The 111360-nt window shown below is 67.6% G+C and carries 114 protein-coding genes, 5 tRNA genes and 1 riboswitch (1 of these 120 cut by a window edge); of the genes, 62 read left to right on the top strand and 57 right to left on the bottom strand.

Going from position 1 to position 111360, the window contains the following annotated elements:
* The first annotated feature begins 46 nt into the window (after positions 1-46).
* On the top strand, positions 47-1075 hold the full coding sequence (locus tag ACIN94_RS01155) for a tyrosine-type recombinase/integrase (protein WP_400697873.1): 1029 nt from the start codon (positions 47-49) through the stop codon (positions 1073-1075).
* Between the two features lie 272 nt (positions 1076-1347).
* Here ACIN94_RS01155 and ACIN94_RS01150 read toward each other — a convergent pair whose 3' ends face one another.
* Complete coding sequence (locus ACIN94_RS01150; RefSeq protein ID WP_400697870.1) at positions 1348-1848, bottom strand: hypothetical protein; 501 nt, start codon at positions 1846-1848, stop codon at positions 1348-1350.
* A 188-nt stretch (positions 1849-2036) separates the two neighbouring features.
* Between ACIN94_RS01150 and ACIN94_RS01145 the strand changes: the two genes are divergently transcribed.
* The 3 genes from ACIN94_RS01145 to ACIN94_RS01135 all read left to right on the top strand — a co-directional run bounded on the left by ACIN94_RS01145 (position 2037) and on the right by ACIN94_RS01135 (position 4636).
* Positions 2037-2423, top strand: coding sequence for a hypothetical protein (locus tag ACIN94_RS01145; RefSeq protein ID WP_400697868.1), 387 nt, complete (start codon positions 2037-2039; stop codon positions 2421-2423).
* Between the two features lie 501 nt (positions 2424-2924).
* On the top strand, positions 2925-3437 hold the full coding sequence (locus tag ACIN94_RS01140; protein WP_400697866.1) for an isochorismatase family protein: 513 nt from the start codon (positions 2925-2927) through the stop codon (positions 3435-3437).
* A gap of 584 nt (positions 3438-4021) precedes the next feature.
* Positions 4022-4636, top strand: coding sequence for a hypothetical protein (locus tag ACIN94_RS01135; protein WP_400697864.1), 615 nt, complete (start codon positions 4022-4024; stop codon positions 4634-4636).
* 247 nt (positions 4637-4883) lie between these two features.
* Here ACIN94_RS01135 and ACIN94_RS01130 read toward each other — a convergent pair whose 3' ends face one another.
* Both ACIN94_RS01130 and ACIN94_RS01125 read right to left on the bottom strand, forming a co-directional pair.
* Positions 4884-5597 (bottom strand): creatininase family protein, encoded by a 714-nt coding sequence (locus tag ACIN94_RS01130; protein ID WP_400697862.1) that lies wholly within the window; start codon positions 5595-5597, stop codon positions 4884-4886.
* Positions 5594-6925 (bottom strand): helix-turn-helix domain-containing protein, encoded by a 1332-nt coding sequence (locus ACIN94_RS01125; RefSeq protein WP_400697859.1) that lies wholly within the window; start codon positions 6923-6925, stop codon positions 5594-5596. The genes ACIN94_RS01130 and ACIN94_RS01125 overlap by 4 nt, the downstream gene beginning before the upstream one ends.
* A 317-nt stretch (positions 6926-7242) precedes the next feature.
* On the opposite strand from ACIN94_RS01125, the gene ACIN94_RS01120 reads away from it, so the two are divergent.
* From ACIN94_RS01120 to ACIN94_RS01080, 9 genes are all read left to right on the top strand, one after another.
* Entirely contained in the window at positions 7243-7587 is a 345-nt protein-coding gene (locus tag ACIN94_RS01120; RefSeq protein ID WP_400697855.1) for a hypothetical protein, read from the top strand.
* A gap of 463 nt (positions 7588-8050) precedes the next feature.
* A complete protein-coding gene (locus tag ACIN94_RS01115) occupies positions 8051-8746 on the top strand; it encodes a GntR family transcriptional regulator (RefSeq protein WP_400697852.1) in 696 nt (231 codons plus the stop codon).
* Positions 8747-8868: 122 nt separating this feature from the next.
* Positions 8869-9315 carry a plasmid replication, integration and excision activator gene (locus ACIN94_RS01110; RefSeq protein ID WP_400697850.1) on the top strand — a complete coding sequence of 149 codons (447 nt, stop codon included), beginning with the start codon at positions 8869-8871 and terminating at the stop codon, positions 9313-9315.
* Positions 9312-9632, top strand: coding sequence for a hypothetical protein (locus tag ACIN94_RS01105; RefSeq protein ID WP_400697847.1), 321 nt, complete (start codon positions 9312-9314; stop codon positions 9630-9632). The genes ACIN94_RS01110 and ACIN94_RS01105 overlap by 4 nt, the downstream gene beginning before the upstream one ends.
* Positions 9633-9715: 83 nt before the next feature.
* Positions 9716-11128 (top strand): FtsK/SpoIIIE domain-containing protein, encoded by a 1413-nt coding sequence (locus ACIN94_RS01100; protein WP_400697845.1) that lies wholly within the window; start codon positions 9716-9718, stop codon positions 11126-11128.
* Complete coding sequence (locus ACIN94_RS01095; RefSeq protein ID WP_400697842.1) at positions 11125-11316, top strand: hypothetical protein; 192 nt, start codon at positions 11125-11127, stop codon at positions 11314-11316. Before ACIN94_RS01100 ends, ACIN94_RS01095 begins: the two co-directional genes overlap by 4 nt.
* Positions 11313-12983: a replication initiator gene (locus ACIN94_RS01090; RefSeq protein WP_400697840.1), complete on the top strand. Its 1671-nt coding sequence runs from the start codon at positions 11313-11315 to the stop codon at positions 12981-12983. The genes ACIN94_RS01095 and ACIN94_RS01090 overlap by 4 nt, the downstream gene beginning before the upstream one ends.
* Before the next feature lies 1 nt (position 12984).
* Positions 12985-13185 (top strand): helix-turn-helix domain-containing protein, encoded by a 201-nt coding sequence (locus tag ACIN94_RS01085; RefSeq protein WP_400697838.1) that lies wholly within the window; start codon positions 12985-12987, stop codon positions 13183-13185.
* Positions 13185-14531, top strand: a complete 1347-nt coding sequence (locus tag ACIN94_RS01080; protein ID WP_400697835.1) for a tyrosine-type recombinase/integrase — start codon at positions 13185-13187, stop codon at positions 14529-14531. The genes ACIN94_RS01085 and ACIN94_RS01080 overlap by 1 nt, the downstream gene beginning before the upstream one ends.
* An 85-nt stretch (positions 14532-14616) precedes the next feature.
* On the opposite strand, the gene ACIN94_RS01075 is transcribed toward ACIN94_RS01080, so the two are convergent.
* Together ACIN94_RS01075 and ACIN94_RS01070 are read right to left on the bottom strand one after the other, a co-directional pair.
* A tRNA-Ser gene (locus ACIN94_RS01075) sits at positions 14617-14706 on the bottom strand.
* 278 nt (positions 14707-14984) lie between these two features.
* Positions 14985-15545, bottom strand: coding sequence for a YceI family protein (locus ACIN94_RS01070; protein WP_400697832.1), 561 nt, complete (start codon positions 15543-15545; stop codon positions 14985-14987).
* 102 nt (positions 15546-15647) lie between these two features.
* On the opposite strand from ACIN94_RS01070, the gene ACIN94_RS01065 reads away from it, so the two are divergent.
* On the top strand, positions 15648-16136 hold the full coding sequence (locus ACIN94_RS01065) for a MarR family winged helix-turn-helix transcriptional regulator (protein ID WP_400697829.1): 489 nt from the start codon (positions 15648-15650) through the stop codon (positions 16134-16136).
* 38 nt (positions 16137-16174) lie between these two features.
* On the opposite strand, the gene ACIN94_RS01060 is transcribed toward ACIN94_RS01065, so the two are convergent.
* Positions 16175-16699, bottom strand: a complete 525-nt coding sequence (locus tag ACIN94_RS01060) for a SigE family RNA polymerase sigma factor (protein WP_400697827.1) — start codon at positions 16697-16699, stop codon at positions 16175-16177.
* A 299-nt stretch (positions 16700-16998) separates the two neighbouring features.
* Between ACIN94_RS01060 and ACIN94_RS01055 the strand changes: the two genes are divergently transcribed.
* Entirely contained in the window at positions 16999-17949 is a 951-nt protein-coding gene (locus ACIN94_RS01055; RefSeq protein WP_400697823.1) for a hypothetical protein, read from the top strand.
* A 5-nt stretch (positions 17950-17954) separates the two neighbouring features.
* On the top strand, positions 17955-18800 hold the full coding sequence (locus ACIN94_RS01050) for a MauE/DoxX family redox-associated membrane protein (protein WP_400697821.1): 846 nt from the start codon (positions 17955-17957) through the stop codon (positions 18798-18800).
* A gap of 114 nt (positions 18801-18914) precedes the next feature.
* On the opposite strand, the gene ACIN94_RS01045 is transcribed toward ACIN94_RS01050, so the two are convergent.
* A complete protein-coding gene (locus ACIN94_RS01045) occupies positions 18915-20096 on the bottom strand; it encodes an AAA family ATPase (protein ID WP_400697818.1) in 1182 nt (393 codons plus the stop codon).
* Positions 20097-20506: 410 nt separating this feature from the next.
* Here ACIN94_RS01045 and ACIN94_RS01040 point away from each other — a divergent pair, with 410 nt between their 5' ends.
* Complete coding sequence (locus ACIN94_RS01040) at positions 20507-21271, top strand: M15 family metallopeptidase (RefSeq protein WP_400697816.1); 765 nt, start codon at positions 20507-20509, stop codon at positions 21269-21271.
* A 196-nt stretch (positions 21272-21467) separates the two neighbouring features.
* The gene (locus ACIN94_RS01035; protein WP_400697813.1) at positions 21468-22331 is read left to right on the top strand and encodes an NUDIX domain-containing protein; all 864 of its coding nucleotides are present in this window, start codon (positions 21468-21470) and stop codon (positions 22329-22331) included.
* 184 nt (positions 22332-22515) lie between these two features.
* On the opposite strand, the gene ACIN94_RS01030 is transcribed toward ACIN94_RS01035, so the two are convergent.
* Positions 22516-23283, bottom strand: a complete 768-nt coding sequence (locus ACIN94_RS01030) for a PrsW family glutamic-type intramembrane protease (protein ID WP_400697811.1) — start codon at positions 23281-23283, stop codon at positions 22516-22518.
* Between the two features lie 214 nt (positions 23284-23497).
* On the opposite strand from ACIN94_RS01030, the gene ACIN94_RS01025 reads away from it, so the two are divergent.
* From ACIN94_RS01025 to ACIN94_RS01010, 4 genes are all read left to right on the top strand, one after another.
* On the top strand, positions 23498-24088 hold the full coding sequence (locus tag ACIN94_RS01025; protein WP_400697808.1) for a hypothetical protein: 591 nt from the start codon (positions 23498-23500) through the stop codon (positions 24086-24088).
* 154 nt (positions 24089-24242) lie between these two features.
* Positions 24243-24665: a hypothetical protein gene (locus ACIN94_RS01020; protein WP_400697806.1), complete on the top strand. Its 423-nt coding sequence runs from the start codon at positions 24243-24245 to the stop codon at positions 24663-24665.
* A 3-nt stretch (positions 24666-24668) separates the two neighbouring features.
* The gene (locus tag ACIN94_RS01015) at positions 24669-25055 is read left to right on the top strand and encodes a hypothetical protein (protein WP_400697804.1); all 387 of its coding nucleotides are present in this window, start codon (positions 24669-24671) and stop codon (positions 25053-25055) included.
* Between the two features lie 96 nt (positions 25056-25151).
* Positions 25152-25388 (top strand): hypothetical protein, encoded by a 237-nt coding sequence (locus ACIN94_RS01010; RefSeq protein WP_400697802.1) that lies wholly within the window; start codon positions 25152-25154, stop codon positions 25386-25388.
* Positions 25389-25554: 166 nt separating this feature from the next.
* On the opposite strand, the gene ACIN94_RS01005 is transcribed toward ACIN94_RS01010, so the two are convergent.
* Positions 25555-26499: a ribose-phosphate diphosphokinase gene (locus ACIN94_RS01005; protein ID WP_400697800.1), complete on the bottom strand. Its 945-nt coding sequence runs from the start codon at positions 26497-26499 to the stop codon at positions 25555-25557.
* Between the two features lie 155 nt (positions 26500-26654).
* Here ACIN94_RS01005 and ACIN94_RS01000 point away from each other — a divergent pair, with 155 nt between their 5' ends.
* Both ACIN94_RS01000 and ACIN94_RS00995 read left to right on the top strand, forming a co-directional pair.
* Entirely contained in the window at positions 26655-26903 is a 249-nt protein-coding gene (locus ACIN94_RS01000; RefSeq protein ID WP_400697798.1) for a cell division protein SepF, read from the top strand.
* A gap of 65 nt (positions 26904-26968) precedes the next feature.
* The gene (locus ACIN94_RS00995; RefSeq protein WP_400697796.1) at positions 26969-27673 is read left to right on the top strand and encodes a class I SAM-dependent methyltransferase; all 705 of its coding nucleotides are present in this window, start codon (positions 26969-26971) and stop codon (positions 27671-27673) included.
* 107 nt (positions 27674-27780) lie between these two features.
* Here ACIN94_RS00995 and ACIN94_RS00990 read toward each other — a convergent pair whose 3' ends face one another.
* The 3 genes from ACIN94_RS00990 to ACIN94_RS00980 all read right to left on the bottom strand — a co-directional run bounded on the left by ACIN94_RS00990 (position 27781) and on the right by ACIN94_RS00980 (position 31202).
* Positions 27781-28377 carry a hypothetical protein gene (locus ACIN94_RS00990; protein WP_400697793.1) on the bottom strand — a complete coding sequence of 199 codons (597 nt, stop codon included), beginning with the start codon at positions 28375-28377 and terminating at the stop codon, positions 27781-27783.
* A gap of 275 nt (positions 28378-28652) precedes the next feature.
* A tRNA-Ser gene (locus ACIN94_RS00985) sits at positions 28653-28741 on the bottom strand.
* 127 nt (positions 28742-28868) lie between these two features.
* Entirely contained in the window at positions 28869-31202 is a 2334-nt protein-coding gene (locus ACIN94_RS00980) for an AAA family ATPase (RefSeq protein WP_400697791.1), read from the bottom strand.
* A 115-nt stretch (positions 31203-31317) separates the two neighbouring features.
* On the opposite strand from ACIN94_RS00980, the gene ACIN94_RS00975 reads away from it, so the two are divergent.
* Both ACIN94_RS00975 and ACIN94_RS00970 read left to right on the top strand, forming a co-directional pair.
* Positions 31318-32274 carry an NAD(P)H-quinone oxidoreductase gene (locus tag ACIN94_RS00975; RefSeq protein ID WP_400697788.1) on the top strand — a complete coding sequence of 319 codons (957 nt, stop codon included), beginning with the start codon at positions 31318-31320 and terminating at the stop codon, positions 32272-32274.
* A gap of 5 nt (positions 32275-32279) precedes the next feature.
* Positions 32280-32789 (top strand): bacterial proteasome activator family protein, encoded by a 510-nt coding sequence (locus tag ACIN94_RS00970; RefSeq protein WP_400697786.1) that lies wholly within the window; start codon positions 32280-32282, stop codon positions 32787-32789.
* On the opposite strand, the gene ACIN94_RS00965 is transcribed toward ACIN94_RS00970, so the two are convergent.
* The gene (locus ACIN94_RS00965; RefSeq protein ID WP_400697783.1) at positions 32780-33577 is read right to left on the bottom strand and encodes an HAD family hydrolase; all 798 of its coding nucleotides are present in this window, start codon (positions 33575-33577) and stop codon (positions 32780-32782) included. The genes ACIN94_RS00970 and ACIN94_RS00965 overlap by 10 nt on opposite strands.
* Positions 33578-33814: 237 nt before the next feature.
* Here ACIN94_RS00965 and ACIN94_RS00960 point away from each other — a divergent pair, with 237 nt between their 5' ends.
* Positions 33815-34018 carry a cold-shock protein gene (locus ACIN94_RS00960; protein WP_012886943.1) on the top strand — a complete coding sequence of 68 codons (204 nt, stop codon included), beginning with the start codon at positions 33815-33817 and terminating at the stop codon, positions 34016-34018.
* Positions 34019-34486: 468 nt separating this feature from the next.
* Positions 34487-34714 (top strand): hypothetical protein, encoded by a 228-nt coding sequence (locus ACIN94_RS00955; protein WP_400697780.1) that lies wholly within the window; start codon positions 34487-34489, stop codon positions 34712-34714.
* 47 nt (positions 34715-34761) lie between these two features.
* Here the strand turns inward: ACIN94_RS00955 and serS are convergent, their stop codons facing one another.
* From serS to ACIN94_RS00940, 3 genes are read right to left on the bottom strand one after another with little or no spacing between them, the layout of a single operon-like run.
* Complete coding sequence (serS, locus tag ACIN94_RS00950) at positions 34762-36024, bottom strand: serine--tRNA ligase (protein WP_400697777.1); 1263 nt, start codon at positions 36022-36024, stop codon at positions 34762-34764.
* Positions 36025-36065: 41 nt separating this feature from the next.
* Positions 36066-36986 carry a prephenate dehydratase gene (gene pheA / locus ACIN94_RS00945; protein ID WP_400697775.1) on the bottom strand — a complete coding sequence of 307 codons (921 nt, stop codon included), beginning with the start codon at positions 36984-36986 and terminating at the stop codon, positions 36066-36068.
* A gap of 20 nt (positions 36987-37006) precedes the next feature.
* The gene (locus ACIN94_RS00940; RefSeq protein WP_400697773.1) at positions 37007-38308 is read right to left on the bottom strand and encodes a glycosyltransferase 87 family protein; all 1302 of its coding nucleotides are present in this window, start codon (positions 38306-38308) and stop codon (positions 37007-37009) included.
* Between the two features lie 115 nt (positions 38309-38423).
* Between ACIN94_RS00940 and ACIN94_RS00935 the strand changes: the two genes are divergently transcribed.
* Positions 38424-40649: a hypothetical protein gene (locus tag ACIN94_RS00935; protein ID WP_400697771.1), complete on the top strand. Its 2226-nt coding sequence runs from the start codon at positions 38424-38426 to the stop codon at positions 40647-40649.
* Here ACIN94_RS00935 and mptB read toward each other — a convergent pair.
* From mptB to ACIN94_RS00920, 3 genes are all read right to left on the bottom strand, one after another.
* Complete coding sequence (gene mptB, locus ACIN94_RS00930) at positions 40531-41991, bottom strand: polyprenol phosphomannose-dependent alpha 1,6 mannosyltransferase MptB (RefSeq protein WP_400697769.1); 1461 nt, start codon at positions 41989-41991, stop codon at positions 40531-40533. The two genes, ACIN94_RS00935 and mptB, sit on opposite strands and share 119 nt — an antisense overlap.
* 98 nt (positions 41992-42089) lie before the next feature.
* On the bottom strand, positions 42090-42770 hold the full coding sequence (locus ACIN94_RS00925; RefSeq protein ID WP_400697766.1) for a glycosyltransferase family 2 protein: 681 nt from the start codon (positions 42768-42770) through the stop codon (positions 42090-42092).
* Entirely contained in the window at positions 42767-43120 is a 354-nt protein-coding gene (locus ACIN94_RS00920; protein WP_400697763.1) for an STAS domain-containing protein, read from the bottom strand. Before ACIN94_RS00920 ends, ACIN94_RS00925 begins: the two co-directional genes overlap by 4 nt.
* A gap of 223 nt (positions 43121-43343) precedes the next feature.
* On the opposite strand from ACIN94_RS00920, the gene ACIN94_RS00915 reads away from it, so the two are divergent.
* Complete coding sequence (locus ACIN94_RS00915) at positions 43344-43865, top strand: hypothetical protein (RefSeq protein WP_400697760.1); 522 nt, start codon at positions 43344-43346, stop codon at positions 43863-43865.
* A 34-nt stretch (positions 43866-43899) separates the two neighbouring features.
* On the opposite strand, the gene ACIN94_RS00910 is transcribed toward ACIN94_RS00915, so the two are convergent.
* Entirely contained in the window at positions 43900-44595 is a 696-nt protein-coding gene (locus tag ACIN94_RS00910; RefSeq protein ID WP_400697758.1) for a response regulator transcription factor, read from the bottom strand.
* Between the two features lie 115 nt (positions 44596-44710).
* On the opposite strand from ACIN94_RS00910, the gene ACIN94_RS00905 reads away from it, so the two are divergent.
* Both ACIN94_RS00905 and ACIN94_RS00900 read left to right on the top strand, forming a co-directional pair.
* Positions 44711-44878, top strand: coding sequence for a hypothetical protein (locus ACIN94_RS00905; protein WP_400697756.1), 168 nt, complete (start codon positions 44711-44713; stop codon positions 44876-44878).
* Between the two features lie 70 nt (positions 44879-44948).
* Positions 44949-45077 (top strand): hypothetical protein, encoded by a 129-nt coding sequence (locus ACIN94_RS00900; protein WP_400697753.1) that lies wholly within the window; start codon positions 44949-44951, stop codon positions 45075-45077.
* A 50-nt stretch (positions 45078-45127) separates the two neighbouring features.
* Here ACIN94_RS00900 and ACIN94_RS00895 read toward each other — a convergent pair whose 3' ends face one another.
* Both ACIN94_RS00895 and ACIN94_RS00890 read right to left on the bottom strand, forming a co-directional pair.
* Positions 45128-45601, bottom strand: coding sequence for an ATP-binding protein (locus ACIN94_RS00895; RefSeq protein WP_400697751.1), 474 nt, complete (start codon positions 45599-45601; stop codon positions 45128-45130).
* 157 nt (positions 45602-45758) lie between these two features.
* Positions 45759-47630 carry a PAS domain S-box protein gene (locus ACIN94_RS00890; RefSeq protein ID WP_400697748.1) on the bottom strand — a complete coding sequence of 624 codons (1872 nt, stop codon included), beginning with the start codon at positions 47628-47630 and terminating at the stop codon, positions 45759-45761.
* 124 nt (positions 47631-47754) lie between these two features.
* On the opposite strand from ACIN94_RS00890, the gene ACIN94_RS00885 reads away from it, so the two are divergent.
* Positions 47755-48339 carry a methylated-DNA--[protein]-cysteine S-methyltransferase gene (locus ACIN94_RS00885; RefSeq protein ID WP_400697746.1) on the top strand — a complete coding sequence of 195 codons (585 nt, stop codon included), beginning with the start codon at positions 47755-47757 and terminating at the stop codon, positions 48337-48339.
* Positions 48340-48421: 82 nt separating this feature from the next.
* Here the strand turns inward: ACIN94_RS00885 and ACIN94_RS00880 are convergent, their stop codons facing one another.
* From ACIN94_RS00880 to ACIN94_RS00865, 4 genes are all read right to left on the bottom strand, one after another.
* Positions 48422-49768 carry a purine-cytosine permease family protein gene (locus ACIN94_RS00880; protein WP_400697743.1) on the bottom strand — a complete coding sequence of 449 codons (1347 nt, stop codon included), beginning with the start codon at positions 49766-49768 and terminating at the stop codon, positions 48422-48424.
* Positions 49759-49898: riboswitch (TPP riboswitch) on the bottom strand. Its footprint overlaps the gene before it by 10 nt.
* An 89-nt stretch (positions 49899-49987) precedes the next feature.
* Entirely contained in the window at positions 49988-50320 is a 333-nt protein-coding gene (locus tag ACIN94_RS00875; RefSeq protein ID WP_400697740.1) for a rhodanese-like domain-containing protein, read from the bottom strand.
* A 98-nt stretch (positions 50321-50418) separates the two neighbouring features.
* The gene (locus ACIN94_RS00870; protein ID WP_400697737.1) at positions 50419-51024 is read right to left on the bottom strand and encodes a TenA family protein; all 606 of its coding nucleotides are present in this window, start codon (positions 51022-51024) and stop codon (positions 50419-50421) included.
* Between the two features lie 63 nt (positions 51025-51087).
* The gene (locus tag ACIN94_RS00865) at positions 51088-52059 is read right to left on the bottom strand and encodes an LCP family protein (protein ID WP_400697735.1); all 972 of its coding nucleotides are present in this window, start codon (positions 52057-52059) and stop codon (positions 51088-51090) included.
* A 586-nt stretch (positions 52060-52645) separates the two neighbouring features.
* Between ACIN94_RS00865 and ACIN94_RS00860 the strand changes: the two genes are divergently transcribed.
* Together ACIN94_RS00860 and ACIN94_RS00855 are read left to right on the top strand one after the other, a co-directional pair.
* The gene (locus ACIN94_RS00860; protein WP_400697732.1) at positions 52646-54085 is read left to right on the top strand and encodes a hemolysin family protein; all 1440 of its coding nucleotides are present in this window, start codon (positions 52646-52648) and stop codon (positions 54083-54085) included.
* Complete coding sequence (locus ACIN94_RS00855; protein WP_400697730.1) at positions 54082-55113, top strand: hemolysin family protein; 1032 nt, start codon at positions 54082-54084, stop codon at positions 55111-55113. Before ACIN94_RS00860 ends, ACIN94_RS00855 begins: the two co-directional genes overlap by 4 nt.
* 325 nt (positions 55114-55438) lie before the next feature.
* Here ACIN94_RS00855 and ACIN94_RS00850 read toward each other — a convergent pair.
* Positions 55439-55521: transfer RNA gene (locus ACIN94_RS00850), tRNA-Leu, on the bottom strand.
* 157 nt (positions 55522-55678) lie between these two features.
* On the opposite strand from ACIN94_RS00850, the gene ACIN94_RS00845 reads away from it, so the two are divergent.
* From ACIN94_RS00845 to pknB, 7 genes are all read left to right on the top strand, one after another.
* On the top strand, positions 55679-56419 hold the full coding sequence (locus ACIN94_RS00845; RefSeq protein WP_306861813.1) for a DUF3662 and FHA domain-containing protein: 741 nt from the start codon (positions 55679-55681) through the stop codon (positions 56417-56419).
* 17 nt (positions 56420-56436) lie between these two features.
* A complete protein-coding gene (locus ACIN94_RS00840; RefSeq protein ID WP_400697728.1) occupies positions 56437-56901 on the top strand; it encodes an FHA domain-containing protein in 465 nt (154 codons plus the stop codon).
* Positions 56898-58220 carry a Stp1/IreP family PP2C-type Ser/Thr phosphatase gene (locus ACIN94_RS00835; protein ID WP_400697726.1) on the top strand — a complete coding sequence of 441 codons (1323 nt, stop codon included), beginning with the start codon at positions 56898-56900 and terminating at the stop codon, positions 58218-58220. Before ACIN94_RS00840 ends, ACIN94_RS00835 begins: the two co-directional genes overlap by 4 nt.
* A gap of 4 nt (positions 58221-58224) precedes the next feature.
* On the top strand, positions 58225-59604 hold the full coding sequence (locus ACIN94_RS00830) for an FtsW/RodA/SpoVE family cell cycle protein (protein WP_400697724.1): 1380 nt from the start codon (positions 58225-58227) through the stop codon (positions 59602-59604).
* Complete coding sequence (locus ACIN94_RS00825; protein WP_400697721.1) at positions 59601-61058, top strand: peptidoglycan D,D-transpeptidase FtsI family protein; 1458 nt, start codon at positions 59601-59603, stop codon at positions 61056-61058. Before ACIN94_RS00830 ends, ACIN94_RS00825 begins: the two co-directional genes overlap by 4 nt.
* A complete protein-coding gene (locus tag ACIN94_RS00820; RefSeq protein WP_400697719.1) occupies positions 61055-62452 on the top strand; it encodes a protein kinase in 1398 nt (465 codons plus the stop codon). The genes ACIN94_RS00825 and ACIN94_RS00820 overlap by 4 nt, the downstream gene beginning before the upstream one ends.
* 82 nt (positions 62453-62534) lie before the next feature.
* Complete coding sequence (gene pknB, locus ACIN94_RS00815) at positions 62535-64391, top strand: Stk1 family PASTA domain-containing Ser/Thr kinase (RefSeq protein ID WP_400697716.1); 1857 nt, start codon at positions 62535-62537, stop codon at positions 64389-64391.
* A gap of 199 nt (positions 64392-64590) precedes the next feature.
* Here pknB and ACIN94_RS00810 read toward each other — a convergent pair whose 3' ends face one another.
* From ACIN94_RS00810 to ACIN94_RS00800, 3 genes are read right to left on the bottom strand one after another with little or no spacing between them, the layout of a single operon-like run.
* Positions 64591-65163, bottom strand: coding sequence for an anthranilate synthase component II (locus ACIN94_RS00810; RefSeq protein ID WP_400697714.1), 573 nt, complete (start codon positions 65161-65163; stop codon positions 64591-64593).
* Positions 65163-65321: a hypothetical protein gene (locus tag ACIN94_RS00805; RefSeq protein WP_400697712.1), complete on the bottom strand. Its 159-nt coding sequence runs from the start codon at positions 65319-65321 to the stop codon at positions 65163-65165. The genes ACIN94_RS00810 and ACIN94_RS00805 overlap by 1 nt, the downstream gene beginning before the upstream one ends.
* Positions 65322-65329: 8 nt before the next feature.
* Positions 65330-65953, bottom strand: a complete 624-nt coding sequence (locus tag ACIN94_RS00800) for a class E sortase (protein WP_400697709.1) — start codon at positions 65951-65953, stop codon at positions 65330-65332.
* A gap of 209 nt (positions 65954-66162) precedes the next feature.
* On the opposite strand from ACIN94_RS00800, the gene ACIN94_RS00795 reads away from it, so the two are divergent.
* Positions 66163-66408, top strand: a complete 246-nt coding sequence (locus tag ACIN94_RS00795; RefSeq protein WP_400697707.1) for a cell division protein CrgA — start codon at positions 66163-66165, stop codon at positions 66406-66408.
* Between the two features lie 49 nt (positions 66409-66457).
* On the opposite strand, the gene ACIN94_RS00790 is transcribed toward ACIN94_RS00795, so the two are convergent.
* Both ACIN94_RS00790 and ACIN94_RS00785 read right to left on the bottom strand, forming a co-directional pair.
* Positions 66458-67210: a rhomboid family intramembrane serine protease gene (locus ACIN94_RS00790; RefSeq protein ID WP_400697704.1), complete on the bottom strand. Its 753-nt coding sequence runs from the start codon at positions 67208-67210 to the stop codon at positions 66458-66460.
* A gap of 239 nt (positions 67211-67449) precedes the next feature.
* The gene (locus ACIN94_RS00785) at positions 67450-67986 is read right to left on the bottom strand and encodes a peptidylprolyl isomerase (RefSeq protein ID WP_400697701.1); all 537 of its coding nucleotides are present in this window, start codon (positions 67984-67986) and stop codon (positions 67450-67452) included.
* Positions 67987-68202: 216 nt separating this feature from the next.
* Here ACIN94_RS00785 and ACIN94_RS00780 point away from each other — a divergent pair, with 216 nt between their 5' ends.
* From ACIN94_RS00780 to mltG, 5 genes are all read left to right on the top strand, one after another.
* Positions 68203-68808: a hypothetical protein gene (locus tag ACIN94_RS00780; RefSeq protein WP_400697698.1), complete on the top strand. Its 606-nt coding sequence runs from the start codon at positions 68203-68205 to the stop codon at positions 68806-68808.
* A gap of 278 nt (positions 68809-69086) precedes the next feature.
* Positions 69087-71339 carry an MMPL family transporter gene (locus ACIN94_RS00775; protein ID WP_400697696.1) on the top strand — a complete coding sequence of 751 codons (2253 nt, stop codon included), beginning with the start codon at positions 69087-69089 and terminating at the stop codon, positions 71337-71339.
* A 241-nt stretch (positions 71340-71580) separates the two neighbouring features.
* Positions 71581-71721, top strand: a complete 141-nt coding sequence (locus ACIN94_RS00770) for a hypothetical protein (protein WP_400697693.1) — start codon at positions 71581-71583, stop codon at positions 71719-71721.
* 44 nt (positions 71722-71765) lie between these two features.
* Complete coding sequence (locus ACIN94_RS00765; protein ID WP_400697690.1) at positions 71766-72278, top strand: SigE family RNA polymerase sigma factor; 513 nt, start codon at positions 71766-71768, stop codon at positions 72276-72278.
* A complete protein-coding gene (gene mltG / locus ACIN94_RS00760; RefSeq protein ID WP_400697688.1) occupies positions 72275-73225 on the top strand; it encodes an endolytic transglycosylase MltG in 951 nt (316 codons plus the stop codon). The genes ACIN94_RS00765 and mltG overlap by 4 nt, the downstream gene beginning before the upstream one ends.
* Positions 73226-73536: 311 nt before the next feature.
* Here mltG and ACIN94_RS00755 read toward each other — a convergent pair whose 3' ends face one another.
* Positions 73537-76224 carry a LuxR C-terminal-related transcriptional regulator gene (locus tag ACIN94_RS00755; RefSeq protein ID WP_400697686.1) on the bottom strand — a complete coding sequence of 896 codons (2688 nt, stop codon included), beginning with the start codon at positions 76222-76224 and terminating at the stop codon, positions 73537-73539.
* Positions 76225-76322: 98 nt separating this feature from the next.
* On the opposite strand from ACIN94_RS00755, the gene ACIN94_RS00750 reads away from it, so the two are divergent.
* Positions 76323-76733: a hypothetical protein gene (locus ACIN94_RS00750; RefSeq protein ID WP_400697683.1), complete on the top strand. Its 411-nt coding sequence runs from the start codon at positions 76323-76325 to the stop codon at positions 76731-76733.
* 58 nt (positions 76734-76791) lie between these two features.
* A complete protein-coding gene (locus ACIN94_RS00745) occupies positions 76792-77301 on the top strand; it encodes a YcxB family protein (RefSeq protein ID WP_400697681.1) in 510 nt (169 codons plus the stop codon).
* 112 nt (positions 77302-77413) lie between these two features.
* On the opposite strand, the gene ACIN94_RS00740 is transcribed toward ACIN94_RS00745, so the two are convergent.
* The 5 genes from ACIN94_RS00740 to ACIN94_RS00720 all read right to left on the bottom strand — a co-directional run bounded on the left by ACIN94_RS00740 (position 77414) and on the right by ACIN94_RS00720 (position 82140).
* Positions 77414-77722: a hypothetical protein gene (locus tag ACIN94_RS00740; protein ID WP_400697679.1), complete on the bottom strand. Its 309-nt coding sequence runs from the start codon at positions 77720-77722 to the stop codon at positions 77414-77416.
* A 544-nt stretch (positions 77723-78266) separates the two neighbouring features.
* Positions 78267-79139, bottom strand: coding sequence for a bile acid:sodium symporter family protein (locus ACIN94_RS00735; protein WP_400697676.1), 873 nt, complete (start codon positions 79137-79139; stop codon positions 78267-78269).
* Between the two features lie 46 nt (positions 79140-79185).
* Positions 79186-80520, bottom strand: a complete 1335-nt coding sequence (locus ACIN94_RS00730) for a Dyp-type peroxidase (protein ID WP_400697673.1) — start codon at positions 80518-80520, stop codon at positions 79186-79188.
* Between the two features lie 22 nt (positions 80521-80542).
* Positions 80543-81562 (bottom strand): hypothetical protein, encoded by a 1020-nt coding sequence (locus ACIN94_RS00725; protein ID WP_400697671.1) that lies wholly within the window; start codon positions 81560-81562, stop codon positions 80543-80545.
* Positions 81563-81606: 44 nt separating this feature from the next.
* Entirely contained in the window at positions 81607-82140 is a 534-nt protein-coding gene (locus ACIN94_RS00720) for a hypothetical protein (RefSeq protein ID WP_400697668.1), read from the bottom strand.
* An 80-nt stretch (positions 82141-82220) separates the two neighbouring features.
* Here ACIN94_RS00720 and ACIN94_RS00715 point away from each other — a divergent pair, with 80 nt between their 5' ends.
* On the top strand, positions 82221-82424 hold the full coding sequence (locus ACIN94_RS00715; protein WP_400697666.1) for a hypothetical protein: 204 nt from the start codon (positions 82221-82223) through the stop codon (positions 82422-82424).
* A gap of 127 nt (positions 82425-82551) precedes the next feature.
* Here ACIN94_RS00715 and ACIN94_RS00710 read toward each other — a convergent pair.
* The 5 genes from ACIN94_RS00710 to ACIN94_RS00690 all read right to left on the bottom strand — a co-directional run bounded on the left by ACIN94_RS00710 (position 82552) and on the right by ACIN94_RS00690 (position 84751).
* Positions 82552-82624, bottom strand: a tRNA-Ala gene (locus tag ACIN94_RS00710).
* Between the two features lie 278 nt (positions 82625-82902).
* The gene (locus ACIN94_RS00705) at positions 82903-83616 is read right to left on the bottom strand and encodes an HAD-IA family hydrolase (RefSeq protein ID WP_400697663.1); all 714 of its coding nucleotides are present in this window, start codon (positions 83614-83616) and stop codon (positions 82903-82905) included.
* Between the two features lie 55 nt (positions 83617-83671).
* Positions 83672-83791, bottom strand: a complete 120-nt coding sequence (locus ACIN94_RS00700) for a DLW-39 family protein (protein WP_312882319.1) — start codon at positions 83789-83791, stop codon at positions 83672-83674.
* Between the two features lie 153 nt (positions 83792-83944).
* Entirely contained in the window at positions 83945-84355 is a 411-nt protein-coding gene (locus tag ACIN94_RS00695; protein ID WP_400697661.1) for a VOC family protein, read from the bottom strand.
* Positions 84356-84466: 111 nt separating this feature from the next.
* Complete coding sequence (locus tag ACIN94_RS00690; RefSeq protein WP_400697659.1) at positions 84467-84751, bottom strand: GNAT family N-acetyltransferase; 285 nt, start codon at positions 84749-84751, stop codon at positions 84467-84469.
* 378 nt (positions 84752-85129) lie between these two features.
* On the opposite strand from ACIN94_RS00690, the gene ACIN94_RS00685 reads away from it, so the two are divergent.
* On the top strand, positions 85130-85528 hold the full coding sequence (locus tag ACIN94_RS00685) for an ATP-binding protein (protein ID WP_400697657.1): 399 nt from the start codon (positions 85130-85132) through the stop codon (positions 85526-85528).
* Between the two features lie 114 nt (positions 85529-85642).
* Complete coding sequence (locus tag ACIN94_RS00680; RefSeq protein ID WP_400697655.1) at positions 85643-86047, top strand: GNAT family N-acetyltransferase; 405 nt, start codon at positions 85643-85645, stop codon at positions 86045-86047.
* A gap of 39 nt (positions 86048-86086) precedes the next feature.
* Here the strand turns inward: ACIN94_RS00680 and ACIN94_RS00675 are convergent, their stop codons facing one another.
* Positions 86087-86560, bottom strand: coding sequence for an NUDIX domain-containing protein (locus ACIN94_RS00675; RefSeq protein WP_400697653.1), 474 nt, complete (start codon positions 86558-86560; stop codon positions 86087-86089).
* A gap of 158 nt (positions 86561-86718) precedes the next feature.
* Here ACIN94_RS00675 and ACIN94_RS00670 point away from each other — a divergent pair, with 158 nt between their 5' ends.
* From ACIN94_RS00670 to ACIN94_RS00660, 3 genes are all read left to right on the top strand, one after another.
* The gene (locus ACIN94_RS00670) at positions 86719-87789 is read left to right on the top strand and encodes a polysaccharide deacetylase family protein (protein WP_400697650.1); all 1071 of its coding nucleotides are present in this window, start codon (positions 86719-86721) and stop codon (positions 87787-87789) included.
* A 124-nt stretch (positions 87790-87913) separates the two neighbouring features.
* Complete coding sequence (locus ACIN94_RS00665; RefSeq protein WP_400697647.1) at positions 87914-88357, top strand: CBS domain-containing protein; 444 nt, start codon at positions 87914-87916, stop codon at positions 88355-88357.
* Positions 88354-89646 carry an ArsB/NhaD family transporter gene (locus ACIN94_RS00660; RefSeq protein WP_400697645.1) on the top strand — a complete coding sequence of 431 codons (1293 nt, stop codon included), beginning with the start codon at positions 88354-88356 and terminating at the stop codon, positions 89644-89646. The genes ACIN94_RS00665 and ACIN94_RS00660 overlap by 4 nt, the downstream gene beginning before the upstream one ends.
* 52 nt (positions 89647-89698) lie before the next feature.
* Here the strand turns inward: ACIN94_RS00660 and ACIN94_RS00655 are convergent, their stop codons facing one another.
* Positions 89699-90949, bottom strand: coding sequence for an MFS transporter (locus tag ACIN94_RS00655; RefSeq protein ID WP_400697643.1), 1251 nt, complete (start codon positions 90947-90949; stop codon positions 89699-89701).
* 189 nt (positions 90950-91138) lie between these two features.
* On the opposite strand from ACIN94_RS00655, the gene ACIN94_RS00650 reads away from it, so the two are divergent.
* The gene (locus ACIN94_RS00650) at positions 91139-91903 is read left to right on the top strand and encodes a class I SAM-dependent methyltransferase (protein WP_400697641.1); all 765 of its coding nucleotides are present in this window, start codon (positions 91139-91141) and stop codon (positions 91901-91903) included.
* 114 nt (positions 91904-92017) lie between these two features.
* Here the strand turns inward: ACIN94_RS00650 and ACIN94_RS00645 are convergent, their stop codons facing one another.
* The gene (locus ACIN94_RS00645) at positions 92018-93757 is read right to left on the bottom strand and encodes an LVIVD repeat-containing protein (protein ID WP_400697639.1); all 1740 of its coding nucleotides are present in this window, start codon (positions 93755-93757) and stop codon (positions 92018-92020) included.
* Positions 93758-94019: 262 nt separating this feature from the next.
* Between ACIN94_RS00645 and ACIN94_RS00640 the strand changes: the two genes are divergently transcribed.
* Positions 94020-94697, top strand: a complete 678-nt coding sequence (locus ACIN94_RS00640; protein ID WP_400697637.1) for a DUF305 domain-containing protein — start codon at positions 94020-94022, stop codon at positions 94695-94697.
* Positions 94698-94754: 57 nt separating this feature from the next.
* Here the strand turns inward: ACIN94_RS00640 and ACIN94_RS00635 are convergent, their stop codons facing one another.
* From ACIN94_RS00635 to dnaA, 11 genes are all read right to left on the bottom strand, one after another.
* Positions 94755-97226 carry a heavy metal translocating P-type ATPase gene (locus tag ACIN94_RS00635; RefSeq protein WP_400697635.1) on the bottom strand — a complete coding sequence of 824 codons (2472 nt, stop codon included), beginning with the start codon at positions 97224-97226 and terminating at the stop codon, positions 94755-94757.
* Between the two features lie 189 nt (positions 97227-97415).
* Positions 97416-97489: transfer RNA gene (locus ACIN94_RS00630), tRNA-Ile, on the bottom strand.
* Between the two features lie 137 nt (positions 97490-97626).
* Complete coding sequence (locus ACIN94_RS00625; protein ID WP_400697633.1) at positions 97627-98214, bottom strand: DUF3566 domain-containing protein; 588 nt, start codon at positions 98212-98214, stop codon at positions 97627-97629.
* Positions 98215-98355: 141 nt separating this feature from the next.
* A complete protein-coding gene (gene gyrA / locus ACIN94_RS00620) occupies positions 98356-100848 on the bottom strand; it encodes a DNA gyrase subunit A (RefSeq protein ID WP_400697632.1) in 2493 nt (830 codons plus the stop codon).
* A gap of 48 nt (positions 100849-100896) precedes the next feature.
* Complete coding sequence (gene gyrB / locus ACIN94_RS00615) at positions 100897-102840, bottom strand: DNA topoisomerase (ATP-hydrolyzing) subunit B (RefSeq protein ID WP_400697629.1); 1944 nt, start codon at positions 102838-102840, stop codon at positions 100897-100899.
* Positions 102841-103137: 297 nt separating this feature from the next.
* Complete coding sequence (locus ACIN94_RS00610) at positions 103138-103683, bottom strand: DUF721 domain-containing protein (protein WP_400697626.1); 546 nt, start codon at positions 103681-103683, stop codon at positions 103138-103140.
* Positions 103673-104845, bottom strand: coding sequence for a DNA replication/repair protein RecF (gene recF, locus ACIN94_RS00605; protein WP_400697624.1), 1173 nt, complete (start codon positions 104843-104845; stop codon positions 103673-103675). Before recF ends, ACIN94_RS00610 begins: the two co-directional genes overlap by 11 nt.
* Positions 104846-104948: 103 nt before the next feature.
* The gene (gene gnd / locus ACIN94_RS00600) at positions 104949-105890 is read right to left on the bottom strand and encodes a phosphogluconate dehydrogenase (NAD(+)-dependent, decarboxylating) (protein WP_400697621.1); all 942 of its coding nucleotides are present in this window, start codon (positions 105888-105890) and stop codon (positions 104949-104951) included.
* Positions 105891-105922: 32 nt separating this feature from the next.
* Positions 105923-106180 (bottom strand): hypothetical protein, encoded by a 258-nt coding sequence (locus tag ACIN94_RS00595; protein WP_400697620.1) that lies wholly within the window; start codon positions 106178-106180, stop codon positions 105923-105925.
* A 222-nt stretch (positions 106181-106402) separates the two neighbouring features.
* Positions 106403-107545 carry a DNA polymerase III subunit beta gene (gene dnaN, locus ACIN94_RS00590; RefSeq protein ID WP_400697619.1) on the bottom strand — a complete coding sequence of 381 codons (1143 nt, stop codon included), beginning with the start codon at positions 107543-107545 and terminating at the stop codon, positions 106403-106405.
* Between the two features lie 569 nt (positions 107546-108114).
* Positions 108115-109854 (bottom strand): chromosomal replication initiator protein DnaA, encoded by a 1740-nt coding sequence (gene dnaA / locus ACIN94_RS00585; RefSeq protein WP_400699915.1) that lies wholly within the window; start codon positions 109852-109854, stop codon positions 108115-108117.
* A 533-nt stretch (positions 109855-110387) separates the two neighbouring features.
* On the opposite strand from dnaA, the gene rpmH reads away from it, so the two are divergent.
* From rpmH to yidC, 4 genes are all read left to right on the top strand, one after another.
* Positions 110388-110525 (top strand): 50S ribosomal protein L34, encoded by a 138-nt coding sequence (gene rpmH / locus ACIN94_RS00580; protein WP_010849920.1) that lies wholly within the window; start codon positions 110388-110390, stop codon positions 110523-110525.
* A 130-nt stretch (positions 110526-110655) separates the two neighbouring features.
* Positions 110656-111009 (top strand): ribonuclease P protein component, encoded by a 354-nt coding sequence (rnpA, locus tag ACIN94_RS00575; RefSeq protein WP_400699913.1) that lies wholly within the window; start codon positions 110656-110658, stop codon positions 111007-111009.
* On the top strand, positions 111009-111287 hold the full coding sequence (yidD, locus tag ACIN94_RS00570; protein WP_400699911.1) for a membrane protein insertion efficiency factor YidD: 279 nt from the start codon (positions 111009-111011) through the stop codon (positions 111285-111287). Before rnpA ends, yidD begins: the two co-directional genes overlap by 1 nt.
* Before the next feature lie 4 nt (positions 111288-111291).
* On the top strand, positions 111292-111360 hold the start of the coding sequence (yidC, locus tag ACIN94_RS00565) for a membrane protein insertase YidC (protein ID WP_400697615.1). Its footprint extends 855 nt past the window's final position; only the first 69 of its 924 coding nucleotides appear in the window; it begins with the start codon at positions 111292-111294; its stop codon lies off the right edge, out of view.

The raw sequence follows: 111360 nt of genomic DNA, 5'->3' as shown, positions 1-111360 counted from the left end.
GCGGGGACGTCGGCGCGGGGCGTACGGCGGCGCGGCGCGCCGCCGCTTGATCAAACCGCTGCTCGGCCGTCACCGGCTCGACAAGCTGACTCCCGAGCACCTCGACCAGGCGTATTCGACCATGCTTGAACGCGGACTATCGTCCAGCACGGTGCTCAAGATCCATCGCATCCTGTCCCGAGCGCTCAAGGTCGCAATCCGCCGGAACAAGATCACTAAGAACGTCGCGACGCTGATCGACGCGCCCGTGGCCAATGATCCCGACCTTGAGCCGCTGACCCGCAACGAGGCACGGAAGATCCTGGAAGCCGCCAAGTCCAGGAGGAACGCCGCGCGATGGTCGGTCGCTCTCTCCCTGGGTATCCGCCAAGGGGAGGCGCTCGGCCTGCGATGGTCCTTCGTCGACCTGGGGACCGGCGTGATCAAGGCGTGGTATCAGGTGCAGCGCAAGCCGTGGCAGCACGGTTGCGACGATCCTCACGAATGCGGAACGGAGTGGCATCGCTGGCCGTGCAAGAAGCGGTGTACCGAGCACAAGCACCGGCCGGACTGCCTGAAGGCCTGCAAGCGGCACGGTCACGTCTGCCCGAAGCGGATGTGTCCGAAGGGATGCACCGGCCACGCGGACCGTTGTCCCAAGCGCACGGGCGGCGGCATGATCTTTCGGCAGCGCAAGGGCCGAAGCAAGCTCACTCTTCAGTGCCCTCCCGAGCTGTTGCCTCTTCTGCGAGCTCATCGCGACGTACAGGCGGCCGAGAGGGAGAAGGCCGGAGAGCTGTGGGAGGACCATGATCTCGTCTTCGCCACCCAGCACGGCAAGCCGATGGAGCGCAGCGAGGACTACAAGGCATGGAAGGCGCTGCTCAAGCGGGCCGGTGTCCGTGACGCCCGACTCCACGACGCCCGGCACACCGCTGGCACGCTCCTTGTGGAGCAGGGTGTGCATATCCGTGTGGTTCAGGAGATCCTCGGCCACGCGCGGGTGACCACGACAGAGCGTTACACCCACGTGGCCGGCGCTCTGATGCAGGACGCGAGCACGCGCATGGGGGCCGCTCTCTGGGGCGACGGGTGACAACTGCAACCCAAACTGCAACCCCGGCAGTTTTCAGACAGCAGAAAGGCCCTCTCCCGAAACTCGGGAGAGGGCCTCTGACCTGCGGAGGCTCGGGGATTTGAACCCCGGATGGGCTGTAGACCCAAACCGCATTAGCAGCTCTGATCTTGCCCGTCCCGATCAGTTCAACCTGGACCAACACGACTTGGTGGTCCGTCTGGAACGGGAGTGAATGACGTTGGATTGCAACTAGAACTGCAACTGGGAACCGAAGGGAGGAGCCCTCTTGATCAGGATCCGACGAGGGCTACCTGCTCGGCGCAAGCGGCTCGGACGGCGGCGATCAGCTGCGGTTCAGTGCGCCCCCAGCCTGCTCCCCATTCGTCATCCAGACCGTATAGAGCGCCAAGTGGTGGTGTGAGCATCTCATCGGGATAATTCCAAGTGATCATGAGTCGTTCGATCATCGAGACCAGCCAACGTTCACCACCGTCGCCTGCGAGGCACAACCGCGCCATGTCGACATAAACAGTCTTCACGGCGTCGGACCTGGAAGGTATCGCGGTGTCCGTATCCGCGAGAGCCTCGACCAGCACATCGCGCACCTCGTGCGGATCGCGTCCGTCAAGCCCCGCGAGAATGCGCAACGTCTCACCATCCATGTTCTGGACGAGCCAATGAGCGGCCCACACGGGGACTCGATCGGTAGGCAAGATTTCCAGTTCATACCAGGCAGCGACCAACTGCGGAGACGGAATCAACTGTCCTGCATCGTACGGCCAGCCATACACAGAAAGCATCGTGTCACAGCCGCCTTGGTGAAGTGTCGTCCGTGAGTCCCCGTGAGTGACCGTGGTTCCCCGCCTGTTCTGGCACGGATCTGGCACGCGATCAAGGTCTTGGCCGCTTCTCTACCGTGATCACGCCAAGCGCGACCAAAAGCTTGCAGTACCTGGAGGCTAGGGACAGAGTGAACTGCATGATCGAGATCGACGGTCCTTTTTACCGTGTGAGCGAGTCCGGTTTCGAGATGCTGATCCCTCGATGGGAAGGGCATGAACCTGAGACTGCCGAGGAGGCCGATGCGACGATCACCTTCCTCGACGGCTCCCGGCGATATGCGACTTTCATGACCCTGGACGTAGTCAGACGGATCATGGATAAGGATGCGCGCACGGGTGAGTCTCTCGGCGGCCGGTACTTCTGGTGCTCAGACTTGATCATCGTTAGGGATGTCGGGCTCGAAAGCATGGTGGCGGCGATCCGCGAACTGATCTCCTCGGGAGGTATTGAAGGAGCCTGTGGTCTCCTCGACCCTCTTGATGAGGACGAGGAGGAGACCGATATCCAGAAAGAGCTGAGGTGAACTTCAGTACCGTTGGAGCGGGTGACGGGAATCGAACCCGCGCTGTCAGCTTGGGAAGTCATTCAACATCATGCGGTCTGAGCTGCGGAAACACTGACCTGGGCGTATGCCGGTCGAGTGACCGTGAGTCCCCGTGATTCCCCGCTGCTTGCCGACCGTACGGGCACGCAGCGGGCACGCCGGCGTCTCGACTGCCGCAGTAGAGCCCGAACTCTCACCTGCTACTTCCCCACCTGCGCCGATGACACCGAGTGGTGCTCTGACCAGGCAATACAGCTCTCAATGTCTCCCGTCTACTTCCGACGTTTACGGCCTCGGACGGAACTGGAATGGAACTGGGGAGGGCGAGACTAGGTATCCCGGAAGTCACCCAGTTGGACTCACCCACGAGTCGTCGGCCTGCCGCGTTCAGCCCGACGCTGCCGCCTCGCCGATGGCGATCGTGGTCCAGGTCTAGGTCCACAGGGTCGAAGGCCGACTTGGATCGCTACGATGCCGATCATGGAAAGACTGGATCCCCGCCGCACCGCATTGCTCCTTATCGACCTGATGACGCGCATCGTTGAGCAGCCCACGGCACCACATTCCGGACCTGCCGTGGTCGCCCGCTCCCTCGCTCTGGCCGACGCAGTGCGAAAGGCGGGCGGTCTCGTGGTCTCCGTGCGGGTCGAGCGGCCAGGCGTTGCGGAGCAGCCACCGGGCAGCGAGTTGGTGGACGGGGTATTCGGCGACCTGGAGATCGTGAAGCGCACCTGGGGTCCATTCCATAACACCGGACTGGAGGAGGCGCTGCGTAAGCACGCCATCGACACCCTGATCATCACCGGGATCGCCACGAACTTCGGCGTCGAGCAGACCGCGCGTTTCGCCGACGAGTTCGGCTTCAAGGTGATCCTGCCCGAGGACGCGGTCACGGCACTGGACGCGCGCGCCCATGAGTTCGCCTTCGACTACATCTTCCCGCGTATCGCTACCGTCTGCACGACGGCCGAGGTCGTGGCAGCGCTGGACTGAGATAACTCGCAGGCCTCACCGACGCCTGGCACGGCACTAGCGGGCACGGAAGATCGAAATAGCGCCGAAAAAGATCAAGGCCCGGGTTGGGAATGTGTCCCTGACCTGGGCCTTCGTACGTCGAGCGGGTGACGGGAATCGAACCCGCGCTGTCAGCTTGGGAAGTCTCTAACGCACCTGGTCGCTGAGCAGGAGAGACGCTGACCTGCGGGGGAGCGCTTCGAGTGCCCGTGATTCCCCGTGAGTCCCCCTTGATCACCCTCCTGACGGGCACGCAACGGGCACGGGGAACATCTGTACCTTCGTCGCCCCGGTGTTCGGTGGGCCGGGGTTGAGGTACGAAACCCCGGCCCGTCGATCGCCCCCAACCACGTACGGAGATTAACCACAGCAAGGCGATCGTCAGGGATCCGGGGACGAACGTAGGTTGTCAGTTCGGGAAGCGCATGGATCGCGGCTGCAGGTCCGGGGAGAACACGTAGGTCGCACCTGGTGTTCGTAGGCATCAACGCGAGCCGTAACAGTCGGGCTCCGATAAGATCACGGACCTATGGTGTGAAGCCGATGCTTCTTACTCTACGAATATGCGGCGATGGCTGAAGATCACACTGGCGGTCATAGTCATCATGGGCACCACGGCCTGCACGCCGCCCATAGCAGGATCAACCGGGGTCAGTGTCGATGCGGAAGGCCATCCGATCATCGTTTTGGCGTGGTGCGATGGCGCCACACCAGAGGATGTGATCGTTTCCCACGACGAACCGTACTCCGGTGTACTGGGGGCCGACACCCTGGGCGATCATCCGAATCTTCCGAGCATCACCGCATCCACTCACTCGGTCGAGGACGCGGAGTTCAGTGCGCCAGAGCTGGACGGACAGAGTGCATCGGTACGCCTTGACGCTCCGGCCGGCGGTTGGACAGCGGAACCGAAACCGCTTGTCCTAAAACCGGGGGTCACCTATAACGCATTCGGCGGCAAGGGGAGAGGCAACAGTAGGGTCAACACCTCCTGGGTCAGCTTCACGGCCGAGAGCGTGGCAAGACTCAAGCCGGGCCAAGTCCTTGTTCAGGGAGTGAAGGAGATTCCCCTGAAGACCCCAATCGACGGGGTCGACACAGAGTTCATCTCGATAGACACGGTGATCTCCCAGGAGAAGTTTGACCGCGAGGGACAAGACCCGACCAACTGCCAATGATGGGGCCAACGGTCCCAATGATCAGGAGGCGGCGGTGCGTCGCTCGGGTCGGTGAGTGCATCGGTTGCGGCGGGTGCGCAGTGCGGCTACGGCCCGGGTCGCCGCCGGCTGGGACCGGCGCCCACGCCGCACGCCCGGTCGGCGGGCGGTGGAGGGCCGGGTGCGGCGGCGCGGCGCGCCGCCGCTTGATAACCCATGAGAACAATTCGGCAGTGACTCAGATCGTGATCGGCTGGTGTGCCGTCGCTCAGGACTTCGTGAAGAGATCCAGCACGTCGCCGAAGCTGCTGGCGAGGCTGTCGAGCAGGGCCTTGCCCTTTTCGGCAGTTGCCAGAGAGGGGCGGCCGATGACTCCGCTGGTTGTGTATGCCTGCATGCCCTTGGTCAGCAGGTGGCGGCGGTCGTTAGCGGTCCAGTCGGCGGAGTGGTAGCCGGGGCGGATTACCTCGGGGCAGGCGTGGAGCAGGAGGGAGGTCTCCAGTTCTCCGGCGTGCATGTCCTCGTGCATGGAGCTGGTGAGCTGGGCGGCGGCTCGGGCTTCGTTCCAGTCTTCGCGGGAGGGGAACAGGGCCATGCTGCGGCCTTCGGCGTTGCCTTCCTGGACGACGTTGCTCAGCACGTAGTTACCGCCGTGTCCGTTGACGACGACCAGTGCCGCGGGGCCGGAGCGGGTGACGGAGTCGTAAACGTCGGTGACGATCGCGTGCAGGGTCCGCGCGGAGATGCTGACGGTTCCCGGCCAGGCGCTGTGCTCATGGGAGCAGGAGATCGTCACTGGCGGGAGCAGCAGGACGGGGTAAGCGCCGGCGATCTGGCGGGCTATCAGGGTCGCAACGATGGTGTCGGTGCTAAGGGGGAGGTAGTCGCCGTGCTGTTCGAAGCTGCCGACGGGCAGGATCGCGACCTGGGCGTTGCGCTGTCGTTCCTCGGTGGTGGTCGCGGTGGGCAGCAAGGGGGTCACCGGTCTCCTTGTGGCTGGGATGCTGGCAGGGAGAAGGACTCCGAGAGGATCTCGACCCTGGTGAGCAAGTCTGCCATGTACGGATCTGCCGACCATCGGGCCAGGTGAGCGCGTAGCGCTGTGAGCTGGCCGGCGACCCGGCTGGACCGAAGGGCCTGCATGCGAGACAGAGCGTCTTCGGTCACTGTGCAGGCTTGTTCGCGCTCGCCCGCTATGGCGTAGGCGGTGGCCATGCGGGTCAGGAACAGGACGTGGTCGCGCGCCTGGCTGGATTCGGGCCATTGGGATCTGCTGGCTTCGAATATCGGGATAGCCGCGGTGGCCTCGCCCAGCAGTACGCGGGTCGCGCCGGTCTCCATGGCGATGTAAGCGGGAGTGCAGTACGGGGCACGGTCGGTCTCGCTCTGGGTCATCCCTGCGGTGGCTTCGACGAGGGCCATCTCTGAATCACGAGCGGAGTCCGCGGCCTCTCCGATGTAGGCGTTCGCTGTCGCGCGGGTTCTCAAGATGACCGCTCTGAGCCGAGGCGTGAGGGCATCGGGATTGGCCAATGCTGCGTTCGCCATTCCAAGGCCGTGGCCGTAGTCGCCGGCCTCGGTGGCGATGATGCTTTTGCGCATGAGGATGTAGGAAATGACGCGTTGGTCGCCCAGTTCCATCGCGTAGTCCAGGGCCTTGTTGGTCCACGTGGTGGCGCGGGTGAAATCACCCAGGTCCTGGTGCAGCCATCCGCAGAATTCCAGTAGCTCGCTGGCGAAACTCAAGGCTTCGGCACGGTCGGCTCCCCGGGTCACCTGGCAGACCTGCCCGATCACGGGCACCTGGTCCTGAACGGCGTTGATCAACAGGAGCGGTCCCATGATGGCCTCGGCCTGGATGTGGCCGGTGAGAACGTGCCGGAGTCCGGAGATGACGGGGCGGCTGGACGCTCCGGTCAAACTGGCCAGGTACGGGGTCAACAGACCCGTACCTGGTGACGGCACCGCTTCATCAGATGGTGGTGTGCGCTGGGGATGCGGACTGATGGCGGGAAGTCGTCGCGGTGCCAAGCCGAGAGCCAGCCTGGCGGGATCGGGCATGTCCAGGCCGTCGGCTACGCGCTCGAACACCTCGAACGAGGTGACCTTGACCGTTCCCCTCATGATCTCGCTGATCTTGCCTTGGCTGAGATTCACGGCGGTGCCGATACGGGTTTGGCTGACCCCGGCGTACTGGCGGATTAGTTGAAATACCTGGCCGATATTGCGATTTCGGAGAGCCGTTAGCATTTCAGAGCGCTGCCACAGTTCCGGCAGGATAACGACTGGTTTAGTCGCATCTGCGGGCATACGTGGTATCTCCCCTTACTGCCTCGGCTTCCGAATATCCAACGCTTGTCGCTGGGAGTTATCCCGTCAAGGGATATCGACTATTCGGCGCAAGGATTCCGGCTCGGGATGGGTTGGGTAATCCCAGGTGACCACCCTTGACCCATGATTACCGAGGGCGAACCGACGAATGAGGGGTGCCAGGCCTGCCGTGGTAGTGGCTGGCGTTGGATCCGCAGGAGCCGCGCGGACGTTGAATGCCGCATCGACGGTCAGGTGGTCAAGCCGGTCCGGGTCGAGTGCTTCGACTGTGCGGGCGTCGGCGAGGTGGCGGCGTGATGGAGATACCCCAGCTGGCGGCCATCGGCCGAGCCGAGGTCATCACCCCTGTGGGTGCGGCGCAGCGGTTACGAGACGAGTTGGCCGCCCTTGAGATCGATTCTGACGTTCACGACGGATACGGGCTCGCTCTGGTTTCGGTCTGGTACGAGTTGGTCGTCTGGACCGATGGCCTCGTCTTCCGCTGGGGATCGGGCCAAAGGCCGTGGCGTGGTCGTCCCGGATGGCATGCCTTCGTTCCTGCCGATGACCCGGTGACGGCTGCTCGCCGCGTGGCCGGCTGCTACGCCGAGCTGCTGAAGAAACACCCTCGTCCGGAGCCGAACACCTGGGCTCCGCAGTGATCGGGCAAAGCGGGTGCCTGAGTCCGCATGCGGCGATGCCTCTGCGTGATCACATGCGGCTGGTCTGGCGTGCACCGTACAAGGGGGTGATGCGTCTGCGGGTGATCACCTGGACGTGCGATTGCCGCAGCACGCTGTATGAGCTGTGCCAGGCCGGGGGGCAGGCATTCATCCGTCGTACGCTCCGGCACAAAGGCGCCACGCAAGTTCATGAGACCTATCGCTGGTCGATCCGTGAGGCCAACGATGTATGGAGGGCGTTGCTCTCTGGCGAGGCCCGATAGGCGGGCGCGGCGGCATGGTTCACCCCCGTGCCCATGCCGCCGCGTCGCGGGGTGATGACTTCCTGTCGGACGAAGGTCTTCGCATCTTCAACATGCACTGATAGCCTGCTTGGCTAGGCAAGCATGTTGAATGTGAGGCTTTAATGTCGTTTGAGTACACGCCTCCCAAGTACGCGCAGTTGATCGCCGAGCTTGAACGGCGCATCGATTCCGGCGAGTACGCTGCGGGCTCGCTGCTGCCCAGCGAACACACGCTCATGGCGGAGTTCGGCATGGCGCGGCCCACGGTGGTCAAAGCGCTCAGCGTACTTCGCGATCAAGGCTGGATCGTCACCCAGCAGGGCAAGGGCCGTTTCGTGCGTGGTCGCCCGGCGATGCCCACAAGTCAACAGGCCCGGACGGGCCGCGAACTCCTCGACCGGACAGAGACCCAGACCGCGAGCAGGCTGCTCACGGCCGGGCCGGTGGAGGCCCCCAACCGCATCGCGGCCTATCTGGGCATCGAACCGAAATCCCCCGTCATCCTGCGCAAGATCCTGGTGGAACGCGACGGCGAGCCGACCGAGATCTCTGCGACCTGGGTTCCGGCCGGGGTCGGCGAAGGTACGGCCCTGGCCGAGGAGGCCGATCTCCGGCAGGGAATCCGACGCTATGTGGAGAGCGCGGCCGGCGTCTCTCTGGATCACATCATCGAGCACATCACGGCGCGCAACCCCACGGGCGAAGAGCGCAAGCTGCTGGACGTGAAGAGTTCGGCCGCGCTGTTGACCGTCTACGCCGTCGCTTGTGACGCGACCGGCAAGCCGTGGGTCGTGGTGGAGACCGTTCTCCCCGGCGATCGTCACGAGCTGGAAGACGCCTACCCGATCCGGTAATCCAACTTTCCTCACGAAGCCCGCTTGGTGCACTTGACTAACCAAGCGGGCTTCGTGCTTAATAGAGATGCAACTTGGTCAGTCAAGCAGACTGATCAGTCAAGACAGAGAGGAGTTGCATCATGGCCATCCAAGGCCCCATCCCCATCAGCTTCGATCAGGTCTTCCCGCACGGCTGCTACATCGTCGGCGAGGTCGAGCAGGTCAAGGACTTCGACGCCTCCACCAACGGCCGAACCGTCTACGCCAAGGACAAGACCACCGGCGAGCCGGTCTGGCAGGTCGCGGTCATGGACGCCGACCCGACCGTCAAGGCCGGACAGAAGACGGTGTCGGTCAAGATCCTGTCCGCGGTGCAGCCGGTTCCCCCGGCCTCGCTGCCGGGCCTGCCGTTCGTCCCGGTCGAGTTCGACGCCATGACCGTCACCCCCTACGTCGGCCAGAACACCGGCCGGCTGGCCTGGTCCATCCGGGCGCGGGCGATGCGCGCTCCCCGCACCGCCGCGGTCCCCCCTCCAACTCCGGCCAAGCACACCGCCGCTGCGGCCGGTAAGGAGGTGGCGGCATGAGCGCGCGCAAGCCCTACACCTACATCACGGCCGTGCTGCGCAACGGGGAGCTCCGCCTCGACGTCGCCTTCAACACCCCCGAAGTCGCGGTGCTGGCCGCGGTGACCGACAACCGGCGGCCGTTTTTGGACCTGGCCACCCCCGAGGCCCAGGTCTCCATCTCCACCACCGGCGCCGGACCGGTCACCGCACAAGACCTGACCTTCGCCCGCGACCTCGCAGACGCCGCCGCGCTCTACCTGGCCGACTGCGAACGCCTGCACGCCGAACAGGCCAACGGTCCCACCCTGCCGGGCCTGGACGAGATCCCGGGCTGACACGTAAGCGGGGCCGCTGGAACTGGCATTCCGGCGGCCCCTCGGTTCTCCCCCAACGCGAATCAAGGAAGGCCCCCAGTCTAATGTTCAAGAAACTGCCCGGAGACGAAGCGCACCATCTCGTCTCCACCACCCCCGACACCGCCGTGGTGTTCCGCCCGGCCGTGCTCCGCACCCCGGCGATCGTGACCCTCGTCATCTTCGTCTGGCGGCTGCTGGCCGGCCTGGTCCGGCTGGTCTGGCGCCACCCGATCGCCGCGGCCGTCGTCGCCGCTCCTACCGTGCTGGCCTGGCTGTACGGCTGGCAATGGGGCCTCGGTCTCGTCGCCCTGGTGCTCATCGGCCTCACCGGCTGGCGCGTCGCCGACCGGGCCTCGTTCCTGCGGCTGATGGGCCGGCGGCTGCTGGCCTGGTGGCGGCTGGTGTGGGTCTACCGTCGCCACTGGCAACCGGTAATGATCATTTCCGGATTAGGGCGGCACGTACGCGGCCGGGACTACTTACCCCGCCTCGTCGGCCTCCGCTGCACCTCGTGGGCCGACCTGGTCACGGTCAAGATGCTCACCGGACAGGCCGTCAAGGACTGGTCCGAGCGCACCGACCACCTCGCCCATGGGTTCGGGGCGCGCTCTTGCCGCGTCTCCATCGCCCGGGCAGGCCGGCTGCTGCTGGTCTTCCCCCGGCGTGACCCGCTGGCCGTCCCCTTATCCGCCCTGCCTGTCCCCGCGGTGGCGTCGGTCGGGCCGGTCGAGATCGGCAAACGGGAGGACGGCGCCCCGTGGCGGCTGAAGGTGCACGGCACTCACGTCCTGATCGCCGGGGCCACCGGGGCGGGCAAGGGGTCGGTCATCTGGTCCACGATCCGCGGCCTGCTGCCCGCCGTCCGCGCGGGCCTGGTTGACATCTGGGCGCTGGATCCCAAGCGGATGGAACTGTCCTTCGGCCGGGACCTGTTCGGCGACCGCTACGCCGCCACCCCGGTCGACTGCGCCGAGCTGCTGGAAGCCGCGGTGGCGGTAATGCAGGAACGGGCCGACCGGTTCGCCGGACTCCAGCGCTCCCACACGCCCACCGTCGATGACCCGTTCGTCCTGGTCGTGGTCGACGAGGTGGCGTTCCTGACCGCCTACCAGTCCGACAAGGGCCTCAAGCTCCGCATCTCCGCCGCGCTGGCCACCCTCACCACGCAGGGCCGGGCGGTCGGCGTCGGCGTCCTGGCCGCACTCCAGGACCCCCGAAAAGACGTGCTGAACATCCGCAACCTGTTCCCCGACAAGATCGCCCTACGGCTCGATGAGTCCGAACAGGTCGACATGGTCCTCGGCGACGGCGCACGCGACCGGGGCGCGCTGGCCGACCACATCTCCCCGATCCCCGCCCAGGGCGCGGGCATCGCCTACGTCCGACTGGAATGCTCACCCGAGCCGATCCGGGTCCGCGCGGCCTACGTCTCCGATGCCGACATCCGCGCGATGACTGCGGGGGTGGCGGCATGAGGGTCTGCTTCTACGGCACCGACGAAGAGATCACCCGGCTCTGTGAACGGCCCGTGCTCGCCCTGCTGGGGCCGCGCCGCTCTCAGCCCGTGCTCGCTTTCGAGCTGTTCAACGTCCGCGTCACCACCGACCCCTACGGCTCACTGTTCCGGCTGGCGGCTGACCTGACCGAAGTGGAGGACGCATGACCAACCCTGCCGACCGCGGCCTCTCCCGGGCCGAACGCCAGGCCATGCCGGTAGCGCTGGACGTGGCGGTGGAGATCGCCAAACACAACGGGGTGTGCATCCGGCCGGTCATCCTGCGACGGCTCGATACCCGTACCGGGCTCACCGAGGACGTCAACGTGCCGTGTGGGGCCACGATGGAGGCCAAGTGTCCGCCGTGCGCCAAGCGCAACCGCTACCTGCGCATGGCCCAGTGCCGGGAAGGCTGGCACCTGGACGCCGAACCGTCGACCACGCCGGATGAGCCGACCGAGGAACAGCGCTGGCTGGTGGAGTTCCGCGCCGATATGCAAGCCCAGCGTGATGCCGCCGAGCAGGCCGGCGACGACACCGGCGACCTGGACGAGATCCTCCAAGGACTCGACGTGGAGATCAACGCCGCCGGGATGCGCGGCGACCTGCTCGGCCGTACCTCCGCCAAGCGCAACCGCTCGACCCGGCGGCGGCAGGATGCTCCCGACCTGCCCAAGCGGGTCCGGCAGAACACCACACTCGGGCGGACCTTCACCGGCTCGGACGGCAAGGCCTACCGGCCGTCGCTGTTCATCACCCTCACCCTGCCCTCCTACGGAAAGATCCGAGCAGGGCAAGGCGTGCCGGTCGATCCGGACACCTACGACTACCCTCGGGCGGCTCGGGACGCGCTGAACTTCTCCAAGCTGGTGGACCGGTTCGTACAGAACCTGCGCCGGGTGGCGGGCTATGACGTGCAGTACTTCTCCTCCGTCGAACCACAGAAACGCCTCGCCCCGCACCTACACATGGCCGTGCGGGGCACCCTGCCACGGGCTGAGATCAAGGCCATTGCGGCGGCGACCTATCACCAGGTGTGGTGGCCATCGGTCGATGAGGTGCGCTTCGACGGCGATCACCTGCCGGTGTGGACGCCGCGGGCCGACCTTCCCGACGGACAGACCTACCCCGACGGCCAAGATGGCGACTACCTCGACCCGGCCACCGGGGAACTCCTGCCCACCTGGCACGAGGCACTCGACCAGCTCGACAATGACGACGAGGCCGAACCGCTGCACGTGGTCCGCTTCGGCACTCAGGTCGACGTGCAAGGCGTCCTCGCCGGGACCCCGGACGCTGACCAGTGCATCCGCTACCTGTCCAAGTACCTGACCAAGAGCCTCGGCGACACCCTCGACGCCGACAACCCCGCCCAGCGCGCACACGCCGCCCGGATGATCGAGGCGCTGCGCTACGAACCCTGCTCTCCGTCCTGCCCGAACTGGCTCCGCTACGGAGTCCAGCCCAAGAACGCGAAAGCGGGCATGAGTCCGGGCCGGTGCCGGGGCAAGGCGCACAAGCCCGAACACCTCGGCTACGCGGGCCGCCGCGTCCTGGTCTCCCGCAAGTGGTCCAACAAGACCCTGTCCGAACACAAGCGCGACCGCCGCACCTGGGTCATGGAAGCCCTCGGCCTCACCGACGAGCCCGTCGACCCGCACCGCTACGTCTGGAAACCCGTCCCGGCCGGCGACGGCGACATCCCCTCCCTGGCCCTGCGGCTGCTGCGAATGGTCGCCGAACGCCAACGCTGGCGAGCAACCCTCCTGGCCCTGGAAGCCAAAGCCACCGGACAACCCACCCAAGCTCTTTCGGCAATCGGAGAGGCGGCCTGACATGGAACCACTGTTCTACCGGCCCAAGGATGCCGCCGTGATGCTCGGCATGAGCCGTACGGCTGTCTTCCGGCTGATCAAGACCGGCGAGCTCAAGTCGATCAAGGATGAGGGATACCGGCTGGTTCCTCGGTGGGCGCTGAACGAGTTCGCCCGTGCGCTGGAAGCCAAGGCGGGGCTATCTCAGGAAGAGGCGGCGTGATGGCGAAGAAGCCGGACGGCCGGTCCTCGATCTACTTCGGCAATGACGGGTACTGGCACGGCTGGGTAACCATGGGGATCAAGCCGGACGGCTCCCCTGACCGCCGCCACCGGATGGCCAAGACCGAGGCCGAGGTGACCCGCAAGGTCAGTGAGCTGGAGAACAACCGGGAATCCGGACAGATCACCAAGCCCGGCCGTACACCCACCGTCGCCGAGTGGATGACCGAGTATCTCGACGTGATCTGTGAGCGACTGGTGGCCTCCGGCAAGATGGCGCCGCGCACCCTGACGGACTACCGATCCAAGACACGCCACTGGATTGTTCCCTTGCTCGGCCGGCACCGGCTCAACCGGCTCTCTCCCGAGCACCTCGACACCGCCTATACCGCGATGCTTGAGAAGAACCTCTCGACGAGCACCGTCCTCAAGGTTCACCGCATCCTGTCGCGGGCGCTGACCGTCGCCGTACGCCGCAACAAGCTCACGCGAAACGTCGCGACCCTCGTCGATGCCCCTTCGGCCGCGTCCACCGAGATAGAACCGTTGAGCCGCGAGGAAGCCCGCAGCATCCTCGACATGGCCAATACCCGGCGGAACGGGGCACGCTGGTCAGTCGCTCTCGCTCTCGGCATCCGTCAAGGCGAGGCGCTCGGGCTCCGCTGGCAGTACGTCGACCTGGAGACCGGCGTGATCAAGGCATGGTTCCAGATCCAGCGCACCGAGTGGCGGCACGGCTGCGCCGACCCTCACAAGTGCGGTGAGAGGTGGCACCGCTGGCCCTGCAAGAAGAAGTGCAAAGATCACGGACACAACCCCGGCTGCAAAGCGGACTGCAGGAAGCAGGGGCATACCTGCTACAAGCGGACCTGTCTCAAAGACTGCACGAGCCACGCCGACAGGTGCCCGAAACGCACGGGCGGGGGCGTCGTCTTTCGGCAGCGTAAGGGCAAGAGCAAGCTCACCCTTCAGTGCCCTCCCGAGCTCCTCGCGCTACTCAAGACACATCGCAAGGTCCAGGCCGCGGAACGCCTCAAGGCGGGGGACCGCTGGGAGGATCACGACCTCGTGTTCGCCACCCGACACGGTGGCCCGATCGAGCGCACCGAGGACTGGAAGGTGTGGAAGGTGATCCTCAAGCAAGCGGGAGTGCGGGACGTCCGGGTGCACGATGCTCGCCACACGGCCGCGACGCTCCTCATCGAGCAGGGTGTGAACATCCGCGTGGTTCAGGAGGTTCTCGGCCACACGAGGGTGACCACTACCGAGCGGTACACACATGTGTCCACACCGCTCATGCGCGACGCCGGGGAGCGACTGGCCTCGGCACTCTGGGGAAAACTCTGAGTGTTGCAACTAAGACTGCAACTATGGCGCCCTTGAAGATCAGAAAGGCCCTCTCCCAAGATTCTGGGAGAGGGCCTCTGACCTGCGGAGGCTCGGGGATTTGAACCCCGGATGGGCTGTAGACCCAAACCGCATTAGCAGTGCGGCGCCATAGACCTGACTAGGCGAAGCCTCCTGGTTGCCTTGTGGCTCAGCACAGAGTACCGGCCATCCGGCGAGGCAGCAAAGCGGTTACCGGCCGCGCCGCCGAGAACAGGGGTGGAAAAGTTGTCCACTGCCTGTGGACAACTTGGCCCCACCCTGTGGAAAGAATCAAGGTCCACCAGGTGGGAGCGGTGGAGGCCCTGTGGATTCTCGCAGTGCGAGACGAGGAATCTCGGTCAGTGAATGCGCAAGGACTCCTTCCCCGTCTCGCGGGCGATACGAGGAAGGAGTCCGAGTAGATCATGGAGATCAGGCGGGGTTGGCTTCGCCCTCGATCTCGATCTTGATCTTCTTGCCGACCAGGACGCCGCCGGTCTCCAGGGCCTGGTTCCAGGTCAGGCCGAACTCCTCGCGGTCGATCTCGGCCGTGATGGAGAAGCCCCAGACCTGCTGGCCCCACGGGTTGGTACCGGCGCCGCCGTACTCGACGGTGAGCTCGACCTGCTTGGTGACGTCGCGGATGGCGAGGTCGCCCAGGACGGTGAACTCGCCACTGGAGTAACCGACCACGCGGGTGGTGCGGAAGGTGATCTGCGGGAACTTCTCCACGGCGAGGAAGTCCTCGCTGCGCAGGTGACCATCACGGTCGGGAGAGCCGGTGGTGATGCTCTCCGTCTTGATCGTGAGCTCGGCGGAGGAGTCGAGGGGGTTCTCGGCGATCGCGACGGTCCCAGAGAAATCTGTGAAGCTACCGCGGACCTTGCTCACCATCATGTGCTTGACCACGAAGCCGATCCGGGTGTGGGCGACGTCGAGGGCGAAGGCGCCGGGTGCGGGGAGCTGAAGGTCTTCCCAGGTCCGAGTGCTCATGTCTACTCCCGATAGAGATGCTTGCTGTGCGGATGTTTGCTACAACAGATTTCTACATGAGGAATATTCCTCGCGTCAACTATCGTCGGCTACAGTGTGAACGTGACCCTTTTTGAAGACTCCCGACTGACGGCGATGGGTCTTCTGGCCGAGACCTACAGCGGTCTGATGGCGAAGATGCATCCGTCCCTCTCCGTGGGACGACTCTCTGACATCGACTTCGAGACCTTGATCCGGCTGGCGCGCTCGCCAGACCGGCGCCTGCGCATGAGCGATCTGGCCGCGCAGACCAGCCTGTCCACCAGCGGGGTGACCAGGGTCGTGGATCGGCTGGAACGCGAGGGGCTGGTCGTGCGGCAGGCGTGTGCCAGCGATCGCCGGGCCTCCTACGCGGCCATCACCGACGCGGGTGCGGAACGGCTCAGCGCCGTGCTCCCCCAGCACCTGACGGACATCGAGACCTGGTTCACCGGCATGCTCTCTCCCGAGCAGCTCAGCGCCTTCCTGGACACGCTCAGGATCATCCGCGACGCCGTACGGCCATGCGCCACGGCAGGGGCGACAGAGGCCGAGCCCGCGGCTTCCGGCTGATCTCGCCCCGCGCCGGCCGACACCGGACCGGCTGCCGGTCAGGCGCTCGTCTGCGACTCCAGCTGCCGCTGCTCCGGAATGGTGAGATCACCGCGGAGCTTGGCCATCGCCCGCGAGACGGTGCTCTTCACCGTGCCGACGCTGATCCCCAGAGCATTGGCGATCTCCGGTTCGGTCATGTCCTCGTAGTAACGCAGCATGACGGCGGCACGCATACGGGTGGGGAGCCGGTCGAGCGCCTGCTCCACCTGCTCGGGCAGATAGCCGTTACCGCCGGTGAAAACCGGCTCGGGGAGTTCTTCCGAGGGATACTCCTCAAGTTTGCGCCGCCGCCACCAGGAGATGTTGATATTGACCATCGCCCGGCGCACGTAGGCGTCCAGGGCTCTGCGGTCCTGAATACGGTCCCAGGCCAGGTAGGTCTTGACCAGCGCCGTCTGGAGCAGGTCCTCGGCATCGCTGGGGTGGCCGGTGAGCTGGTGGGCGGCGCGCAGCAGGGCAGGACCGCGAGCAACGACGTACTCGCGGAACTCCTCATTGGTTCCGCCGGTCACCTCGATCACCAGCCTGTGGTCAGGGTGTGTCTCGTGGCCAGAATCGCAGCCATAGCCCCTAATTCGGCTGAACCGGAACCTATATTTCATCCTGTCAATGGCAAAAACGGGCTCAGGCTTGTGATCACAGGCCTGAGAAGTCTGAGCTACGGGTTCGCCACAGGACGGATGACAAGGCGTTGTACCGGGGATGGGAATTCTGATACCCGGTCGGACACCTGCCTGATTTATTGGCACAAGCGAAGAGCGAGACCCCTGTAGGCATGTGACGCTAGCGGGGAAACCTCGGTGAAACATGGGGAGTGACCATGCCGTACCACAGCGTTGACCGCCGCCGCGTGCTGACGGCGGCCGCGCTTGGCTGGGCTCTCGACGAGCCGGGAGCGATCGCCGACAGCGGTGAACTCCTCCAGGCGATCACCGGCGAGATCCTGGACGTCAGCCCGCACCTGATCGTCGTCGACACCCCCGAAGGCCGGGAGGAACGGCTCGTCATCGCGCCATGGGCGACGGCCTGGCGCGGCGAGGCCATCGCCCCGGCCGACCTGCCCGTAGGTGCCCATGTGATCATCAGGGCGCTCCGGTCCGGCCGGGTGGTGGACCGGATCTGGGCGGATATCACGCGGATCACAGGAGTGATCCAGTCTGTCGACTCCGGCCCAAAGGACCGGACCGTGGAGCTGTACTGCGGGCCCCACCGGGGACGGCGCGCAATCGTCATCCCCTATCGCGCCTCGGGGCGGCTACGGGTCCGGCATCCGCAGTTCGAACCCGGCTACCTGTTCGACGCCATCGGGGTCCGCGAGAGCGGTACGGCCTACGCCCGGTTGCCGGCGACATCGCAACCGCCCTACCGGTGGACGGCCGTGCCCAGACCACCCGCCGGTTACAACAGCGTTCAGTCGCGGATCTCGGGCACGGCCACCTGGTCGGATGCCCTGGACTGCGACGAGCAGGGGGCGGCATACCCCATGTTGGAGCGTTCCGATGCCGACTGCGAGGAGACCGGGGTGTCCTGCACCGGCTTGCCCTATCTCGCCTTGGGTTCGATGCTCAACGTGCGCAACGTGTGTGCCGGGCGCACCTCGATCCTGCCGATCGTGGCATGCGGCTGCCTGGCCGGCCGGTTCTGCGACCGATGCCTGGAGTGCGGCACCTCCCCCCGGGGCCGGATCGTGGAGCTGTCGGCGACCGCCTTCGTGGAGCTGGGTGGGGACCTGACCAAGGGATGTTTCAACGCCAGGGTCGGATTGGGGTGAAAGAGATGTTGACGACGATCGCCGTAGCGCAGATACCCCTGCTGGGCGCGCTGCTGGCCGCGGGCGCATTCGCCAAGGTCCGGACGGCCATGAGCGACTCGGAACCGGGCGCGCTGAGCAGGCTGGGACCGGCGGTGCTGGTGGCCAGCCGCTGGCAGGCGGCTGCCATGTTCGGCTGCGCGGCAGGGGAGACGTTCCTGCTGATCGGCCTGATGGCGACCGGTCATCCTTTCTTCCGGTGGGGCACGGCCGCGTTCTTCGCGGTGGCCACCTATGTCCTCTGGGAACTGCGCCGCCGCCGCCCGGACGTGGGCTGCGGTTGCTTCGGCGAAGTCAGCGCCATCCCGGTGGGACTGCGCTCGCTGGGTCGCACCATGGTCCTGACCACCATGGCTCTGGGGACGGTCTGGGCCCCGCCGCTCTCCGGCTGGTCGGTAGTGACCGCTTTCACGTGGCCACAGACACTGGCCATGGCCGGTGGGCTGCTGGTGCTCGTCGCGCTCTCCCCGGAGGTCGAGGAGGCCGCTGCCCGGCTCCGGCATCGCGCCCCCTGCGAGCAGCGACCGCTGGATCCGGCGATCGCGCTCAGCCGCCTGCGGTCGAGCGCGGCCTGGCGGGCGCACGAGAAATTCCTGTCCAGCACGGATCCGGCCGACAGTTGGCGAGAGCTCTGCTGGCGGTTCTTCGTCTATCCGGGGCGTAGCCACGCGGGCCATCCGGCGGACGTGGTCTTTGCGATCTATCTGAGCGGGCGGCACCCGGCGGTGCGGGTGGCGATGGTCGGCGTCGACGGGCGACCGATCGAGATCGAACCTCTTCCGGAATCTATCGGCGTATCGGCTGGACGGTAGAGATCCATAGATTTTTCTAGGGCAGCTGGATTCAGCTCTATATTGCTATCTAGCTTTCCTACTAGATAGCAATATAGAGATCTAGGAGACTTCTTCACCGTATCGAACGTCTGTTCATATGGGCTGGGAACGCAGAAACTTTCCAAAGTGCGGCACGGTGAACGCGATCAGCCCGCGTTCGGCGCTGTAGATCAGGCCCTTCTTGATGAGGCTGTCACGGGCCGGGGACAGACTGGACGGCTTGCGGCCGAGGCCCGTGGCAACGTCGGCGGTGGCCACGGGCTCGTCCCCGATGGAGGCCATCGCGTGCATGTAGTCGCGCTCGGCCGGGGTGGCTCGCTCGTAACGGCTGCCGAAGAATCCGACCGCGAGCTCCGCCTCGGCCTCCGGCGCGGAGACCTTGATGTCATCGACGGTGATCGGGCTGCGCAGTGCGAGGTCCCAGGCGACCTTGCCGTAGGCCTGCACGAAGTAGGGGTAGCCGTCGGCTGCCTCATAGAGCGCGTCGAGAGCCTCCTGAGTGAACTCCACGCCCTCACCCTCGGCCGGGGCGATGAGCGCCAGATCGGCCGCCTCACGGTCGAGCCTGTCGATCCTGGCGTAGCGGAAGAGCCGCTCGGAGTAGCTCTTGCTGGCCGACAGGACACTGGGCAGGTGCGGCAGGCCGGCGCCGACCACGATCAGCGGGCCGCCGCTCTGCGAGAGCTCATGACAGGCCGCGCAGAGCGCGGAGACGTCGGGGGTCTGCACGTCCTGCATCTCGTCGATGAACAGGGCGATGCCGACGCCGAGATCGGTGGCCACCCCGGCCGCGTCAACGAACAGCTCGGTGAGGTCGATCTCCAGGTCACCGGAGTCGGCGCGGCCCCGGCTGGCCGGCACGTCGATCCCGGGCGACCAGTGCGAGGTGCCCTTGACCGCGCCGGGATCACGCATCGCGAAGGCTTTGAGCACGCCGAGGAACTCCTCGATGCGCTCGGGCGCCCGGTGCCGGGGCGCCAGCTCGCGGATCGCCAGGTGCAGGGCAGCGGCCACCGGACGCCGGATCGACTGGTCGGGCCGGGCCTCGATCTTCCCGGTGCCCCACAGCCGTTGCATGGCCATCGACTTGAAGGTGTTGAGGAGGACGGTCTTGCCGACGCCGCGCAGGCCGGTGACGACCATGCTGCGCTCCGGGCGCCCGCGGGCCACCCGCTCCAGGACGATCTCGAACTGCTGCAGCTCACGGTCGCGCCCGGCGAGCTCCGGGGGACGCTGCCCCGCACCGGGGGCGTAGGGATTGCGCACGGGGTCCACGCTCTCGGACTTTATGACGGGATATAGCGGCCGGCGTAGATTTCCGTAGAAAGCGCTACGGCGTGTCGCGTGACGCCGCACGGAAGGCCGCCGGGCCGGTGTGCGCGTCACCGGCGGCATCGCGAGCATCGCCATGACACACCTCTCCCCCGAGCAGACGCCGTCCGAACCCGTGTTCGAGCCGATGTCGCTGACTGTAGCGCGAGTTCGAACACGGGAGCGAGAGTTTCATAGAAAAGCTCGGCTAAAAACCTGAACGCGCTGGCCAATGTGCCTGAAACCGGTCGAAAGCCATACGGAGCCCATGCTCGCCCCCGACGGGATGGCCACCGTGTCCGCCTCTCACCTCGGGTATCCGGACAACTACAATGAAGTCTGTCCATCTCTCCGGTGTTGTGGGGGGGCAACAGTTGAGAAGCTCCCAGTTCGCTGTACGCATCCGGGCGACCCTCACGGTGGCCGCCGGCTTCCTCGCGGCGACCGCGTGCGGCGCTGTGAACACGCCACAGTCCCCGCCGACCGGCTCACCGACCACCCTGACACCCGCACCGTCGTCTCCCACCCCCGAACGCGTCAACACGAGCCCGAGCCCGACCCCCACCGGCCCCCCGAAGTTCTCCGCCCAGGTGTCCAAGGTCACCCGTGCCCAGCTCCCGTACTCCTGGCGCCCCGGATGCCCGGTCCCGGTCGACGGCCTGCGGATGGTCACGATGACCTACTGGGGCTTCGACCACAGGCCGCACACCGGCAGGCTCGTCGTGAACAAGGATGTGACCGACGACATCGTCACGGTCTTCGGGCGCCTGTACGGCTGGCGGTGGCCGATCTACAAGATGGAGCCCGTCGACGTCTACAAGGGCGACGACTTCGCCTCGATCGAGGCCGGCAACACCTCGGCCTTCAACTGCCGCCCCGCGACCGGTTCGAGTAACTGGTCACAGCACGCGTACGGCAGGGCCGTCGACATCAACACCCGCGAGAACCCCTACGTGTCCGCGGACGGCTCGGTGGCACACAAGAACGCCCGCGCGTTCGCCAGGCGCCCCGTGAACGCCCCCGGCGTGATCAACCCCGGCGACCGGGTGGTCCGGGCGTTCGAGCGACTCGGCTGGGAGTGGGGCGGCTACTGGTCGGGCATCAAGGACTACCAGCACTTCAGCAAGGGCGGCGGCTGAGCGGGGGCTTCGCCGTACCCCGCCTCCGCGGAACCGCGGTGCCCGCACAGAACCGGCACACCGAACCACGGTGCCCGCACAGAACCGGCACACCGAACCGACACACGGAACCGGCACCCGGAACCGGTGCCGTGTGAGACCGGGCCGGCACCGGCCTGCCCCGCGGGGCAGGGATCTCTTGCTGCATCATTGACTCATGGCTGCCAGAGACGGCGACGGATGGGCCTACTGCGGTCGCGGGCATCGGCACTGGGGTGTGTACGGCGCGGCGGGCCTGCTCGCCGTCCACCACGACACGGCCGGGACACCCCGCATCCTGGCGCAGGAACGCGCCGTCTGGAGCCATCACGGCGGCACCTGGAGCCTGCCCGGCGGTGCCCTCGACAGCCACGAGGACGCCATCACCGGTGCGCTCCGTGAGGCCGGGGAGGAGGCGGCGCTGACCGGCGACGGCCTCCGGGTCCAGGGTGTCTATCTCGACGACCACGACGGCTGGTCGTTCACCACTGTGATCGCCGAGGCCGGCGACCTGCTGGACGCGGCTCCCGCCAGCAGCGAGAGTGCCGACCTGCGCTGGCTCACCCCCGGGCAGATCGCCGCCAAGAACCTGCACCCCGGCTTCGCCGAGACCTGGCCCGTGATCAGCCGGGCACTCGACCCTCTGGTGGTAGTCCTCGACGTCGCCAACATCGTGGGCGCCCGCGCCGAGCATGGGTGGTGGAGGGACCGCGCCGGAGCCGCCGCCAAGCTGGTCGCGGAAGTGGGCGTCCTTTCCGGCAGCGGCCTGCGTACCGTGCCCGACGGTCTTCCGGCTCTGGACCGGTGGTTCCCGCGCTTCACCATGGTCGTCGAGGGCGCCGCCCGCGGCGTCCCACCGCTCCCGGGCGTCTCCGTGATCGCCGCCCCCGGGAGCGGCGACGACGCCATCGTGCAGGCCGTACAGGATGTCCCATCCTGGGAGCGCGTTCTGGTCGTCACCGCCGACCGGGGCCTGCGCGAGCGGGTCACGGCCCTGGGAGCCCTGGTCACCGGCCCCAGGTGGCTGCTGTCCCGGATATAAATGTTCCACGTGGAACATCACACGGGTCTGGGACGGTACGGGCCAGGTCCGACCCGATCCACATGTCCCTGGATCGTTGCAGCCAGTTCCGGCGGGCACGGCCTCGCTGTGCCCCGGCATGAGATGGTGCGACGGGGTCTCCTCGGGGTGCGGGTCACGCGGCGTGGGCACGGGCTGTCGAAGGTCAGGCGCGGGGCGGTGCCGGGTCCGGGTCCGGGTCCGGGGGCAAGGCCGGGACCAGGTCGCGGGTAGCCCGGTAGAACAGCCAGTAGCTCACCGCCGCGACGGCGAGGAAGAACAGGCGGGCGGGGGCGGGGATGTCGAGCGTGAGGAGGCCGTCGTTGAGGGAGTGCAGCACTGCTGCCGCCACGAAGGCTCCGGCGACGGAGAACGTGATCACGATCTTCCCCCTGACCTGCCAGGTCCCGAAGGCGACCGCGCAGATGAGGCCGGTCCAGGCGAGGTGGCTGAACGGGGTGGCGAGCCCGCGCATGAACAGCACCATACCCGCGTTGACGGCACCGTCATGGTCGACGTTCTTCCAGGCATAGGACATCGATTCCATAATCGCGAACCCGGTCGCGCAGGACAGGCCCAATGCCACGCCGGCGGCCTTCGTGAGGTAGCGGCCGGTCAGTGCGACCAGGAGAAGGGGAAGGGCCTTGGCCGATTCCTCGATCCACCCGACCTGCAGGATCGAGGGGCCGTGCTTGTCGGAGATGAACAGAGCGTCGAAGTATCCGCCGAATAGAAGGGCAACACCCCCACCGAAAAGGAACATCCCCACCAGGGTGACGCCCGGGACGCTGACGCCGATCCCTGTCCGGTCATGGATGGCGACCAGGAGCCCGACGGGGCCGGCCGCCGCCCCGTAGAAGAAGGCCGCCGGCATGACCGCGCGGTTGCCGACGGTCTCCGTCATGGCGATGAGTGCGGCTGACAGTGCCGCCATGGCGATCCACACTTTAAACCACCGATGTCGGTAGAACCTAAAATGTTCACGCATGAGAAGTAAATCCCCATTTGGGGCAATCCGAATTCGGATTAATAGCTCATATTTACCTAAAAGTCGCTTTCATGGCTCAGACTGCGACCGTCATGGCCAACCGTGATCATCGGGCGTTACGATCACATCCATCTACTCCCAACCGCCCTGGAGGCCTCGCGTGGGCTATCCGCCGCAGTACGGCCGGCCGCCGCGAGGCGAGACGGGCCGGGGGCTGGCGGTAATCGTGATCATGGTCATCGGCGTGCTCATCGGAGCGGCGATCGCCGTAGCTGCGACACTCGGGCCGGTCGTCACAACCGAAAGTCCAACGGCGACCCGAGGCCCCGAGCATTCGGAGGCCGCACTCCGGCAGACCGCCCAAGCGGGACTCGACTCCTATTCCAGCGGATCCTACGGCGACTTCTGGAGCCTGTGGAGCGCACAGGCCCAGACGGCGATCGCGCGCGAGGAGTACATCAGACTGTTCCAGCTGTGCCCCGAGCCCGTGCTGAACATCCGGTTCACCATCACCACCATCACGGTCAGCGGCGACACCGCGAAGGTCCAGGCCGAGCGGCCCAACGACATGGCCGACTTCGACTTCCTCTTCGAAAGCGACGCGTGGCGGTACGTACCGCCGCCGGAGGAGCTGCAGGAATACCGGACCAAAGGTGTCGACCAGCTGGCAGAGCAGCGACGGACCTCGGGGACCTGCGGGGTCACCATATCCATGCCCGACTCGTTCACTCCCGCCACACCATCGGACTGATCCGTCCATATGACGGAAGACCCGGACACGGAAAGTGAAAAACATTCGGCGGTTCCCGACCGAACTCTTGTTATCTTCCGTCGCCATACTGATTGATCGCCAAAGTCGCAGAAGGGTGCTGTCAACCCCGGGATTCACAGCTACTGTCAGATGTATGTCCCATCCCCAGCCGGCCTGGCGAGACGGCACAGATTCGGACGCACCGAAATCGAATGATCAGGATGCCGCTATACAGGAGCCGGCTCATGTTCCCCTGTGGCTCGCGCACCTCCAGCCCCGAGAAGGAAAGGAGGGGACTAACACGTCGATCCCCGATGTCTCCGTAACCGTGGAGCTGGATAAAGCAGACTTCGAGGCGCTTTCCCGCAAGGCGCGATCAACAGGGAGTAAGATCGCTGACGTGATCCATGCCGCCGTCCAGCGAGAGATCGGCGCCAAGCCGCACGTCATCACGCTGATCCACCGCTGGAACCTGCACCGTGAAGACCTCGACGTGGCAGCCGACGCCCTAGGGGTCGATCAGCTGTCCGATGCGGAATGGGGCCAGGTCGGCACCCGCCGGTTCCGGAGGTCCTGACGTATGCTTCCCGGTCGAGTGCTCGACGTCAGCGCGCTGATCGACATCGCGGTGGCGAAGACCGAATACTCACGGAGCATCGCCGCCATGTGCCTTTTCCGCGGCGGCGGAATATGTGTTCCGGCGACCTGTCTGGCAGCCGTCATGTCCATCTCCCCGATGTCCACCCAGGTAGAGCTGTTCGAGCTCGTCACAACACCCGGCGTGATGATCGACGACTTCACCTACGGCAAGGTTGGGGACATCGCGGAGATCCTCGACGGATCGCGCGACGTCACCGCGGGGCACGTCCTCTGGTGTGCCAGAAACACCAAGTGGCCCATCCTGACAGACCGTGGCGGAGAGCTCTCCCAGTACGACCAGCACATCGTGATCGACCCATTGCCCTGAGGCATCGATTCCGGCTGAAGCCGCGGCAACAAAATGGTAATCGATAATATGTACATTCGAGATGCCCGACGGGCCCGGGCCGTTCACACTATGGACATGACGGACCAGGCGAAACGCATCAAGCTCGACATTCCTGACGGTCCAGAATACGACCAGGTACGCGATATGCACGGGCATACGGTGACGGTGTTCGAGTCCACCGAGGTCAACGGCCGGCGCTCGCTGAAGATCGGCAGCCGGACGCTGGCGCTGCAGAGGGTGGGGGTCGACGAGAGCGGCGACGAGGCGATGGAGGTCTTCCGCGCCCAGTCGATCTCGGAACCGTCGTACTGAGCCGCAAGATCACCGAGCCGGGCCTGATCCGTGGAAGCACCTCGGGTGACGCCCCTCCCACCGGATCTTCCCGGCCCGCACCGCCTACGGCTCCGACTCTGAAACGCTGATCACCCTGGAACCGGAGTGCTTCCGCCGGGGACACAGAGATGTTTCGCGGGATGGATCAGGGGGCGTCGAACAGAGCGCTGACCGATTCACCGTCGTGGATGCGGCGCATGGCTTCGGCGATCGCGGGAGCGATCGACAGGACGCGGAGTTTCGAGCCGGGCTTGGTGCCGGTGACGGGCACCGTGTTGGTACAGACGATCTCCTCGACATCGGCCTGATCACCGAGGCGGTCGATGGCCCCGTCGGCGAAAAGACCGTGCGTGCAGGCGACGCGTACCGAGTTGACCTTACGTTCACGGAGACGGTCGAGCAGTTCGATCACCGTTGTGCCTCTGGCGATCTCATCGTCCAGGACGATGACGTCCTTGCCCACGACATCACCGATCACTGAGCTGATGGTGACGCGGTCGTCGCTGAACCGCTGTTTGACTCCCATCGCGACCTCGACTCCCAGGAGACGGGCGAAGGTCGCGGCTTCCTTGGCACCGCCCAGGTCAGGCGAGACGATGACGGTGTTGGAGAGGTCATACTGGCGGAAATGAGCGGCCAGTTCGCGCAGAGCATGCAGGTGATCAACCGGAACGCTGAAGAAACCGTGGACCTGAGGTGAGTGCAGCGTCATGGTGAGCACTCGGCTGGCTCCTGCGGCCACCAGAAGATCGGCGACCAGGCGCGCCCCGATGGAGATGCGCGGCGTGTCCTTCTTGTCCGATCGGGCGTAGGCGTAGTGGGGCATCACCACGGTTGTCCGGGCCGCTGAGGCTCCCCTGGCGGCGTCCAGCATGAGGAGCAGTTCGACGAGGTTCTCCTGGACCGGAGGGACGAGAGGCTGGATGAGGAAAACGTCCCGTTCCCGGCAGTTGGCCTGCAACTGCACTTCCACGCAGTCGTTGGCGAAACGCCTGACCCGGACCGGATGCAGCGGAGTCCCGAGATGGGAGCAGATCTCGGTTGCCAGCTCGGGGTGGGCACTACCGCTGAACACGGTGATGTCTCGCACGAGACGCTCCTTGTCTGGGAGTGGTGCTTGATCAACCAGGCCAGCGGCATGCTACAGGCGAATACACGCCGACCCACGGCACCAATGGGAAGCGCCGAGGGAGAGTCCGGTGGAAGATGGCTTGACGGTCATCGCGGGTGGTGGAGGCTGATGCAATGATCAAGACGCTGTGTCCTCGGGACTATAACGAGGCACTCTACGTGGGACATTTCTTCCGTACGGGTAATCCCGTGGTGATGGACCTCACCAAGCTGCCGGACAGCGAGGCCAAGCAGTTCGTGGACTTCGCCGCCGGCCTGGTGTTCGGCAGGGGTGGGGACATGGATCGTCTGTCGCCCAAGGTGTTCTTGCTGATGCCCCGCGGAATGACCGAGCGATCATCGGCTGCTGACGAGGCGCAGTAGGTAGGTGACCGGACGGCGCTGCGGCCTGGGACCGTACACACGCGGATCGAGTAGCGTTGCCGGCCATGACTGACTTCGTCTCCCTCCCCTTCTATGACCTGCTCCACGAAAACGGGCACGTGCCGGGGATCCGAGAGAAGTTGCCCCCGCTTCTCGCCGGGGTACGGCGGAGCATCCTGGAGATCGGTGCGGGAACCGGCCTGATCACCACGTCGCTGGCCGACTGGACACCGGCCGAGATCTTCGCGCTGGAGCCCTCGGCCGGTATGCGCGGGGTGTTGCTGTCCCGGCTGAGCGCGCGCCCGGAACTGCTGAAGCGCGTGACCGTGTTTCCCTGTGACGCGCTGAGCGTGGACCTGGACGAGCCGGTTGAGGCCATGGTGATGATCAACGTGATGTACGCCCTTGAGCCGGATTACCGCAAGCGGCTCTGGCCGGTGCTGGCGGCCCAGCTGGAACCTGGCGGTCTGTTGGTTTTCACCTGGCGCGATGGCGGTCCCCCGGCGCCGCGTCCTCTCCAGGAGCTGGACTCGCGTCAGGTGGGCCGGCACACCTACACGGTCCTGTCGGAGATTCTCGAGTCGGACGAGGAGGCGTGCAAGGCCCGCTACCTCTATCGGATCACCGAGGACGACAAGGTGATCAGCGAGGAGGAGATCGTCGGCCACGCCTACCGTCCCGTGTGGGAGACGATCGAAGGGGAGCTGGTCAGGGCGGGTTTCGTCCAGACCGACGCGCCCGAAGGGCTCCTCGCCTGGCGGCTCGCCTAAGGTCAGGCGGGCGCGACACCGTGTCGCACCGCCCTGTCTGCCGTCGACCCACGCGGGGTGGCGGGCTTCTGCGTCCGAGGCAGCCGTCCCTGGTCGGTGACGGGTCGTCAGGGCGCAGGTATGAGGCCGAGGGCGGCCAGCAGCAACGGGGCGGCCAGCAGGATCAGGCCCAGCATCACAGGTGCGCCGAGCACGCCGAGGACGGCGACGCCTTTTCGGAGTCCGAAGCGTCGTGAGTGGGAGATCGCCAAGACACCGTAGCCGGTGGCAAGCAACAGGAAAAAGAGCACGTAGCCGACGCCGGCCAAGTCGATCTGGTCGGCGGTTCCCGACAGGCCCGTGGCCATGCCGACCGCTTGCACCACGCTGCCCAGGGAGTACACGCCGAGCATCGCAAACGCTCCCCACAACAGCACGCCCAGGAGCGCCGGAGGAAGAAACCTCGGGCGTTTGGCGAGCGACAACAGCGCCACAGCCGCCCCCATCGTCTTCAGCCCGACGACGAGCCAATTCATCACGGCGATCCCGGAAGCGTACGCGGCATAGGGACCGTCAGCGAAATGGTCGGTCATCTCGAAGACGATGTTGACGACCGCGAACCCGATGCAGCACAGGGCCACCAGTCGGCCTGTCACGGTGACACCGGTGCCGGGTCGTGCGGGTGCTTGGGGACGATCGGTTGCGGAAGCAGCGGTGGAGGACATGTCGCCAGTCAACAAGAATCCCGCAACCGAGTCCTCCCCCTCGAGGGGGAGATCGACATCATGTACCGGCGCTGGAGTAAGGATCGCGGTAACAGCCGAGGCCGTGAGCGTCACGCCGTTCAGCCTCCACGATCTGCCGCACCTGGCCGCCGATTACCTCGCGCGGGAGGAGATAGAAGACCCCTCACGGTGGCATGCGGCTGCGCATCCTGGAAACGATCAACGGCGCCTGATCCGAGGGAATCCCCTGGTCAGACGCCGTTTCAGGTGGTGAGCGGAGAGCGTGGGATTCGAACCCACGAGACCGGTCACCCGGCCTAGCGGTTTTCAAGACCGCCGCCATCGTCCACTAGGCGAGCTCTCCTGGCGACACGCTCTGAAGAACGTGTCAGATTGCACCTTAGCCTCTCACCGCTCCAGATGCGCACGGGATACGGGGGCCGCCCGTCTCCGCCCGAAAGCTCGGAGACGGGGCGCTCGCCGTACCGGGTTCAGGGCTGCATGCCTGCGAAGCCGTCACCCACCGAGGCCGCCAGACGGAGGTAGGACTCCCGAGTGCCGGGCTGCAGTCTTTCCAGGTCGATCTCCGCGCCTTCTTCAAGGTGGGGGTCGTACGGGACGCGGATCACGGCGCGACAGCGGGCCGCGAAGTGGGCCTCCAGGCGGTCGAGGTCCACGGTGGACTTCGAGCGAGGACGGACGCTGCACAGCACCACCGTGGCTGAACGGACCAGCTCTTCGTAGTGGTGGGCTTCCAGCCAGTCGAGGGTCGCCGAGGCCGCTCGGGCGCCGTCCACGGACGGGGAGCTGACCAGGACAAGCTGGTCGGCCAGACCGAGGACACCCGACATGGCCGAGTGGAGCAGGCCCGTGCCGCAGTCGGTGATGCAGATCGAGTAGAAGTTCTCCAGAACCTGGGCCACTGACTGGTAGTCGGACGCGCTGAAGGCCTCGGACACCGACGGATCGCGGTCGGAGGCGAGGATCTCCAGCCGGGACGGGGCCTGCGAGGTGAAGGCCCGGATGTCGACGTAGCGCCGGATCTGCTGGCGCTCGTTGAGCAGGTCGCGGACGGTGGCGGAGGTTTCCAGCTCGAGCTTGTCCGACAGGGTGCCGCGGTCGGGGTTGGCGTCGACCGCGATGACCCGGTCACCGCGGACCTGGGCGAGAGTGGCGCCGAGACCGACCGTGGTGGTGGTCTTTCCGACGCCGCCCTTCAGGCTGAGCACGGCGACCCGGTGGTGACCCGTGGCGACGGGGGTGCGCGCACGGCCGACCAGCTCGCGGCGGCGGCGGACCTCAGGGGACTCACCGGGCTTGATAAGACCTGCCGACGCCTTGTAGATCAGCTTGCGCCAGCCCCCGGCGGGCCCGTTGCGGCGTCCCCTGAGCAGCGATTCGGGATCCAGGCTGTCAGCCGACGGCCTGGGCACACCCGGTATCTGCTGCCGAGAGGGGGCACTGAAGGTGGGCGACGGGGTCGACTGGCGGCGGCGCGCCTGGTACGGCTCGGCCGGTTCTCCGCCCGGCACGAAGGGCGTGACCTGTTCGGAGGTAGGAGCCGCGTCCCGGCTGGGAGCCGGAGACGTGTCCCGATCCGGGGTAGGGGTCGTGTCCCGGCTGGGGACCGCGGGTGCCTGCCGGTCCTGCGCGAAAAGCCTGTCCTGCTCGGAGATGAAAACCGTGTCCCGATCCGGGGTAGGGGTCGTGTCCCAGTCCCGGACGGAGCTCGGCGGACCGGAGGAGTCCGAGCCGAACGAGCCTGGGGAACGCTCTGCCGGCAGGGTCGAAGCCGGGCGATCCACGCCGAAGGACTCGGGGACCCGGAACGGCTCGGCGGCCTCGGGCCTGGAAGGCTCGGGGCCCGCAGCGGCCGGTCGGAGTGACTCGCTGACGATGAACGGTTCGACGGTTCTGAGGACAGGTAGGTCGCGGTCCTGTCCGGCATCACGGGAGCCGGACCCGTCATCCTCCTGCTCAGCGGCGCCGGGAGCGGAGCGGTCACGGTCGGAACCGGTGCCCGGGAGCGCGGAGTCCGCGCCGTCGAAAGCGGAGCGGTCACGGTCGGAACCGCTTGGAAGCGCGGAGTCCGCGCCGTCGAAAGCGGAGCGGTCACGGTCGGAACCGGTACCCGGGAGCGCGGACCTGCCCCGGCCGGGATCCGCATCACCGAACATGAGTCCTTCAACCCCGGGGGTCGAGGGCTTGAAAGGTTCGAGAACGGGGCTGGAGGACTCCGCCGGCTTCTCCGGGCGCTGAGGTTGCTCGAACAGCCCGCGGGAGGGCTCCTGCTCGGGTCCCGTATACGAGCTACGGGCCTCAGGCTCGGATCCCGCGTACGAGCTAAGGGTCTCAGGATCGGATCCCGCGTACGAGCTACGGGCCTCCTGCTCGGGGAACTCGCCCGAGATGTGGCCGCCGGGGTCACCCTGTTCCTGGCGGGGCAACGGCTTGAGCGGTGCCAGGAAGCCGTCGTCGTCCTGGGCGGAGGGGACCGGGAGCGAAGGAAGGGTGAAGGCGCTCACCGTGTCGGCCGCCTCGATCCAGCCGACCGCGTCGGCGGCTTCGGCCGGTGAGGTCGTCAGGGCCACCGATGCGCCCGCGGGGTCGTAGGCCGAGTCGACGGCCGTACGGAACAGCGGCGACGAGGCCGCGTCGGGGTCGGACGGCACCGAACCCCACGGGTCCTTCGGGTACGGCGAGATAACGGCTTCATCCGCCGTGGTGCTCGTCACCGCGCCGGGAGGCATCTCCTCCTGCTCCTTGATCGCGTCGAGCCAGGCGAGCTGTTCCTCGAGAGATTCCTCACGATCGTGTCTCGCCACCGGGTTCCCCCTCGGGATGGGCATAAAAGGGCAGCAAACACATAGCAGGGTAACGCCCTGTGTTCTCGTCAATGCGGGCAACCACCAAGTTGAGCCCACCGGATAACTTGGTCATATGCGCGCCATCGTGATCGATAAACCTGGTGGACCCGGAGTGCTGACCTGGCGGGAGGTCCCCGATCCCCGCCCCGGACGGGGCGATGTCCTTATCGATGTGACCGCCTCGGCGGTCAACCGGGCCGACATTCTGCAGAGACAGGGATTCTACGACCCGCCTCCGGGTGCCCCGGCGTACCCGGGACTGGAATGCTCCGGCGTGGTCACCGAGGTGGGCTCGGACGTCGAGGATTTCAAACCGGGCGACCGGGTGTGCGCGCTGCTGGCCGGAGGCGGCTACGCGCAGCGGGTCGCGGTGCCCTGGCAGCAGGTCTTGCGGGTGCCCGACGGTGTGGACCTGGCCGAGGCCGCGGCCCTGCCCGAGGTGGCGTGCACGGTCTGGTCCAACGTGTTCATGACCGCGCGTCTGAGGAAGGGCGAGACGCTTCTCGTCCACGGTGGCGGCAGCGGTATCGGCACGCTGGCCGTACAGCTGGCCAAGGCGTTCGGCTCGCACGTGGTCGTCACCGCCGGATCGGCCGAGAAGATCGCCCGCTGCCTGGAGCTCGGCGCGGACGAGGGGATCAACTATCACCGGGAGGACTTCGCGGAGAAGGTCCGGGCCGATGTGATCCTCGACATCATCGGCGGCAAATACCTGCCGGGCAACGTGAAGGCGCTCAAGACCGGCGGACGGCTGGTCGTGATCGGACTGCAAGGTGGCTCGACGGGCGAGCTGAACCTGGGGATGCTCCTCGCCAAACGGGCCTCCGTGCACGGCACCACGCTACGCGCGCGTCCGGTCGACGAGAAGGGGGTCATCGTGCGCGGTGTCGTGGACAACGTCTGGCCCCTTGTCGAGGCGGGAGCGATCCGGCCGGTCATCCATGCCCGGGTGCCGATGAGCGATGCCGCGGAGGCTCACAAGATCATGGAGTCTGGCGACCACATCGGGAAAATCCTGCTAGTAGGTTGAGGGCTATGAACGCTGAGGAGAGCATTCCGCACATAGTGGTCATGGGCCCCCAGGACGGCCAGGCCGATGAGGATGGCGAGGGACGGTCGATCACCGAGCTGGTCGAGCAGCCCGCCAAGGTGATGCGGATCGGCAGCATGATCCGCCAGCTCCTCGAGGAGGTCCGTGCGGCTCCGCTGGACGAGGCCAGCCGCAAGCGGCTCAAGGAGATCCACCAGAGCTCGATCAAGGAGCTCGAAGACGGTCTGGCGCCCGAGCTGGTGGAGGAGCTGGAGCGCCTGTCGCTTCCGTTCACCGAGAACGACAACGGCGCCCCGCCCAGCGATGCCGAGCTCCGGGTCGCGCACGCGCAGCTGGTCGGCTGGCTTGAGGGCCTGTTCCACGGGATACAGACCACGCTTTTCGCCCAACAGATGGCGGCCCGCGCTCAGCTGGAGAACATGCGCAAGGCACTCCCCAGCGGCGTTTCCCTCCCGCATGAGAGCCATCAGGGCAGCTCGGGCCCCTACCTGTAGAGGTCCTCAAGCACCCTGGCGACTCCGTCCTCGTCGTTGGTCGTGGTCACATGATCGACCGCGGCCAACACCGTGGTGTGGGCGTTGGCGACGGCGTAGGAGATGCCCGCCCATCGCAGCATCGGCAGGTCGTTGGGCATGTCACCGAACGCGATCACTTCGGCGGCCCTGATCTCCCGCTTCTCGGCGAGCACGGCCAGCGTGGAGGCCTTTGTCACACCGTGGGCGCTCATCTCGATCAGGGCCCGGCCGCTGGAGTGGGTGGGGGTGACAAGGTCGCCGACCAGCTCACAGACCTCCTCCTGGAGGACGTCGGGGTCCATCCGGGGGTGCAGGGCCAGAAGCTTGGCACCCGGTCGCGAGGTGAGAGCGGCTGTCCCGACACGGAACCCGGCGCCTCCCTTGCCATCCCAATGGTCGAGACGAAAGTCCGATTCGTGAGCGAATCCGCCCTCGTATTCGACCGAGAAGGCCAGCTCGGGAACCTTTTCACGGAGACGCGCCACAACCTCTTTGAGTACATCTGGGGGGATGAGGTGTGATTTGACGATCCGCTCGGTGTGCAGGTCGTAGACAAGGGCACCATTGGCGCATATGGCCAAACCCCTATGGCGTACCGCTCCCGCGACCGCGTGCATCCATCGGGGCGGTCGGCCGGTCACGAAGACCAGCGTGGCCCCGGCGTTCTCCACCCGGGCGAAAGCGGCCGTGGTACGGGGTGAGACGGTCCCGTCCGAGCGCAGAGCGGTGCCGTCGAGGTCTGTGGCGACAAGCCGGGGGCTTTCCATAACAGGTCCCAGTCTGCCCTGTGCCCTCCGAGGCGCGAGCCGCGGGATCCATCTCCGAGGAATCTTCCGCATGGCGGGAACACGGGTCCACCGGATAGTGTTAGATGTGATGGCGTTGTATTAGCTGAATCCCGTTGTGAAAACCAGTTTGACTGAACCACCCCGGGGCTTGCTGTACGACACATGGGGTTCACGAGGTGTGAATCCCAAAGTTTCAAATCCTGAGGGAGAGCTTTAATGGCTCAGGGAACCGTCAAGTGGTTCAACGCTGAAAAGGGCTTCGGCTTCATCGCACCGGACGGCGGTGCACCGGACGTGTTCGTGCACTTCTCCGAGATCCAGGGCAACGGCTACCGTAGCCTCGAAGACGGCCAGCGGGTCGAATTCGAGATCACGCAGGGCCAGAAGGGCCCGCAGGCCTCACAGGTCCGCGCCGTCTGACATAGACCTCTGGTAGCGAGGGAGGCGGGGTTCGCTTAAAGCGAATCCCGCCTTCTCCGTTTCTCCACCTCCCCGGCCGCCTCCGCCCACACGCCCCGTCCCGCTACGGCCTCTCAGAGCGCCGACGAGGGCCTCACGGCCAAGTGGGGGCGGATAGAAGGTTCCCGACCTCCTACGGGACTGTGGGGGCGTTCGGGATGTCCAGGAAAGATCGCGGACCGTCCAGGCCCACCCTCCAGCGCTACCTCGCGGGATGACCGGCACCGCCCACGACACGGCCTGATCACGAAAAGCCACGCTGCGCGAACAATGCCGGGCCACAGCACATCTACCGTGACATGAGGCATCCGTACGGCCCTGCCCTGGCCTGGCTCGGTCACCCCGTGACCGTGATCGCCATCATCGTGCTGCTGGTCAACGACCATGTGCTCAAGGCCCTCTGGCCCGGCCTGGTCACCGGCAAGCTGAGTGACGGCGGCGGTCCGGGCGCGCGTATCCGCCCGGACCTCGCTCGTACTGGCCGCCCTCGCCTCCTGCGAGTCGTTCGCGATCTGGGGGATCTTCTCCGGCTGGGAGTGGGGCACTCCGGACGACTACTCGACGGCGGTGCTCCTCGCGTGCCTCGCCGGAGTCGCCGTCTCCGTCCTGGTCGGCTGGACGGCCGCGCGGAGGACGGGCCAGGGGCCGGTGGCATGAACGGCGGAGGCCCCCGCCGACGTACGGCGAGGGCCTCCGGAGGACGGCTACTTGACGGGTTCGAGGACGTCGAGACCCACGTAGGGGCGCAGGGCCTTGGGGATCACGACGGAGCCGTCGGCCTGCTGGTGGTTCTCCAGGATGGCGACGATCCAGCGGGTGGTGGCCAGGGTGCCGTTCAGCGTGGCCGCGTGCTGGGGCTTGCCGTCCTTGTCGCGATAGCGCACGGCCAGGCGGCGGGCCTGGAAGTCGGTGCAGTTGGAGGTCGAGGTGAGCTCGCGATAGCGGCCCTGGGTGGGGATCCACGCCTCGCAGTCGAACTTCCGCGCCGCGCTCGTGCCGAGGTCGCCCGCCGCGGTGTCGATGACCCGGTAGGGCACCTCGATCTTGGCGAGCATCTCCTTCTCCCAGGCGAGCAGCCGCTGGTGCTCCTCCTGTGCGTCCTCGGGACGGACATAGGAGAACATCTCGATCTTGTCGAACTGGTGGACGCGGATGATGCCCCGGGTGTCCTTACCGTACGAGCCCGCCTCGCGGCGGAAGCACGTCGACCATCCCGCGTAGCGGTACGGGAGCGAGCCACCGTCGAGGATCTCGTCGGCGTGGTAGGCGGCCATGGGCACCTCGCTGGTGCCGACCAGGAACAGGTCGTCCTCGGGCAGGTGGTAGACCTCGCTGGCGTGGGCACCGAGGAAGCCGGTGCCCCGCATCGTCTCCGGCTTGACCAGCACCGGCGGGATCATCGGGATGAAGCCCGCCTCGATCGCCTGCTGCATGGCCATGTTGAGCAGGCCGAGCTGGAGCCGGGCACCGACGCCCTTGAGGAAGAAGAACCGCGAGCCGGAGACCTTCGCACCGCGCTCCATGTCGATCGCGCCGAGCAGTTCGCCGAGCGCCAGGTGATCCCTCGGCTCGAAGTCGAAGGACCGCTTCTCGCCGATCTCCTCCAGCACGACGTAGTCGTCCTCGCCGCCCGCCGGCGCGCCCTCCTCCACGAGGTTGGGCACCGTGTAGAGCAGGGCCTCCAGCTCCTTGGCCAGTTTCTCGGCCTCGGCCTCGGCCGACTTGACCTGTGCCGCGAGGTCCTTGGCCCGGTCGAGGAGGGCGGTTTTCTCCTCCCCGGAGGCACGGGACACCGACTTGCCGATGCTCTTCTGCTCGGCGCGCAGCGTCTCGAAGCGACTCAGCGCACCGCGCCGGCGCTCATCGAGGTCGAGCAGCGTTTCGACGACGGAGTCGTCCTCGCCGCGGGCACGCTGCGACGCCCGTAGCCGGTCGGGATCCTCACGAAGGGTACGCAGGTCAATCACAGATCAAGGCTACCGATCTGTAGCTCAAGCTCGCACACGTATCAGGCCTGACCGGTGCGGATCCTGGCCAGCCAGTCCGCCGCCTCGGTGAAGTCGCCGTTGGTGGTCGCGCGCTTGATCTGCGGCGACAGACCGTCGGCACGCGGGTAACTGCCGAGGAAGCGCACGTCGGCGCAGATCCGGTGGAGGCCGGAGATCGCCTCACCGACCCTGGCGTCGGCCACGTGGCCCTCCAGGTCGAAGTGGAAGAAGTAGTGGCCGATTCCGTCACCGGTGGGCCGCGACTCGATGCGGGTCAGGTTGACGCCGCGCACGGCGAACTCGGTGAGCATCTCCAGCAGCGCGCCCGGATGGTCGTCGGTGAGGAAGGCGACCAGGGAGGTGCGGTCGGAGCCGGTCGGCTGAGGCAGCGGGCCGGGGCGGGACACCTGGACGAACCGGGTCACGGTGTCGGACCGGTCACCGACGTTGGCGGCGAGCTCGACCAGGCCGTAGTGCTCCCCGGCGATGCGCGCGGCGATGGCCGCGTCGTACGGCGATCCGGGCAGGGCGACCTCCTGGGCCGCCGCCGCGGTCGACGGGGCCGCGACCACCGTGGCGTCGGGCAGCTCGCGGGCGGTGAAGTTACGGCACTGGGTGATGGCGGCCGGGTGGGTGAAGATCCGCTTGATGTCACCGAGGCGGGTGCCCTGCCGCGTCAGGAGCGAGAACTCGACGGGGAGCAGCAGCTCGGCGGTGATGAGCAGCGGCTCGCCCCAGGCGAGTTCGTCCAGGGTCGTGGTGATGGCGCCTTCGAGCGAGTTCTCCAGTGGGACGACGGCACCGTCGGCCGCGCCGCGCCGCGCCGCGTCCAGCGCCGCGCTGACGTTCGCGGCCGGCAGCCGGTCGGCCTGCGGGGCCAGGAGCCGCAGAGCCTCCTCGGTGAAGGTGCCTTTCGGTCCCAGGTAGGCGAGTTTCGGCATGACAACAGGCTATCCGGCGTCTATCCGAAAGCGCGGGTAAAGCCGGACTTCCGGAAGACCTCCCGGCGTCTCGGCAGCCATACCCCGAGCAGCCAGACCAGGGCCAGCGCACCCAGGCCGAATCCGTTCTGGACGATCTTTCCCAGTACCGGGCTGAGCACCGGGATCTCCGCCGCCTTGATCGTCACTCCCCACCAGGGGATCGGTATCACGTAGAAGAGCCAGACGCAGGCGGCCACCCGGACCCGGACCGGGTCACGCCCGTCACCGGCCAGCGCGCCGAGCACCACGACCACCCAGGCCAGATGGTGGATCCAGGCCACCGGCGACAGCAGCACGGCCATCAGGCCGACCAGTGCGACCCCGGTCACCGCGTGCCCGTCGAGCAGCGCCCGGCGCGCGTGGCGGAAGCCGTACCAGGCGACCACCGCGACCAGTGCCAGCCAGAGCAGGCTGGTCAGCTGGTCGGGCAGGTAGAGCCGGATGAGCATGCCGCGCATCGACTGGTTGGTGGTCGCCGCGTTGGCGCCGAGCCTTTCGGGGTCGAGCAGCGCGTGGAACCAGAAGTCGGCGGCGTCGGCCGGGATCACCAGGAAGGGCAGCAGGGTGAGCAGCCCCGCGGTGAAGGTCGCCATGAAGAAAGTCCTGCGCTGCTCCTGCCGCGCGCCCGGGCCGAAGCCGGTGATGAGCAGGTAGATCAGGAAGACGCCGGGGGTGAGCTTGACCGCGGTGGCCAGGCCGATCAGCATGCCGCGCGGCCAGGCGGGGCGCCGGGCCACGCAGTCGGCCAGGCAGAGCGCGACGAGCAGGACGTCCACCTGGCCGAAGCGGATCTGGTCCCTGACCGGCATCAGGTAGGTGCAGGCGATCATCAGGACCGCGGACAGCGCAGGGAGGCCGAGGCCGCGCGCCCACTCCGGGACAGCACGGCCGTCCGTGTCCCGCTGCGACGCGGCCCGGCCCAGCACGGCGCGGAAGCCGTATCCGATGCTGACCGCCAGCATCACGAAGACGAGGGCCGTCCATACCCACTGCGCGGCGGGCCAGGACATCATCGCCAGCGGCGTGGCCAGCAGCGCCGCGATCGGCGGGTAGGTGAACGGCAGCAGCTGCGGCGCGGGGGTCACGAAGTCGTAGACCGGCCGCCCCGCAAGGATCGCCTGGCCACCGGTACGGTAAACATCCAGGTCGACCAGGCGCTGGTCGTCGGCGTTGCCCAGCCACTGGAGCACCAGCGGTGCCACAGCCACCGCGATGAGCAACAGCGCGAGCGGCCACATCCACGGTGGCCGCCTGGTCGTGGTCACCTTGCCAGTCGTCACGACCAGGCAGGTTACCGTGGGCCTGGGGGAGACAGCCGCCAACGAGTACGTATACGGGGGAAACCGGATGGGCTCAGCACGCGAGGACAGGTCACGATCCGCCGGATCGTCTGGCGTGTCCACCCCCTCCGGGCTCGGCGGCCGGGCGCGTGCTTCCCGCCGTGCGGCCGGCCTGCTGCTGGCCGTCCTGCTCCTGACCCTCTCCGCAACAGTCCTCTCCGGAGCCGGTACGGCCACCGCCTCGGCCGGATCGGTGCCCGCCGGGGTCGCGGTGATCGGAGTGCCGGGCCTGCAGTGGGACGACCTGGACCAGGCGCGGACGCCGAACCTGTGGAAACTGGTGGACCAGGGCGGGGCCGCGTCGATGTCCACCCGGGCGGTTCCGCTGCCCGGGCAGGGCATCACCTGCCCGGCCGCGGGCTGGCTGACCGTCTCGGCGGGACAGCGGGCGGGCGCCCCCGAGACGGACTGCGCGGTGCCGGCGGCGCCGCTTACGGCACCGGACGGCGGGGCGAGCGTGCCCGGCTGGTCCGAGCTGGTGACCTTCAACGCCGTCGAGACCTCCTACAATCCGACGCTGGGACAGCTCGGCCAGCTCGTGGTGGACGCCGGCGGGAAGGTGGCCGCGGCCGGGCCGGGAGCCGCGCTCGGCGCCGCCGACAGATCTGGAAAAGTCGGGAAATACGCGGCGACTGTCGACGAGCTCGGCGACCTGGCACCGTACCGGCTGGTCATGGTGGAGATCGCCGACCTCGTACGGGCCCGGACCGGGGCGGCCGGCGGCCCGGCCTCGATGACCGGGCAGGTCAGGCAGGCGGCGGTGGCGGGTGCCGACCGCCAGGTGGGCGCGGTCCTCGACCGGCTCCCGCCGGAGACCACGATCCTGCTCGGCGGCCTGTCCGACACCGAGGCCACGGCCCACCTGCACGTGGCGATCGCCCACGGCCCGTCGCCCGGCGGCGAGCCGTACCCGCACGGCTACCTGACCACCACCTCCACCCGCCAGGACGGCCTGGTCACCAACACCGACCTGACCTCCACCGCGATCGCGCTGCTCGGCCTGAGGGCCCCGAACGGCGTCGTGGGCCACGCCTGGCAGAGCGCGGGGCCGGACGGAGAGCCGACCGCGGGCATCGTCCGGAACCTGGCCGGCGAGGACCTGGCCAGTCAGGTCCTGCGCGACGTGCGGGGACCGTTCTTCACGGTGTTCGTGGCCGTGCAGATCCTGTTCTACCTGCTGGCCGCCGTCGCGATCCGGCGGGGCTGGGGCGGTTCGCGGGCGCTGACGGCCACGCAGGCCGTCGCGGTGGTCAGCGGCGCGATCGCGATCGCGACCTTCCTGGCCCAGCTCGTGCCCTGGTGGAACCTGCCCGTCCCGATGGCCGGGGTTATCCTGACCATCACCGGCATCGCCTGCGTGATCGCCGGGCTGGCCTTCGCCGGGCCGTGGCGGGCGCACGTGCTCGGCCCGCTGACCGTGGTCGCCGGGATCACCTCGGTGGCCCTGCTGGTCGACGTGATGACCGGCTCCAGACTCCAGGTGAACGCGGTCACCGGCTACGAGCCCGTCACCGGCGGGCGTTTCTACGGTTTCGGCAACATCGCCTTCGCCGTCTACTCCGCCGGGACGATCCTGGCCCTGGCCGGGATCGCCCACTGGTTGATCTCCCGGGGACGCCGCACACTCGCGCTCGCGTTCTGCGCGGTCTACGGCCTGTTCGCGGTGTTCGTCGACGGCTGGCCGGCCTGGGGTGCCGACTTCGGCGGGGTCGCGGCGTTCCTGGTCGGGGTGACCGTCCTCCTGATCCTGCTGTCCGGCAGCCGGGTCTCCCCGATCAAACTCGGGCTGGTCGGCCTGGCGGGCATCCTGCTCATCGGGGCGATCGCGGTGGCCGACTGGCTCAAGCCACCCGACCAGCGCACCCACCTGGGCGCCTTCGTCCAGCAGGTGCTGGACGGCGAGGCCTGGACCGTGATCGGCCGCAAGTTCGGCGCGATGATCGGGGTCACGGTCGGGAACTGGTCGCTGACCCTGCTCTCGCTGGTCGCGCTGGCGTTCCTCTTCCTGGTGCTGGACCGCCCCTCCCGGTGGAGCGCCTCCGCGCTGGGCCGGGCCTACCTGCTCGCGCCGGCGCTGCGCGCCGGGCTGATCGGCTCGCTGACGTGCGCACTGATCGGGTTCCTGATGAACGACTCGGGCATCGCGATCCCGGCGATGGCCCTCACGGTCCTGGTGCCGCTGACGCTGGCCGCCTGCGTGCGCGCGCTCCAGCTCTCGCCGCCCACCACACCAGAGCGAGCGTCAGAACCAGCAGGGACCACGGCACCACCCGCTCCCTGACGACGGTCTTCAGCCAGAGCAGGTCCGCGGGGCGCAGGGCCTCCCGGGCCGGGAGGTAACCCAGGGAGAGGATCGTCACCCTGGCCACCATGAACCTCTCCAGCGCGGGCCAGGAGGCCATGGCCAGGAGCGCGAAGGCCAGCCCGTCGTACCAGGGCAGCGCGTACGGCGCGGCGAACAGCCAGGCGACCACCATCACCGCGGCGACCCCCGGAGCCGTGTCCCACGGCGCCGCCCGCAGTATCAGCCAGGCCAGGACCGCCAGCAGGAGCAGGGAGCCGGACTGGATCCAGGCCGAGTAGGCGCCGGGCCCGGACAGCCCCTGGAGCCCGACCTTGACGAGCTGCCACGGCGTGCCGAGCGAGACCTTCTTGCTGGCCGTGCCGACCTGGTCGAGGACGTGCGGCCCGGCGGCACCGTAGATCACCAGCACGGTGGCCACCGCGGTGCCCGCCACGACGGCGAGCCGGCCGGGCGAGCGGCGCAGCTCCCACGCCGGGCCGAGCGCGACCAGCCCGGCGTTGAGCTTGACCCCGATCCCCACGCCGAGCAGCAGCCCCGACCCGGCCCCGCGTGCCGTGAGCGCCGCGACCATGCAGGCGATCGCCAGGGTGTCCACGTGCATCCCGGCGGCCAGGTGGTAGATCATCAGCGGGTTGACCGTCCACAGGAGCGCCGCCCGCCGCTGCAGGTCCGTGTCACCCCGGGTGAACCGGTGCAGCAGCAGGGCGGTCACGACGAACGCGGCCGCGTTGAACACCGCCATCACGGAGACCGTCAGCCTGACCGAGTCACCTCCGGCGAGACTCGCCAGCGCTTGCAGGGCGGTCGCCACCGGGCCGTAGACGCTCGTCACGCCGGTCCACTCCTCCACCGCGCCGGTGACGGGATCACCGGGGAGTTCGGCGGGGGTGACGGCGTAGGGGTCCCGGCCGAGAGTGACCAGGCGGCCGTAGGCGGCGTAGTTCAGGTGGTCGGCCGAGCCCGACGGCGGCAGGAAGGCCAGCAGGGCCGCCGTCACGCAGCCGGCCGCGAGCAGCCACCGGGGATCCGGCCTCCACCGGGACCGGAGGGCGGCGGCGAGCCCGAGCCCGCCCAGCACGATCGCCGCCGCGGCCATGGCGATCACCAGGTGGCCGTCGGGACGCAGGCCCAGCGAGTACGGAGGCTGCCAGGAGGGGCCGGGAAGTCCGGGAACCATGGCCGAGGGGCCCAGTAGCCCGATCATTATCGTCAGTGCGACGGACAGCCCGACGGCCGTGAACGCGACGGCGCCGAGTCCCCGCGGCACACCGGACCCGGGAACCCGCCCCTCATCGACAGCCGACGGAACCCGAGTCACCCGCAAATTCCAGCACATCCGGAACAGTGCCCGGCGCGGCGGCGTCATACGGACCGGCCCCGGCCCCGCAGCGGGGCGGCCCGGCCGTGCCGGCGGACCTACCTGCGGGCCAGCAGGGCGCGGGCGACGTCACGGAACTGCCTGGCCCGGTGGAGCTGAGCCTTCCAGTCGGTGCCGGTGGCCCGGTGGCTCATCTCCACCTCGACCTCCCGCACCCGGAACCCCCTGCGGAGCAGGTCGATGGTGAGGCCGGTCTCCACGCCGAAGCCGTGCGCCAGGGGCCGGGCGGCCTCGAACGCGGCCCTGGTCAGGCAGCGCTGACCGTTGAGCGGCTGGGCGGGCGTCCATCCGGTGGCGCGCGCGATGCCCTCGCGTGCGAGTTTCACCACGAACCCGTGCCCGCCCAGCTTCACCCGGGTGACGAACACGGCGATGGTCATGTCCACCTCACCCGCCATGACCGGTCTGATCAGAGCCGCGGCCGCGTGCGCGCTCTCCCCCAGATCGGCGTCGAGAAACAGCAGGTGCCGAGGCTCCTCCCCGTCCAGCAGGCGTACGGCCTCCGCCCCGCTCTCCATGGCGGTGGCCTTGCCCCGGTTACGGCTGTGCCGTACGACACGGGCGCCGGCGGCCTTGGCCACCCGGCCCGTCTGATCCGCCGAGCCGTCGTCCACGACCACGACGAGGTCGACACCGGAGAGCGCCAGTGCCGCGGTCACGGTGGCACCGATCCGGTCGGCCTCGTTCTTGGCCGGGATGATCACTGCTGTGCCGGTCATCCTTTGGGGTCGGCTGTCAGTAGCTTCCCGGGCATCGCCTCGTGCACGGTGAACACCGAGTCGAGGCCGGTGACCTGGAGGATTTTACGGACGGCGGGCCGCGGTGCCGCCAACTCCAGGGTGCCGCCCCGTTCTTTCAGCCGCTTAAGGGCAGCGAGCAGAACGTTCATTCCGGTGGAGTCACAGAACTCCACCTTGGACATGTCGATGACCACGTAGGTGGTCGGTGTCTCCAGGAGCAGCCGAGTGAACTCGGACTGCAGACCAGGCGCGGTATATAGGTCGATTTCGCCGACAATGGTCATGACGGTGTGCCCGGCATGAGATCGAGTTGAGACTTTTAGCTCCACAGCGGGCACACTAGCGGCGCGGAGGGCGCTGGTCACGTTCTCTCGGCCAACCCGAGTCGTCAGCCCTTTGTCCCCCGTTTCGGCCTCACGGAAACCTTGAGTGCGCGAAACTTGACACTGTGCAACACCGGCTTGGCCGGAAAGGGGGGAGACCCGGAATCTCCCGACCGCCGCTGCGCCACGTCGGTAGCGGCCGTTGATTAGAAACGGGCTCGAACGCAACATGAACACCGACCTTCCTGAGGATCCCCAACGGCAACTGCTCCGGGAGCACCTGGAGTCCATAATCACCCGCACCGAGAAGGCCACCTCGTGGCACGACGCGGCCAACTCCCTGCGTGATCTGCTGAACCCCGAGGGATACGTGCCGATCAGAACCCGCCTGGCCAGTGAGGATCTCGACTTTCTTCAAGGGGCACGCGAGGAGCTGATCGACTTCGCCGAGCTCGGAGTCAGGCTCCTGGACCTGCACCAGCCCCGCGACGCGGGCGGCATCACCAGCGACGCGGCACACCCGATCCTGCGCTGCCGTAGCTGCATGTGGCGGTGGCCGTGCCCGACCTTCCGCGCCATGGCCGAATCCTTCGGCAGCCCCAGGAATCCGACCTCGTGCCAGCACGTCGAGCCCGACGGCGGCGAGGCCGGCGAGGACACCCCGGCGACCCTCGTCGTGCCCGCCCGGCCCGAGGGGGAGGCTCCGGCTCTGACGACTCCCCACATGGTCGTGGGAGACAGGCCCCTCTGATCCCGCCCCGCCGTGACCGCGACGATCAGCAGGATCATGGCGGCGCCAGAGGCTCGTAGCGGTAGCCGACGCCCCACACCGTGACGATGCGCCGGGGGGCTGTGGGGTCCGGCTCGATCTTCTCCCGGAGACGGCGGACGTGGACGGTCACCGTCGAGGAGTCGCCGAAGGACCAGCCCCAGACCTGGTTGAGCAGCGTGGAACGGCTGAAGACCTGGCGGGGGTTGCGCATGAGGTGGGCCAGGAGGTCGAACTCGCGGGCGGTCAGCATGATCTGCTCGCCGCCGAGCCGTACCTCGTGGGCGCCGACGTCGACCACCAGGGCACCGTCCCTGAGCACGCCGGTCCCGGCCGGCACGGAGGCTCCGCGCGCCCGGCGCAGTACGGACTGGACGCGCAGAGCCAGCTCCCGGGGGCTGAACGGTTTGGCGATGTAGTCATCGGCACCGGTCTCCAGGCCGACGACCCGGTCGATCTCCTCGCCCAGCGCGGTCAGCATGATCACCGGTACCGGCCAGCGCTCCCTGAGCTTCCTGCAGACCTGGAGCCCGTCCATCTTCGGCAGCATGAGGCCGAGCACCAGCAGGTCCGGCGGGTTGGACAGCGCGCGCCTGAGCGCTTCGGCGCCGTCTCCGACGCACTCGACCCGGTGGCCGTCGCGCTCCAGGTAGCGGGCCACCACCTCGGCCACCGCCGGGTCGTCGTCGACCACCAGAATCCGCGCGCTCATAGTCCCCACGGTAGGCCCGCGGGTGGCCGGCCATACGCCGTGTCACCGCTCCGTAAGCACTGGATCGTTATGATTCCGGCTCCCCCGGTGCCGATCGCGGACGTACGGTGTGCTCATGAGTCGTACCGTCATGACAGTCCTGGGCGTCATCCTCGCTCTCTACGTCGTGTTCGGGCTCGTGCTGCCCGCGCTGTTCGGGCTGTTCAAGCTTCTGGTCGTGCTGGCGCTGGTGGCCTTCGTGGTCGTCGCCGCTGTGATGGTCGCGGGCAAGTTCTCCAAGTGAACCTGCTGCTCTTCCTCCAGACGCTGTCGGTCTGGATGTTCGACGGCGGCGGGCCCTGACGGCGACCGCCGTGGTCGGGTTGGGCGTGTTCCTGCTGCTGGCCGCCGTGCTTCCCCTCACCGCCGGGATCTATCTCCTGGTCACCACGGCCTGGGCGGCCGGTGAGAGGGCGGTGCTGTATCGGGCTGTGCCCGCCTGAGGCTGATCCGGTCCGTGTCCCGCCTCACCGGATGTGAGGCGGGACACGATCTATCCGCATTCCCGCAGGGCGGGTCCGGGGAGAGAGATCTGATGGTTGCCGTTACTTTTACTTTTACCGTTACTCACAGTGCTGACGGTGGTGACCATCGCCCAGACCGTGGTCATCTCGTCGTCATGTCTGACCCCCCACTTGGCGGCCAGATACTCGACGATACCGAGGCCCCTGCCCCCCAGCGAGGAAAGTGTGGGAGGCCCGGCGCGCGGCTCTGTGGCGGCTCCTCCGTCACTCACCGCAACCTCGACGTGGTCGTCAGCCCAATGCCATGCCACCCTGATCTGACCGGACGGTAAAGGATGTGCATGCCGGAGCGCGTTGCTCAGCAGCTCGCTGACCACGAGGACCGCATCATCGATCGCGGGCTCGTAGACCCCCCATTCCTGCAGGTCAGAGCAGAGGCGTTGGCGTGCGACGGCAACGCTGGACGGCGCATAAGGCAGCAACACGACGTTCGACGCACTCACCTCCCCGTATCCCTGTTCCCCCTGAGGAACGCACCCCCAGTACGACCGAAATGCCCCGTTAGATGGTCTTAGAAACCGAGCGTCAATTACAGGTTGTGCACATTCGACAATAGATCACCTCATCTGTTACTGACCCGTTACCACACCGGCGTGTCACCTAGGTAAGGGCGCCGGGCGTGTCGGCAATACGCAGGGCCAGCCGCATGCGGGTGCCACCGCCGGGGCGGGGATGCGCCGACACCTCGGCGCCCTGGGCATGGGCCAGGCTGCGCACGATGTAGAGGCCGAGGCCGACCCCGCCGAACCGGCGGCGGTCACTGCTGTCTCCCTGGACGAAGCGTTCGAAGACGCTTCCCCTGCTCGCCGGGGGAATGCCCACGCCCTCGTCGTCCACGACCACCACCACCCGATCGCCCGCCGCCCATGCCTCAACCCTGATGAGACCGCCGTCCGGCGAATACTTGAAGGCGTTCTCCAGGAGCTGGCCGAGCATGATGTCGGTGGCGAGCGCGTCGCCGGAGACCGGGGGCAGGCCCTCGGGAACACTCACCTCGACCCGGTGCAGGTCCGACAGGACCGGCAGACCCAGCGTGGCGGCCCGTAGCCGCTCACCGAGGTCGAAGCCCTCGATCCTGAGCATGAGCTCGCCCGCTCCGGCGCGGGAGCCGAGCAGCAGATGGTCCATGAGCTGGCCAAGGGAGCACGCCCGCTCGGCGATGGTGTGCACGGCGGCACGGCGCTCGGCATCGGTCATGCTGTCCCAGCGCGAGTCGAGCGTGCCGGCGAAACCGCGGACCACCGTGATGGGGGTGCGCAGCTCATGGCTGGTGGTGGCGAGAAAGAGATCCTTGGCCTCCTCCAGCTCCTTGGCCCGGGTGACGTCGTGGAAGTCGACCACGGTCTCGCCCGTCTCCACGATCTCCGCGCAGAGCACGTCCAACCACATGCCCGAGGGGAGCTGGAGTGTGAGCTTGTCACCGGGTTCGGGCAGCTGGAACGGTGGCGGACCGCCTATCATCTCGGCCGCGGGGAGACCCGTCAGCTCGGCAGCGGCCGGATTCCACTGGACGACCCTGCCGAGGCTGTCGAGGACCGCGATGCCGTCGGCACTGGCGTCGAACACGGCCCGCTCGTGGGCGCGCTGCCGTACGGCCTCCTGGTAGGCCATGGCGTTGCCGACGGCGATCCCGGCGTGCCCGGCGAGCAGTTCGAGCAGCTCCAGCTCCACGTGACTGGCCCGGTGCCTGGCGAACAGGGCGTAAAGCGCGCCGTACGGCCGGCCGGCCACCGCCGCGACGCCGAGGGCGATGGTGTGCAGGCCGGGGAGCTGCGACCAGATCAGCTCGTCCAGCCGGGCCTGGTCGCCGGTCTCCAGCATCACGGTCCTGCCGGTCCGCAGGAGCTTGCCGACCAGGCTCGTACGCAGGTCGGCGGTGGAGCCGCGCAGGGAGTCGGGGAGGCGGTGGCTGGCCACGAGACGGAGCCGGTCGTCCTCGATCAGCACGAACCCGCCCGCGTCGGCCCCCGTCAGCTCGGCGAGGCTGGCCGCGATCCGGTCGAGAACGGCGGGCAACTCCCGCTCGGCGTTGATGTCGGCGACCACATCGGTGAGCCTGCGGACAAGCTGTGCCCGGTGGACGGCCCGGTCATGGGCGGTCTCATCGTCCTGGGCCGGATGGTAGACGCTGACGTAGCCGAGCAGGACTCCCGCCTCGGACCGCAGCGCGCTCGTGTCCACCCGCACGTCGATCAGGCTGCCGTCCTGGCGGAACCGCTTGGTCCGCAGCGAGACCTGACCCCCGGTGCGGACCCGTTCCAGAACCGCGTTGTGCTCGGCTGTCAGCTCTTCGGGGACCACCGGGGCGCGGCGGCCGAGCATCTCGGCGGTGGACCAGCCGAACAGACGCTCGGCGGCGGGGTTCCATGTCAGGACCGTCTGATCCCGGTCCAGGGCGATGATCGCGTTGGGCGCGCCGGCGACGATCGCACGGCCGATATCGTCGTCGCCGCCGGACCTGTTGTCACCCACCCACCCATAGTGCCGCTTCAACCAGCCTGATCTTGGCACTTCGTCCGCATGTGCTGACACCCGTTGCGGTGATCCGTCCGATACGCTGCGATCACCACACGCCTGGATACGAGAGGGTGGGGCCGTGTCATCCGGTGACATCGACGCACTGCTACGGGTGACCTCGCCCGACTACATAGGAAAAACCCACCCCGACATCGCATTCGGCACCCTGGACGGCCCGGTGGGGCGCCTTACCCTGGCGGTGACGAACCGGGGTGTGGTGGCATGCAGCTACGAGGACGAGAATGTCGTGTTCGAGCGCGTCAGCAGGGAGGTCGGCTCGTTCATCGGGCCGGACGCGCGACGGCTCGACCCGGTCCGCCGGGAGCTGGACGCCTACTTCTCCGGCCGGCTGCGCGCCTTCACCACCACGGCGGACCTGCGGCTGGCGACCTCGTTCGCCAGGACCGTGCTGCAGATGATGATGGCCGTGCCGTACGGAACGGCGACCACCTACCGGGAGATCGCCGAACGGATCGGCAGGCCGCGGGCGCTGCGCGCGGTCGGCAACGCCCTGGGGAGCAATCCGGTCTGCGTGATCGTGCCCTGCCACCGGGTGGTCGAGAGCGAGGCCGTCCTCGGCGGTTACGCGGGGGGCGCCACCGCCAAGGAGCGGCTGCTCCGTGTCGAGGGAGCCGGCAGGAGCCATCCGCCCGGCAGCCCGTAAGCCGCGTCCGGGAAGCCGCCTCCGGGAAGCCCCCGCCCGCTCACGGGCGAGGACTCACGGGTGGCGGCTCACAGACGGATACTCACCTGCGTCGGCGGAGCGCGCCGAGGCCGAGGGTGACGAGACCGGCGACGAGGAACGCGCCGACGGCCGCGCTCATCCACGGCTGCGGGGTGAACCCGATGACTTCCCTGACGCCGTTCCAGATGCGCGCCCACCAGGACACCTCCGAGGGCGCGGCGAGCAGCCACCAAGTGGCGAAGCCGAGCAGCCACGGGGCCACCATGAGCCAGCGGGAGGGCGCGTTCTCGGAGGTGTCCCAGTCCTTGCCGTGGCCGAGCAGGAAGTAGTCGACCGCCAGCACGCCGAGCATCGGCACGAACACCGCGCCGATGATGCCGAGGAACGCCCCGTAGGAGTTGACGTCGACGACGAGGGCGACGGCCGTGGTCAGCGCACCGACGGCCACGGAGAAGATCCGGCGGTCCACCCGCGGCATCAGGTTCTGCAGCGACATCGCCGTGGAGTAGACGTTCGCGAACGACTGGTCGGTCTCGCGCAGCACGAGCATGCCGAAGAACAGCGCACCAAGCGGGGCCGCCACGAACGGCGCGAACACCGTGGTCGGGTCGCCCAGCACCGCGTCGTGGCCCGCGAGCGCCACCGCGTAAACACCGACGGCCAGGCATGCCACCTGCGCGATGGTGTAGCCGCCGACGACGCCGGTGAAGGCCGCGCGGCTGGACCGCGAGTGCCTGGCGTAGTCCGCCGCGACCGGCACCCACGAAACGGAGAGGGCGATCACGAAGTCCATGGCCGGCATGAAGGCGTCCCAGGATCCCCCGACCTGGGCGGGCGTGTCACGGATGAAGACCACCGCGAACCAGATCATCGAGATGATCACACCGACCGTGACGAAACGTCGGATCAGCCGGATGACGCCCAGCGGGTAGATGGTCAGCGCCGTCGTCAGGACCCCGGCCCCGATCGCCCAGACCGCGTAGGGGATGGACGGCCCGAAGATCGCCTGCGCGCCCATCGCGATGACCCAGAGCTCGAAGGCACCCCAGCCGATCATCTGGATGATGTTGAGTACGGTCGGGACGGAGGAGAGCCTCGCGCCGAACAGCCCGCGCAGTAGCACCATCGCGGGCTGACCGGTCTGCGCCCCGGGCACCGCGGCGAGACCGACCATCGCGGTGCCGACAAGGCTGCCGACCAGGCATGCGAGCAGCGCCGCGGTGAAGGTGAGCGGGTTGTCGTCGAGCAGAGGGTTGATCAGGAAGAGCGCGAAGGAGAATCCGAGCAGGCTGACGGCCAGATTGGCCCAGAAGGCGCCCTGGTCGAGTGCGCCGAGGGTCTTCGGCGGAGCCTGGTCAAGGGTGAGGGGGGCCTCGGCATGCTTGGAACCGATGACGTCGGACGCCATGAAACGCTCCCTACGCCGGCATTACCCGGACAGGTTCATGCGGTCGGCGGCGCGTCGGAGGGTTCGATCGACCCTCTGCCTGGTTCCGCCCTCTCAGCCCGGTCCCGCCCGAGCTCCCGCGATAGATAATTCGCCCCGAATTATGTCATTCATTCCTGATCGCGCAAATATCGGATCTCTGCGAGGGCCGGAGCCGGCCGACCCCTCACAGGGACCGGGTCAGGCGACGAACGGGTCCTGACCGCTCTCGCTGACCATGGGACGGCCGGCGGACTCCCAGGACTGCATGCCGCCACCGACGTTGATCGCGTCCCAGCCGACGTTGCCGAGCCACGCGGCGGCGTGCGCGGAACGGCCGCCGGCCCGGCAGACCACGTAGACGGGTGCGTCCCTGGGCACCTCGTCCACCCGGGCCTGCAGCTCGCCGAGTGGGATATGGACGGCCGTGGGCGCGTGGCCGGCCCGCCACTCGTCGTTCTCTCTCACATCAAGCAGGAAGGCGCCGACCGGCACGTCCCGCACCTCGACCTCGGAAAAACTCATGACATCCATTCTTTCAAATCCGTCACCGGAGAGGGCGCGGAGCGGCTCGATCGTCCACGAACTCACCAAACATATGCGCGTATGTCCCGGTGGCGTTCCTCAGGAGCTCAGGGCACGTCCCAGAAGGCGAGCTCGTGGGCCATCCCCTCGGTGAACAGCTCCCTGGCCCTGCCGGGATCGGTCGTGGCCTCGTCGATCATCACGGCGATACGGCCGGTCAGCTCGGCGAAACCGGGATGCGCGTAGGTGTCGACCCAGGCGCGGTAGCGCGGTTCGGCCGGAGGATTCTCGGCGAGGGTGCGGCCGAGGGTGGAGTAGCCCCACATGCACGGGTAGAGCGCGGCCAGGCCGTCGGCGTAGTTCGCCGCGGAGTCGAGCAGGAACGAGGTGTAGGCCGCACAGGGCGCCCCCTTCCTGACGCCTCCCAGGTCGGCGCCGAACTCAGCCGACAGGGACCGGTGCAGGTCCAGCTCCTCGTGGAAGGTGACATAGGCCAGATCCACCAGCTCACCCAGGTGCCCGTCGGGGGCCTGCCAGGCCAGCCGGGAGAACACCCGCACGTAGTCGAGAAGGAAGAGGTAGTCCTGCTCCAGCCACGAACGGAACACCGGCTCCGGAAGGTCCCCCTTCGCGATCCCCACCACCGTCGGGTGGGCGAGCTGTGCCTCGACGAACGGGCGGCCGAGGACATGAAGTTCCGCGGAGATGGTCATCTCAATCCTTCCAACGTGGGGACCTCGAACCTTAGCCGCGGTGAGGAACCCGGAGGCCGGACACTAGTTGCCCAGGGCGTCCTTGGGGACCGGCCTGTCCTGGGCCAGGGCCCTGAACATGCGCAGCGCCTTGGCCGTGTCCCACTTGACGACGGCCTGGCCGTTGATGGTCGGCAGGGAGCCGATCGGCACGACCGTGGTCACCGGGTTGTCACCCATCGCCAGGCCGAGGGAGAGCAGGTTGAAGGCCCCGGTCTCCTCTCCGACGGCGACGGAGTCGGTGGCGCTCAGGGCGAGCGGGACGGACCGGAAGGGGTTGATCAGGACTCCGGGGCTGGCCGCCTTCTTCACCACCGCGGAGAAGAACTGGCGCTGACGCTGGGTCCGTTCGAAGTCGGGGATGGCGCCGGTGGCACGGGTGCGGACATAGCCGAGGGCCGTGCCGCCGTCCATCGTCTGCAGGCCCTTCTTCAGGTTGATGCCCGCCTTGGGGTCCTTGATGGCCTGCTTGACGTTGATCTCGACCCCGCCGATGGCGTCCACGATGCCCACGAAACCGCCGAAGCCGATCTCCATGTAGTGGTCGATCCGGAGCCCGGTCACCTGCTCGACGGTCTTGGCCAGGAGCTTGGGCCCACCGTCGGTGTAGGCGTAGGCGGCGTTGAGCTTGCCACTGCCATGACCGTCGATCGGCACGTAGGAGTCGCGCGGGAGGCTGACCAGGGTCGGGCGGTCACCGTTGCCGGGGATGTGCAGCAGCATCATCGTGTCGGTCCGTTTGCCGACCGCGTTGCCGGTGGCGAACTTCTTCCGCTGAGCCTTGGTGAGACCTTCGCGGCTGTCGGAACCGACCAGCAGCCAGTTCGTTCCGGCGGTGGCGGCGGGGCGGCCGTTGTAATCGGAGAGCGCGTCTATCTTGGTGAGCCGCGAATTGATCGTGAAGTATCCGCCGACGGTGAACACCAGGAGCACGACGAGCAGGCCGATGAGGATCCGCGCGATCAGCCTGCCCGGCCGTTTCGGGCGCCGGCTCATGCCGGGCGTCCGCCCGCCTCCCTTCCCTCCGGAGGAACCGCCGGAAGGCCCTCCGGGGGATCCGGCGGAGGGACCGGCCTGCCCCGGAAGAGGCCGGACCGGGCCGGAGCCGGCCCTGGCCTTGCCGTAGACCCGTGAGGTCGAGCGGGGGTGCGCATCCCCGGTGGGCTCGGCGGCCGGGCGAGCGGCCCCCTGCACCGGGTAGGCGGGCTGCCCCGCCGCTCGCGGCGTCGCAGGCTGGGGCGATCGCAGCGCACGTGTGCGGTCGTCGTCTTCCGGCCTGTCACCCACGTCGTATCCCCGCCACTTCTTGAACCCACGATGAGAACGTCATTATCGACGCTACGTCGTGTCCCCCGTCACGCGTCGATGCCTTCCAAGGTTTTCCCACGTAAAAGTACGCGGAAGGGCGATGAGGAACCACCCAGGCAATTGTCAGCTGATCTGGAAACATCGATCACCACATGGATCGTTACGGTAGTGGACGACTTCTGCTCGAAAGGATGATCGTGTCCACTCCGGACTCATGGAGTACCTGCCCGTGCGCACGCACGGGAACAGCTGATCAGACCGGGAGAGCCACCCGGTGAACACGGCTCTCGGCCTGCTGGCCATACTTCTCCTTACCCTCGCCACCGGCTATTTCGTCGCCCAGGAGTTCGCCTTCGTGGCCGCCGACCGCAGCGTGCTGCGCGAACAGGCCGACGCCGGTGACGCGGCGGCCAAGCGCGCGCTGGAGGTGGCGGGACGCCTGTCGTTCATGTTGTCGGGCGCGCAGCTCGGCATCACCGTCACCGCCCTGCTGGTCGGTTTCATCTCCGAACCCGCCATCGCCACCGTGATCAGCCCCTGGCTGGAGTCCGCGGGTGTGCCCGTGGCCGCAGTGGGGGGCGTCGCGGTGGCGATGGCCATCACGATCGCCGCCGTCATCCAGATGGTGCTCGGCGAGCTCGCCCCCAAGAACCTCGGCATCGCCCGGCCCGAACCGGTGGCCAAGTTCCTCGCCGGCTCGACCATCGTCTACCTCAAAATCGCCGGGCCCGTCATCCGGCTGTTCGACTCCGCCGCCACCGGCCTGCTGCGCCGGGTGGGCGTGGAGCCCGTTGAGGAGATGGCGCACGGCGCCAGCCCCGAGGAGCTGTCCCGGATCATCTCCGAGTCGGCCACGGCAGGTGACCTTCCGCCGCGGCTGTCGGAGCTGCTGGAGCGGGCGCTGGAGTTCGGAGACCGTACCGCCGAGGACGTCATGGTGCCGCGCCCCCGCGTGGTGCTGCTCCGGGCCGAGCGCCCGATATCGGACCTGCTCGACGCCGTCCGTGAACACGGCCACTCCCGCTATCCGGTGCTGATCAAGGAGAACGGTGAGGACGTGGTCGGTGTCACCGGCGTGCGGGAGTTTCTCAGGTCCGGACTGACCGAAGGCGTGCTGGAGTCGATCACCCGCTCCGCGCTGCTGGTCCCGGACTCGCTGCCGCTGCCGGTCGTGCTGGAACGCATGCGGACCGCGCACGACGACATGGCCTGCGTCATCGACGAGTACGGCGGGCTCGCCGGCGTGGTCACCGTCGAGGATCTCGCCGAAGAGCTCGTCGGCGAACTGGTCGACGAGAACGACCCCGAGCCCGCGGGAGTCGTCGCCAACGACGACGGCACCTGGAATCTGCCGGGCACGCTCCGGCTCGACGAGGTCGAGCGGGCGACCAAGCTGGCGCTCCCCGAGAGCGACGACTACGACACCGTCGCCGGCCTGGTGCTCGCCACCCTCAGCCGGATGGCCGAGCCCGGCGACCGGGTCACCGTCACGCTGACCAGGGAGACCGACCTCTTCGAGAACGACAGCGCGGACCGGCCGGAGGCGGAGCTCACCGTGCTGTCGGTACACCGTAGAGTTCCCGAGTGGGTACGGCTGGCACCCGCACCGGCGGAGAGCACCAGGGACGACGAGCCCGCGATGGCCGTGCCACGGACGGCCGAGCGCCGGAGCGACACACCCAAGATCGGGCGGAACGCGGTGAACGGACGATGAGCGCCATCGGAGCCCTGCTACTCGGCGTGGCCCTGCTGATCGGCAACGCCTTCTTCGTCGCCGCCGAGTTCGCGGTCATCTCGGCCCGCAGGCACCGCATGGAGGAGCTCGCGGGCAGGGGCGGCCGGTTGACCCGGTTCGCCGCCCGTGCGGCCGTGCGCGGCGGCAGGGAGCTCTCCCTGATGCTGGCCGGCGCCCAGCTCGGCATCACACTGTGCTCGCTCGGCCTCGGCATGGTGACCGAACCGGCCATCGAGCACCTGCTGCAGCCGATCTTCGCGGCGGTCGGTGCGCCCGAGGCGTTGTGGATCCCCGTCTCGCTGGTGATCGCGCTGGCGCTGGTCACCTTCCTGCACATGGTGGTGGGAGAGATGGCTCCCAAATCATGGGCGCTGACCCACCCGGAGACCGCGGCGATGAGCCTGGCCCTGCCGTTCCGCGGCTTCACCTGGGTGGTCCGGCCGGTGCTGGCCGCGCTCAACGCCCTGACCAACACGCTGCTGAGGCTGGTCGGGGTGCACGCCAGGGACGAACTGGCCACCACCAGGACTCCGGTCCAGCTCGCCATGCTGGTCGGCGAGTCAGGCCGGATGGGCCTGCTCGACCGGGACGAGCACGACCTGCTCACGCGGGCCCTGCGGGTCCACCAGCAGCCGGTCGAGCGCCTGATGCTGCCCATCGAGAAAGCCACCAGCGTGACCGGGGACGCCACGGAGGCCCAGGTACGCCGGACGGCCGTCGAAAGCGGGCACCTGCGCCTGCTGGTCAACTCGGGCAGGCCGGGCGACGTCTTGGGCGTCCTGCACGTCAGGGACGTCCTGATCCGGCCCGGAGCCAGCTCCGCGGAGCTCGCCCGCCCGGTCCCCCGGCTGGAGAGGGGCACGACCATCCCCGAGGCGGTCTCCATCCTTCAGGACGCCCACGCCCACGTGGGCCTTGTCACAGATGGCGGCGAGGTGGCCGGCATGGTGAGCCTCACCGATCTGCTCGGCGAGCTTCTGGACGTCCGGGTCTTCGCCACCCGGTAGCACGCGGAGGGGCCGGGGAAGAGTCTTCCCCGGCCCGATTCCTCTGTCGGCGTAATCTAACCCTTGATCATCGAACCTCTTGCAAGCGGCTCGAAAGTGATCGGCAAGCGTGGCGAGCTAGAACGGCGGCATGCCGTACCGGCCCAAAAACCAGAAGAGTCCTACATAACGGCCGGGTCTTCTCTATAACAGAGCGAACGGCTACTTTGATCGACGATCGACCTGACCGGACAAGACTCCACGGACGGCCCCGATGAACGCGCGGATTCACGGAAAAACGAGAAAGCCCCGGTGCGCTGCCAGCGCTTCCGAGGCTCTGCCTGAGTGGGCGAGGAGGGATTTGAACCCTCACGTCCTTTCGGACACACGGACCTGAACCGTGCGCGTCTGCCGTTCCGCCACCCGCCCTTTTGGGTGCGGTGGAAACATTAGCACGGATCAGCCGGTACCCACGAACCCGGATACGATCCTCCTAGACGCGGAGCGGAACAACTGGGTGCGAGAGAGCGAGGAACAAGCCCCCAAGTGACCGCGACCTAGTTAGACGGAGGAAGGGAGGTACCCGGTGGGAGTCCTTCAGCGCTTCGAGCGGAGGCTCGAAGGCTTGGTTGAGGGGGCCTTTGCGCGGGCGTTCAAATCTGACCTTCAGCCGGTCGAGGTTGCCAGCGCGGTTCAGCGCGAGATGGACGAGCGTGCGGCGATCGTCGCACAAGGGCGCACGCTCGTGCCGAACGACTTCGTGGTTGAGCTGTCCACGACGGACAGCGAGCGACTGGAGGTCTATGCGGACAGCATCAGCCATGAACTGGCCAACCTCGCCAGGGAGTACGCCAAGGAACAGGGCTACTCCTTCGTGGGGCCGGTCCGGGTGCGTTTCGAGACGGCCGACGATCTGGCGGTCGGCCTGTTCCGGATCCGCTCCGGAGTGATCCGCGGCGCGACGGTCGAGCAGGACGAGATCCGCCAGCCGGTGAGCGACGTGCCCGCGGCCAAGCCGCATGCCTTCGGCGGCCGTCCCCGCCTGCTCGTCTCGACCCAGGACGACCCGCAGGGCCAGCGTTCCTACGACCTGACCACCCCGGTGACCCTGCTCGGCAGGGGCACCGACTGTGATCTCCGGCTGGTCGATCCGGGTGTGTCCCGGCACCACGCCGAGCTGCGTGTGGAGGGTCCCCAGGTCGTGCTCGTCGACCTCGGCTCCACGAACGGCACCTTCGTCAACGGCCAGCCGGTCCGCCGGGTCGAGCTCCAGAACGGCACTCGCGTGACACTGGGGCGGACGACTCTGGTTTTCCGGCGCGATTAAAGGTAAACAGACGGTCCATGTCCGAGCTCACGCTGCTGCTGATCCGGCTCGCGTTCCTCGCGGTGCTGTGGTTCTTCGTGATTGCCGCGGTCGGCGTGATCCGGACAGACTTGTTCGGATCACAGACGGCCACCACCGCCGCGCGCAAGGCTGCCAAGCCGATCAAGCCCGCGGCCAGACCCAAGAAGGGGGAGCCACGGCAGATGGTCGTCATCGGTGGTCCCCTGCAAGGCACCACCATTACCCTCTCGGAGACGCCAATCACCATCGGCCGGGCGAACGACGCCACGCTGGTAGTCAGCGACGACTACGCTTCCAGCCGGCATGCCCGGCTCTTCCCCCAGGACGGTCAGTGGATCGTGGAAGATCTCGGTTCGACCAACGGCACATACCTCGACCGCTCAAAAGTCACCCGTCCGACTCCGGTGCCGCTCGGTGTTCCGATCCGCATCGGTAAGACCGTCATCGAATTGCGCAAATGACCATCGCACTCCGTTACGCCGCCCGCTCTGACGTCGGCCTCCTCCGCGAAGGTAACGAGGACTCGGCGTACGCCAGCGGCCGCCTGCTCGCCGTCGCCGACGGCATGGGCGGCCACGCACACGGTGAGGTGGCCAGCTCGGTCGCCATCGCCGCGATGTCCTCTCTCGACGAGGACCCGCAGGGGGGTGACCTGCTCAGCGCCATCGAGGCGGCGGTCCGAGAGGCCAACCGCAGGCTGCACGAGATGGTGGGGCGAGACCCGAGCCTCAAGGGCATGGGCACCACCCTGACCGCCATGCTGTGGTCCGGCACGAGGGTCGCCCTGGTCCACGTCGGCGACTCCCGCGCCTACCTGCTGCGCGCCGGGGAGCTCTACCAGATCACGCACGACCACACCCTGGTGCAGTCGCTCGTGGACGACGGCCGGATCACCCTGGAGGAGGCGGCCACCCACCCCCAGCGGTCGATACTGCTCCGCGCGCTCGACGGCAGCGGCGAGGTCGACCCCGACCTCTCCCTGCGCGAGGCCCAGGTCGGCGACCGTTACCTGCTCTGCTCCGACGGGCTTTCCGGCGTGGTGAGCGCGGAGACGTTGCACCACACGCTCTCCACGATCGAGGACCCCGAGACGGTGGTCCGCACGCTTATCGACCTGGCCAACCGGGGCGGTGGTCCCGACAACATCACCTGCGTGCTCGCCGACGTCCTGGAGGTGGACGAGGAGTCCGTCCCTCCCACCGAGGCCGCCGTAGTGGGCGCCGCCGGATTCACCCTGCCTCGGCTGGAAGAGCCTGACACCCCGGCCGGCCGTGCCAGTGCCATCACCATGCCCCAGCCCGTCATCACGGACGACGATCTCGAGGAGCCGGTCGCCAGGTCAAGGCGGCCGGTCAGACGCCGCCGTCTGTGGCCGCTTCTGGCCTCGGTGGGAGGCGTCGCCCTCGTCGGGGGCGGCCTAGGCTGGTACTTCGGCAACCAGTGGCTCGATGATCAGTACTTCGTAGGGGCGAAAGGGGATGAGATAGTGGTTTTCCAGGGCGTGAAGACCAATCTCGGCCCCATCGAGCTCTTCAACGTCGCACGGAGCACCACCGAGTCGATCACGGTCCTTGGCGCGTTCCAGCAGGGGCAGGTCCGCGACGGCATCCCCGTCCCCAGCGTCGACGCGGGCCTGCAGAAGATCCAGGAGCTCAAGTCGTCCGGAGCCAAGCCGGAGGCGAAACCCGAGACCAAGCCCGAGACCAAGGCTGACGGGAAGGGCAAGCAGACCCCCCAGCCGAGCGGCACCGCAACCCCGGAACCCACAAGGTCGCAGTAGACACATGAGCACCCCAAGCGTCGAGCCCGTCCCCCTACCCGCCAAACGGCGGATGGCCCAGTTGGCGATGCTCGCCTTCGCGGTCGTGATCGTGATGCTCGCCTACGCCAACGTGGGGATGGCGATCGACAAGCAGATCCCCACGGGGATGCTCACCTACGGCCTCAGCCTGGGCGGGTTCATGCTGGCCGCCTACCTGATGCTGGCGAAGTTCGCCCCCTGGGCGGACCCGCTGATCCTGCCCCTGGTGACGCTGATCAACGGCCTCGGCCTAGTGATGATCTACCGCCTCGAACAGGCCAAGGCGTTCGGCGCGTCGGCCACCACCCAGCTGCTGTGGACGGCCGTCGGCGTCGTCATGTTCAGCGTGACGCTGATCGTGCTGCGTGACCACCGCGCGCTGCAGCGGCTGACCTACACCGCGGGAGCCGCCGGACTCCTCCTGCTGATCTCGCCGCTGCTGCCGTTCGTCGGCATCGAGACGAACGGCGCGCGCATCTGGATCGGCATCCCCGGCCTGGGCCAGCTCCAGCCCTCCGAGTTCGCCAAAATCGCCCTGATCGTCTTCTTCGCCGGCTACCTGGTCGCCAAGCGCGACGTGCTGGCACTGGCCGGTCGGCGGCTGCTCTTCATCGACCTGCCCCGAGCCCGCGACCTCGGCCCGATCCTCATCGTCTGGGGCCTGAGCATCGGCGTGCTGGTCCTGCAGAAGGACCTCGGCTCCTCCCTGTTGATCTTCGGCACGTTCATCGCGATGCTCTACATCGCCACCCAGCGCACCTCCTGGGTGCTGATCGGCGTCCTGCTCTTTGTCGGCGGCGCGATCCTGGCCGGGATGCTCTTCAGCCACGTGCAGGACCGTTTTACCGTCTACCTCAACCCGGAGGACCCGGCACTCTTCTACAAGGCCGGCGGCAGCGCGCAGCTCATGGAGGGCCTGTTCAGCATGGCCACCGGCGGGGTCCTGGGCACCGGGCTCGGCCAGGGTCACCCCCAGCTCATCCCCCTGGCCATCTCCGACTTCATCTTCCCCGCCACCGGCGAGGAGCTCGGCCTGACCGGGCTGATGGCCCTGCTGATGGTCTACGCCCTGCTGGTGGAGCGGGGCCTGCGCACCTCCATCGCGGCCCGCGACCCGTTCTCCAAGCTGCTGGCGGGTGGCCTGTCGTTCATCATGGCCTGGCAGGTCTTCATCATCGTCGGCGGCGTCACCAACCTGATCCCGCTGACCGGCCTGGTCACCCCGTTCATGTCCCAGGGCGGTTCGGCACTTCTGGCCAACTGGATCCTTGTCGCGCTGCTGGTACGTATGTCGGACGCGGCGAGAAAACCGCCGCCCCAGGCCATCCAGGACGAAGGAATGACGCAGGTGTTCCAGCGATGAACGGCCCCCTCAAGCGCGCCGCCCTGGCCTGCCTGCTCATGTTCGGCCTTCTCATGCTCAACGTGAACTACCTGCAGGTCGTGCGTGCGGAGGACCTGAGCTCCAACCCTCTCAACCGCCGCAACCTCTACGCCCGCTACGACATCGAGCGCGGCCGGATCACCGCGGGCGACAAGGTGCTCGCCGAGTCCGTGGACACCGGCACCAACGACTTCCGCTTCGAGCGGCGTTACCCCGAGGGCAAGATCTACGCCCCCGTCACCGGCTTCTTCGCGCCGGAGAGCGAGCGCGACATCGAGCGGGCGGAGAACCGCCTGCTGGACGGGACGAGCGCCGACCTGCTGATCCGGCGCAGCATCGACCTGTTCACCGCCAAGAGGTCCAAGGGCGCCAACGTCGACCTGACGATCAACCCCAAGGCGCAGGAGGCGGCCTACAGGGCACTGGGCGCCAGCGGCAAGAAGGGCGCGCTGGTCGCGATCGAGCCGAAGACCGGGGCGATCCTCGCCATGGTGTCGATCCCCACCTACGATCCCAACCTGCTGTCCAAGCCGGACAAGGACTCGGTCAACAAGGCCTACAAAAAGCTGGCCGATGACAAGGACCAGCCGCTGCTGAACCGGGCGATCGAGCGCACCTACCCGCCGGGCTCGACCTTCAAGGTGGTGACCATGGCGGCGTATCTGGAGAGCGACGACACCCTCGGCCCGCAGACGGAGGTGGACGCCCCTCAGCGGCTCGCCCTGCCCGGCACCACCGTCGGCCTGCCCAACTACGGCGGCGCGGCGTGTGGTTCCGGTCGCGTGACGCTGTCGTACGCGCTGGAGAAGTCCTGCAACACGCCGTTCGGCAAGATCGGCATGGAGCTGGGCTACGAGGCCGTGAACGACCAGGCCAAGAAGTTCGGCATCGGCGGTGAGCCGCTGGCGATCCCGATGTCGGTCGCGGCCAGCGACTTCGGCCCCCATGAGGACCAGGCCGCGCTCGCCCAGGCCTCGATCGGCCAGCGCAGCAACCAGATGACCCCGCTGCAGATGGCCATGGTCGCCGCGGGTATCGCCAACAACGGCGTGGTCATGAAGCCGTACCTGGTGAACAAGATCGCGGACGCGGAGGGCGGCGAGGTCGAGAGCGCCAGCCCTGAGGAACTCTCCACCGCGATGAGCGAGGACAGCGCGCACAAGCTGCAGGAGATGATGGTCAACGTCGTCAGCAGGGGCACCGCCGGCGCCGCGCAGATCCCGGGTGTGACCGTCGCGGGCAAGACCGGAACCGCCGAGACCGCCAAGGGTCGCGACCCGCACGCGTGGTTCATCTCCTTCGCCCCCGCCGAGGACCCCAAGGTCGCCATCGCGCTCATCGTCGAGTCCGGCAGCGCCGGAAGCGACGCCTCGGGTGGTCACACCGCCGCGCCCATCGCCAAGAGTGTGATGGAAGCGGTGCTGGGTAGATGACCGCGTTGCTCGGGGGCCGATACCGCCCGCTGGGGCGGATCGCTACGGGCGGCATGGGCGAGGTCTGGCGGGCCAGGGACGAGCTCCTCGGCCGCGAGGTGGCGGTGAAGCTGCTCCGTCGGCACGTGGCCGCCGACCCGGCCTTCCGTGAGCGGTTCCGTAGGGAGGCACAGATCGCGGCGGCCCTGGCCGATCCCGGCATCGCCCAGGTCTTCGACTACGGCGAGGCCGACGGTGTCGCCTACCTCGTGATGGAGCTGGTCCCCGGCGAGTCCCTGGCGGGCATCCTGGCGCGTGACAGCAGGCTGAGCGCCGAGGTCACCCTGGACGTGGTCTACCAGACCGCCAAGGCCCTGCAGGCCGCGCACGGCTCGGGGATCATTCACCGGGACATCAAGCCGGGCAACCTTCTGGTCACCGCGGCCGGTGTGATAAAGATCACAGATTTCGGCATCGCCAGGGCGCTGGAGGCCTTGCCGATGACCCAGGCCGGCACCGTGCTCGGCACCGCGCAGTACGTCAGCCCCGAGCAGGCCTCGGGAGAGCCCCTGACCTTCGCGACCGACATCTACTCGCTCGGTGTGGTCGCCTACGAGTGCCTGGCGGGCCGTCCGCCGTTCATCGCCGACACGCAGGTGGCGATCGCGCTCATGCATCTCGGCGAGACCCCGCCACCGCTGCCCGCAAGCGTGCCCCAGGCGGTGCGCGCACTGGTCATGGCCTGCCTGTCGAAGACCCCCGACCGGCGTCCGGCCGACGTCAGGGAGCTGGCCGGACGGGCACGCGCGCTGCGCGACTCGCTCACCACCGCGGGTACGGCCGATCTGGCCATGCTCACCGACCCGGCGGGATGGCGGGTGGAACCCGCGGGCGAGTGGCCCCAGGAGATCGCCCCTGCCCTGACCACCGGCAGGGCTCCGGCTCCGACGGGTGCCGCACTGATCGCCCCGGGCCGTCGCGGCCTGCGGCGGAAGACCATGATCGTCGCCGCCGCGGCGGGGTGTGCCGCCGCCGTCGGGCTGGGCACGCTGATGGCCCATGGGCTGACGGACCACAACGGCGACAGCCGGTCGGAGGAGCCGTTCGCCCCGGAGAGCCCGGTCGCCCCGGAGAGCCCGGTCGCCACGCCCACGAAGGTACAGCCGAGCAGAACCAAGCCGATGACGACCAGAACGCCGGTCTCGCCGACGGAGCCGTTCCGTCCTTCACCCACGCCGTCGGCTACGGTAAGCACATCGGTCACACCCAGCCCCCAGCCGACCAAGCCGCCACCGCCCAGCCCCAGCTCGACTCCTTCGACTCCGACGCCCACCACCCCGACGGCGACATCGAGCCCTACACCGAGCGCCACTCCCGGCACCGGCGACACAGAGCCGCCGAACGGGGAGACATGATGCGGCAATGGGTCGATGATGGACACCGGTGGCCCGAGAGCTCACCGGCACCCAAGATGAACGGTAAGGGACAGTGCAGGAAATGACTCAGCCCCGACGCCTCGGCGATCGCTACGAGCTTGACGGCGTCGTCGGGCGTGGCGGCATGGCCGAGGTATATCGCGCCCGAGACATCCGGCTGGATCGGATCGTCGCCATCAAGACACTCCGAGCGGATCTGGCAAGGGACCACATCTTCCAGGCCCGTTTCCGCCGGGAGGCGCAGTCTGCCGCGTCGCTGAACCACCCGTCCATCGTCGCGGTCTACGACACCGGCGAAGACGTGGCGGGCGGCGCGCCGGTGCCGTACATCGTGATGGAGTTCGTCGACGGCCGCACGCTGCGTGACCTGCTCCGGTCCGACCGGCGGCTGATGCCCGAGCGGGCCGCCGAGCTGGTCGACGGGATCCTGCGGGCGCTGGACTACAGCCACCGCGGCGGCATCGTCCACCGGGACATCAAGCCGGCGAACATCATGATCACCAACAATGGTGACGTGAAGGTGATGGACTTCGGCATCGCCCGCGCGATGGCCGACTCGGCCGCGACCATGACGCAGACCGCCCAGGTCATCGGCACCGCGCAGTATCTGTCGCCGGAGCAGGCCAGGGGTGAGCGGGTCGACGCCCGCAGTGACATCTACTCCACCGGCTGCGTGCTGTACGAACTGCTGACCGGGCAGCCGCCGTTCACCGGTGACTCCCCCGTCGCGATCGCCTACCAGCACGTGCGCGAGGACCCGATCCCGCCGTCGCAGATCGACCCGGAGATCCCCAAGTGGGCCGATGCCATCGTGCTCAAGGCGATGGCCAAGGACCCGGCGCACCGTTACCAGAACGCCGGGGAGATGCGGGCCGACATCCAGCGGGCGATGTCCGGCATCCCGATGGACGCCCAGACGATGGCGCTGGCCAACAACTACGGCTCGGCCACCCGGACGATGCAGGCCCCCGGCCCCGGCGGGCCGGCCACCCAGCGCACCAGCGCCGTCCCGGCGTACGAGTACGACCCGGAGGATGGCGGGCGTGGTGAGCGCGGCCGCCGCCGCCAGCAGAGCAGCGGCAGCGGCAGCGCCGCGGTCAAGACCGCCGCGTGGATCCTGGTCCCGCTCCTGGTCATCGGTGCCTTCATCGGGGTGGGGTACATCGTCTTCAGCTCCCCCGGCGACCCCGGAAAGGACGCCAAAGTCAAGATCCCGCCCCTGGCCTCGCAGACCGTGGCCGCGGCGACCAAAGCGCTGCAGGACCTCGGGCTGCAGGTCAAGACCGTCGAGCAGTTCGACGAGGAGGTCCGGAAGGACACCGTGATCGAGACCGATCCGGTGGCCGGCACCGAGGTCGACAAGGACTCCGAGGTCACCCTCACGGTCTCCAAGGGCGTGAAGAGGATCGCGGTGCCCGACGTGGTCAACATGACCACGGACGAGGCCAAGGCCGCCCTCGAAAGTGCCGGCTTCAAGCCGAGCGTGCAGCCCATAAGCTCCGGCGGCCCGCAGGACAAGGTGCTCAAGAGCGACCCCCCCGCGGGGAAGAAGGCGCCCGAGGGCAGCTCGGTCCGGATCTACATCCCCAGGGAGGCCATCGAGGTCCCCGGCGTGGTCAACCTCACGGTCAACGACGCGAAGAGGATGCTCAGGGAGGCGGGCTTCAAGTACAAGATCGTCGACCAGGCGAGTGACCTGCCGGAAGGCACCGTGCTCAGCCAGGCTCCCGAGGCCGGCACCAGGCTCCAGCCGGACACCACGATCACGCTGGTCGTCTCCAGCGGGCGGCCCCCGCAGCCGACGGCGCAGCCGACGCTTCCGACCCAGGACCCGAACGTCCCCGATGATCCGCAGCCGGATCAGACGGAGAACGACGACCCGTTCGTCGACGACCCGCCCAGCGACCTGGGCGGCTGATCGCCGGCTCCGCGGAGACGGCCCCCGCCCCTTGGGTGGGGGCCGTCTCGCTGCCGGGAGCGGCCTCTCCTGGATCTCCCGGAAGGGGTTCCCGGGGAACGGGGAGCCGGTCTTCCCCCTGAACGGACAGGAGCCCTTCCGCCACTCGGGGGCGATGGCGGAAGGGCTCACTGGTTAGTCGTTCAAGGCGGTTCCGGCGTTACACGATCCCCGCGAGCCAGTTTCCGAGCAGCCGGTGGCCGTGTTCGGAGATCACCGATTCGGGATGGAACTGCACGCCTTCGATGGGCGCGGTGCGGTGGCGCAGGCCCATCACCAGGCCGTCATCGGTGACCGCGGTGACCTGGAGGATCTCCGGGACCGTCTCCGGAACGACCGCCAGCGAGTGGTAGCGCGTCATGGTCACCGGGGACGGCAGACCGGCGAAGACGCCGCGGCCGTCGTGCGTGATCGCGCTGGTGCGGCCGTGCATCAGCTCCGGAGCCCGTGCCACGGTGGCGCCATAGGCGACCGCGATGGCCTGGTGACCGAGGCAGACGCCGAGCAGCGGAAGGTCGCGGGCCTCGCAGTAACCGACGAGGGGGACGCTCACCCCGGCGTCCTCGGGGGTACCGGGCCCGGGGCTGACCAGCACACCGTCGAAGCCGGCCGCGTCCTCGACCACGACGTGGTCACGCGGGCGCACGTCGCAGGTGGCGCCGAGCTCGCGGAGATACTGGACGATGGTGTGGACGAAGCTGTCATGGTTGTCCACCACGAGGATGCGGGTCATCAGTCCCCCACCAGGACGTGGTCGAGAGGGACGCGGGGTTCGAGCCAGGGGAACACGAAATACCAGAGTACGGCCGCCGCCAGCCCCGCCAGCACCACCGCGAAGAAGACCCTGGTCGCGAGGCTGCCGGGGAGCAGCCGCCAGATCCAGCCGTACATGGGACTCCTCATCGGCGGCGCTTCCGGCTGCTGTCGAGCTCTCCGAAGACGATGAGCCGCTGGGCGGCGGAGTACTCCGGATGGCAGGTGGACAGGGTGATGAGGGCATCGGTGGGCTTACGGCCCGGCATGTCGGGAACCGGGGCGATGACTCCGATCTCGGTGGGCATGACCACACGCGTGCCGGTGACCCGGTAGGTGTAGCGGGCCTCGGGGGCGTCGACCACGATGGCGTCGCCACGGCGGAGTTCGCCGATCCGGTTGAAGGGCGCGGCGTAGGTGGTCCGGTGTCCAGAAAGCACGAAATTTCCAATCTTTCCCGGCATGGCGGAGCCGGGGTAGTGCCCCGGGCCCATCCGCAACTGCTCCGGGCCGACACCCTCCACGATGGCGTACCGGTAGTCATGCCCGAGCCGCGGGATCCTCAGCAGCGCCATCGCCCCGCCCAGCCGGATGCCGCCGAGCGGTGCGGGCCTCTTCTCTCTGAACTCCTGGATGAGCTGCCTGCGCAGTACCGTCTGCTGCTGCACGGTGTAGGCACCGGTCCCCCAGAGGAGGTAGGCGCAGAAGAGAAGAATGATCAACCCTGCGGTGATGCCCAGCTCCCCGAAAGCTCTCAGAGCGGCTCTCATGAGCTGAGGCTAATGACCGCTGATCGCCATGATCGGGCGTGGATCACGCGGTTGATCCAAGGTTTGCGCTGTGATGATCGGTTCTGGGATCGCCATGTCCCGTGTGCGCCGACTATTCTTACTCGGGTATTCGCCCGCCAGCGATTACGCTAGCTGAAATAACCTGCGCGCGGTCCGGATCGCGCAGGGTCGACGCAGGAGAAAATCCAGTGCCCAAGCCCAAGACTCGCAAGAAGGCGGTCTACACCCCGCCGCAGACGACCAAGCAGCTCACGGTGAGCCCGCCCTGGCTGGCACCGGTCATGGTGATCTCCTGGATCATCGGAATCCTGTGGATCGCCATCTACTACGTGGCGCCCACGGCCCCTCTCATCGGTGCCCTCGCCAACTGGAACCTGCTGATCGGGTTCGCTTTCATCATCTTCGGTGTGGTGTTGTCCACCCGCTGGCGATAGTTTTTTCCACAGAATTTATCCACACCCTGGGGATGCATCAGGGTGTGGATCAACCAGGGATGCTGAACTCGGCCTGGTAGGCGAACGGCGGGAGCAGCAGAACCAGCGCGACGAGCACCAGAAGCACCGCCACGCAGCCTCCCCACTGGACGGCGTTCCGGCTCTTCGGCGGAGCGTAGGCGAAGATCCCGCCCACCAGGGCACCGGTGATCAGACCGCCGAGGTGGCCCTGCCAGCTGATGTGGGGGATCATGAAAGTGATCGCCGCGTTGATGCCGATCAGCCAGAGCATGTTGCGGGCGTTGTAGCCAAGCCTCCTGGCGACCACGAACAGCGCGCCGAACATGCCGTAGATCGCGCCTGAGGCGCCCACCGCTCCGATGCCGAACAGGTAGATCGCGACGGACCCGCCGAGCGCGGCCAGCAGGTACAGCGCCAGGAACCTGGCAGAGCCGAGACGTCGCTCCAGCTCGGGGCCGATGACGTAGAGAGCCCACATGTTGAACAGGATGTGGGTGATCGAGAAGCCGCCGCCCAGCGGCGCGTGCAGGAAGGCGCCGGTGATCAGGCGCCACCACTCGCCGCTGTAGTGAACGGCCCCGGAGTACATCTCGAAGGTGCCGATCACCCCGGGGCTCAGGGTCTCCACGACGTAGGCCAGGACGTTGACGATCAGCAGCGCCCAGGTGACCCGGGGTGTGGTGACCGCCCGCCCTCCGAAGACCGACTGCGCCTGCCGTACCGTCTTGTTGCCCTGGGCGACGCATTCGGGGCACTGGAAGCCGACCGAGGCGTCGCGCATGCAGTCAGGGCAGATGGACCGCTCGCAGCGCTGACAGCGCACGTAGGTCTCACGGCCTGGGTGCCGGTAACACGTGGGAGCGGCGGCCGTGTCAGGCTCGCTGGGTGGCTGGGTGGTCATGGCGTGTCGCTGGCCCCTTCGACCGTGCTGTTATTCACAGACTGCCAGCCTATGCAGGATCCCGAGCGCCCGTACACAGGAAAAGGCGGCCTCCGCGCGGAGGCCGCCTCTCCGAGCGATCAGCCCTGGACGCGGTCGATGGTGACCGACTCCAGGACGACGGGGTCCTTGGGCCGGTCCCGGGCGTCGGTGTCGGTCTTGGCGATGGCGTCGACGACGTCCTGGCCCTCAATGACCTCACCGAAGATGGAGTGCTTGCCGTTCAGGTGCGGCGTGGGCACCACCGTGATGAAGAACTGCGAGCCGTTGGTGCCGCGGCCGCCCTGGATGCCGGCGTTGGCCATGGCGAGCAGGTAGGGACGGTTGAAGTAGAGATCCGGGTGGATCTCATCGTCGAACTTGTAGCCCGGGCCACCGGTGCCCTGCCCGAGCGGGTCACCGCCCTGAAGCATGAAGCCCTCGATGACCCGGTGGAAGATTGTTCCGTCGTAGAGCTTGCCGGTGGTCTTCTGACCGGTCCTCGGGTCCACCCACTCGCGGGTGCCCTCGGCCAGCTCAACGAAGTTACGCACGGTCTTGGGCGCGTGATCCGGGAAAAGCTGGATCTTCACGGTGCCCCGGTTGGTCTTCAGGTTCGCGATCAACTTCTCAGCCACGATCGGATTGCCCCCTTCTGGTCTTGGCTAAAGCCTGTGCAACATGCTGTTCTTGTGGTGTTTTGGTGATTACGGCCGTAGCCGGTCCATCTAGCATCCTCCCACGACCAGTCATGATTGAGCCGCCTTCGAGCGGGCAGGGGTGGCAACGGGGCCCCAACGACTGGGGAGGTTGACGTGCCTCTAGCACAATATGGAAAGCGCCGAATCAAGAGAGTGACACCGGGGACGCGGCTGGGTCAGGTCAAGGCTCAGGTCACACGCGCCGCCGACCGGGTGGGCCCGATGGCCACCCAGGCCCGCGACATGGCCGCTCAGGCCCGCGACATGGCCACCCAGGCCCGTGACATGGCCGCTCAGGCCCGTGACGTGGCCACTCAGGCCCGTGACAGGGCCAACGACAAGGTCTTCGTGGCCAGGGAGTGGGCGGCACCCCGGCTGGACGCCGCCGCGCACTCCTTCGAGGAACAGCTGGCACCGAAGATCAGTGCGATGCTGTCACAGGCGGCTACCAGGATGGATCCGGCACCGGCTGTGAAGTCCCGTAAATGGCCGATGTTCCTGCTGTTCAGCGGTGTCGTGGTCGGAGTCATCGGTTTCGCGATGTACCGCAGGAGCGCCGAGCAGTGGACCGAGGTGATGAAGGACAGCACCGCCGACGCGTCCCGCTGGATGGGAGAGAAGGCGCAGTCCACGAAGGACAAGGTCTCCGAGGTGGCGCACAGTGTCACGTCGAAGACCGATTCCACCGCTTCCACGGCGGAGAAAATCAGCGGCAGGGCCGACGCCCAGGCAGATCAGGTCTCCAAGAAGTCGTCTTGATCCATCTGGGTACGGCATCTGCCGGAAGTACGGCCCGCACCGGAAGGCGCGGGCCGTACCTCCGTGCACCGGCACGGCACGGCGTGCGGATCCATTACGGCAGGCGCCTCGAAGACGCGTCGACCACCGCGGGCGTGGCGGAGACGGATCCACCGTAGGCGGGGTGTTCCCGGATGCGGGGCAGGGTCCCTCTCAGGGACCCCTCAGGGCTCTCACCCGATGTCCCGTTCTTGATCGATTTCTACCATTTGAGAAAACGGTCAAGGAAAGGTCATGCAATGAGACGCCAGCGGAATCTGGCCGCTTCGATCGGTGGATGGAGCGCCCGGCACCGCTGGGCGGCACTGCTGATCTGGATCGGATTCGTGGTCACCGCGACACTGGTGGGCAATGCCGTGGGCACGGCGTCGATGAAGGGGTACGAGAGCAACAACGGCGATTCACGGAGAGCCGCCCAGATCCTTGACGGCGCAGATTTTCCTGACGTGGCCGGCGAAACCGTCCTGATCCAGGCCCAGAGCCCGGCTGACTTCCGCAGCGCCGCCGAGGACGTCAGGAAGGCGATCCTCGCCACCGGCCAGGTGGAGAACGTACGCACACCGTACGACTCCGAGAGCCCGGCACCGATCAGCGAGGACAGGCGGACCGCACTGGTGCTGTTCGATATGAAGGGCGAGGGCAAGACCGCCGGCGAGCGGGTGCAGCCGGTGCTCGACGCCGTGGCGAAGGTCGCCGAGGACCACCCCGGGCTGCGCATCGAGCAGGCGGGTTCGGCCAGCTCGAACAGGTTGATCGGTGAGGCCATCGACGAGGACTTCGTCCGGGCCGAGCTGATCTCGATTCCGCTGACGCTCGGCATCCTGCTCGCGGCGTTCGGCGCGCTGCTGGCCGCTGTCGTCCCGGTGGCACTCGCGATGACGGCCTTCTTCGCCGCGGGCGGCCTGCTCGCGTTCACGAGCCAGCTGCTGCACGTCGACAGCGCCACCACCAACCTCATGCTGCTGATCGGCCTGGCGGTCGGCGTGGACTACTCGCTGTTCTACATCCGGCGTGAGCGCGAGGAGCGGGCCAAGGGGCGCAGCAGGGAGCGCGCCCTGAAGATCGCGGCTGCCACGTCCGGCCGGGCCGTACTGATCTCCGGCATCACCGTCATCGTGGCCATGGCCGGCATGTTCCTCACCGGCAACGGCGTCTTCATGGGCTTCGCCGAAGGCACGATCCTGGTGGTCCTCACCGCGGTGATCGGCTCGCTGACCGCGCTCCCCGCCGTCCTGTCGCTGCTCGGCGACAGGATCGAAGGCCGGGCGATCCACGGTACGGTCCGCCTGGCCACGGGCGGCCGGGTGACCTGGCGGCGCAGGCTCGGCGGGCGTGCCGGCGGCGGCCGGTTCTGGAACACGGTCCTGTCGGCCGTCCTGCGCCGGCCGGTGGTCTCGATCGTGCTCGCCGGCGGCCTGCTGGTCGCCCTCGCGGTCCCCGCGTTCGACCTGAAGACCGGCGAGCCGGGCATCAACGACCTGCAGGGCGACTATCCGATCGCGGAGACGTTCAAGCGCGTCGACGCGGCCTTCCCCGGTGGCAACGAGCCCGCCCAGGTGGTCGTCAAGGCCGCGGACGTCACCGCGCCCGAGCTCACCAGGGCGTTCGACGACTTCAAGACGGAGGCCCTCGCGACCGGCGAGGCGAACGAGCCCTTCAACGTCTCGGTGAATCCGGACAGGACGGTGGCCGTCGTCTCCATCGGCATCAAGGGCGCCGGCACCGCCGACGAGGTGTCCGAACACGCGGTCCGCACCCTGCGCGACAGCGTCGTCCCGGCCACGATCGGCGCGGTCTCCGGTGTCGAGGCGTACGTCTACGGCCACGTGGCCGGAGCCATGGACTTCAACGACCAGCTCGACCGCACCGTCCCCCTGGTGTTCGTCTTCGTCCTGCTGCTCGCCTTCGTGCTGCTGCTGGCGTCATTCCGATCGCTGGTCATCGCGGTCAAGGCGATCCTGCTCAACCTGCTGTCGGTCGCGGCGGCGTACGGTCTGCTCGTGCTGGTCTTCCAGAAGGGCTGGGGCGAGGAACTTCTCGGCTTCGAGTCCACCGGTTTCATCACGAACTGGCTGCCGTTGTTCCTGTTCGTGATCCTGTTCGGCCTGTCGATGGACTACCACGTGTTCATCCTGAGCCGGATCCGCGAGGCCTACGACCGGGGCATGCGCACCGACGACGCCATCGCGACCGGCATCCGCTCGACCGCCGGGGTGGTGACCAGCGCGGCGCTCATCATGGTCGCGGTGTTCGCGGTCTTCTCGACCCTGTCGCTGCTGACCTTCATGCAGCTGGGGATCGGCCTTGCGGCGGCGATCCTGATCGACGCCACGATCGTCCGGGCGGTTCTGCTGCCCGCCTCGATGAAGCTGCTCGGCGACTGGAACTGGTACCTGCCGCGCTGGCTGAACTGGCTGCCCCAGCTCTCGCACGGCGACGACGAGGATTCCGACGTACTTCCCCGGGAACGCGTCCTGACCGCCGTCAGCTGACCTCTTCTCATGATCCGGCAGGGCTCGCACCACGGGGGCGCGAGCCCTGCCGGATCACCTGCCTCTTGCCAGATCGGTGGTGCGGAGCAGTTCACGCATATTTCCTCCCGGTTGCGTTGAGCGGTGTAGGGGCTGTCCCGTGCAGGGCTGATCATCACCCGTCACTTCGGATCATCCTTCCTAAGCCGGCACGGATCCAGCCTGGACTGGCACGTATCTCCCTCTCCCCTCCCATTCCACAATGGGACGGACCGTTCTCCCGTCCGCACCCCGCGACCGTCGTGGACGCGCGGAGCTGAAGCCGGAGGCGTTCCTGCCCGCCGACGCCGCCACATCGGAGCCGCTGGACGCGGATCGGTTCGGCCATGTCGGCATAGATTGACGTCCCACCTGCGTCCTTGCTTGGTGACATCGCGAGGAGGACAGGTGGATCCAGGATTTGAGGCGGACTTCCGGGAGTTCGTCATCGATCGATCAGGGGCGCTGTTCCGTACCGCGTACTTGCTGACCGGTGACCGGCACGCCGCTGAGGACCTGGTGCAGTCGGCGCTGGCGAAGACGGCCGCGAAGTGGCGCGGCCTTCGTGACCCCGCGGCCATCGAGGGCTACGTCCGCCGCGTCATGTACCACGAGCAGGTGAGCTGGTGGCGGCGCCGTTCCCACATCGCGGAAGTGTCCACCGGATGGCTGCCCGACCAGGTCGGCGACGGGCACGCCGAGATCGTGGACCTTCGCCTGGTGATGCGCACGGCTCTTGCCCGGCTGACGCCCCGGCAGCGGACCATGCTCGTGCTGCGCTACTTCGAAGACCTGTCCGAGACCGAGATCGCGCGGCTGCTCGGTGTCCGGGTGGGATCGGTGCGCAGCCAGATCTACCGGTCGTTGGAACGTCTGAAGAAGGCCGCGCCTGAACTGAGCGCCGTGAGGGAGTTCGGATGAACATCGAGGATCTACTGCGCGAGGCCCTTTCCGACATGGCCAGTGAGGAGCGGCCACCCCAGCCGGGCCGGTTCCTCCAGGTCAACAGGGGCCGATCCCGTCACCGCGGCCTCGCCCTGGCGGCGGCGGCAGCCGTCGCCGTGCTGACGGTCGGATCCACGCTCGTGGTCCAGGGCCTGTCCTCGCGGACGGCGGCCCCCGGGGTTCTCGCCGGGCAGGGCTCCGGCGAGACGCGTGCGGAGACCCGGATCACCGTGACGGTGAACGAAGGACTGCGGCTCTCCAGTGTCTTGAAGGATCTGTCGACCGCCACCGGCAAGCCGCTGAAGGAGTTCGAGCGGGCCGCCAAGGACGGTGAGGCGCTCGGCCTTCCCGCCTACGCCAAGGGCGCGCTGGAAGGATTCGCCTCCCCCGCGACCTATGAGGTCTCGCCCACGTCGAGCCCGGAGGAGATCCTCGCCGCGATGGTGACGCGCTTCAGGAGCGTCGCCGAGGACACCAACCTGGTGGAAGGCGCCAAGCGTGTCGGCCGTACGCCACTGGAGATCATGACCATCGCCAGCATCGTGCAGGCCGAGTCGCACGACAAGCGCGACATGCCCAAGGTTGCGCGGGTTGTCTACAACCGGCTGAACCGCACGCCCGAGATGAGTCTGCAGATGGACAGCACGGTCCTGTACGGCCTGAACAAGTTCGGCAGCAGGGCTTCGTACGAAGATCTCACGAGCCGGTCGCCGTACAACACCTACGCGCGCCTCGGCCTGCCGCCCGGTCCCATCGGCAACCCGGGTGACGACGCCATCAAGGCTGCGCTGAAGCCGGCCACCGGCCCCTGGCTGTTCTTCGTGGAGACCGACTCGAAGAAGGGCATCACGAAATTCACCGACTCCGAATCCGAGTTCTTCAAGCTGGTCGAGGAGTTCAACAAGAACCGCAGGACCGGGTGATGGAGCGGCACGCCGCAGCCCTCGGTCCGTGGAGGTGAGCAGTTGTGAGCGGCGGTTGCAGTATTTCGGTGCAATACGGACTCCCGCCGCCCCACCCTGCTCCAGCCGGCGCGGGTCCTGGTGAATCCGATGCCCGAGGACGCCAACTGCCCGGTGAACCCCTCGACACTCAACACCATCTCGCCGGAGCAGGTGGCCTGGACGTTCACGCCCGCGCTCCTGCTGCTGATCGGAGCCTGGGCAGGCACACGCGCCCCCGCCCACGCCTGTCGCGGCGGCCGATCGTCCTGGTCGCGGCCGTCTCCATCCTGTCAGTCGGGCACCGATGGAGATCGGGCGACGGCTGCCAACTGAGATCGAGAGGTGATACCCAGCTTGGGGAAAGCCTTGTAGAGGTGATAGCCAACGGTCCGCGGGCTGAGGAAAAGCTGGGCGGCGATGTCGCGGTTGGAGGCGCCGTTGGCCGCCAGCCGTACGATCTGGCGTTCCCTGGGAGTGAGCACGCTGAGCGGGTCGTCGGCCTTACGCGGCGCAGCCGGTACGTCTCCGGTCGCGCGCAGCTCCGCCCGGGCGCGCTCGGCCCACAGCTCCACACCGAGCCGGTCGAAGATCTCCAGTGCGCCGCGCAGTTGCGTACGGGCATCTGCTCGCCGCCGTGCCCGGCGCAGCCACTCGCCATAGGCGAGCTGCGTCCTCGCCCGCTCGTACGGCTGATCGTCTTCCTCATGGCACCGTACGGCATGCGCGAAGTGCGTCTCGTCCTCCTCGACTAGAGCACGGCAGCGCAGGGCGATCGCGTCCGGCGACGGCTGACGGACGTGCCGCGCCCAGGCCAGGTATCGGGCAAGCGGCTCCTCCGCCTGCTCCGGCCGACCGGCGCGGATGGCCGCCTCGACCTGGTCGGCGGCGGAGAGGAAGGCGATGCCCGTCAGCGGGATGGCCTCCAGCTGCCGGAGGGCGGCGTCCGGGCGGCCCAAGCCGAGTTCGAGCAGGCCGAGTGCCCAGCGCCCGATGGCCGCCGCGAGGACCAGCCCTTGGTCGTCAGCTCTCGCGACACCTTCCTCTGCGTTCGCGCGACACTCCTCCACGTTCCCCTGGTGAGCGAGCACCCAGGCGAGGGAGCACATGAGATGACTGACCCGCTGCTCGTGACCCAGATCCGCCGCCAACCGCAGCCCCGCGTTCAGGGCCGCCCTCGCCTCGCCGTACCGGCAGAGCCACCCCTGCGCGAGACCGTGATCGGCGAGCGCGAAGGCGAGCCAGCCGATCATTCCGCTCTTCTGGCACTCCGCCACGACCTGTCCGGTGATCTCCTCATAGAGGACGGCACGGCCCAGCGGGAAGCAGAGAGAGGCGGTGAAGGTCAGCCCAGGCACCCCCAGCCCAGCGAGCGCGTGTCCGTCGACCGCCTCGCCCATGAGCTCGGTCCCGCCTCCAAGGTCACCGCTCAGCAGGCGGGTCAGCCCGAACGCCCCACTGACCAGCGGCGAGCCGATCTCGGGGAGCACGCGGAGGCTCGCGGCCGCCTCCTCGGCCAGCCGGGCATCACCGGCGAACCAGGCGCAGCGGATGGCCTCCACCAGCAGCCAGGTGGCCCACTCGGAGGAGCGGGCCACCACCCGGGGAACACCGTCCAGGATGATCCGGCCCGCCGCGAGCGGTGTGCCCAGCTCGAATTCGCGATGGGCACGCACCTGGATCAGCGCGGCGGTCACGTCAGGGTCGTCCACGTCGGGCGTGGCACTGTCCGCGAGCGCGGCGGCACGGCCCATCAGCCCGGCGTCGCTCGCTGCCAGCGCGGCAGCGGCCAGCCGTCCGGACCGTCTTACCGGATCGGCGGTGAGCTCGGCGGCTCGCTCGTAAGCGGCCGCGATCGTGGCGTGGCCACTGCGGTTACGTGCCCGTTCCGCCGCTTCCTCCAACTCCCGGGCAACCCCCTCGTCGGGGCCGAGCACGGCGGCGGCCAGATGCCACGCCCGCCGGTCGGCCGCATCCATGGCGGCCGAGCCGGTGAGGGCGTCGGCAAGGGCCCGATGTACGGCAAGGCGCCGGGTGACCGTCGCACTCTGGTAGGCGGCGGCCCTGATCAGGGGATGGCGGAAACCGATGGTCGTCCCCCTGACCTCGATCAGGCGGCTCCGCTCGGCTGCTTCAAGGCCATAGAGGGAGGCACCCGCGCCGACCACCGTCTCAAGCTCACCGGAGCCGTCCGCCGCCGCGACCAGCAGCGCGGTCCGCGCCGGCTCGGGAAGCGCGGCTATCTGTGTTTGGAACGCCTCCTGAACTCGATCGGCGACGGGCATCGCACCCACCGGCGACAGCCGTCCCGCCCGCTGTTCGGCGGTGAGCGCGGCGGGCAGTTCGATGAGCGCCAGCGGGTTGCCGCCCGACTCCTCAATGAGACGTTCTCGCACCTGCGGTGGGAGGTCGGCGGGGAGCAGGGCGGCGGCGGCCTCGCTGTCCAACCCGCCCAGCCGGAGCTCGGGCAGCCCTGCGGCATGGAAACCCGCACGGGCGGCGAAGATCATGGCGACGCCTTCGGCCTCGAGACGTCGGGTGGCGAACACCAGCGCGTCGATGGACGCCTGGTCGAACCACTGTGCGTCGTCAATGAGGCAGAGCAGCGCGCCGTCCCCTGCGAGCTCGGAGAGAAGACTCAGCGTGGCCAGCCCGACCAGGAACCGGTTTTCCGGAGCGATGTCGCCCAGGCCCAAGGCCCCGCTGAGCGCGGTGGCCTGTGCGTCGGGCAGTGCGTGGATCCGGTCGAGCCCGGCGCGGAGGAGCAGATGAAGCGCGGCGAAGGGCAGCTCGGCCTCGGATTCGATGCCGACGCCGCGCAGCACTCGCATGCCCTCCGCCTGCCCGGCGGCGTAGTGCAGGAGCGCCGACTTGCCGATCCCCGCCTGGCCTCGAATGACGAGGGTCCCGCTCTGGCCGGCCCTGGCCTCCGCCAGGAGCCGTTCGATGTCCGCTTGTTCCCTGGATCGCCCGTACAGCACGGTCAGGAACCTACCGTCACGATGACTGATTCGGGTTGGTGCGGACCTGCGTAGCTTCGTGGTCACACGCACGTCAGCACCACGAAGGGATCTCCGAAATGGCCACCGTCACCAGCACCGTCACCACCGCCGCCGACGCCAAGCTGCTCCGCTTCGCCCTCAAGCAGGATGCGATCGGCTCAGGCGCCAATGGAGTCGTCTACGTCGCCGCTGCGGCGATCTTCGGCGAGATGTTCGGCCTCCCCGCCGCCTTCCTCTACCCGATCGGTGCGTTCCTGGTCGCCTGGGCAGCCGCCCTGTTCTTCCTCGCCTCGCGGCCGGCAATGAGCAAGGCCGCCGTGGGCGTCGTAATGGCTGTCAACATCGTCTGGGTGGCCGCGAGCGCGGAGCTGCTCATCGCCGGCTGGTTCCCGCTGACCGGCCTCGGCACCGCACTGGTGATCGCACAGGCGGTAGCGGTCGCCGGCTTCACCGGCCTGCAGTTCGCCGGTCTCCGCAAGACCGCGTGAACTCGCCGCAATCCATCGGTGCCCGTCCTGGGCTTCTCGCGCTTCTATCCCACCGATGATGGTCACCACATCAGACGAAGGCGGCATGGTGGACTTCACAGTCAGATACGAACCCACTCCCGACGAAGTGACGCGAGCACTCCAACAAGGCTTCAAGCGGCAACTCAAAGTCACCTATCTGGCGCTGCCGTCCGTCCTGATCGCGTCAGGACTCATCTGCATCCTGGTTGACGCTGTCGGCATGGGTATCGGCATGCTCGTCGGAGCGGTCGTGTTCCCCCTCGTGCTGACCCGGTCGATCCGCCGGACCGCCAAGCGACAGCTCACGTATCTCTGCGTACCCACCACGCTCCGGGTGACCAGCGACGGGTACGAGTATCGAACCGACCAATCCACCACCACGGTGCGGTGGTCCCTGTTCGGACGGGTCGTGACCACCCCCGAGTTCTGGTTGTTCTTCGTGAACAAGCAGTGCACGGGCTTCCTCCCCAGACGCGCCTTCGACAGCGAGCAACAGACCGAACTCGACGGCTTCTTCGCCGCGCGGCAGAACGCCGGGGCCACCTGAGAGGCAGGTCCAGTCGGGAAGTGGAAAAGAAGCGGTACCGCCGATCAGTCGCGCAGTTGACGTCTGATTCGACGGTACCGTCTGGGTTCTGTTCAGTTATATCGGCGAGTTGTCAGGCGCCGACAGGCTTCCAGTGCCAGGTGTTACTGGGGTACCGGACGCACTTGTAGCGCTTGGTGTGGGCGGCGACCCGCATGGAGTATCCGTAATCGTTGTACTGGGATTTCGCGCAGTAGGCGCCGGGTGAGATGCAGTCCCAGTGCTTCTTGTGCCAGTAGTAGTACCTGCCTGAGGGTTGCTTCTGTCCGCACCAGCCCGCCGAGGTTGTGTGCGAATGAGTATCGGTGGCCGCGAAGGCGAGGGCGCCGGGGGTGAACAACAGCGTTGCTGCGGCAAGGGCCGCTATGATCGATTTCCGCACGATGATCACATTAATGATCAAATTTCACGTTTGGGACACTTTGCAGGGTGGATCAGGGGGCTGCCGACCTCGGGTTCGATCTTGGACATGTTGTTGTCGTGAACGAGCTCCATCGCGCGGTCGGACGGACGGGTCTCGCCGATCTCAAGGCGCGGACGGGCCACGACAGCGACTGAGCGGCACTGACCTGTCAGCACGCGACCCGCCACGCTGACCAGAAGATCGCTGACGCCCTCGACATGCGGGTCATGGAAGTGCGCAGGACATGGGAAACGGCGGCCCGGCCGGTGCGCTCCCCACAAGCCAAGAACACGAACGCCACTTTCCTTGATCCGGAAAGCGGCGTTTTGGCTGGTGGAGCCTAGGAGATTCGAACTCCTGACATCCTGCTTGCAAACGGGAGCCAGTCACGATGCAGAGGGCTCCTCGCCCTGGTCACGCGGCAGATGCGATCTGGTGGCGTGTGATCGTGTATGGCGACGTTGCTGTATCCCGCTGCTGTATACAGCACCCCGGCCGCGCCACCCAGACAACCTCGTGTCCTTCATTCAGGCGGTGCTACTACCCGTCGGCGGCTAAGCAGCGCGGCGATGGGTAGGGCCGCCGCCAGGCCGCTGAACAGTACTGCGGCAATTGCTCCCAGGATGGCCGGCTGGTTGCCGAAGGCGATGCCGATGGCGGCCAGCGCGGGCCCCGCGTTGCGCACCGATGCGACGCCTCCCATGGTGGTGCGGCGCACCCGCGATCCAGTGGCCAGCACCGTGCCGAGGGCGAATGCAGCAATGGCGAAGACGAATCCCGCTAGCAGGGAGAGTGAGCCGACCAGCGCGACGACATCACGCCAGTTGCCCAAGAGCATGCCCGCCAGCACGATCAGGAACGTCACGTTCGACACCTTGGTGACCGCGGGATGCCACGCTTGCGCTGTCGGCGGCGTGAAGTGGCGCAGTGTCAGCCCGACGGCGAACGGTACGAGCTGTAGGACGGCAACCGTCAGTACCAGCGCGGCGACGTCGAGGGAGACTCCAGCGCCGGCCTTAGCCGCTGTAAGGAGGACGTTGGCAGTCGGGCCGAAGGTGATGCTGCCGACGGCGGCAAGCAGTACCTGCATCGCCGCGCCCGCGACCACGTCGCCGTTTTGCACCATGCCGAGTTTCGCCCCGAGCGGTCCGCCTGGCGACGACGCGACCAGGACCAGCGCTATGAATGACGCTGCGGGCAGGCTGAACAGCGCGGCGATGCCCCAGCCCAGCAGCGGGATGATCAACAGGTTGGCCAGCAGCACCAGCAGGAGCAGCGGGAGGTCGGCGAAGACAGCACGCAATGCCGACAGCGCGGTTCCAAGTCCGGCGGCGAACATGGTGGTCGCGATGAAGATCACGGTGACCGCGTTGAACAGCAGATGCAGTGAGTCCATGTAACCTCCCCCGATCGCCGTGCCAGGGCGGCAGCGTCGCCGTACTTCAGTCCTGGAGATCGCCGAGCCAGCGCAGGGCGCTCAGTCCGGGCATGAAGCAGTACTCGCCGCCGCGAGTGACGACGAACCGCGGAAGCGCCTGCAGGCGCCGCCGTACCGGCCGCCGGGGGATGATGAAGTCACCGGAGCCGTCGTTGGACCCGATGACGGGATCCCTTGCCTTGCCTGCGCCGAAGAAGACGCCGTCGTTCATCCATTCGGACTGGACGAACTCGAACTGCCGCCCGAGGTGCGCTCCGACGAACGCGAACATCAGCCCCCGATCGGTCCCGTCGTCTACCAGGACTCCCTTGGGCAGCGGCGGGCCGTACGCGGTACCACGTCTGATCATGCGGTGAAGCCTCGGTGCTCCGGCCACCGACGCGTCGCGGGGATTGCCCCGGCGGACGTGGCAGCCGCCGGGAGTTGTGAAACCCGCCGGATCGTCCTGCGCGTACAGGAAGTTGTTATTGCGGCGTCGGTCGGCGCCAAGGTCGGGGTCGTCGTGCAGCGGGCTGAGCGCCAGCGGCGCGCCGCTGCGCCAGCGTCCCATGATCTTCGCCGCCAGCAGTTCCTCATCCTCGGGGCAGGTGGAGTTGTCCTTCAGGTACTGCCGGAACAGGGCGACACGCTGGTGAAGTTTGCGGAAGACCACATAGGTGCCGTTGCGTCCCAGCACCTCGGGCTCCGTGGTCTGGAGGCCGCCGATCTCGTCGCGGTAGCCGAGCACGAACTCACCGGCCTTGAGCGGCACTTCCAACTGGTTCGACCCGGCAATGCCACTGCCCTCGACAGCAGGGTGACTGATGCCGTCGCGATAACCGAAGGGTTCGGTCTCGGTAGGCAGCGCGTGGCAATTCTGCCGCCAGATCGCCGTCACACCAGGGAGGGCGTCATATGCCGGGCGGACGCGATCGATGGCGGCCTCCAACTGCGCACTGTCAGGCGCGAGCGCCACCAGCACCACGTGGACATCGGGCGTGCCAAGCGGCGGTTCCCAGTTCTCGGGGCTGCTTTCGTCGATATCGCCCAGCACTTTCGCCCGCGCGGCCATCCCCTGCCGGAACTCCCAGGCGAACGTGTCCAGCGATTCCTGTGGCACACCCAACGCCTTGAGGCCGTGATAAGTGACCGCGACGCTCACCCAGGTCTCGCCCAGGGGGCTCATCGAGTCGGCGGCCGAGGTCACCACCGTGCTCGCGCGCCGCATCAACTCCCGCCCGTGCACGCGGTCGTCGATACGGAACAGGATGTACGTCGCCGCGTACGGGGTCGGCCGAGGGCTGAGAACCCCACGTTGGATGTCGTCGAGTTCGAGCGTGACATGTGTTTGCCCGGTCACGGATACCCGCCTCCTTGTGGCGCTACTTCGGCGAGACGACGTTTCTCCAGAAGTTGCGCAGGCTCTCGTCTCCGCCGAACAACGAGCTGAAGATCGTGGAATCGGCCAGAAGCACATCGCCGGCCCGCTCACCGGCCGGGGGCATCCACAGGAGCATGTTGAACTCGGTGTTGCCGGCCTCGGTGAAGGGGTGCGGCGGCCTGGACATGTCGATCGGCTGCCGGCCCAGCACCTGAATGGTGTTCGGGTCGTCGGTCGTCACGGCGTAGTGCGGGAGGTGCATGTGGAAGTTGAGGCTGGTCACCCCTTCCAGCCATCCCTTGGTGTCCAGATCCCTGGCGATGGACAGCGGGGCGATCTTGTTCGCTTCCACCACTGCGGGTCGCAGCCCGTAGCGGTTCTCCACGGGCACTCCGAGCCCGTGCATCAAGGAGCGGGTGTACCGGCCGAACCGTTGCTGGCGGGGAACCAGGGGATCGCCGTGATGGTGGTACTCCATATCGCGCACGGCCAGGTCGTCCGATGCCCCGACGTCGTGGTGCGGTCCGAGGACCAGGCAGGTTCCCTCCCGGTTGACGAACTGCCGCACCGCCTCGATCTCCTCAGGCGCGGCCTCCTGCCCGGTGATCATGTGGTCCAGCCCGAACACGAACAAGGTGTCGGTGTCCGCCAGCACCCGCTCGTCGAGCGGAGCCTGGAAACCGGCCTGATCGACGCGTTGATACACGGGTACGGGGTGTCCGGTGGTCTCCTCGACGAACTGCTGGAACGGCACCCAGGCCCAGAAGAACAACTCCAGCGTTCCCGCGATGCCCTGCTGGAACCGCATCGGATCGGACCACTGCGGTTCCTCGTAGGCGGGCCAGGCCACGCGCCGGACCTCGGTCATCGTGGAGAACCGGTTGTCGAGTTCGGCTGGGTTCCGGCCGGCCTCGGCTGGATAGCTCCACGCGACGTAGACGCTTACCCGTCGCCGACCAGGGGTGTACTCGCGCAGCACATGGTTCTGGTTGTACGTGCGTGCAGTCCTGAACTCGTTCATCTCGTCTCCGATCGACGATGCGGCACGCGAGCGGCAGCCCACCCTCACTGCAGTTGGTCGAGCATCTCCGACAGGGCGCTCTTGATCCGCAGCGCTTTCTTGATCTCATCGGCGGTGACGTACGGATACTCTCCGTACTCGATGAAGCTTGGGCACTGGTGCTCACGGACGAACCTGATGAACGCCTCGGGGTTCGTCCTCCAGTCCTCGGGGAACCCCTCGAGGTTCTCGAAGGCGGTGCTCACCCCGGACTTGGTGAACAGCGCGATGGCGTCTTCGGTGTACTTGTCGAAGTCGGTGTCGAAGATGCCCTGGTACATGAAACGCGTGTCGTCATCGAAGAGCACCCAGCGCAGGTAGTGCAGCTTGAGCGGCGCGAGAAGATACGGATCGCCTTCCAGCGCCTTGGCCAGCGTGTAGCCGTAGTTGCGGATCGCCTCGGCCCGGCCGGGCTTGACCTTCGCGATGACGGTGAACCCGTAGCACGCCGGGGTCCTCGGAAAGACGGGACCGTATTTCCCCTGCTCGAGATGGTCGGTCTCCTTGGGGATGACGACCGCCTGTGGCGTGATGTCCATGCCTGCCCCTTCCGTCACTAGCCCGGGGGAAAGGCAAAACAGCCTGACTGTGGAATTATCGCACGGTACCATGATGAGTAATGGGCTGGGTGCTGCTGATTGTTGGGGCGGTGCTGTTCATCCTGTCGGGACCGCTCACGGGAGAATTCCTCAAGCGATCCCGAGGGGAGATCCCTGAGAACGGACCTTACCGACCAGGCGAAGTCCCGAAATTGGTGTCACTGATGAACCTCGGCGGGCTCGCTCTTGCGGGGGTTGGAATCCTTGTACTGATCTTCGGGTGATCGGGGATCAGTGGACTCTCGTAAGTGAACGGTGACCGACTGCATTCGTAGCCGTTGCTGTACTTTGCTGCTATACAAGATCAAAAAGACCACTTCCCGATCATGGGAGGTGGCCTTTGACGTGGGGTGGAGCCTAGGAGATTCGAACTCCTGACATCCTGCTTGCAAAGCAGGCGCTCTGCCAACTGAGCTAAGGCCCCGAGATCCAAGTCGTTGACGTACGCACCTGCTCCGCTGACGACTTGCTTCAGTCGTACACCGTAGCAACAGGAGCCGGTTCCGCGCCACTTGACCTCCGCACCCGCTCTCCTGGCGGCCGAGGCAGCCCACGGGCCGGTCCGCATTCCATGGCATCTCCCACCCGTTACTGCGATTTAGTGCATTTCTTTTACATCACTCAATTTCGCGTTGAAGTGAGAGATGTCGACAGCCGGTCGCATGAAAGCTCCGCCGGAAGAACCAGTGATCGCGAGAGCCCTCAGCAGGCGGAGGCACCCACCGGTGTCTCCGCCAGGTCCCTGCCGAGCACCAGGCAGGGAAGGTCGGCGATGGAGTCCAGGATGTGCGTGGCGCCCCCCTTGAGAAGACGTTCCTTGCTGTGTACTCCGGTCAGGACACCGGCGACCACCGACGCGCCGGAGCGACGGCCGGAGAGCATGTCGCTCTCGGAGTCGCCGGCCACCGCCACCTGACGGACGTCCTCAATGCCGAGGCGCAGAACCGCGGCGAGGACCATGTCCGGCATGGGACGACCGCGCCCGGCGTCTTGCGGGCAGAGCGCGAGATCAACCTTGTCGGACCAGCTCAGAGCCGCCAGCACGCTGTCGAGCGTGGTCCGGCTGAAACCGGTGGTGAGGCAGATCTTGACCCCGGCGGCGCGGAGCTTCTCCAGCGCCTCGACGGTGCCGGGCGGCGGGACCAGACCCGCGCGTCCGATAACGCCCTCGTAGGAGCGCTCGAAGGTCAGGCTGGCCGCCTGAGCCTGGGCTTCGTTGGCGGGGAAGATGCCCCGGAAGACGTCGATGGTCGGGCAGCCCCGAGACCGATGCACATGCACCATGGCACGTGCGTACGCACCGGTCCCGGGGACGATGCCCTGCGTGGCGATCGCCTCGGCGAACGCCCGTTCGACCATGGCGACATCACCGATCGTGGTGCCCGCCAGATCCAGGCAGGCAAGCCTGATGGGCATTACTTCCCCATCTTGGGCAAGGATCATGAAAGCACCCAAATCGGTAGCCGCGTTTTCAGTTCTCGCTGCCGGTGGCCTCAGTCCACAGATCCAGCTCGGCGCGGTCCGCCTGCACCTTGCGCCAGACCAGCAGTCCCCCAAGCGCGACAAGTGCCAGAACGACCAGCTTCTTCACGGTGTGACCCCACTTCTTGACGGTCTCACCTGCCGGGGTGAGACAACGCCCGGTTCCAACGGTTCCCTGCAGCCTAGCAAGGGATCGGGCCCTGATCTGGTTTGCACCATAAGCCCAGGTGGCAAATCTGCGCCGACCGGGTGATTTTAATCATCATGTCGTACGGCTCGCGCTCAAATGATTGCGATCCGCGACGAGTTCGACCTCGAAGCCGTCCTCGTTCTCAAGATAACCCGCGTAATGGTCGGTTCCGCCCGCGTGAGGGTGCCGATCGGTGAACATCAACATCCATCCGTGCTCCACCGCCGCCGCGACCAGCGCGTCTACCCGCTCCGCTCCGCTGACGCGGAACGCCAAATGATTCAGACCCGGCCGGCATCGATCATGGGAGGGAGCCGTCAGAGCGGGTGACTGCTCGACGACGACATACACACCGTCCAGTGCCCAGCTCCGGCCATCTGCCCATTCCTGGAAGGGCTGGTATCCCAGCTCCCCGAGCAGCCATCCCCACGCCCTCACGGCGCGGTCGAGATCGGGCACCCAGAGTTCGATGTGATGCAACATGACCGCCCATACTGCCATCGGTGACCGCCACCGGCCAGGTCGGCAGGCAGGTCACGTCCCCGTCCGGCCCGGTGGTCCTCCCCTCTGCGTGCGGAGGCGGACCGGGCTCCGTCAGCCGCCTTCGACGAGATCCGCGTAGTCGGGGTGGCGCTCGATCCATGCCTTCACGAACGGGCAGCGGGGCACGACCTTCACACCTTCGGCACGGGCCGCGTCCAGCGCCGCGCGGGCGAGCGTGCCACCCACCCCGTTTCCCTCGAACTCGGCGTCGACCTCGGTGTGGGTGTAGACGACAACGCCGTTACGCCGGATGAACTCCAGCTGTCCCGCGTGCTTGCCGTCGACCTCCGCCTCGAAGAAACCGCCACCGGGCGAGAGCTTGACATCGACCTGCATAGAGTGCCTCCTTCACCTGGGCCGCCGGACGACGGCACCTCGATCAGCCGATCTCACACGGCATCCGTCTGAATACTTCCAGCGTGGAGACCCCGGACTTTAGTCCTGATGGAGGAAGTAGAGGAGCCCCGCGGTGCCCCACCGCCTGACCGTTCCCCGGTCCGCACACCCCGCCAACCCGGCTCACGCACTGGCCGGTGGTACCCCGTGCCGACGACGGGCAGCCATCGGCGGATATCTCTTCGCCGATGCGGTCGTAAGTTGGCATCGACCGGGCAGGTGTTTAGCATCATGTAACTCGTCAGCAACGCCCTGGTTCTGGAGCCAGTCGGCTCGCCCCCCGGTGACTGCCAGACAAGGCGACGTCAAGGGGGTGTCGTGACTGGTGACCGCGGCCGGCACTGGCCGATCGACGACGATCTCACCGCTCTGCGGCAACGTCTCCTCCAGCACGCGGCCCAGGCGGGTATGCGCGGTGAACGGCTGGACGACCTGCTGCTCGCCGTCAACGAGGCCGTCATCAACGTCCTGGAACACGGCGGTGGCAAAGGCACGCTGAGTATCTGGCACAACGACAGCTGCATCACCGTGGATGTCATCGACACCGCGGGGAACCTGGCCCCCCGGCACATCCCCCCGGAACGTCCCGCGGGCACGGTGCGGGGTTTCGGCCTGTGGCTGATGAGCCAGCTGTGCGATGAGCTGACCATCCACCAGAACCCGGGAGAGTCGCGCGTCCGCCTGCGGATGAACCTGCACGCCGCCCCCGCCCTGTAGAGGGGCGGTCCGCCCGCGCACAGAGGCGGATCCGGCCAATATATGGATGGTCTCTGCCGGTCGTCCACGACTACTCTCTCCACCGTTCACAAGATCGATGCGAGGAGTACGCCCGTGATCCGCTACACCGACGCCGTCGACACGATCGATGCCGACCGGCTCGTGGGCTTCTTCGTGGGGTGGCCGACTCCCGCCTCTCCGGAGCAGCACCTGGCGGTTCTGCGAGGAAGTCACCGCGCGGTCATCGCGATCGACGAGGAGACGGAGCGCGTCGTCGGTTTCGTCAACATGATCAGCGACGGTGTCCTGACCGCCTTCGTTCCCTGGCTGGAGGTTCTCCCCGAATACCAGGGCCGGGGGATCGGGTCCGAGCTGATGCGGCGGATCCTCGTCGACACCGAGCATCTCTACTCCGTCGACCTCCTCTGCGAAGCACCGCTCCAGCCCTACTACGAGCGCTTCGGCATGCTCCGCGTCCCCGGTATGACCCGCCTGCACCGCTCCGCCCTCCACGGCTGAGGCACTCCGCCCCGGGGAGCAGGCTGCGGCACGGAGCGTTCAGCCGGGTACGGCCCTGCCGTACTCCAGATACACCGATCCACCGAGCTCGCGGGCGGCGACCGCCGTCTTCACCCGCAGGGCCAGACGCTCGGTCAGCAGATCGTCCATGTCCTCAACCGGATGGAACCCGAAGCTCGTCAGCTCGTTGTCGGAGAAGACGATCCGCTCAAGCACGTCCGCACCGAGCACGCCACCGTCGAAGACGAAGAGGATCAGGTCGCCGTACTTCGGGCTGGGCGCCCAGTCCACCACGAGAAGACGGCCTATCGGCGGCTGGATGCCGAGTTCCTCACCGACTTCGCGGACACAGGCCTGATAGGGGGTCTCTCCCGGCTCCACGATCCCGCCGGGGATATCCCGCTGTGTCTTGTAGGACGGCTGGACGATCATGACGCGGCCGTCCTCGTCGAAGAAGAGGGCACCCGCGGCTGCCCGGGCCCGTGCCACGGACGGAACCCCTGGCTCATTCATGATTTCGACTCTAGGGGAATCCGTCCGTCGGATGGTGCTGAACGTCGTCGGGCTCACGGCTCCGGCACCCCAGGTACGGAGCCTTTGCCTAAGGCGGAGATCAATCCGCAGGTCAGCGGGGGATAAGGATTCCATCGTCTGTGCGGTGGGGGGATTCGATGGGCCTACTGAGGGTGAGCCGGGTCGGCGTGGTGGTCGTGGCGGCGAGCACCGTGCTCGCCGGGTGCATGCCGGGACAGGGTGAGGAATCACAGAGCAAGCTGGACGCCAAAGTCGCCGCGGCCAAGGCGTCCGCGGCCGCGGCCGGGAAGGCAGCCCTTCTCAAGGCGAAAATGGCGGCGGCTGCGAAGGTCCGCGCCAACGAGCTGGGTGAGATTCCCGTGCTCATGTACCACCGGGTGGTGGAGAAGCCGACCACCCAGGACGACCGCACCCCCCAGCAGTTCCGCGCGGAGCTGGAGCGGCTGGCCAAGGAGGACTACGTCCCGATCACGGCGGCCGAGTATGTAAGCGGACGGATCGACATCCCCGCGGGGCGGCACCCGGTCGTCCTCACCTTCGATGACTCGTCCCCGTCGCAGTTCGACCTGGACGGGATGGGCGTGCCCAAGCCGGGGACGGCCGTCGCCATTCTCCAGAACGTCGCCCGGAGTCATCCGGGGTTCCGCCCGGTGGCCACGTTCTACGTGACGCGCGACATGTTCGGGAAGGCGACCCCGGAGGAGCAGACCCAGATGCTGGCGTGGCTCCGCGACAACGGCTTCGACATCGGCAACCACACCCGTGACCACAAGAACCTGCGAGGCAAGCCGGAGAAGGAGGTGAACGCCGAGATCGTGGCGGGACACGAGCTCATCACCAAGCTGATCAACACCAATCCGGTCACGCTGGCGCTGCCGTACGGCAACCAGCCGAACCACAGTGACTGGGCTCTCAAGGGTGCCTCCGGTGGTGTCTCCTACAACTACGGCGGGGTGTTCCTCGCCGGATACACCCCCGCGCTGTCGCCGTTCAACAAGAAGTTCGACCCGCTCGGCATCCCGCGGATCCGCTCGATGGACAAGATCGGTGACTGCGTGAAGTTCTGCTCCACTGCCTGGCTCGACTGGCTGAAGGCGAACAGCGACGAGCGCTACACCTCGGACGGCGATGTGAAGACGGTCGCCTTCCCGAAGTTCAAGACACCGTTCGTGCTCAAGCGCTACACCGACCGCGTCCTCGCCTACTGATCCGGTGAGCGTGGCCGAGGGGCGACCTTCTCACGGTGGCGTGACGGTTGGTAGGTTGACCCTCGGGTGAGCCGGGAAGTCTGGTCGGCACTTCTACTGGCGATCCTGAAAGTGCCGAGGTGTCATGCGTGCCCGCGATCTGGTCACCGAATTCCCGACCGTCTCCCTGGACTCCCCCGTGCTCGATGCCGCCCGCCTCCTGGCCGACCAGGATCTGCCCGGCCTGATCCTGGTCGACGAGAACGGCTCGCCCCGCAGCATCCTGCCCGGCACCCAGGTGCTGCGCCTGGCCGTACCGGGTTACTGCCAGGACGATCCCGCGCTGGCCCGGGTGGTGGACGAGGCGCACGCAGACGTCTTCCTGCGGTCGCTGGCCGGGCGGACGGTCCGTGAGTGCCTGCTGAAAACGCCGAGGGAGCTGCCGATCACCGATCCGGACGCCACCGTGCTGGAGATCGCCGCACTCATGGCGCGCACCCACAGCCCGCTCGTCGCGATCATGGACGGCGGCCGCTTACAGGGAGCGGTCACGCTGCAGACGCTGCTGGACCGGATGCTTGACTCGTGACGGCCCTCGCATGGCTGTCGGTCGTGGTGTTCGTCGGCGCGTACGTGCTGATCGCGACCGAGTGGATCCACCGGGTCGCCGCGGCGCTGGGCGGGGCCGGCATCATGCTGCTGATCCACGCCACCGACGGCAAGGCCGCGTTCTTCTCCGAGCACACCGGAATCGACTGGAACGTCATCTTCCTGCTGCTCGGCATGATGATCATCGTCGGTGTGCTCAAGCAGACCGGCGTCTTCGAATATCTGGCGATCTGGGCGGCCAAACGGGCCAGGGGGCGGCCGTTCCGGCTGATGGTCCTGCTCATCGTGATCACCGCGTCCGCCTCCGCGCTGCTGGACAACGTCACCACCGTGCTGCTGATCGCGCCGGTGACGTTCCTGGTGTGTGAACGGCTCGCACTGCCGGTCGCGCCCTTTCTCATCGCCGAGGCGATGGCCTCCAACATCGGTGGCACCTCCACCCTGGTCGGCGACCCGCCCAACATCATCATCGCCAGCCGGGGCGGCCTGAGTTTCAATGACTTCCTGGTCCACCTGGCGCCCCTGGTGGTGGTGCTGATGGTGGTCTTCGTCGGGCTGTGCCGCGTCCTTTTCCGGAAATCCTTCCGCTACGACCCCGAGCGGGCCGCGGAGATCATGCAGCTCGACGAGCGGGAGGCGATCGCCGACCGGACGCTGCTCTGGCAGAGCCTGGCCGTACTCGTCCTCGTCATGGCCGCCTTCGTGCTCCATCCGGTGCTGCACTACGAACCCTCGGTCGTGGCGATCCTGGGCGCCGGAATCCTGGTGGCGGCCACCAAGGTCACCACCGAGGACGCGATCCGCGAGGTGGAGTGGCCCACCCTGGTCTTCTTCGTCGGACTGTTCGTCATGGTCGGCGCCCTGGTCGAGACCGGCGTCATCGGGCAGGTCTCCCAGGCGGCGGTGAACGCGACCGAGGGACGGCTCGGGCTGACCACGATAGGTCTGCTGTGGGCGTCGACCGGCATCTCGGCCATCGTGGACAACATCCCCTACGTGGCGACCATGAGCCCCATCGTCTCCGACCTGGTGCAGGCGAACGGCGGAAACGACCATGCCCAGGTGCTGTGGTGGGCGCTGGCCCTCGGCGCCGACCTGGGCGGCAACGCCACCGCCGTCGGCGCGGCGGCCAACGTGGTCATCATCGGCATCGCCGCGCGCAACCGCACCCCGATCAGCTTCTGGCAGTTCACCAAGTACGGCCTGGTCGTCACCCTCGTCACCGTGGCGGTCGCCACGCCGTACATGTGGCTGCGCTACCTGCTGTAGGAGACACGCCGAGAGCCGGTCCCCCGCCTGCCGCCCCGGTGCCGGTAGGACGTCAGCGGGACAGGGCGTTCTCGGCGGGCGCCGGGGCCCGGAGTCCGCGCACTCCCGGGGAGAGCAGCGCGGCCAGGGAGGACAGGACGACGACCGCCGCACATCCGAGCAGCGCGGGCCTCGGGCCGATCAGGATCGCCAGCGGTCCCGCCACCAGCAGACCCACCGGGCCGAACATCAGGGATCCGAGGGCGTCGTAGGAGCTGACCCGCGACAGGGACTCGGGAGGCACCTCCCGCTGCATCGTGGTGTTCCACAGCACGCCGAAGATGTCGAAGCAGACACCCATGACGACCGCCCCGGCGACGATCGTCCACAGCGGGGTCCCCAGGCCGAGCAGCAGGTAGGGCAGGGCCGTGGGCACGGTGAGGACCGTGGCCACCAGGATGGGACGGCGGGGGCGCAGCCGTAGCGCGACGAAAACGCCGCCGAGCATGCCGACCGCCTCGCCCGCCAGGATCGCCGACCAGGCCGGCGCCCCGCCCAGGCTCTCCTTGGCCACCAGCGGTCCGAGCACGCCGTGCGCTGCCTGTACGGCCATCACCAGCACCGAGAACTGCGCGACGACCACCCACAGCCACTGCCGGGAAATGAACTCGCGCCAGCCGCCGCGCAGGTCGGCCAGGACCGAATGGTTCCCGGACGCGCCGCGCTCCGCCGGGGCGAGGCGCAGTGTGGCGATGAGCACGGCCGCCACGGCGAACATGGTGGCGCTGACGGCCAGCGCCCAGCCCCCGCCGAGCAGGACCACCGCGGCACCGCTCAGGACGAGCCCGGCGACGCGTGCGCTGTTGGCCCCCAACCCCAGCATGGCGTTGGCGGTCTGCAGCCGGTCGGTGGGGACGACGTCAGGCACGATCCCGGTCAGGGCGGGGAAGAGGATCGCCATCGCGATGCCGCTGGCCGCTGCCGCCACCACCAGAGCGGGAAGCGGGGTCCATCCGGTGAGCAGCATCGCGGCGAGACAGGAGAACGCCGCCGCGTTGAGCGTCTCACCGGCCATCATCACCCGGTGCCGGGGCAGCCGATCCGCGATCACCCCGCCCACGAGCATGAACGCCACCATCGGCAGCGCCTCGGCGGTGAGGACCACCGACAGCGTCGTGGCCGTCGCACCCGGCAGTTCGAGGATGCCGAAGGCGAGGGCCACGGGTGCGAAGGAACTGCCCAGCACCGAGATGGTCCGGGCGGCGAGCAGCAGGGTGAAGCGCCGATCCCGGAGCATGTCGAGATCGCGACGGTAACTGTGCACCTGCTGACTCCTCACGGAACACCAAAGGGGCACCATCCTGCCGCTCTTCGACGGTGATGTCGCGTCAATATCCGGGCCTCGCGATACCCGATGAGGGTGATCTCGATGCCGCGTCCGTCGTCAGGCGGCGGCGCCGGATACGAGGAAATTCGTTGTACAACCGCCGAGGCGCGTGGCAGCTTCGGAGGAATGACACGGACATTCGAGGAACTGGTCGCCGAGGCCGGAGCCGTATCCGTTGACGGCTGGGACTTCTCCTGGCTGGATGGCCGGGCAACGGAGGAGCGTCCCTCATGGGGATACGCGCGGCTTGTCGGCGAGCGGATGGCGCAGGCGTCCGCCGCGCTGGACGTCGAAACCGGTGGCGGGGAGGTGCTGGCGGGCGTGTCGCGGCTTGCCCCCCTGACGGTCGCCACGGAGTCCTGGCCTCCGAACATCGCACGGGCGAGCCAGAGGCTGCACCCGCGCGGGGTCGCGGTGGTCAGCCCCGGTGACGGGACGCGGCTCCCGTTCGGGGACGGGGTCTTCGATCTGGTGGTCAGCCGTCATCCGGTGACCACCTGGTGGGAGGAGATCTCCCGCGTGCTCCAGCCGGGAGGGACGTACCTCTCCCAGCAGGTGGGCCCCCGGAGCGTCGTGGAGCTGACGGAGTTCTTCATGGGTCCGCAGCCGGCGGGTTCGGGACGCGACCCCGAGCTGGCCAGGGCGGCGGCCGAGGCCGTCGGGCTGGGGGTGCTCGACCTCCGGTTGGAGTCGCTGCGCACCGTCTTTCACGACATCGGCGCCGTGATCTATTTCCTGCGGAAGGTGATCTGGATCGTCCCGGGGTTCACGGTCGACCGGTACCGCACCGAGCTCAAAGCCCTCCACGACCGCATCCAGGCCGACGGCCCCTTCCTCGCGCACACGACGCGTTTTCTCATCGAAGCCCGCAAACCCGCAAGCCGGCACTGAGCCGCGCTCCCGCACCGCGGGTGCGGGCCGGCCCGTGAACACGCCGGCATGGAAGAGGGGGCGCCCGGCGGACGCCCCCTCTCAGCGGTTCATCGCTGGATGTCGCGGCTCAGGTCAGCTGAGCGCGTCGGAAAGATCGAGAAGAGCCTTGGTCAGAGCCGCCTGCGCCTTGTCCGCGGGGTTGAGCTGGTTGGTGACAGCCCGCAGCTGCGCCACAGCGGCGTGCTTCTGCGGACCGTCCTTGAAACGCTCGGCCCGGTTGACGAACTTCTGCACGTTGTCGGCGGTGTCCTTCTTCATGGTGCCGGTACGCAACGCCTGCACGTAGTACGCCCGCACGACCTCGAAGCTCGCCGGCCACGTCACCTGCGGCTGGGTCTGCGGGTTGAAGTTGTCGAAGTTCAGCAGGGCCGCGGCGTCGATCTCGGCCTTGTCCAGGTCCTTGCTCGGCGTCAGCGCGAACGCGTCGAACCCACGGGCGATCTCGCTGCCGTAGACGTGACCGTTGTAGTAGTAACCGGACCAGAACCCACCGGTGACCAGCGAGTTCGCGTTGACCGGACCGCGGTCGAAGAACGCGATCTCACGCGGGTTGGCCGAGTCGGTGAAGTCGTAGGCCGAGATGCCGCCCTGGTACCAGGCCTGGACCATGATGTCGCGTCCGGGCACGGGGACGAGAGAACCGTTGTGCGCCACACAGTTCTCCTGGTTGGTCTGCGGGACCGGGAGCTTGTAGTAGCTGCGGAACTGCATCTTGCCGTCGACGATGTCGAAGATGGCGTTGGCGCCCCACGAGGGCTCGTCGGTCGTCCGGCAGCGCGCCGCGGTACCGCCGCCCCACTCGTCGGTGAAGACGACCTTCGTCCCGTCGTTGTTCAGGGTCGCCGAGTGCCAGTAGGCGAAGTTCGGGTCGGAGACCTCGTCGAGCCGGACCGGGTTGGCGGGGTCGGAGATGTCGAGAAGGAGACCGTTACCCGCGCAGGCCGCCGCGGCCAGGCCGAGCGCCGGGTAGGCGGTGATGTCGTGGCAGTGGTTCGTGACCGGCGACGGCGACCAGGTCGAGCCGGACGGGTGCCGGGGCGTGAGCGGGCTGTTCTGCAGGCCGTTGATCGCGCCGGTCTCCCGGTCGGTGAACAGGCGAGGCCGGCTCACGATCGCGGCGTTCTGCGGCGCGGCCAGCGGCACCTTGATGATGTCGATCCGCCACTGCGCGGTGTTCGGGTCGGTCGCACCGGTGTTGGCGCAGCCGGCCAGCTCGCTGCCCGACCGGATGCTGGACGTGCCCGAGACGTAGACGTAGACGTTGTCCGGGTCGTCCTTGCTGGTCACGAGCGTCTGGGTGTGCGATCCGCGGCAGGTCTGGACGGCCGCCACCTGCACCGGGTGCCGGATGTCGCTGATGTCGAAGACCCGGACGCCCCGGAACCGTTCGGGGTTGACCGTACCGCTGGCGCCCTGCGTGCCGCAGTCGATCCGGCCGCGCGTCTCCTCGACAGCCATGAACAGCAGGTTGCCGTGCACCGACATGTCGCCCTGTCCGCCCGGGCATACCACCGAGGTGGTCAGGACCGGATTCGCGGGCGTGGAGATGTCATAGATGTTGAAGCCGTGGAAGCTACCCACGAACGCGTAGTTGCCACTGAACGCCATGTCCGCGTTGGCGTACGAGAGGTTTCCGAGGTTTGAGGACTGGAAGAACCCTTCCGGCTTGTCCCGGTGCGCCAGAAGCTGCAGCCCACTGCTGGCCTCCTGCGCGTTCAGCCAACCGGCACCGAGCTCGACCCGCGGATCGACGTCGGCCGCCACGGCCGTGGCGGGCAGCAGCCCGACCACGATCGCCCCCGTAGCGATCATTACGCCTAACTTGCTTAATCCAGCACGTCCCCAACGTGCAGCACGACCATTACTCATCGGTCGCAACTCCTTTTTCTGGTGTCTCCATTGACGTGACCCAACGCAGCGCGATATAGGACCTCGAAAGCCCATATCTACACAAGCAAACAAGATCCACACATCGATATGGAAACTGTAAGGGAATGGCGAGATATGTGCTATACCCTGCGATATCTATTCATTCCGGACTTCTAACCCAGCGAGTCGAAAGCGGGTCCGCCTCATGTTCTCGTCCCCCCTGTTACGGCGTGTCTTCCCGCTCGCACTTCTCGTCACTGCCCTCACCGCATGCACGGCCGGGGGCTCCGAGCAGGTCGGCGAGCGCGCGCCCGCGGTCGTACAGCCGGGCGCCCCCGGAGAGCAAGGCGTGATGCTCACCGGCGACAAGCTGCCTCAACCTGAGGAGCGGCTGTACACCGAGGCCGACGTGCGCTTCATGCAAGGGATGATCCCGCACCACGCCCAAGCCCTGGTGATGGCCGGACTCGTGCCCACCCGCACCGCGCGCAAGGACCTGACGCTGCTCGCCGAACGGATCAAGGTGTCACAGCAGGACGAGATCAAGTTGATGCAGCGCTGGCTCCAGGAACGCCTCAAGCAGGTGCCGAACGGATATTCGGGCCACATACACGGCGGTGGGCTCATGCCCGGGATGCTCACCGACGGACAGCTCGCCGAATTGGAGAAGGCCAACGGCGCCGAGTTCGACAAGCTCTTCGTCCAGTTCATGATCTACCACCACACGGGCGCGCTGGGCATGGTGGAGAAGCTCTTCGCCGACAACGGCGGCCAGGAACCCGAGACCTACCAGTTCGCCACCCACGTCGACGCGGACCAGCGCATCGAGATCGACCGCATGCAACAGCTCCTCGCCGAAATGGGCGGCACCCCTCTCGGCTGACTCCTCGCCGACCGCCACATCACGGATCTGGCCTCTGAGCTGGCGCGGCCGTGGAGGCTACCAGGGCTTGAACCTGGGACCCCTGCCTTGATTCCCGCCACAACGAGGGCCACTATGCGGTCCTTCCACTCCCTGGCGCGTGCCGGAGGGTGAGGACAGCCGCAGCCGTTTGAGAGCCAGGGCGTTGACGGCGACGATGACGCTGGAACCGGACATGGACAGCGCGGCGATCTCGGGGCGCAGCATCAGGCCGAAGGCGGGCTCGAACACGCCCGCGGCGATGGGCAGGGCGATCGCGTTGTAGCCGACCGCCCACCCGAGATTTTGCCGCATCTTGCGCAGGGTGCCGCGGCTGATGTGCAGCGCGGTGGGTACGTCGAGCGGGTCGGAGCGCATGAGAACGACATCGGCGGTCTCGATGGCGACGTCGGTGCCGGCACCGATGGCGATGCCCAGGTCTGCCTGGGCCAGCGCGGGGGCGTCGTTGACGCCGTCACCGACCATCGCGACCTTACGGCCCCCGGCCTGCAGCTCGGCGACCTTGGCCGCCTTGTCGCCGGGCGACACCTCGGCGATGACGGTGTCGATCCCCAGCTGCCGTGCGATCCGCCCGGCGGTGACGGTGTTGTCACCGGTGAGCATGACCACCTCGACGCCGAGCCCGTGCAGGGCGGCCACTGCCGCCGCCGAGGTCTCCCGAGGCGCGTCGGCGATGCCGATCACCGCGGCGGCCGTGCCGTCGATCGCGACCATGACCGCGGTACGGCCGTCGGCGGTCACCTCGTCCCGGCGAGCCGCCAGCCTGCCGGGATCCACGCCCTCGCGCTCCAGCAGGCGCCGGTTGCCCACCGCCACCCGGTGTCCGGACACGTCGGCCACAGCGCCGTGACCGGGTACGTTCTCGAACCGCCCGGCTCGCAACGTCTCCAGGCCGCGCGCGTCGGCGTAGCCGACGATCGCCTCGGCCAGCGGGTGCTCGGACTCCCGCTCCACCGCGGCCACCAGCCGCAGCAGCTCGTCCTCCGCGACACCTTTGACGATGACGTCGGTGACCTCCGGTTCGCCCTTGGTCAGGGTGCCGGTCTTGTCCATCACCATGATCTGGATGCAGGCGGAGGTCTCCAGGGCGATCGCGTTCTTGAACAGCACGCCGCGCCTGGCGCCGAGCCCGGTGCCGACCATGATCGCCGTGGGAGTGGCGAGACCGAGCGCGTCGGGGCAGGTGATGACCACAACGGTGATGGCGAAGAGGATCGCGACGCTGAACGGCTCATCGGCGAGGAGGAACCAGGCGGCGAAGGTGAGCGCGCCACCGATCAGCGCGACGAGGACCAGCCAGAAGGCTGCCCGGTCGGCCAGCCGCTGCCCGGGGGCCTTGGAGTTCTGGGCCTGCTGGACAAGCTTGACGATCTGCGCCAGGGCGGTGTCCGCGCCCACCCTGGTGGCGTGCACCCGCAGCGTGCCGTTGCGGTTGATGGTCGCGCCGATGACCGTGGAGCCCGGCTGCTTGTGCACCGGCAGGCTCTCGCCGGTGACCATGGACTCGTCCACCTCGCTCTCGCCGTCCTCGACCACCCCGTCGACCGGGATCTTCGCCCCCGGGCGGACCAGCAACAGCTCGCCTTCGAGAACCTCGGCGGTCGGCACCTCGACCGGTTCGCCGTCGCGGATGACCACCGCTCGGGGAGGAGCCAGGTCGAGCAGGGTGCGGATGGCGTCGTTGGCGCCGCCGCGGGCGCGCATCTCGAACCAGTGCCCGAGCAGCACGAAGGCGGCCAGCACGGTGGCGGCCTCGTAGAACACCTCACCGCCACCGGTGAGGGTCACGGTCAGGGAGTACAGCCAGCCCGCGCCGACCGCCACCGCGACCAGCACCATCATGTCCAGCGTGCGCGCCCGCAGCGCCCGTACCGCGCCGTCGAAGAAGATCCAGCACGAGTAGAAGATCACCGGCAGGCTGAGCAGCAACGCCCAGACATCCTGGCGCAGCCCGAACGGGGCCGGCACGTCCAGGCCGAGCACCTCGGTGCCGATCGGGGACCACACCACGATCGGGATCGAGAACATCAGCGCCACCAGGAACCGGTTGCGCATGTCGGCCACCATCGCGGCCATCGACATTCCGGCGTGGCCGTCGTCCCCCATCATCTCGTGCGGGGAGACCACCCCCTTGGCCTCACCATGATCCGCGTGCTCGGCCGGTATCACGTGGGCTCCGTGCCCGGAGGGCGGCGGGTCCGGCTCGGTCATCGGATCGCAGATGTGAGAGGGCACCGACTGGCCGGCGCAGTGGTAGCCGCATTCGATCACCCAGGTGCGCAGCTCGGCCAGCGAGGTGCGGGCCGGGTCGAACACCACGGTCGCCGTCTGGGCGACCGGGTTGATCTCCACCTCCAGCACTCCGGGGCGGCGGCCGAGGCGGGCCATGAGGACGTTCTGCTCCGAAGCCCAGTACAGTCCGCTGACGTCGAGGACCGCGGTGCTGCGCTCCTTGCCGGTGCCGTGCCGGGTGTCCACGTGATCTGTCATGGGACTTCTCCTCGTACTCCACCTTCCCACGCATGAGCAGTCGCATGAGCAGTTTGAGCGTCCCGCCGCATTGCGGACAGGTACGGGCGGACCGAAGGGGCAACTTCACTGAGGCGGAGGCCGGAACGATAGTCACTCAGAAGACCAAAAAGGCCACTTCCCTCGATGGGAAATGGCCTCTGAGCTGGGTGGGGCTACCAGGACTTGAACCTGGGACCTCTTCCTTATCAGGGAAGCGCTCTAACCGTCTGAGCTATAGCCCCTTGTTACACGAAAGAACGGTATCGCATCCGTTTGCCGGAGGCGAACCCGCTCGGTCGAACAGGGAAAAGCTTACCCTGTTCCGGCACCCACTTGCGCCATGCCCCCGGCACAGCGGCCGGGGACATGGCGGACGTGGTTACTCGGCCTCGCTGAAGGTGACCTCCACACCGCCGACCAGCTCGGAGGCGATGTTGTAGATCACTGAGCCGAGGGTGGACAGGGCTGTGATCAGCACCACGTTCACCGCGCCGATCAGGGCGGTGTAGCCAAGGATGGGGACCGGTTCGAACCAGGAGGAGATGTTCACACTGCTGGTGGTCTTACCGTCAGCCGTCGTCAGCTGGTTCACCGTCTGGACGATGCTGTCGAACACCCCCATGCCGGACAGCACCATGTAGAGCACTGCGACCGCGACGAACAGCACCACGAAGCAGACCAGGGACACCACGAAGCTGAACTTCATGGCCGACCACGGCTCGATCCGGCGGAGCACCAGGTGGGCTTTGCGAGGCGATCTCGAAGAGGAGGCGCCTGATGCCTTCTTGCCTGGTCTCTCCGGCGGCGAGGACGACAGACCCCCGGGAGCCCAGGAGGAACTGTCGGTCTCCCCGCCCTGCGGATGGGTCCGCACCGTGGGGTCGCTTGGCCTGCCGTCCTCGATCGCCGTCACGTTCTGCCTGCCCCTATAGTCGTCGGTTACCGAACCATCATCGGTCTCCGGCATGGGCTTGCTACCGTCAGCCGGCGACTCGGCCGCCTTCGCTGGATCCGCTTCAGCAGCCTCGTCCATCTTCTCCGTCACTTGATCGCGTGTCGACGAGGAGGCCGGAAGTGGACGGTCTGGTCTGGCCTGAGCGCACATAGACTACTCCCCTTCCCCTTCCGCGTTCTGCTCCGTCTCCAAGGCCTCAGCATTGCGGGCGAGAGCCACGACGGAGTCCCCCTCCGCGAGATTCATCAGACGTACCCCCATGGTCTGGCGACCGGACTGCTTGATCTCCCCTGCGCTGGTCCGGATAACCCCACCGACGGACGTGATCGCGAAAACCTCGTCCTCTGGGCTGACCATGACAGCACCCACCAGCTTGCCACGGGCACTGACGATCTTGGCAGTCAGGACACCCTTGCCGCCTCTTCCCTGCACAGGGTACTGATCCGCCGGCGTGCGCTTGGCGTAACCGCCCTCGGTCGCGATCAACACGTCATCGCCGTCGCCGATGCGGTTCATCGCCAGCAGCTCGTCTCCCTCAAGGAAACGCATGCCGATCACACCGCTGGTCGCCCGGCCCATCGGGCGCAGAGCCTCGTCGGAGGCCGTGAAGCGGATGGACTGGGCGCCGCGCGAGACCAGAAGGAGGTCGTCCTCCTCGGACACCAGCCTGGCAGCGATCACCTCGTCATCCTCTCTCAGGTTGATGGCGATCAGACCACCCGAGCGCGGCGAGTCGTATTCGGACAGGCGCGTCTTCTTCACCAGGCCGCTACGGGTGGCCAGCACGAGGTACGGCGCGACCTCGTAGTCACGCAGGTCCAGCACCTCCATGACGACCTCGTCCGGCTGCATGGCCAGCAGGTTCGCCAGGTGCTGGCCTCGTGCGTCCCTGCCGGAGTCGGGCAGTTCGTAGGCCTTGACCCGGTAGACCCTGCCCTTGTTCGTGAAGAACAGCAGCCAGTGGTGGGTCGTCGTGACGAAGAAGTGGTCGACGATGTCGTCCTGCCGCAGCTGCGCGCCGCGCACCCCCTTGCCGCCGCGCTTCTGTGCCCGGTAGAGGTCGGTGTTGGTGCGCTTGGCGTAGCCGCCGCGGGTGATCGTGACGACCATGTCCTCCTCGGCGAGGAGGTCCTCGATCGACATGTCGCCCTCGTAGGCGATGATCTCCGTCTTGCGCTCGTCACCGTACTTCGACACGATCTCCGAGAGCTCGTCGAGGACGATCGACCGCTGCCGCTCGGGCGAGGCCAGGATCTCCTGGTAGTCGGTGATGTGCGCCATCAGCGTGTCGTACTCGTCGGTGATCTGCTGCCGCTCCAGGGCGGCCAGCTTGCGCAGCTGCATGTCGAGGATGGCCTGCGCCTGGATCTCGTCGATCTCCAGCAGCGTCATCAGGCCGCCCTGCGCGGCGGACGCCGACGGGGAGCGCCGGATGAGGGCGATGACCTCGTCCATCCGCTCGAGCGCCTTGAGCAGCGCGCGCAGGATGTGGGCCCGCTCCTCCGCCTTGCGGAGCAGGTAGCGGGTCCGGCGGACCACGACCTCGATCTGGTGCGCCACGTAGTGGCGGACGAACTGGTCCAGCCTCAGGGTCCGCGGTACGCCGTCGACCAGGGCCAGCATGTTGGCGCCGAAGGTGGTCTGGAGCTGGGTGTGCTTGTAGAGGTTGTTCAGCACGACCTTGGCGACCGCGTCGCGCTTGAGCACGATCACCAGACGCTGGCCGACCCGGGACGAGCTCTCGTCGCGGACGTCGGCGATACCGGTGATCCGGCCCTCCTTCACCGACTCGGCGATCGACAGCGCGAGGTTGTCCGGGTTGACCTGGTAGGGGAGCTCGGTGACGACCAGGCACTGGCGTCCCTTGGCGTCTTCCTCGACCTCCACGATCGCCCGCATCGTGATCGAACCCCGGCCGGTCCGGTAGGCGTCGTCGATGCCCCGGCGGCCGACGATCAGCGCGCCGGTCGGGAAGTCAGGGCCCTTGACCCGGGCGATCAACGCCTCGAGCAGCTCCTCGTCATCCGCCTCGGGGTTCTGTAGGGCCCACTTGATGCCCTCGGACACCTCGCGCAGGTTGTGCGGCGGGATGTTCGTGGCCATGCCGACCGCGATGCCGGCCGACCCGTTGACCAGCAGGTTCGGGAACCGCGACGGAAGGACCAGCGGCTCCTGGGAACGCCCGTCGTAGTTGGGCTGGAAGTCGACGGTGTCCTTGTCGATGTCACGGATCATCTCCATGGCGATCGGCGCGAGCTTGCACTCGGTGTATCGCATGGCGGCCGGCATGTCGTTGCCCGGCGACCCGAAGTTGCCCTGGCCGTCGACCAGGGTGTAGCGCAGTGCCCACGGCTGGGCCAGCCGTACGACGGTGCCGTAGATCGAGGAGTCGCCGTGCGGGTGGTAGGAGCCCATGACGTCGCCGACGACGCGGGAGCACTTGAAGTAACCGCGGTCGGGACGGTAGCCGCCGTCGTACATGGCGTAGAGCACGCGGCGGTGCACCGGTTTGAGTCCGTCGCGGACGTCGGGCAGCGCGCGGGCCACGATGACGGACATCGCGTAGTCCATGTAGCTGCGCTGCATCTCCGACTGGATGTCGACCGGTTCGATGCGCTCTACGGGCGAAGTGTTCACATCCGTCACGGGTGATGGATCCTTTTCAGAGTCGGAGCGGAGGCTGTACGGCTACCGCTACACATCGAGGAAACGGACGTCTCGCGCGTTCCTGATGATGAAGGAGCGTCGAGCCTCGACGTCCTCACCCATGAGAACGCTGAACAGATCGTCGGCCTGGGCGGCGTCGTCGAGGGTGACCTGGAGCAGGACGCGGGTCTCCGGGTTCATCGTGGTGTCCCAGAGCTGGGCGGCGTTCATCTCGCCCAGACCCTTGAACCGCTGGATACCGTCGTGCAGGCGCGGGTCGCGCTTGCCCCGGGCCAGGCCGTCGGCGATGATCGCGTCGCGCTCCTGGTCGGAGTAGGCGTAGGAGGCGTCCTCGCCCCGGCGGTCCCACTTGATCTTGTAGAGCGGCGGCTGGGAGAGGTAGACGTGCCCGGCCTCGATCAGCGGCCGCATGAAGCGGAACAGCAATGTCAGCAGCAGCGTGTTGATGTGCTGTCCGTCGACGTCGGCGTCGGCCATCAGGATGAGCTTGTGGTAGCGGAGCTTGGCGATGTCGAACTCGTCGTGGACGCCGGTGCCCATGGCGGTGATCAGCGCCTGGACCTCGTTGTTCTTCAGCACCTTGTCGATGCGCGCCTTCTCCACGTTCAGGATCTTGCCGCGGATGGGCAGGATCGCCTGGAACTTGGAGTCGCGGCCGCCCTTGGCCGAGCCGCCCGCCGAGTCACCCTCGACGATGAACAGCTCGCACTTCTCGGGGTCACTCCACTGGCAGTCGGCCAGCTTGCCGGGCAGGCCCGACCCGGACTCCAGCAGCGACTTGCGCCGGGTCAGGTCACGGGCCTGGCGCGCCGCGAGACGGGCCCGTGAGGCCTGCAGGGACTTGTTGATGATGTCCTTGGCCTCGCCGGGGTTGCGCTCGAACCAGTCGCGCAGGTGGTCGTTGCAGGCCTTCTGGACGAACGACTTGGCCTCGGTGTTGCCCAGCTTGGTCTTGGTCTGGCCCTCGAACTGCGGGTCGGCCAGCTTCACCGAGATGATCGCGGTGAGACCCTCGCGGATGTCCTCACCGGCCAGGTTGTCGTCCTTGCCCTCCTTGAGGAACTTCTGCTCGCGCGCGTAACGGTTCACTATCGACGTGAGCGCGGCGCGGAACCCCTCCTCGTGGGTGCCCCCCTCGGCCGTGTTGATCGTGTTGGCGAAGGTGTAGACCGACTCGCTGTAGGAGTTGTTCCACTGCATGGCGATCTCGACCGAGATCCCGTCGCCGTTCTCCTCGAAGTCGATCACCGAGAGGTGCGCGGCCTCCTTCTTGGAGTTGAGGTGCTTGACGAAGTCGGACAGGCCGCCTTCGTAGTGGTAGACCACCTCTTCCGGCTCATCGGTGATGTGATCGGGCCGCTCGTCCCGCAGGGAGATCGTCAGGCCCTTGTTGAGGAAGGCCATCTCCTGGAAGCGGCGCGAGAGCGTCTCGAAGCTCCAGGTCGTGGTCTCGAAGATCGTCTCATCGGCCCAGAAGGTGATCGAGGTGCCGGTCTCGTCGGTCGCCTCGCCCTTGCGCAGAGGGTGGGCCGGCCGGGTCTCGGCATAGCTCTGCCGCCAGTGGTGCCCGTCACGGCGGATCTCGACCTCCAGCCTGCTGGAGAGCGCGTTCACCACCGAGACACCCACGCCGTGCAGACCGCCGGAGACGGCGTAGGACTTGCTGTCGAACTTTCCGCCCGCGTGCAGCACCGTGAGGACGACTTCGACGGCCGGGCGGCCCTCCGCCTCGACGATGCCCACGGGGATGCCGCGGCCGTTGTCCACGACCCGCACGCCGTTGTCGGCGAGCAGGGTGACCTCGATCCTGTCGGCGTAACCGGCCAGGGCCTCGTCGACGGAGTTGTCCACGACCTCGTAGACGAGGTGGTGGAGACCACGCTCTCCGGTCGAGCCGATGTACATACCCGGGCGCTTACGGACCGCCTCAAGTCCTTCGAGAACGGTGATTGAGCTAGCGTCGTAGGACAAGTGCGGAATCCTCCTGCCGCGGACATGCAGCGGGGGCGAGAACAGCCCCCGCGGTGCCCGTCACCGTCGTGAATGCCCCGATGCGCGCACCCAGGGGAATCGGCTTACACGCCAGGGGTGACACGCAAACGGACGTGTCCGGAATTCGGTTTCATTCTAGCGGCTCCGAGCGCATGATGTGGCATTGACGGGCTCTAGAATGCCCTGTCGCGCGTCAACCCTCCGCTTAAGCATCCCCCTACGGGGAGGGGGGTCGTCGCGCCAGAAGGGCTGCTGATCCGTTTTCCGGGTGGTCGATCAGCCGTAGGTGTCACCCGGGCCGCGGCTCCCCGTGACCCGCAGGCCACCGCTGGGACGCGGGCCGTTCTGCGGGCCCCGCACCTTCACCCGCTGCACCGTTCCGTCTCCGAGCTCCTCATTCAGCCGCCTGACCAGCGTCCTTGCCAGCAGTCGCACCTGGGTCGCCCAGGCGGTGGAATCGGCGACCACCAGGACCTCCCCGTCGGCGAAGGTCTCCGGCCTGGTGTGCGCGGCCAGATCAGAGCCGACGATCTCGTGCCAGCGGCCGAACACCCCGCCCACGGCGACGGGCTGCTCCCAGCCCCGGTCGGCCAGGAGATCGGCGATGGCCCGGCCGAAAAGCTGGGGATCACTGAAATTCCTGCGCGGGCCGGCCGCCCTGCGGCGGGGCTCCCGGCGCGGCAGTTGGCCCCTTCTGGCCGCGTCCGCCTTGGCCTGGGCGAGCTTCTCCCTGGCGAGCGCGGCGCCCTTGGCAGCCGCGCTCTTCGCCGATCCGGGCTCGGAGGGCGTCGGACCGGATTCCGGCTGTCTCTCATCGGACACGGTTCACGCTCCCCTCGGCGACGTCGAACCGGCTTCCGGCCAGCTCCGCGGGCACGTCGTCGGCGACCGCGGCGGTGATCAGCACCTGCTCGGCCGGGGCGACGATCTCGGCCAGCCGGCGGCGGCGCTGGCTGTCCAGCTCGGCGAAGACGTCGTCGAGGATCAGCACCGGATCACCGCCGTCCGCCCTGAGCAGGTCGTAGGCGGCCAGCCGGAGCGCCAGCGCGAACGACCAGGACTCGCCGTGGCTGGCGTAGCCGCGCGCGGGCAGCTCTCCCAGGCCGAGGAACAGGTCGTCCCGGTGCGGGCCGACGAGGGTGACGCCACGTTCGAGCTCGGAGTCCCTGACCTCCAGCAGGCCGGCCCGGAGCCGCTCCTCCAGGGTCACGCGGTCGGCTCCCGCCTCGGTGGGCAGTGTGCCCCGGTATTCCAGACCGGCGGGTGCGGACCCGGGCGCGAGCGCCGCGTAGGAGGCGGCGACCAGCGGCCGCAGCGCCTCGACCAGCTCCAGCCGTGCCGCCAGCAGCTCCGCGCCGTGCCGGGCCAGGTGGGCGTCCCACACCTCCAGGGTGCTCAGCGGGTCTCCGGCCCCGGCCTCGGCGAACGCCGCGTCGTTCTCGGCCCGCCTGCCGCTCCGGCCGCTCCGCCGCGACCGCGCCGCCGTACGGAGCAGGGCGCCACGCTGCTTGAGCACCCGGTCGTAGTCGGCGCGGACCCCCGCGAAACGGGGGGCCCTGGCCACCAGCAGATCGTCGAGGTAGCGGCGCCGCTCCGAGGGGTCACCCTTGACCATGGCCAGATCCTCGGGGGCGAAAAGGACCGTGCGCAGCAGCCCGGCGACGTCGCGGGGGCGTGAGACCGGTGAGCGGTTCAGCCTCGCCCGGTTGGCCCTGCCCGGGTTGATCTCCAGTTCGATCAGCGCCCGCCGGTCCTCCCGCACGACCACGGACCGGACGATCGCTCGCGCCGCCCCCTGCCGCACCAGCGGCCCGTCGTTGGCGACCCGGTGGCTCGACTGCGTCGCCACGTAACCCAGCGCCTCGACCAGGTTGGTCTTGCCCTGCCCGTTGGGCCCGACGAAGGCCGTGACACCGGGCTCCAGGCCGAGGTCGGCGGTGTCGTAGGACCGGAAGTCGGTCAGGGAGAGGTGGGCGACATACACCTCAGGAAGAGTAGTCGGCCACACCCGCCGCTGGGGCGCCGCCGCGTCCACACGGCCCGCGCCCCGTGTGGAGAACGCGGACGCGGGCCGTACGGGCTCCGGTCTATCTGTCGGCCTCCCTCGGCGGGACGACGTCGGCGCCGGGGGCGTCGGCGCCCTTGGCGACCTGGCCCTCCTTCGCGGTGATGGCGTGCCCGCCGAACTGGTTGCGCAGGGCCGCGACGACCTTCATGGCCGGCGAGTCGTCCTGCCGGGAGGCGAACCTGGCGTACAGCGCGGCGGTGATGACCGGCAGCGGCACCGCGTGGTCCACGGCCGCCTGCACCGTCCAGCGGCCCTCCCCGGAGTCCTGCGCGTAGCCCCTCAGCTCCTCCAGCGCCGGGTCCTCGTCGAGCGCGCGGACCAGCAGGTCCAGCAGCCACGAGCGGATGACCGTGCCGTGCCGCCAGCTCTTGAAGGCTCCGGCCACGTCGGTCACGACGTCGGAGGCCTCCAGCAGCTCCCAGCCCTCGGCAAAGGCCTGCATCATGCCGTACTCGATGCCGTTGTGCACCATCTTGGCGAAGTGGCCGGCGCCGACCTCACCCGCGTGGACGAAACCGCCCTCCTCGGGCTTGAGCGTTTCGAAGATCGGCATCAACCGCTCGATGCCGGCCTTGGAACCACCGACCATCAGCGCGTAGCCGTTCTGCAGACCCCAGACTCCGCCGCTGACGCCGCAGTCGACGAAGCCGATCCCGCCTGCTTCGAGCTCGGTGGCGTGTCTCTGGTCGTCGAGATAGTGGGAGTTCCCACCGTCGATCACGATGTCCCCGGCCGACAGCAGGCCGCCGAGCTCCTCGATCGTCGCCTGCGTCGGCGCTCCGGCGGGCACCATGACCCACACGGTGCGCGGGGCCTGGAGCCGGTCCACCAGGTCCTTCAGGCTGGAGACATCGCTGACCGCGGGATCGCGGTCGTAACCAACGACGTCGTGGCCGCCGCGGCGCAGCCGCTCGGCCATGTTGCCGCCCATCTTGCCCAACCCGATCATGCCGATCTGCATACGAGCACCCCCTTCAGGGTTTCATCATCCATCTACACCCGGCGCGCCAGCGCAAGCCGTACCAGATCGGCGTTTCCGTCAACGGGATCGCCTGCGGGGCTGTGCAGGACGTCCTCCAGGCCGGTGCGCGTGGCCAGGCCCAACCGCCCCGCCTCGTCCACAAGTATCCAGGCCGGTCCTTCCTCCCCGTGGAGGAGCCGCGGGCCGGGGACGGCGGCGCCTATGTGAGCGGCGCTGAGAGACTCGCTGCCCGCCTCGTCACGCGGATGCACATGAACTTGCCGCCGCACCGGCCCCACGGGCCTCACCGGCCGCCTCAGCGAGCTCCAGAGGCGTCAGGGGAAGGACCGGGTGCTCGCCCGGCTTCCTGCTCACGTTGAGACACGCCTTGATCATGGTCATGCCGGTCCATGTCCCTTCTCCGGTCCCGCGTCGCCCGCGGGCCGGAGTCTCCCGGCCCGCTCCGCCTCCCTCTCCGGCCCGGATTGTCCCCGGCCGCCCGGGGACAGCCGTCAGCTGGACAGGCGGATAGGCATGATCAGGTAGCGGTAGTCGGGGACCCCCCCGTCGTCCACAGGCTTGCCGCCGGTGAGGATGGCGGGCTTGGTGGAGGTGGTCATCTGCAGCCGGGCCACGTCGGAGTCGATCGCACCGAGCCCCTCCAGCAGGAACTGGTGGTTGAAGGCGATGTTGATGTCGTCGCCGTCGAAGTCCACGGGGAGCACCTCGACCGCCTGGGCCTCGTCACCACTGCCCGCCTCCAGCACGACCTCGCCGCCGCGGAACGCCAGCCGGACCGGGGTGTTGCGCTCGGCGACCAGGGCCACGCGCTTGACGGCCTCGACGAACGCGCTTGTGGACAGGTCCGCCCGGGCGGAGAACTCGGTCGGCAGCAGCGAGCGGTACTTGGGGAACTCCGGGTCGAGCAGCCGGGTGGTGGTGCGCCGGCCACCGGAGCTGGAGAAGCCGATCATGCCCTCTCCGGTGCCCCCGGCGGAGCTCATCGCGATCTCGACCTCCGCACCGCTGCTGCCCAGCGCCTTGGCTGCGTCGGCGAGCGTTCTGCCGGGGATCATGGCGATCGCCGAGAAGTCGGGCTGATCCGGCTGCCACTTCAGCTCTCGTACGGCGAGGCGGTAGCGGTCGGTGGCGGCGAGGGTGACCGTGTCGCCCTCGATCTCCATACGCACGCCGGTCAGCATCGGCAGGGTGTCGTCCTTGCCCGCGGCGACGGCGACCTGGCCGACGGCCGAGGCGAACACGTCGCTGCCCACACGTCCGGCGGCCGGGGGCATCGTCGGCAGCGAGGGATAGTCCTCCACAGGCATGGTGAGAAGGGTGAACCGGGCGCTGCCACAGGTGACGACCGCCTTCGCGCCATCCACGACGAAGTCCACAGGCTGTGCGGGAAGCGCCCTGGTGATCTCGGCGAGGAGCCTGCCCGAGACGAGCACCACGCCCGCCTCGCCGCTCTGCGGTTCGAGGGTCACCTCGGCGGAGACCTCGTAGTCGAAGCCGGAGAGCTTGAGCTGCCCCTTGTCGGTGACCTCAAGACGCATGCCGGCCAGCACCGGCACGGAAGGACGCGCCGGAAGGCTGCGTGCCGTCCATGCGACCGCCTCAGCGAGCACGTCTCGCTCGATCCGGAACATCACGTGGATCTGCCTCCTGTGTGTCGAGCGCTCTTCGCTCGGTGCCTGGGGTTCGGGTCTTCACTGTCCCGCACGTGCGCTCCCGGGATCCCTCTTATGGCTCTTGAGTTTCTTAGTTAGAGATACAAGGGGTCATCGTATTAGGGGCTGTGGAAACTGTGGAAGATCGTTGTTTCCGCAGGTCAGCTGTAGTTTTTTCATCCACCGGGGCTGTGGGTGGAGGATGTGGAGAACTCGAGGGACTGTGGAGAACCGAGGTATACCCACAGGCCGTCCCCAGATCATGGACCGTCCGTCCACCGGTTATCCCCAAGGTTTCCCCAGGTTATCCACGGGGTAAGAGGTCGTTTTGTCCCTGTGGAAAACTCTCTTCACAGGGCGTCCCCAGGTTATCCACGAGTTGTCCCCAAGTTCTCCCCAGGTTATCCCCAGAGTTGTCCCCAGGTCGTGACCGTGCCCGTGATCCCTCGGTCCTGCATTGATCATGGTCGGACGCCCTGATCGTCCTCCGCGCGTCCACGCCATTGATCCACAAGGTTTTCCACAGGCTGTGCATCACGCGCCGGCGAGTCTCACCCATTGCGCGACTGCTGCTTGATCCTCGTGGTGAGTTCGTTGACCTGGTTGTAGATCGAACGGCGCTCCGCCATGAGGGAACGGATCTTCCGGTCAGCGTGCATGACGGTGGTGTGGTCCCGGCCGCCGAACTGCTGGCCGATCTTCGGTAGCGACATGTCGGTGAGTTCCCGGCACAGATACATGGCGATCTGCCGGGCGGTGACCAGGACGCGCGAGCGCGAGCCGCCGCACAGGTCGTCGATCGACAGGCCGAAGTAGGCGGCGGTGGACGCCATGATCGTGGCGACCGTTATCTCGGACGCGGCGTCCTCGGTGATCAGGTCCTTGAGCACGACCTCGGTGAGCTGCAGGTCGACCGACTGCCGGTTGAGGCTGGCGAACGCGGTGACCCGTATCAGGGCGCCCTCCAGTTCGCGGATGTTGGTGGAGATGCGGCTGGCGATGTACTCCAGCACCTCGGGCGGCGCGGCCAGGCCCTCCTGTATCGCCTTCTTGCGCAGGATCGCGATGCGGGTCTCCAGCTCGGGTGGCTGGACGTCGGTGATCAGGCCCCACTCGAACCGGTTGCGGAGCCGGTCCTCCAGGGTGACGAGCTGCTTGGGCGCCCGGTCGCTGGAGATGACGATCTGCTTGTTGGCGTTGTGCAGGGTGTTGAAGGTGTGGAAGAACTCTTCCTGCGTCTGCTCCTTGCCCTCCAGGAACTGGATGTCGTCCACGAGCAGGATGTCCACGGCCCGGTAGCGACCCCTGAAGTTGTCGGCCTTGTGGTCGCGGATGGAGTTGATGAAGTCGTTGGTGAACTCCTCGGAGCTCACGTATCTCACCCGCGCGCCGTCGTAGAGGCTCTGGGCGTAGTGGCCGATCGCGTGCAGCAGGTGAGTTTTCCCCAGGCCGGAGTCGCCGTAGATGAACAGCGGGTTGTAGGCCTTGGCCGGAGCCTCGGCCACCGCGACGGCGGCCGCGTGGGCGAACCGGTTGCTGGAGCCGATGACGAAGGTCTCGAAGGTGTACTTCGGATTCAGCCGGGCGGGCTCCCCCTGGGGGCGGCCGCCGCGGCTGTCCCACCTGTTGTGCACCCCACCGGGGGCCGGGCTCTGCGCGGAGCGGTCGAAGGCGTCCTGCTCCGGACCTGAGGGGGGAGAGCCCTGCGGGGTGTATCCGCCACGCCCGTATCCACCGCTCTGCTCGGCCGGCGGCGGAGCAGCGGAGGGCTCCGCCGGGAGGTACGGCTGAGCCGGCTCCTCCATCTGCTGGTAGGGGTAGGGAAACGACTGGCCCGGTGGCTGGTGCTGTGGATATTCGGTGGACGGAGGAGCGGGCGGTCCGGGAGCCGGGTAGGGCTGTTGAGGGCCGGAAACGCCGCTGTGCTGGGAATTTCCCAGCTGTGTATAACCCTGTTGCGGGCCGACACCCTGGGGATAACCCTGCGGGGGTGCCTGGGGATAACTCTCCGGACGGGAGGCGACACCGGGTTCGGAACCCACGGCGCTGGGGTCCACCATCACCGCGACCCGCATCGGGCGGCCGAACTCCTGGGAGAGCGCGTGGCTGATCAGGGGACGGAGCTTGTTCTCCAGGACATCCCTGGCGAAATCAGTGGGGGCTGCGAGCACCACGGTGTCGTTCATGAGGCCGAAGGGCCGGGTCATGCTGAGCCAGACACGCTGCTGGGAGGGGACGCTCTCGTTGAGGGAGTTCTCCAGTGCCCGCGCCCATACCGCGCCCAGGTCCATTTCATCCACTGCCCGGCCCACCTCCTCCGACGCGGCCCCCGTCTGAGCTCACCGCGATCCGTTCATCCATACCGATGGCCGCCGGGCACACCGGATTCCCACGTTTCTCATATGCCGGCCTGCCCCTGGACCCGTAGGGTCGCTGTCTGGAATCCACATCGAATCCACACGGTGTCCACAGGGCCGCATCTGCCGCCGGGCCGCATCCTGGCAGCGGAGAGAGGGTCTGAAAGGGCCGACAGTAGCCCTGTCCACAGGCGTGTTCAAGACGTTGTCCACAGCCTAGTGGCAGCGCGGGGGAGGCTGAGTGCACATCCTGTGGACGGCGGGGCGGCGGTGGATAACGGGGCTGTGGATCCGTGGATAACCTATATCCGCGTGCTCTCTGGTTTGACCTGGGACACGTGTTACCCGTAACGTACGACGGTCGGCTTTCCACGGGACGGCTATTTCGCATGCCCCGCTTCCGGTAAGCCAGCCACTGTCAAGTGTCCCCATGTGCTGGGGATGCGATTCAAGCCTGGAGCCCACTCGTGAGCAAGCGTACTTTCCAGCCGAACAACCGTCGCCGCGCGAAGACCCACGGCTTCCGGCTGCGCATGCGCACCCGCGCCGGCCGCGCCATCCTGGCAGCCCGTCGCCGCAAGGGCCGCGCCGAGCTCTCCGCCTGACGCATCCGCTGTGCCCGGTCGCCGGGCACAAGGCAGCGTTACGTCGCCCGCCGGCCGTGATGTCGGCGGGCGATAGCCGTACCTGCCCAGGGTCAATCAAGGTCCTCTCGTGTTGCCGTCCGTGTCCCGCATGCGCCGGGGCGAGGAGTTCGCCGACGCGGTCAGAAAGGGAAGCCGTGCAGGCCGCCCCACCCTGGTCGCGCACTTGAGCGTGCGCGCGGAGACCGATGCTCTGCCCCTGGTGGGTTTCGTGGTGAGCCGCGCCGTAGGCGGTGCGGTTGTCCGAAACCGAGTCAAACGTCAGTTGAGACACCTCATCCGGGACCGTCTGCATCGCCTCCCGAGAGGTAGCCTGCTTGTTGTACGCGCCAACCCACCGGCCGCGTCCGCGCGAAGCGAGCGCCTTGCCGCCGAACTCGACGTCGCGCTGGATCGTTTACTCAGGCGGCGAGAGCCTTCCACGGCTCACATGGATGGGCGATGATGACGGCGCAGCAGATCGCCGGAGTTTCTCCGGCTGCCAGGGTCCTGATGGCTCCTATCCGGTTCTACCGGACCTTTGTGAGCCCTCTGCTGGGTCCTCGTTGCCGTTTCCATCCTTCGTGCAGTGCCTACGGCCTTGAGGCGATGACCGTCCACGGTGCGCTGCGCGGCACGTGGCTGACGATCCGGAGAATCGGGCGTTGCCACCCATTCCATCCCGGAGGTTTTGACCCGGTGCCCCCACGCCCGGGCCGGTCCGACGAAACGCAAGGGAGCTAGCTCGGTGGAGCTGTCCTGGCTGAATTGGCTCTATACAGCCGTCGCCCAAGTCATCACCTGGATTCACCAGGCT

This window comes from Streptosporangium sp. NPDC087985 (assembly GCF_044741965.1).
Taxonomy (GTDB): domain Bacteria; phylum Actinomycetota; class Actinomycetes; order Streptosporangiales; family Streptosporangiaceae; genus Streptosporangium.
Note: the sequence above shows the minus strand (reverse complement) of the source record. Positions and strands in the feature narration are given on the sequence as shown.

Coding starts and splice junctions, on each gene's coding strand:
- ACIN94_RS01000 (WP_400697798.1), top strand. CDS start 26,655: ATGATCAAGACGCTGTGTCCTCGGGACTATAACGAGGCACTCTACGTG.
- ACIN94_RS01135 (WP_400697864.1), top strand. CDS start 4,022: ATGCGGCGATGGCTGAAGATCACACTGGCGGTCATAGTCATCATGGGC.
- ACIN94_RS01120 (WP_400697855.1), top strand. CDS start 7,243: ATGGAGATACCCCAGCTGGCGGCCATCGGCCGAGCCGAGGTCATCACC.
- ACIN94_RS01020 (WP_400697806.1), top strand. CDS start 24,243: ATGTCCCATCCCCAGCCGGCCTGGCGAGACGGCACAGATTCGGACGCA.
- ACIN94_RS00735 (WP_400697676.1), bottom strand. CDS start 79,139: ATGGACTCACTGCATCTGCTGTTCAACGCGGTCACCGTGATCTTCATC.
- ACIN94_RS00970 (WP_400697786.1), top strand. CDS start 32,280: ATGAACGCTGAGGAGAGCATTCCGCACATAGTGGTCATGGGCCCCCAG.
- ACIN94_RS00775 (WP_400697696.1), top strand. CDS start 69,087: ATGAGACGCCAGCGGAATCTGGCCGCTTCGATCGGTGGATGGAGCGCC.
- ACIN94_RS00665 (WP_400697647.1), top strand. CDS start 87,914: ATGCGTGCCCGCGATCTGGTCACCGAATTCCCGACCGTCTCCCTGGAC.
- ACIN94_RS00635 (WP_400697635.1), bottom strand. CDS start 97,226: ATGACAGATCACGTGGACACCCGGCACGGCACCGGCAAGGAGCGCAGC.
- mltG (WP_400697688.1), top strand. CDS start 72,275: ATGAACATCGAGGATCTACTGCGCGAGGCCCTTTCCGACATGGCCAGT.
- ACIN94_RS00750 (WP_400697683.1), top strand. CDS start 76,323: ATGGCCACCGTCACCAGCACCGTCACCACCGCCGCCGACGCCAAGCTG.
- ACIN94_RS00880 (WP_400697743.1), bottom strand. CDS start 49,768: ATGGCGTCCGACGTCATCGGTTCCAAGCATGCCGAGGCCCCCCTCACC.
- ACIN94_RS01095 (WP_400697842.1), top strand. CDS start 11,125: ATGAGGGTCTGCTTCTACGGCACCGACGAAGAGATCACCCGGCTCTGT.
- ACIN94_RS01085 (WP_400697838.1), top strand. CDS start 12,985: ATGGAACCACTGTTCTACCGGCCCAAGGATGCCGCCGTGATGCTCGGC.
- ACIN94_RS00790 (WP_400697704.1), bottom strand. CDS start 67,210: ATGCGCGACGCCTCGGTCGGCTTCCAGTGCCCCGAATGCGTCGCCCAG.
- ACIN94_RS01035 (WP_400697813.1), top strand. CDS start 21,468: ATGGCTGCCAGAGACGGCGACGGATGGGCCTACTGCGGTCGCGGGCAT.
- ACIN94_RS00870 (WP_400697737.1), bottom strand. CDS start 51,024: ATGACCATCTCCGCGGAACTTCATGTCCTCGGCCGCCCGTTCGTCGAG.
- ACIN94_RS00835 (WP_400697726.1), top strand. CDS start 56,898: ATGACCATCGCACTCCGTTACGCCGCCCGCTCTGACGTCGGCCTCCTC.
- ACIN94_RS00865 (WP_400697735.1), bottom strand. CDS start 52,059: ATGAGCCGGCGCCCGAAACGGCCGGGCAGGCTGATCGCGCGGATCCTC.
- ACIN94_RS00875 (WP_400697740.1), bottom strand. CDS start 50,320: ATGGATGTCATGAGTTTTTCCGAGGTCGAGGTGCGGGACGTGCCGGTC.
- ACIN94_RS01145 (WP_400697868.1), top strand. CDS start 2,037: ATGATCGAGATCGACGGTCCTTTTTACCGTGTGAGCGAGTCCGGTTTC.
- dnaA (WP_400699915.1), bottom strand. CDS start 109,854: ATGGACCTGGGCGCGGTATGGGCGCGGGCACTGGAGAACTCCCTCAAC.
- pknB (WP_400697716.1), top strand. CDS start 62,535: ATGACTCAGCCCCGACGCCTCGGCGATCGCTACGAGCTTGACGGCGTC.
- ACIN94_RS00840 (WP_400697728.1), top strand. CDS start 56,437: ATGTCCGAGCTCACGCTGCTGCTGATCCGGCTCGCGTTCCTCGCGGTG.
- ACIN94_RS01015 (WP_400697804.1), top strand. CDS start 24,669: ATGCTTCCCGGTCGAGTGCTCGACGTCAGCGCGCTGATCGACATCGCG.
- ACIN94_RS00675 (WP_400697653.1), bottom strand. CDS start 86,560: ATGAATGAGCCAGGGGTTCCGTCCGTGGCACGGGCCCGGGCAGCCGCG.
- ACIN94_RS00855 (WP_400697730.1), top strand. CDS start 54,082: ATGAGCGCCATCGGAGCCCTGCTACTCGGCGTGGCCCTGCTGATCGGC.
- ACIN94_RS00705 (WP_400697663.1), bottom strand. CDS start 83,616: ATGCCCATCAGGCTTGCCTGCCTGGATCTGGCGGGCACCACGATCGGT.
- ACIN94_RS00905 (WP_400697756.1), top strand. CDS start 44,711: ATGAGTCGTACCGTCATGACAGTCCTGGGCGTCATCCTCGCTCTCTAC.
- ACIN94_RS01050 (WP_400697821.1), top strand. CDS start 17,955: ATGTTGACGACGATCGCCGTAGCGCAGATACCCCTGCTGGGCGCGCTG.
- ACIN94_RS00640 (WP_400697637.1), top strand. CDS start 94,020: ATGTTCTCGTCCCCCCTGTTACGGCGTGTCTTCCCGCTCGCACTTCTC.
- ACIN94_RS00820 (WP_400697719.1), top strand. CDS start 61,055: ATGACCGCGTTGCTCGGGGGCCGATACCGCCCGCTGGGGCGGATCGCT.
- ACIN94_RS00830 (WP_400697724.1), top strand. CDS start 58,225: ATGAGCACCCCAAGCGTCGAGCCCGTCCCCCTACCCGCCAAACGGCGG.
- ACIN94_RS01010 (WP_400697802.1), top strand. CDS start 25,152: ATGACGGACCAGGCGAAACGCATCAAGCTCGACATTCCTGACGGTCCA.
- ACIN94_RS00960 (WP_012886943.1), top strand. CDS start 33,815: ATGGCTCAGGGAACCGTCAAGTGGTTCAACGCTGAAAAGGGCTTCGGC.
- ACIN94_RS00745 (WP_400697681.1), top strand. CDS start 76,792: ATGGTCACCACATCAGACGAAGGCGGCATGGTGGACTTCACAGTCAGA.
- ACIN94_RS00670 (WP_400697650.1), top strand. CDS start 86,719: ATGGGCCTACTGAGGGTGAGCCGGGTCGGCGTGGTGGTCGTGGCGGCG.
- ACIN94_RS01125 (WP_400697859.1), bottom strand. CDS start 6,925: ATGCCCGCAGATGCGACTAAACCAGTCGTTATCCTGCCGGAACTGTGG.
- ACIN94_RS00770 (WP_400697693.1), top strand. CDS start 71,581: ATGGGACGGACCGTTCTCCCGTCCGCACCCCGCGACCGTCGTGGACGC.
- ACIN94_RS01080 (WP_400697835.1), top strand. CDS start 13,185: ATGGCGAAGAAGCCGGACGGCCGGTCCTCGATCTACTTCGGCAATGAC.
- ACIN94_RS00915 (WP_400697760.1), top strand. CDS start 43,344: ATGAACACCGACCTTCCTGAGGATCCCCAACGGCAACTGCTCCGGGAG.
- ACIN94_RS00805 (WP_400697712.1), bottom strand. CDS start 65,321: ATGTACGGCTGGATCTGGCGGCTGCTCCCCGGCAGCCTCGCGACCAGG.
- ACIN94_RS00625 (WP_400697633.1), bottom strand. CDS start 98,214: ATGCCGGAGACCGATGATGGTTCGGTAACCGACGACTATAGGGGCAGG.
- ACIN94_RS01140 (WP_400697866.1), top strand. CDS start 2,925: ATGGAAAGACTGGATCCCCGCCGCACCGCATTGCTCCTTATCGACCTG.
- ACIN94_RS01070 (WP_400697832.1), bottom strand. CDS start 15,545: ATGAGCACTCGGACCTGGGAAGACCTTCAGCTCCCCGCACCCGGCGCC.
- ACIN94_RS00810 (WP_400697714.1), bottom strand. CDS start 65,163: ATGACCCGCATCCTCGTGGTGGACAACCATGACAGCTTCGTCCACACC.
- ACIN94_RS01055 (WP_400697823.1), top strand. CDS start 16,999: ATGCCGTACCACAGCGTTGACCGCCGCCGCGTGCTGACGGCGGCCGCG.
- ACIN94_RS00695 (WP_400697661.1), bottom strand. CDS start 84,355: ATGTTGCATCACATCGAACTCTGGGTGCCCGATCTCGACCGCGCCGTG.
- ACIN94_RS00720 (WP_400697668.1), bottom strand. CDS start 82,140: ATGGACATCACGCCACAGGCGGTCGTCATCCCCAAGGAGACCGACCAT.
- ACIN94_RS00650 (WP_400697641.1), top strand. CDS start 91,139: ATGACACGGACATTCGAGGAACTGGTCGCCGAGGCCGGAGCCGTATCC.
- ACIN94_RS00800 (WP_400697709.1), bottom strand. CDS start 65,953: ATGAGAGCCGCTCTGAGAGCTTTCGGGGAGCTGGGCATCACCGCAGGG.
- ACIN94_RS00910 (WP_400697758.1), bottom strand. CDS start 44,595: ATGAGCGCGCGGATTCTGGTGGTCGACGACGACCCGGCGGTGGCCGAG.
- ACIN94_RS00690 (WP_400697659.1), bottom strand. CDS start 84,751: ATGCAGGTCGATGTCAAGCTCTCGCCCGGTGGCGGTTTCTTCGAGGCG.
- ACIN94_RS00825 (WP_400697721.1), top strand. CDS start 59,601: ATGAACGGCCCCCTCAAGCGCGCCGCCCTGGCCTGCCTGCTCATGTTC.
- ACIN94_RS01105 (WP_400697847.1), top strand. CDS start 9,312: ATGAGCGCGCGCAAGCCCTACACCTACATCACGGCCGTGCTGCGCAAC.
- ACIN94_RS00995 (WP_400697796.1), top strand. CDS start 26,969: ATGACTGACTTCGTCTCCCTCCCCTTCTATGACCTGCTCCACGAAAAC.
- ACIN94_RS01090 (WP_400697840.1), top strand. CDS start 11,313: ATGACCAACCCTGCCGACCGCGGCCTCTCCCGGGCCGAACGCCAGGCC.
- pheA (WP_400697775.1), bottom strand. CDS start 36,986: ATGCCGAAACTCGCCTACCTGGGACCGAAAGGCACCTTCACCGAGGAG.
- yidD (WP_400699911.1), top strand. CDS start 111,009: ATGACGGCGCAGCAGATCGCCGGAGTTTCTCCGGCTGCCAGGGTCCTG.
- ACIN94_RS00925 (WP_400697766.1), bottom strand. CDS start 42,770: ATGACCGGCACAGCAGTGATCATCCCGGCCAAGAACGAGGCCGACCGG.
- ACIN94_RS00725 (WP_400697671.1), bottom strand. CDS start 81,562: ATGAACGAGTTCAGGACTGCACGCACGTACAACCAGAACCATGTGCTG.
- ACIN94_RS00645 (WP_400697639.1), bottom strand. CDS start 93,757: ATGATCGCTACGGGGGCGATCGTGGTCGGGCTGCTGCCCGCCACGGCC.
- ACIN94_RS00965 (WP_400697783.1), bottom strand. CDS start 33,577: ATGGAAAGCCCCCGGCTTGTCGCCACAGACCTCGACGGCACCGCTCTG.
- ACIN94_RS00975 (WP_400697788.1), top strand. CDS start 31,318: ATGCGCGCCATCGTGATCGATAAACCTGGTGGACCCGGAGTGCTGACC.
- ACIN94_RS01030 (WP_400697811.1), bottom strand. CDS start 23,283: ATGGCGGCACTGTCAGCCGCACTCATCGCCATGACGGAGACCGTCGGC.
- gnd (WP_400697621.1), bottom strand. CDS start 105,890: ATGCAGATCGGCATGATCGGGTTGGGCAAGATGGGCGGCAACATGGCC.
- ACIN94_RS00715 (WP_400697666.1), top strand. CDS start 82,221: ATGGGCTGGGTGCTGCTGATTGTTGGGGCGGTGCTGTTCATCCTGTCG.
- ACIN94_RS01100 (WP_400697845.1), top strand. CDS start 9,716: ATGTTCAAGAAACTGCCCGGAGACGAAGCGCACCATCTCGTCTCCACC.
- ACIN94_RS00990 (WP_400697793.1), bottom strand. CDS start 28,377: ATGTCCTCCACCGCTGCTTCCGCAACCGATCGTCCCCAAGCACCCGCA.
- rnpA (WP_400699913.1), top strand. CDS start 110,656: ATGCGCCGGGGCGAGGAGTTCGCCGACGCGGTCAGAAAGGGAAGCCGT.
- ACIN94_RS01110 (WP_400697850.1), top strand. CDS start 8,869: ATGGCCATCCAAGGCCCCATCCCCATCAGCTTCGATCAGGTCTTCCCG.